120 protein-coding genes (2 of these 120 running past the window's edge) are annotated in these 111,290 nt (G+C 59.1%); 53 read left to right on the forward strand and 67 right to left on the reverse strand.

The window, feature by feature from the left end:
• The 5 genes from rarD to KZO34_RS05230 all read right to left on the reverse strand — a co-directional run.
• Positions 1–888, reverse strand: the 5' portion of a protein-coding gene (gene rarD, locus KZO34_RS05210; protein ID WP_219474049.1) for an EamA family transporter RarD. 3 nt of this gene lie to the left of the window's left edge; only the first 888 of its 891 coding nucleotides appear in the window; its start codon is at positions 886–888; its stop codon lies off the left edge, out of view.
• Positions 885–1,772 carry a DMT family transporter gene (locus tag KZO34_RS05215; protein ID WP_219474051.1) on the reverse strand — a complete coding sequence of 296 codons (888 nt, stop codon included), beginning with the start codon at positions 1,770–1,772 and terminating at the stop codon, positions 885–887. The genes rarD and KZO34_RS05215 overlap by 4 nt, the downstream gene beginning before the upstream one ends.
• Before the next feature lie 104 nt (positions 1,773–1,876).
• Entirely contained in the window at positions 1,877–4,072 is a 2,196-nt protein-coding gene (locus KZO34_RS05220) for a hypothetical protein (RefSeq protein ID WP_219474053.1), read from the reverse strand.
• Positions 4,069–4,803 (reverse strand): TVP38/TMEM64 family protein, encoded by a 735-nt coding sequence (locus KZO34_RS05225; RefSeq protein ID WP_219474055.1) that lies wholly within the window; start codon positions 4,801–4,803, stop codon positions 4,069–4,071. Before KZO34_RS05225 ends, KZO34_RS05220 begins: the two co-directional genes overlap by 4 nt.
• A 64-nt stretch (positions 4,804–4,867) precedes the next feature.
• Entirely contained in the window at positions 4,868–5,107 is a 240-nt protein-coding gene (locus KZO34_RS05230; RefSeq protein WP_219474057.1) for a TIGR02647 family protein, read from the reverse strand.
• A gap of 54 nt (positions 5,108–5,161) precedes the next feature.
• Between KZO34_RS05230 and KZO34_RS05235 the strand changes: the two genes are divergently transcribed.
• The 3 genes from KZO34_RS05235 to KZO34_RS05245 all read left to right on the forward strand — a co-directional run bounded on the left by KZO34_RS05235 (position 5,162) and on the right by KZO34_RS05245 (position 8,022).
• Positions 5,162–5,890 carry a pseudouridine synthase gene (locus KZO34_RS05235; RefSeq protein WP_219474059.1) on the forward strand — a complete coding sequence of 243 codons (729 nt, stop codon included), beginning with the start codon at positions 5,162–5,164 and terminating at the stop codon, positions 5,888–5,890.
• A gap of 88 nt (positions 5,891–5,978) precedes the next feature.
• Positions 5,979–7,316 carry a dicarboxylate/amino acid:cation symporter gene (locus KZO34_RS05240; protein WP_219474062.1) on the forward strand — a complete coding sequence of 446 codons (1,338 nt, stop codon included), beginning with the start codon at positions 5,979–5,981 and terminating at the stop codon, positions 7,314–7,316.
• A gap of 61 nt (positions 7,317–7,377) precedes the next feature.
• Entirely contained in the window at positions 7,378–8,022 is a 645-nt protein-coding gene (locus KZO34_RS05245) for a DsbA family oxidoreductase (protein ID WP_219474064.1), read from the forward strand.
• Positions 8,023–8,049: 27 nt separating this feature from the next.
• On the opposite strand, the gene KZO34_RS05250 is transcribed toward KZO34_RS05245, so the two are convergent.
• Together KZO34_RS05250 and KZO34_RS05255 are read right to left on the reverse strand one after the other, a co-directional pair.
• Positions 8,050–9,612 (reverse strand): BCCT family transporter, encoded by a 1,563-nt coding sequence (locus tag KZO34_RS05250; RefSeq protein ID WP_219474066.1) that lies wholly within the window; start codon positions 9,610–9,612, stop codon positions 8,050–8,052.
• A gap of 68 nt (positions 9,613–9,680) precedes the next feature.
• The gene (locus tag KZO34_RS05255; RefSeq protein ID WP_219474068.1) at positions 9,681–10,208 is read right to left on the reverse strand and encodes a shikimate kinase; all 528 of its coding nucleotides are present in this window, start codon (positions 10,206–10,208) and stop codon (positions 9,681–9,683) included.
• Here KZO34_RS05255 and KZO34_RS05260 point away from each other — a divergent pair.
• The 4 genes from KZO34_RS05260 (at position 10,207) to KZO34_RS05275 (ending at position 15,012) form a co-directional block, all read left to right on the forward strand.
• Positions 10,207–10,743 (forward strand): YHS domain-containing (seleno)protein, encoded by a 537-nt coding sequence (locus tag KZO34_RS05260; RefSeq protein ID WP_257900200.1) that lies wholly within the window; start codon positions 10,207–10,209, stop codon positions 10,741–10,743. The two genes, KZO34_RS05255 and KZO34_RS05260, sit on opposite strands and share 2 nt — an antisense overlap.
• A gap of 150 nt (positions 10,744–10,893) precedes the next feature.
• Positions 10,894–11,565 (forward strand): lytic transglycosylase domain-containing protein, encoded by a 672-nt coding sequence (locus KZO34_RS05265; RefSeq protein ID WP_219477180.1) that lies wholly within the window; start codon positions 10,894–10,896, stop codon positions 11,563–11,565.
• Between the two features lie 106 nt (positions 11,566–11,671).
• Positions 11,672–12,973: an ATP-grasp domain-containing protein gene (locus KZO34_RS05270; RefSeq protein ID WP_219474070.1), complete on the forward strand. Its 1,302-nt coding sequence runs from the start codon at positions 11,672–11,674 to the stop codon at positions 12,971–12,973.
• 23 nt (positions 12,974–12,996) lie between these two features.
• Positions 12,997–15,012 (forward strand): CocE/NonD family hydrolase, encoded by a 2,016-nt coding sequence (locus KZO34_RS05275; RefSeq protein WP_219474072.1) that lies wholly within the window; start codon positions 12,997–12,999, stop codon positions 15,010–15,012.
• Between the two features lie 34 nt (positions 15,013–15,046).
• Here KZO34_RS05275 and KZO34_RS05280 read toward each other — a convergent pair whose 3' ends face one another.
• Positions 15,047–15,628 (reverse strand): LysE family translocator, encoded by a 582-nt coding sequence (locus KZO34_RS05280; RefSeq protein WP_308318818.1) that lies wholly within the window; start codon positions 15,626–15,628, stop codon positions 15,047–15,049.
• 89 nt (positions 15,629–15,717) lie between these two features.
• Complete coding sequence (locus KZO34_RS05285) at positions 15,718–16,413, reverse strand: Crp/Fnr family transcriptional regulator (RefSeq protein WP_219474076.1); 696 nt, start codon at positions 16,411–16,413, stop codon at positions 15,718–15,720.
• Positions 16,414–16,538: 125 nt separating this feature from the next.
• On the opposite strand from KZO34_RS05285, the gene KZO34_RS05290 reads away from it, so the two are divergent.
• The 10 genes from KZO34_RS05290 (at position 16,539) to KZO34_RS05335 (ending at position 25,182) form a co-directional block, all read left to right on the forward strand.
• Positions 16,539–17,309 (forward strand): class II aldolase/adducin family protein, encoded by a 771-nt coding sequence (locus tag KZO34_RS05290; protein ID WP_219474078.1) that lies wholly within the window; start codon positions 16,539–16,541, stop codon positions 17,307–17,309.
• 13 nt (positions 17,310–17,322) lie between these two features.
• Positions 17,323–17,907, forward strand: a complete 585-nt coding sequence (locus KZO34_RS05295; RefSeq protein WP_219474080.1) for an HD domain-containing protein — start codon at positions 17,323–17,325, stop codon at positions 17,905–17,907.
• A gap of 164 nt (positions 17,908–18,071) precedes the next feature.
• Positions 18,072–19,004 carry a LysR family transcriptional regulator gene (locus KZO34_RS05300; protein ID WP_219474082.1) on the forward strand — a complete coding sequence of 311 codons (933 nt, stop codon included), beginning with the start codon at positions 18,072–18,074 and terminating at the stop codon, positions 19,002–19,004.
• 65 nt (positions 19,005–19,069) lie between these two features.
• Positions 19,070–19,885 (forward strand): putative hydro-lyase, encoded by an 816-nt coding sequence (locus tag KZO34_RS05305; RefSeq protein WP_219474084.1) that lies wholly within the window; start codon positions 19,070–19,072, stop codon positions 19,883–19,885.
• A gap of 57 nt (positions 19,886–19,942) precedes the next feature.
• On the forward strand, positions 19,943–20,908 hold the full coding sequence (locus KZO34_RS05310; protein ID WP_219474093.1) for a TRAP transporter substrate-binding protein: 966 nt from the start codon (positions 19,943–19,945) through the stop codon (positions 20,906–20,908).
• A 65-nt stretch (positions 20,909–20,973) separates the two neighbouring features.
• Positions 20,974–21,492, forward strand: a complete 519-nt coding sequence (locus tag KZO34_RS05315) for a TRAP transporter small permease (protein WP_219474095.1) — start codon at positions 20,974–20,976, stop codon at positions 21,490–21,492.
• Entirely contained in the window at positions 21,492–22,799 is a 1,308-nt protein-coding gene (locus tag KZO34_RS05320; RefSeq protein WP_219474097.1) for a TRAP transporter large permease, read from the forward strand. The genes KZO34_RS05315 and KZO34_RS05320 overlap by 1 nt, the downstream gene beginning before the upstream one ends.
• Positions 22,800–22,830: 31 nt before the next feature.
• Positions 22,831–23,565, forward strand: a complete 735-nt coding sequence (locus KZO34_RS05325) for a 5-oxoprolinase subunit PxpA (RefSeq protein ID WP_219474100.1) — start codon at positions 22,831–22,833, stop codon at positions 23,563–23,565.
• Positions 23,562–24,254, forward strand: coding sequence for a 5-oxoprolinase subunit PxpB (gene pxpB / locus KZO34_RS05330; RefSeq protein ID WP_219474101.1), 693 nt, complete (start codon positions 23,562–23,564; stop codon positions 24,252–24,254). The genes KZO34_RS05325 and pxpB overlap by 4 nt, the downstream gene beginning before the upstream one ends.
• A complete protein-coding gene (locus KZO34_RS05335) occupies positions 24,244–25,182 on the forward strand; it encodes a 5-oxoprolinase subunit C family protein (RefSeq protein WP_219474109.1) in 939 nt (312 codons plus the stop codon). Before pxpB ends, KZO34_RS05335 begins: the two co-directional genes overlap by 11 nt.
• Before the next feature lie 17 nt (positions 25,183–25,199).
• Here KZO34_RS05335 and putA read toward each other — a convergent pair whose 3' ends face one another.
• Entirely contained in the window at positions 25,200–28,829 is a 3,630-nt protein-coding gene (gene putA / locus KZO34_RS05340) for a bifunctional proline dehydrogenase/L-glutamate gamma-semialdehyde dehydrogenase PutA (protein WP_219474111.1), read from the reverse strand.
• A gap of 170 nt (positions 28,830–28,999) precedes the next feature.
• Positions 29,000–32,512 (reverse strand): NAD-glutamate dehydrogenase, encoded by a 3,513-nt coding sequence (locus tag KZO34_RS05345; protein WP_219474112.1) that lies wholly within the window; start codon positions 32,510–32,512, stop codon positions 29,000–29,002.
• Between the two features lie 157 nt (positions 32,513–32,669).
• Here KZO34_RS05345 and KZO34_RS05350 point away from each other — a divergent pair, with 157 nt between their 5' ends.
• Positions 32,670–33,122, forward strand: coding sequence for an Lrp/AsnC ligand binding domain-containing protein (locus KZO34_RS05350; protein ID WP_218635207.1), 453 nt, complete (start codon positions 32,670–32,672; stop codon positions 33,120–33,122).
• Here the strand turns inward: KZO34_RS05350 and KZO34_RS05355 are convergent.
• The 3 genes from KZO34_RS05355 to KZO34_RS05365 form a co-directional block, all read right to left on the reverse strand.
• On the reverse strand, positions 33,103–33,879 hold the full coding sequence (locus tag KZO34_RS05355; RefSeq protein ID WP_219474113.1) for a hypothetical protein: 777 nt from the start codon (positions 33,877–33,879) through the stop codon (positions 33,103–33,105). The two genes, KZO34_RS05350 and KZO34_RS05355, sit on opposite strands and share 20 nt — an antisense overlap.
• Before the next feature lie 28 nt (positions 33,880–33,907).
• Positions 33,908–34,150: a hypothetical protein gene (locus tag KZO34_RS05360; RefSeq protein ID WP_219474114.1), complete on the reverse strand. Its 243-nt coding sequence runs from the start codon at positions 34,148–34,150 to the stop codon at positions 33,908–33,910.
• A 100-nt stretch (positions 34,151–34,250) separates the two neighbouring features.
• Positions 34,251–34,742: an acyl-CoA thioesterase gene (locus KZO34_RS05365; RefSeq protein WP_219474115.1), complete on the reverse strand. Its 492-nt coding sequence runs from the start codon at positions 34,740–34,742 to the stop codon at positions 34,251–34,253.
• Positions 34,743–34,876: 134 nt separating this feature from the next.
• Here KZO34_RS05365 and KZO34_RS05370 point away from each other — a divergent pair, with 134 nt between their 5' ends.
• Positions 34,877–35,302 carry a DUF6524 family protein gene (locus tag KZO34_RS05370; RefSeq protein ID WP_219474116.1) on the forward strand — a complete coding sequence of 142 codons (426 nt, stop codon included), beginning with the start codon at positions 34,877–34,879 and terminating at the stop codon, positions 35,300–35,302.
• A gap of 11 nt (positions 35,303–35,313) precedes the next feature.
• Here KZO34_RS05370 and KZO34_RS05375 read toward each other — a convergent pair whose 3' ends face one another.
• The 4 genes from KZO34_RS05375 to efpL all read right to left on the reverse strand — a co-directional run bounded on the left by KZO34_RS05375 (position 35,314) and on the right by efpL (position 37,453).
• Positions 35,314–35,901, reverse strand: coding sequence for a DUF502 domain-containing protein (locus KZO34_RS05375; protein WP_219474118.1), 588 nt, complete (start codon positions 35,899–35,901; stop codon positions 35,314–35,316).
• A 95-nt stretch (positions 35,902–35,996) separates the two neighbouring features.
• Complete coding sequence (locus KZO34_RS05380; protein WP_219474120.1) at positions 35,997–36,362, reverse strand: thiol-disulfide oxidoreductase DCC family protein; 366 nt, start codon at positions 36,360–36,362, stop codon at positions 35,997–35,999.
• 21 nt (positions 36,363–36,383) lie between these two features.
• On the reverse strand, positions 36,384–36,668 hold the full coding sequence (locus KZO34_RS05385; protein ID WP_219474122.1) for a DUF4242 domain-containing protein: 285 nt from the start codon (positions 36,666–36,668) through the stop codon (positions 36,384–36,386).
• A 218-nt stretch (positions 36,669–36,886) separates the two neighbouring features.
• Positions 36,887–37,453: an elongation factor P-like protein EfpL gene (gene efpL / locus KZO34_RS05390; protein WP_219474123.1), complete on the reverse strand. Its 567-nt coding sequence runs from the start codon at positions 37,451–37,453 to the stop codon at positions 36,887–36,889.
• A 120-nt stretch (positions 37,454–37,573) separates the two neighbouring features.
• On the opposite strand from efpL, the gene KZO34_RS05395 reads away from it, so the two are divergent.
• On the forward strand, positions 37,574–38,443 hold the full coding sequence (locus tag KZO34_RS05395; protein WP_219474124.1) for an NAD(P)-dependent oxidoreductase: 870 nt from the start codon (positions 37,574–37,576) through the stop codon (positions 38,441–38,443).
• Here KZO34_RS05395 and KZO34_RS05400 read toward each other — a convergent pair.
• The 5 genes from KZO34_RS05400 to KZO34_RS05420 all read right to left on the reverse strand — a co-directional run bounded on the left by KZO34_RS05400 (position 38,427) and on the right by KZO34_RS05420 (position 42,430).
• Entirely contained in the window at positions 38,427–39,215 is a 789-nt protein-coding gene (locus KZO34_RS05400) for a DUF2182 domain-containing protein (protein WP_219474125.1), read from the reverse strand. The genes KZO34_RS05395 and KZO34_RS05400 overlap by 17 nt on opposite strands.
• A gap of 15 nt (positions 39,216–39,230) precedes the next feature.
• A complete protein-coding gene (locus KZO34_RS05405) occupies positions 39,231–39,866 on the reverse strand; it encodes a DUF1326 domain-containing protein (protein WP_219474126.1) in 636 nt (211 codons plus the stop codon).
• A gap of 140 nt (positions 39,867–40,006) precedes the next feature.
• Positions 40,007–40,672, reverse strand: a complete 666-nt coding sequence (locus KZO34_RS05410; RefSeq protein ID WP_219474127.1) for a hypothetical protein — start codon at positions 40,670–40,672, stop codon at positions 40,007–40,009.
• An 11-nt stretch (positions 40,673–40,683) separates the two neighbouring features.
• Positions 40,684–41,172 carry a hypothetical protein gene (locus KZO34_RS05415; protein WP_219474128.1) on the reverse strand — a complete coding sequence of 163 codons (489 nt, stop codon included), beginning with the start codon at positions 41,170–41,172 and terminating at the stop codon, positions 40,684–40,686.
• 91 nt (positions 41,173–41,263) lie between these two features.
• Positions 41,264–42,430 carry an alkane 1-monooxygenase gene (locus KZO34_RS05420; RefSeq protein ID WP_257900201.1) on the reverse strand — a complete coding sequence of 389 codons (1,167 nt, stop codon included), beginning with the start codon at positions 42,428–42,430 and terminating at the stop codon, positions 41,264–41,266.
• Between the two features lie 138 nt (positions 42,431–42,568).
• Between KZO34_RS05420 and KZO34_RS05425 the strand changes: the two genes are divergently transcribed.
• Positions 42,569–43,660, forward strand: a complete 1,092-nt coding sequence (locus KZO34_RS05425) for an AraC family transcriptional regulator (RefSeq protein WP_219474129.1) — start codon at positions 42,569–42,571, stop codon at positions 43,658–43,660.
• Here the strand turns inward: KZO34_RS05425 and KZO34_RS05430 are convergent.
• From KZO34_RS05430 to KZO34_RS05450, 5 genes are all read right to left on the reverse strand, one after another.
• Positions 43,587–44,618, reverse strand: a complete 1,032-nt coding sequence (locus KZO34_RS05430) for a threonine aldolase family protein (protein ID WP_219474131.1) — start codon at positions 44,616–44,618, stop codon at positions 43,587–43,589. The genes KZO34_RS05425 and KZO34_RS05430 overlap by 74 nt on opposite strands.
• Before the next feature lie 123 nt (positions 44,619–44,741).
• Positions 44,742–45,440 carry a crotonase/enoyl-CoA hydratase family protein gene (locus KZO34_RS05435; RefSeq protein ID WP_219474132.1) on the reverse strand — a complete coding sequence of 233 codons (699 nt, stop codon included), beginning with the start codon at positions 45,438–45,440 and terminating at the stop codon, positions 44,742–44,744.
• 266 nt (positions 45,441–45,706) lie between these two features.
• Positions 45,707–46,324, reverse strand: coding sequence for a PEP-CTERM sorting domain-containing protein (locus tag KZO34_RS05440; protein WP_219474133.1), 618 nt, complete (start codon positions 46,322–46,324; stop codon positions 45,707–45,709).
• Between the two features lie 186 nt (positions 46,325–46,510).
• Positions 46,511–46,846 carry a TfoX/Sxy family protein gene (locus tag KZO34_RS05445; RefSeq protein WP_219474134.1) on the reverse strand — a complete coding sequence of 112 codons (336 nt, stop codon included), beginning with the start codon at positions 46,844–46,846 and terminating at the stop codon, positions 46,511–46,513.
• 3 nt (positions 46,847–46,849) lie between these two features.
• Positions 46,850–47,488: a glutathione S-transferase family protein gene (locus KZO34_RS05450; protein WP_219474135.1), complete on the reverse strand. Its 639-nt coding sequence runs from the start codon at positions 47,486–47,488 to the stop codon at positions 46,850–46,852.
• Positions 47,489–47,637: 149 nt separating this feature from the next.
• Here KZO34_RS05450 and KZO34_RS05455 point away from each other — a divergent pair, with 149 nt between their 5' ends.
• Positions 47,638–49,131, forward strand: a complete 1,494-nt coding sequence (locus tag KZO34_RS05455) for a M17 family metallopeptidase (protein ID WP_219474136.1) — start codon at positions 47,638–47,640, stop codon at positions 49,129–49,131.
• Positions 49,132–49,263: 132 nt separating this feature from the next.
• Here the strand turns inward: KZO34_RS05455 and KZO34_RS05460 are convergent, their stop codons facing one another.
• From KZO34_RS05460 to KZO34_RS05475, 4 genes are all read right to left on the reverse strand, one after another.
• Positions 49,264–50,229, reverse strand: coding sequence for a zinc-binding metallopeptidase family protein (locus tag KZO34_RS05460; RefSeq protein ID WP_219474137.1), 966 nt, complete (start codon positions 50,227–50,229; stop codon positions 49,264–49,266).
• 113 nt (positions 50,230–50,342) lie between these two features.
• Positions 50,343–52,856, reverse strand: coding sequence for a DUF2339 domain-containing protein (locus KZO34_RS05465; protein WP_219474138.1), 2,514 nt, complete (start codon positions 52,854–52,856; stop codon positions 50,343–50,345).
• A 28-nt stretch (positions 52,857–52,884) separates the two neighbouring features.
• Positions 52,885–53,268 (reverse strand): DUF2750 domain-containing protein, encoded by a 384-nt coding sequence (locus KZO34_RS05470; protein WP_219474140.1) that lies wholly within the window; start codon positions 53,266–53,268, stop codon positions 52,885–52,887.
• Positions 53,269–53,351: 83 nt separating this feature from the next.
• Positions 53,352–53,807, reverse strand: a complete 456-nt coding sequence (locus KZO34_RS05475; RefSeq protein WP_219474142.1) for a host attachment protein — start codon at positions 53,805–53,807, stop codon at positions 53,352–53,354.
• 178 nt (positions 53,808–53,985) lie between these two features.
• On the opposite strand from KZO34_RS05475, the gene KZO34_RS05480 reads away from it, so the two are divergent.
• Positions 53,986–54,684: a spondin domain-containing protein gene (locus KZO34_RS05480; protein WP_219474143.1), complete on the forward strand. Its 699-nt coding sequence runs from the start codon at positions 53,986–53,988 to the stop codon at positions 54,682–54,684.
• A 14-nt stretch (positions 54,685–54,698) separates the two neighbouring features.
• Positions 54,699–55,424, forward strand: coding sequence for a spondin domain-containing protein (locus KZO34_RS05485; protein WP_219474145.1), 726 nt, complete (start codon positions 54,699–54,701; stop codon positions 55,422–55,424).
• Positions 55,425–55,471: 47 nt separating this feature from the next.
• Here KZO34_RS05485 and KZO34_RS05490 read toward each other — a convergent pair whose 3' ends face one another.
• Entirely contained in the window at positions 55,472–56,776 is a 1,305-nt protein-coding gene (locus tag KZO34_RS05490; RefSeq protein WP_257900203.1) for a fibronectin type III domain-containing protein, read from the reverse strand.
• A 385-nt stretch (positions 56,777–57,161) separates the two neighbouring features.
• Here KZO34_RS05490 and KZO34_RS05495 point away from each other — a divergent pair, with 385 nt between their 5' ends.
• Positions 57,162–58,325: an AI-2E family transporter gene (locus KZO34_RS05495; RefSeq protein WP_219474146.1), complete on the forward strand. Its 1,164-nt coding sequence runs from the start codon at positions 57,162–57,164 to the stop codon at positions 58,323–58,325.
• 19 nt (positions 58,326–58,344) lie between these two features.
• Positions 58,345–59,139, forward strand: coding sequence for a DUF1206 domain-containing protein (locus KZO34_RS05500; protein WP_219474147.1), 795 nt, complete (start codon positions 58,345–58,347; stop codon positions 59,137–59,139).
• On the opposite strand, the gene KZO34_RS05505 is transcribed toward KZO34_RS05500, so the two are convergent.
• From KZO34_RS05505 to KZO34_RS05520, 5 genes are all read right to left on the reverse strand, one after another.
• Positions 59,112–59,603 (reverse strand): hypothetical protein, encoded by a 492-nt coding sequence (locus KZO34_RS05505; RefSeq protein ID WP_219474148.1) that lies wholly within the window; start codon positions 59,601–59,603, stop codon positions 59,112–59,114. The two genes, KZO34_RS05500 and KZO34_RS05505, sit on opposite strands and share 28 nt — an antisense overlap.
• Positions 59,600–59,929 (reverse strand): ElaB/YgaM/YqjD family protein, encoded by a 330-nt coding sequence (locus KZO34_RS05510; RefSeq protein ID WP_219474149.1) that lies wholly within the window; start codon positions 59,927–59,929, stop codon positions 59,600–59,602. Before KZO34_RS05510 ends, KZO34_RS05505 begins: the two co-directional genes overlap by 4 nt.
• Before the next feature lie 303 nt (positions 59,930–60,232).
• A complete protein-coding gene (locus KZO34_RS18625) occupies positions 60,233–60,511 on the reverse strand; it encodes an endonuclease/exonuclease/phosphatase family protein (protein ID WP_308318773.1) in 279 nt (92 codons plus the stop codon).
• Positions 60,512–60,526: 15 nt separating this feature from the next.
• Positions 60,527–60,838 (reverse strand): hypothetical protein, encoded by a 312-nt coding sequence (locus tag KZO34_RS18630; protein WP_257900204.1) that lies wholly within the window; start codon positions 60,836–60,838, stop codon positions 60,527–60,529.
• Positions 60,839–60,866: 28 nt separating this feature from the next.
• Complete coding sequence (locus KZO34_RS05520) at positions 60,867–61,190, reverse strand: hypothetical protein (protein WP_219474150.1); 324 nt, start codon at positions 61,188–61,190, stop codon at positions 60,867–60,869.
• A gap of 156 nt (positions 61,191–61,346) precedes the next feature.
• On the opposite strand from KZO34_RS05520, the gene KZO34_RS05525 reads away from it, so the two are divergent.
• Positions 61,347–62,459: a mechanosensitive ion channel family protein gene (locus tag KZO34_RS05525; RefSeq protein ID WP_219474152.1), complete on the forward strand. Its 1,113-nt coding sequence runs from the start codon at positions 61,347–61,349 to the stop codon at positions 62,457–62,459.
• On the opposite strand, the gene KZO34_RS05530 is transcribed toward KZO34_RS05525, so the two are convergent.
• The gene (locus KZO34_RS05530; RefSeq protein WP_219474154.1) at positions 62,460–62,834 is read right to left on the reverse strand and encodes a hypothetical protein; all 375 of its coding nucleotides are present in this window, start codon (positions 62,832–62,834) and stop codon (positions 62,460–62,462) included.
• Positions 62,835–63,011: 177 nt separating this feature from the next.
• Here KZO34_RS05530 and KZO34_RS05535 point away from each other — a divergent pair, with 177 nt between their 5' ends.
• Positions 63,012–63,215, forward strand: coding sequence for a DUF3185 family protein (locus KZO34_RS05535; protein ID WP_219474155.1), 204 nt, complete (start codon positions 63,012–63,014; stop codon positions 63,213–63,215).
• Between the two features lie 21 nt (positions 63,216–63,236).
• Entirely contained in the window at positions 63,237–63,380 is a 144-nt protein-coding gene (locus KZO34_RS05540; RefSeq protein WP_219474158.1) for a DUF3096 domain-containing protein, read from the forward strand.
• Positions 63,381–63,390: 10 nt separating this feature from the next.
• Here KZO34_RS05540 and KZO34_RS05545 read toward each other — a convergent pair whose 3' ends face one another.
• Positions 63,391–64,257, reverse strand: a complete 867-nt coding sequence (locus KZO34_RS05545; RefSeq protein WP_219477186.1) for a LysR substrate-binding domain-containing protein — start codon at positions 64,255–64,257, stop codon at positions 63,391–63,393.
• Between the two features lie 157 nt (positions 64,258–64,414).
• On the opposite strand from KZO34_RS05545, the gene KZO34_RS05550 reads away from it, so the two are divergent.
• Together KZO34_RS05550 and KZO34_RS05555 are read left to right on the forward strand one after the other, a co-directional pair.
• On the forward strand, positions 64,415–64,645 hold the full coding sequence (locus KZO34_RS05550) for a hypothetical protein (RefSeq protein WP_257900205.1): 231 nt from the start codon (positions 64,415–64,417) through the stop codon (positions 64,643–64,645).
• Positions 64,646–64,784: 139 nt separating this feature from the next.
• Positions 64,785–65,615: a hypothetical protein gene (locus KZO34_RS05555; RefSeq protein ID WP_219474159.1), complete on the forward strand. Its 831-nt coding sequence runs from the start codon at positions 64,785–64,787 to the stop codon at positions 65,613–65,615.
• On the opposite strand, the gene KZO34_RS05560 is transcribed toward KZO34_RS05555, so the two are convergent.
• Both KZO34_RS05560 and KZO34_RS05565 read right to left on the reverse strand, forming a co-directional pair.
• A complete protein-coding gene (locus KZO34_RS05560; RefSeq protein ID WP_219474161.1) occupies positions 65,606–65,989 on the reverse strand; it encodes a SpoIIAA family protein in 384 nt (127 codons plus the stop codon). The genes KZO34_RS05555 and KZO34_RS05560 overlap by 10 nt on opposite strands.
• A 112-nt stretch (positions 65,990–66,101) precedes the next feature.
• Positions 66,102–67,001, reverse strand: a complete 900-nt coding sequence (locus tag KZO34_RS05565) for a homocysteine S-methyltransferase family protein (protein WP_219474163.1) — start codon at positions 66,999–67,001, stop codon at positions 66,102–66,104.
• Positions 67,002–67,201: 200 nt separating this feature from the next.
• On the opposite strand from KZO34_RS05565, the gene KZO34_RS05570 reads away from it, so the two are divergent.
• Positions 67,202–67,504 (forward strand): 2OG-Fe(II) oxygenase, encoded by a 303-nt coding sequence (locus KZO34_RS05570; protein ID WP_219474165.1) that lies wholly within the window; start codon positions 67,202–67,204, stop codon positions 67,502–67,504.
• Here the strand turns inward: KZO34_RS05570 and KZO34_RS05575 are convergent, their stop codons facing one another.
• The 3 genes from KZO34_RS05575 to KZO34_RS05585 form a co-directional block, all read right to left on the reverse strand.
• Positions 67,505–68,152, reverse strand: a complete 648-nt coding sequence (locus KZO34_RS05575; RefSeq protein WP_219474167.1) for a hypothetical protein — start codon at positions 68,150–68,152, stop codon at positions 67,505–67,507.
• Positions 68,153–68,270: 118 nt separating this feature from the next.
• Positions 68,271–68,576, reverse strand: a complete 306-nt coding sequence (locus KZO34_RS05580) for a hypothetical protein (RefSeq protein WP_257900322.1) — start codon at positions 68,574–68,576, stop codon at positions 68,271–68,273.
• Positions 68,577–68,714: 138 nt separating this feature from the next.
• Positions 68,715–69,464, reverse strand: coding sequence for an NAD(P)H-dependent oxidoreductase (locus KZO34_RS05585; RefSeq protein ID WP_219474170.1), 750 nt, complete (start codon positions 69,462–69,464; stop codon positions 68,715–68,717).
• A gap of 89 nt (positions 69,465–69,553) precedes the next feature.
• Here KZO34_RS05585 and KZO34_RS05590 point away from each other — a divergent pair, with 89 nt between their 5' ends.
• Both KZO34_RS05590 and KZO34_RS05595 read left to right on the forward strand, forming a co-directional pair.
• Positions 69,554–70,438 (forward strand): LysR family transcriptional regulator, encoded by an 885-nt coding sequence (locus tag KZO34_RS05590; protein ID WP_219474172.1) that lies wholly within the window; start codon positions 69,554–69,556, stop codon positions 70,436–70,438.
• Between the two features lie 117 nt (positions 70,439–70,555).
• Positions 70,556–72,271 carry a hypothetical protein gene (locus KZO34_RS05595; RefSeq protein ID WP_219474174.1) on the forward strand — a complete coding sequence of 572 codons (1,716 nt, stop codon included), beginning with the start codon at positions 70,556–70,558 and terminating at the stop codon, positions 72,269–72,271.
• A 79-nt stretch (positions 72,272–72,350) separates the two neighbouring features.
• Here KZO34_RS05595 and KZO34_RS05600 read toward each other — a convergent pair whose 3' ends face one another.
• From KZO34_RS05600 to KZO34_RS05625, 6 genes are all read right to left on the reverse strand, one after another.
• Positions 72,351–73,583: a helix-turn-helix transcriptional regulator gene (locus KZO34_RS05600; RefSeq protein WP_219474176.1), complete on the reverse strand. Its 1,233-nt coding sequence runs from the start codon at positions 73,581–73,583 to the stop codon at positions 72,351–72,353.
• 80 nt (positions 73,584–73,663) lie between these two features.
• Positions 73,664–75,697 carry an alkyl/aryl-sulfatase gene (locus tag KZO34_RS05605; RefSeq protein ID WP_219474179.1) on the reverse strand — a complete coding sequence of 678 codons (2,034 nt, stop codon included), beginning with the start codon at positions 75,695–75,697 and terminating at the stop codon, positions 73,664–73,666.
• A 108-nt stretch (positions 75,698–75,805) separates the two neighbouring features.
• On the reverse strand, positions 75,806–76,333 hold the full coding sequence (locus KZO34_RS05610) for a Crp/Fnr family transcriptional regulator (RefSeq protein WP_219474181.1): 528 nt from the start codon (positions 76,331–76,333) through the stop codon (positions 75,806–75,808).
• 69 nt (positions 76,334–76,402) lie between these two features.
• Positions 76,403–76,843 (reverse strand): universal stress protein, encoded by a 441-nt coding sequence (locus KZO34_RS05615; protein ID WP_219474183.1) that lies wholly within the window; start codon positions 76,841–76,843, stop codon positions 76,403–76,405.
• Positions 76,844–77,009: 166 nt separating this feature from the next.
• The gene (locus KZO34_RS05620) at positions 77,010–77,465 is read right to left on the reverse strand and encodes a DUF4112 domain-containing protein (RefSeq protein ID WP_219474184.1); all 456 of its coding nucleotides are present in this window, start codon (positions 77,463–77,465) and stop codon (positions 77,010–77,012) included.
• A 74-nt stretch (positions 77,466–77,539) separates the two neighbouring features.
• Entirely contained in the window at positions 77,540–78,841 is a 1,302-nt protein-coding gene (locus KZO34_RS05625) for an MFS transporter (RefSeq protein ID WP_219474186.1), read from the reverse strand.
• Positions 78,842–79,181: 340 nt separating this feature from the next.
• Between KZO34_RS05625 and KZO34_RS05630 the strand changes: the two genes are divergently transcribed.
• Entirely contained in the window at positions 79,182–80,987 is a 1,806-nt protein-coding gene (locus tag KZO34_RS05630) for a putative bifunctional diguanylate cyclase/phosphodiesterase (RefSeq protein ID WP_219474187.1), read from the forward strand.
• A gap of 132 nt (positions 80,988–81,119) precedes the next feature.
• On the forward strand, positions 81,120–81,497 hold the full coding sequence (locus KZO34_RS05635) for a DUF7352 domain-containing protein (protein ID WP_219474189.1): 378 nt from the start codon (positions 81,120–81,122) through the stop codon (positions 81,495–81,497).
• 19 nt (positions 81,498–81,516) lie between these two features.
• Here the strand turns inward: KZO34_RS05635 and KZO34_RS05640 are convergent, their stop codons facing one another.
• The 3 genes from KZO34_RS05640 to KZO34_RS05650 form a co-directional block, all read right to left on the reverse strand.
• Complete coding sequence (locus tag KZO34_RS05640; protein ID WP_219474191.1) at positions 81,517–82,512, reverse strand: NADP-dependent oxidoreductase; 996 nt, start codon at positions 82,510–82,512, stop codon at positions 81,517–81,519.
• A gap of 134 nt (positions 82,513–82,646) precedes the next feature.
• The gene (locus KZO34_RS05645; RefSeq protein ID WP_219474193.1) at positions 82,647–83,297 is read right to left on the reverse strand and encodes an NAD(P)H-dependent oxidoreductase; all 651 of its coding nucleotides are present in this window, start codon (positions 83,295–83,297) and stop codon (positions 82,647–82,649) included.
• Positions 83,298–83,432: 135 nt separating this feature from the next.
• Positions 83,433–84,329, reverse strand: coding sequence for a LysR family transcriptional regulator (locus tag KZO34_RS05650; RefSeq protein ID WP_219474195.1), 897 nt, complete (start codon positions 84,327–84,329; stop codon positions 83,433–83,435).
• 123 nt (positions 84,330–84,452) lie between these two features.
• Between KZO34_RS05650 and KZO34_RS05655 the strand changes: the two genes are divergently transcribed.
• Positions 84,453–85,361, forward strand: coding sequence for a DMT family transporter (locus KZO34_RS05655; RefSeq protein WP_219474197.1), 909 nt, complete (start codon positions 84,453–84,455; stop codon positions 85,359–85,361).
• Positions 85,362–85,390: 29 nt separating this feature from the next.
• Here the strand turns inward: KZO34_RS05655 and KZO34_RS05660 are convergent, their stop codons facing one another.
• Positions 85,391–86,038, reverse strand: a complete 648-nt coding sequence (locus tag KZO34_RS05660) for a DUF1294 domain-containing protein (protein ID WP_219474199.1) — start codon at positions 86,036–86,038, stop codon at positions 85,391–85,393.
• A 232-nt stretch (positions 86,039–86,270) separates the two neighbouring features.
• Between KZO34_RS05660 and codA the strand changes: the two genes are divergently transcribed.
• On the forward strand, positions 86,271–87,527 hold the full coding sequence (codA, locus tag KZO34_RS05665; RefSeq protein ID WP_219474200.1) for a cytosine deaminase: 1,257 nt from the start codon (positions 86,271–86,273) through the stop codon (positions 87,525–87,527).
• A 123-nt stretch (positions 87,528–87,650) separates the two neighbouring features.
• On the opposite strand, the gene KZO34_RS05670 is transcribed toward codA, so the two are convergent.
• Positions 87,651–87,839, reverse strand: coding sequence for a universal stress protein (locus KZO34_RS05670; protein ID WP_219474202.1), 189 nt, complete (start codon positions 87,837–87,839; stop codon positions 87,651–87,653).
• A gap of 308 nt (positions 87,840–88,147) precedes the next feature.
• Between KZO34_RS05670 and KZO34_RS05675 the strand changes: the two genes are divergently transcribed.
• From KZO34_RS05675 to KZO34_RS05685, 3 genes are all read left to right on the forward strand, one after another.
• Positions 88,148–89,311 carry a polyhydroxyalkanoate depolymerase gene (locus KZO34_RS05675; RefSeq protein ID WP_374706527.1) on the forward strand — a complete coding sequence of 388 codons (1,164 nt, stop codon included), beginning with the start codon at positions 88,148–88,150 and terminating at the stop codon, positions 89,309–89,311.
• 122 nt (positions 89,312–89,433) lie between these two features.
• On the forward strand, positions 89,434–90,177 hold the full coding sequence (fabG, locus tag KZO34_RS05680; RefSeq protein WP_219474206.1) for a 3-oxoacyl-[acyl-carrier-protein] reductase: 744 nt from the start codon (positions 89,434–89,436) through the stop codon (positions 90,175–90,177).
• 39 nt (positions 90,178–90,216) lie between these two features.
• Positions 90,217–92,112 (forward strand): PHA/PHB synthase family protein, encoded by a 1,896-nt coding sequence (locus tag KZO34_RS05685; protein ID WP_219474207.1) that lies wholly within the window; start codon positions 90,217–90,219, stop codon positions 92,110–92,112.
• Positions 92,113–92,149: 37 nt separating this feature from the next.
• Here KZO34_RS05685 and KZO34_RS05690 read toward each other — a convergent pair whose 3' ends face one another.
• Positions 92,150–92,944 carry an SDR family oxidoreductase gene (locus tag KZO34_RS05690; RefSeq protein ID WP_219474208.1) on the reverse strand — a complete coding sequence of 265 codons (795 nt, stop codon included), beginning with the start codon at positions 92,942–92,944 and terminating at the stop codon, positions 92,150–92,152.
• A 207-nt stretch (positions 92,945–93,151) separates the two neighbouring features.
• Between KZO34_RS05690 and KZO34_RS05695 the strand changes: the two genes are divergently transcribed.
• Positions 93,152–94,123, forward strand: coding sequence for a ribonuclease Z (locus tag KZO34_RS05695; protein ID WP_219474209.1), 972 nt, complete (start codon positions 93,152–93,154; stop codon positions 94,121–94,123).
• Here KZO34_RS05695 and KZO34_RS05700 read toward each other — a convergent pair.
• Positions 94,100–95,050 carry a homocysteine S-methyltransferase family protein gene (locus KZO34_RS05700; RefSeq protein WP_219474210.1) on the reverse strand — a complete coding sequence of 317 codons (951 nt, stop codon included), beginning with the start codon at positions 95,048–95,050 and terminating at the stop codon, positions 94,100–94,102. The genes KZO34_RS05695 and KZO34_RS05700 overlap by 24 nt on opposite strands.
• Positions 95,051–95,258: 208 nt before the next feature.
• Between KZO34_RS05700 and KZO34_RS05705 the strand changes: the two genes are divergently transcribed.
• Positions 95,259–95,882, forward strand: a complete 624-nt coding sequence (locus KZO34_RS05705; RefSeq protein WP_219474211.1) for a TetR/AcrR family transcriptional regulator — start codon at positions 95,259–95,261, stop codon at positions 95,880–95,882.
• Here the strand turns inward: KZO34_RS05705 and KZO34_RS05710 are convergent, their stop codons facing one another.
• The 5 genes from KZO34_RS05710 to KZO34_RS05730 form a co-directional block, all read right to left on the reverse strand.
• Positions 95,883–96,236: a DUF1622 domain-containing protein gene (locus KZO34_RS05710; RefSeq protein WP_219474212.1), complete on the reverse strand. Its 354-nt coding sequence runs from the start codon at positions 96,234–96,236 to the stop codon at positions 95,883–95,885. It abuts the gene before it with no gap.
• An 87-nt stretch (positions 96,237–96,323) separates the two neighbouring features.
• A complete protein-coding gene (locus KZO34_RS05715) occupies positions 96,324–96,743 on the reverse strand; it encodes a transporter (RefSeq protein ID WP_219477193.1) in 420 nt (139 codons plus the stop codon).
• Entirely contained in the window at positions 96,744–97,154 is a 411-nt protein-coding gene (locus tag KZO34_RS05720) for a hypothetical protein (RefSeq protein ID WP_219474214.1), read from the reverse strand.
• A 101-nt stretch (positions 97,155–97,255) separates the two neighbouring features.
• Positions 97,256–97,987 carry a DnaJ domain-containing protein gene (locus KZO34_RS05725; protein ID WP_219474215.1) on the reverse strand — a complete coding sequence of 244 codons (732 nt, stop codon included), beginning with the start codon at positions 97,985–97,987 and terminating at the stop codon, positions 97,256–97,258.
• A 45-nt stretch (positions 97,988–98,032) separates the two neighbouring features.
• The gene (locus KZO34_RS05730; RefSeq protein ID WP_219474217.1) at positions 98,033–98,728 is read right to left on the reverse strand and encodes a VWA domain-containing protein; all 696 of its coding nucleotides are present in this window, start codon (positions 98,726–98,728) and stop codon (positions 98,033–98,035) included.
• A 59-nt stretch (positions 98,729–98,787) separates the two neighbouring features.
• Here KZO34_RS05730 and KZO34_RS05735 point away from each other — a divergent pair, with 59 nt between their 5' ends.
• From KZO34_RS05735 to KZO34_RS05745, 3 genes are all read left to right on the forward strand, one after another.
• Entirely contained in the window at positions 98,788–99,702 is a 915-nt protein-coding gene (locus tag KZO34_RS05735) for a hypothetical protein (protein WP_219474219.1), read from the forward strand.
• Positions 99,703–99,794: 92 nt separating this feature from the next.
• Positions 99,795–101,879: a tellurite resistance TerB family protein gene (locus KZO34_RS05740; RefSeq protein ID WP_219474221.1), complete on the forward strand. Its 2,085-nt coding sequence runs from the start codon at positions 99,795–99,797 to the stop codon at positions 101,877–101,879.
• Between the two features lie 93 nt (positions 101,880–101,972).
• Positions 101,973–102,866 carry a patatin-like phospholipase family protein gene (locus KZO34_RS05745; RefSeq protein ID WP_219474226.1) on the forward strand — a complete coding sequence of 298 codons (894 nt, stop codon included), beginning with the start codon at positions 101,973–101,975 and terminating at the stop codon, positions 102,864–102,866.
• A gap of 28 nt (positions 102,867–102,894) precedes the next feature.
• On the opposite strand, the gene KZO34_RS05750 is transcribed toward KZO34_RS05745, so the two are convergent.
• Positions 102,895–103,254, reverse strand: coding sequence for a rhodanese-like domain-containing protein (locus tag KZO34_RS05750; RefSeq protein WP_219474231.1), 360 nt, complete (start codon positions 103,252–103,254; stop codon positions 102,895–102,897).
• Positions 103,255–103,346: 92 nt separating this feature from the next.
• Between KZO34_RS05750 and KZO34_RS05755 the strand changes: the two genes are divergently transcribed.
• Entirely contained in the window at positions 103,347–104,309 is a 963-nt protein-coding gene (locus KZO34_RS05755) for a DUF6635 family protein (protein ID WP_219474235.1), read from the forward strand.
• A gap of 17 nt (positions 104,310–104,326) precedes the next feature.
• Here the strand turns inward: KZO34_RS05755 and KZO34_RS05760 are convergent, their stop codons facing one another.
• Together KZO34_RS05760 and KZO34_RS05765 are read right to left on the reverse strand one after the other, a co-directional pair.
• Positions 104,327–104,782 (reverse strand): GatB/YqeY domain-containing protein, encoded by a 456-nt coding sequence (locus tag KZO34_RS05760; RefSeq protein WP_219474238.1) that lies wholly within the window; start codon positions 104,780–104,782, stop codon positions 104,327–104,329.
• A 120-nt stretch (positions 104,783–104,902) separates the two neighbouring features.
• The gene (locus KZO34_RS05765) at positions 104,903–106,495 is read right to left on the reverse strand and encodes a BCCT family transporter (RefSeq protein ID WP_219474242.1); all 1,593 of its coding nucleotides are present in this window, start codon (positions 106,493–106,495) and stop codon (positions 104,903–104,905) included.
• 239 nt (positions 106,496–106,734) lie between these two features.
• On the opposite strand from KZO34_RS05765, the gene KZO34_RS05770 reads away from it, so the two are divergent.
• From KZO34_RS05770 to cls, 3 genes are all read left to right on the forward strand, one after another.
• Positions 106,735–107,403 (forward strand): glutathione S-transferase family protein, encoded by a 669-nt coding sequence (locus tag KZO34_RS05770; RefSeq protein WP_219474245.1) that lies wholly within the window; start codon positions 106,735–106,737, stop codon positions 107,401–107,403.
• A gap of 31 nt (positions 107,404–107,434) precedes the next feature.
• Positions 107,435–108,001, forward strand: a complete 567-nt coding sequence (locus KZO34_RS05775) for an NUDIX hydrolase (protein WP_257900207.1) — start codon at positions 107,435–107,437, stop codon at positions 107,999–108,001.
• Positions 108,002–108,201: 200 nt separating this feature from the next.
• On the forward strand, positions 108,202–109,635 hold the full coding sequence (gene cls, locus KZO34_RS05780) for a cardiolipin synthase (protein WP_219474250.1): 1,434 nt from the start codon (positions 108,202–108,204) through the stop codon (positions 109,633–109,635).
• Between the two features lie 33 nt (positions 109,636–109,668).
• Here cls and KZO34_RS05785 read toward each other — a convergent pair whose 3' ends face one another.
• Positions 109,669–110,109 (reverse strand): D-alanyl-D-alanine carboxypeptidase family protein, encoded by a 441-nt coding sequence (locus KZO34_RS05785; RefSeq protein WP_219474252.1) that lies wholly within the window; start codon positions 110,107–110,109, stop codon positions 109,669–109,671.
• Positions 110,110–110,273: 164 nt separating this feature from the next.
• Between KZO34_RS05785 and KZO34_RS05790 the strand changes: the two genes are divergently transcribed.
• The 3 genes in view from KZO34_RS05790 to KZO34_RS05800 are tightly spaced (at most 24 nt apart) and all read left to right on the forward strand, a layout consistent with a single transcriptional unit that may run on beyond the window.
• A complete protein-coding gene (locus tag KZO34_RS05790) occupies positions 110,274–110,459 on the forward strand; it encodes a hypothetical protein (RefSeq protein WP_219474255.1) in 186 nt (61 codons plus the stop codon).
• Positions 110,460–110,483: 24 nt separating this feature from the next.
• Positions 110,484–110,969, forward strand: a complete 486-nt coding sequence (locus KZO34_RS05795) for an MOSC domain-containing protein (protein WP_374706516.1) — start codon at positions 110,484–110,486, stop codon at positions 110,967–110,969.
• Positions 110,966–111,290: the beginning of a Na/Pi cotransporter family protein gene (locus KZO34_RS05800; RefSeq protein WP_219474257.1), read on the forward strand. Its footprint extends 1,484 nt past the window's final position; only the first 325 of its 1,809 coding nucleotides appear in the window; it begins with the start codon at positions 110,966–110,968; its stop codon lies off the right edge, out of view. The genes KZO34_RS05795 and KZO34_RS05800 overlap by 4 nt, the downstream gene beginning before the upstream one ends.

The following is a 111,290-nucleotide window of genomic DNA, read 5'->3' on the forward strand; positions in this document are numbered from 1 at the left end:
GCTCTGCCCTGCCGGAACCCGCGGCCGGTAGTGCCAGGACGACCAGGTGTACAGGGCAAGGGCGACCCAGATCACCACAAAACTGACCAGTTGCACCTGGCTCAGGGGTTCGCCGAAGACCAGCAGCGCGATAAAGAACTGCAAGGTCGGGTTGATGTACATCAGAAAGCCCACGGTGGCAAGTCGAAGGCGGCGCGCCGCGCCAGCGAACAGCAGCAGCGGAATGGCCGTCACGATGCCACTCGCCATCAGCAGCGCGCCGGTGTGCAGGCTGTCGCCGAAATGGGACAGGTCAGCATGGCGGAGCCAGCCAAAGGTCAGCAATCCAACCGGCAGCAACAACAGGGTTTCGACAAACAGGCCCGACAACCCGTCCAGCATCACCTGTTTGCGCAACAAACCATAGGTGCCGAAGCTGATGGCCAGCGCCAGGGTAATCCAGGGCAATTCGCCCAGCATGACCAGCTGGATCAGGATACCAATACCCGCCAGCATCACAGCGGCCATTTGCCAGGGCCCCATACGCTCGCGCAGCACCAGCATACCCAGGGCAACATTCACCAGCGGCGTCAGGAAATAGCCGAGACTGGCCTGCAGTACATGCCGGGTTTCCACGGAATAGATGTAGATACCCCAATTGGCCGCAATCAGAAGGGCACAGCCCAGCACCCGCCAGAGCTGAGCCGGATTCCTCAATGCTGCCTGCACGGCCGGCCAGCGACGCATACCACTGATCACCAGCGCCAGAAAGACGCAGGACCAGATGATCCGGTGAACGAGGATCTCGAATGCCGGCACCCCCTCGAACAAGGCAAAGAACAGCGGGAAGCAGCCCCAGATGGTGTAGGCAGACAGGCCGTAACAGACGCCCCGGGTAGACTCATTCATGCCGGCTTCTTCTGGGTAACAACGAGGGCCACCCCGGTAATGGCCACCAGACCGCCAATCATGGCCAGACCACCGAGACGTTCATCGAACAGCAGGTAGGCTTCCAGCGCCGTAACCGGTGGCACCAGGTAAAACAGGCTCGCCACCTGGGAGGCCGCGCCCTGACGAATCAGCCACATCAGCAACAGGATGGCACCGATGGACACCCCAAGTACCAGCCAGGCCATGGACAACTGCAGCTGCAGGCTCCACTCGACGTCCCGGGACTCAAGCGCAAACGCGCCGATGGCAAAGAAGGTGGCGGCGGCGCCGTACTGGATCAGGGTGCCAGCGACCAGATCCGCCCCGGTACCATGGCGCTTCTGGTACACCGTCCCCATGGAGATGCCTGCCAGCGCGAACACCGCCCAGAGCAGTGCCCAGGGCGAAAATCCCACGCTCGAGCCGGTGCCGCCGAATTTTTCCACCAGCACCAGGGTCACGCCGACCAGCCCCAGCGCCAGACCCAACCACTGGCGACTGCTCACGGTTTCCTTCAGGAAAACGACCGCTGCCGCAGCGGTGACCAACGGCTGGAGACCGACAATCAGCGAGACAATTCCCGATGCCATCCCGCCCTCAATGGCGTAATACACGCCACCCAGGTAGCAGCCGTGAACCAGGATACCGGTGACGGCCAGGTGGCCTGCCCCACGCCAACCCGGCCAACGGGTCTTCATCAGCCACGCCAGACCAAGCAGCAACACCAGCGTCAGCAGCATACGGATCAGCAGCAGCGTGAACGGCTCGGCAAAGGGCAGACCGTATTTGGCGCCGATAAAGCCGGTACTCCAGAGCCAGACAAACAGAGCGGGAACAAAGAACGAATAAAAGAATGAACGCATGCGTTGCAACCGGACTCAGTGTTGGTTTTCAGTACCGCTACTGTAGTAGTTAGCTGGCAAACAAAACAGATACAGAAAACCGGGTTAATAACCAGTACAGATCATCAGGTTGCCGCACCGGGCAACCGCACTTCAACAACCGGCTCCTCACCATGCCAGCGTCCGTTCCAGGTGACATCCGGCGCGGCGCCCCGGCGCGGCTGAATGGTAATGGAAATGGTGCCAAAACCGGTCGGCGCCGGGCCGAACCGGATAGGCCGATCCTGCTCCAGCCAGCGTTCGGGCACACCGGCGCAGAGAATCAGCCGTTCGCCCTCTTCCCGGACAAAACAGTTCCGGACCATCAGCACCCACTCGGCCGACGCCCAGACATGGTGACCGTCCCCCATGCACCCACCGCCGGTTCCCGGATGGATGGCCTCTGGCCACTGACCGGTGGCCGACGCGAGGCCTGCCACGGCGTCCATCAGCTCGAGATACCGGGAATCGCCAGCCCGCAACAGAACCTGCGCCACGTGGAGCGTCAGGTAGGCGTTCAGGCCGGAGTGGATCATGTCCTGGTAGAACGCGCCCTTCACGAAACACTTCTCGAGCAGGAATTCGACACAGTCCAGCAATCTGGGGTCATCCGGCTGACACAACTGGGTCGGGTACCCCATGGCGAGGGATCCGATCGCGCCGGCATCCAGCCGTCGATACGGTGACGCCGGCATTCCCGGACGCCGGAGCCGGCGCTCGCAACCGGCGAGGCTCCGGTCCACCGTCTGGCTGAATTCCCGCGCACCCGCGGCAAACACGTCACTGGTCTCCGGGTCATCCGCTGCCAGCAGTTCGGAGGCAGCCGTGAGACCGGCGATGCCCCAGAAATCGTCCCAGTAATAGTAATCGTTGGGCCCCAGGTGCTCGGCACTGAAACCCGCCGGCAACAGCCCGGCATGGGGTTTGTCGATGGTGCCACTGAGCCGTTTTTTCTGGATCCAGTGCGCGCCTTTGCTCACTGGCTCAAACCAGTCGATGGGCATTTTTCGACCGGTGATGGCAAAGAATCGTTGCAGAATCCAAAGCACTTCGCCGTTGGCATCCCACTCGCCCTCCTGGGACCGGAAATACCCGTTCTTCAGCTGACGGCCCGGGAACTGGTTGAGGGCACGCTCGGCGCGCTCGGTCATGCCGGCACACAGCAGCGCGTGGATAATAAACGCGGCGTCCCGAAACCAGAAACGTTTGTAGGTATAAGGCCCGGGATAAACGTCTTCGGGCGAATGCAGCACCAGCGAACGAATGGCGGCATCGTACAGGAACTGCCAGGTTGGATCCGGACACTCCAGCCGGGTATGACTCTCCAGTGCTTCCTGCCAGGACTCCGGATGGGTGCCGGCCACCGGCTCATCTCTCAGCGGTACGGTGACCGTCAGCTCGGCGGGTTTTCCCGCCTGGAGCGGAAACAGCGCGGCCGCGGTGACCATGCCCACGTCACACACACACTCGGTCTGATCCTCCTTGTCCGCCAGATGAATGTGAACGTCACCTTGTTTGTAGTCAGAGACGTGGTGGCTGCGGGCCGGCTGACTGAAGCGCACCGCCTGTTTGCCCTCCACGCGCCAACCATCGCGCTTTTCCGCCAGATTCACCCGGTGGATGAACGCAATTCCTTCCGGATTGGCCGGACGCAGCGATAACACCAGTGATCCTGAAACATCGGAATGCCCCTGCAACTCCAGCTGGCACACCGGCCGGCCCTGTTCGATCACCACCCGGGCCCGGCTGATCAGCTTCAGCCCGTCCATCTCCGATTCGGTCACCACACAGGGATTGTCTCCGAGTTCCTGCCACTGCCGACTCGTCCCGCAACGTGACGGCAGCAGACAACGACCGTCGTCGGCCAGCAACCAGCCATCCAGGGACCAGCCATCGTAAAGCGGGGTCAGCAGCCCACGCGGGTCCACAACCGGTAGCGCGTCCAAATCCGGCTGGCCCACAGCCGTCCAGTTCCGGTTAGTCAGGTTGATGTGGGTGATGGAGAAGGCCCGGGGGATGAAAGCGGCATCCGTGGGGTCGAACTGGCGCTCCACCCAGTAGGGCCAGACCCAGTCAAGATTGTGCTGGATGACACGGCTGTTGATCAGGCCCCGGGCATGAAACACCACGCCGGCCCGCAACAGTTCGATAGGCTCCCCCACCTCGGACGGTTGGGCAAAGCTGTGCAGCTTGCCCAGCAAGGCAATGGGATCGAGAAAGCCGTGCCGATGGGCCATGCGTTTTACCAGATAACGCCAGGGCAACCATGTCATCCAGCTCATTGCGTGCCTTGCTCCTCTGTGGTTTCCGTTTCGACCCGGTAACGGGCCAGCGCCCTACGGGCCAGCCGGTTGAGAAACACCACCGCCAGAACCGTGCCGGCAAAACCGGCCCCGTAGATCGTCCACTCCAGCGGCGTGCGTGCCGTTTCGCGCATACCGATCGTTGAGAGGTCCGCCGCCAGCGAGCCGAGGTAAACGTTGTGGAGGGAAAACGGAATCACGCCGATGAACGTCCCCACGATAAATCCCCCGAAGGAAAAATTGGTCAGTCCAAACAGGAAATTGGAGAGTTTTCCCGGGAAAAACGGGATCAGCCGCGTGAGCAGAACGATTTTCCAGCCGTGGGGCGCCATCTCGGAACTGACTACCGACAGCCGCGCATTGCTGCGAATGTAGACATGGGCATGTTCGCCGAGAAAGTGACGGGCAATGAGAAACGCGATGGCGGAGCCCAGTGTCGTCCCTGCCACCACATAGGCGGTGCCTTCTATCACACCAAAAACAAAACCGGCGCCCGTGGTGAGCAGCACCCCGGGCAACAGGAGCACCATGGCCAGTGCCATGATGCCGATGAACATCGCTGCCGCCCAGATACCCTGACCATCAACCCAACGCAGCAGATCAAGCACCTGGTGGTGAACGCCAAACGCGTACAGGAGTCCGACAATGGCACCGACCCCGGCAACGCTGCCCGCCATCCATAGAATCGGAGACTTTTTCCAGTTGCCCATGGCAACACCCTAACGCGCAAGCGGACCGGGACTCAAAGTCATCCGGTTCCGCAAGGTCACGCCTTCACCGGCTGCTGAGGATAGCCTGGAGTTTTTGGGTAAGCTCGACCGCCTCGGCGCCCAGCGGCGTCAGGTAACCACCATCCTTCTGGCTGATCAGCCCCATGGCAAACAGGTTCTCCGCGGCCCTGACGGCCTCGGCAGACGCCGAGTGGGCATGCACCTTGATCCCCTCCTGGGTGGAGCTCGACGGAAACTGGGCCAGGAGATTGAGTTCAGCAAGGTGATCGGCAGAGAATGGCATGGCAATTCCTCGTATTATTGTCGTGACTTACTGACAGCATAGTCGATTAATGCCATGAAGCTTTCCAGAATTCTCAGCAACCGGGACGGGGTCAGCCGCAAGCGCGCCAATGCGCTGATCGCCGCCGGCCGGGTAACCGTAAACGGTGAACCTTGTCGGGTCCCGTCGCAGGACGTGGATCGTTTCTCAACGGTCAGGCTGGACGAGCCGGTCATTCAGTCCGGCGACACCGCGCACTATCTCATGCTCCATAAACCGGTCGGTTACCTCAGTGCCACGGTGGATGACGTTCACACTACGGTGCTGGACCTTATTGACTCGACCCTGCGACCGGACCTGCACATCGCCGGTCGCCTGGACCGCGCCAGCACCGGGTTGCTGGTCCTCACCAATGATGGTTCCTGGTCGCGCCAACTGACCGAGCCAACAATTAAACTGCCCAAGGTCTATCGGGTTTCGACCGCCCTCCCGATTACCCCGGAGACCGCGGAGCGATTTGCCGAGGGCATCTGGTTCGAGTTCGAACAACTGAGAACGTCCCCCGCCACACTCGAACTGATCGGGCCGAAGGACGCACGGGTAACCATTTACGAAGGGCGGTACCACCAGGTAAAACGCATGTTCCATGCCGTCGGCAATCGCATCACCTCGCTGCATCGTGAGCGGATGGGGGAGATCGAACTGGACGCTGCTTTGGCGCCCGGAGACTATCGCCGGCTGACGGCCCGCGAGATCCACGCCGTCCGCTCGGCTTCGCCCGAATCGCATCTGGTTCAGAGTTGACCCAGCTCAGGTCAGCACGGCCCGCCCTGTTGTGTAATGCACTAAGCTTCCGAAAGGCAACACATCGACACACGGACGACCTCCTGCCATGGCCAACAACACCTACTACCCGCGTCAGCTACGCCAACTCAGCAGTTACCTTTCCGGACTGGTTCAGGGGCGGCTGTGGCTCAAGGTGCTGGTTGGCATGTTTCTGGGGCTGGTTGTGGGCACCTTGCTGGGCCCGTCTGTCGGCCTGGTGGAACCGGCCACCGGCTCCCTGATCGGTAACTGGCTGGCCTTCCCCGGACAACTGTTCCTGGCCACCATCCAGATGATCGTCATTCCACTGGTGATCGCGTCCGTTGTTCGCGGGCTCGCCGCCAGTGAGAATCTCGAGCAACTGCGCAAGCTGGGGCTTCGGGTCACCGGGTTCTTCGTGATCACCACCGCCATTGCCGCGGCCATCGGCCTCTGGGTTGGCAACCTGATCAACCCCGGCAGCATGATGCAGGGGCTGGCCACCCAGGCGCCAGCAACAAACGATGTCGCATCGGCGGACATGCCCGGGGTCGACGAGCTGCCCCAGACCCTGATCGGTCTGTTGCCGGGTAATCCGCTCGATGCCATGGTCGAGGGCCAGATGCTTCAGGTGGTCATCTTCTCCATCATCGTTGGCATCGCTCTGGTCAGCATGGAGCCCCAAAAATCGCGCCCGATGCTCGACCTGCTCGATTCCCTGCAGCAGATCTGCATGACGGTCGTAGGTTGGGCCATGCGACTCGCCCCGTTCGCGGTCTTTGGCCTGATGGCGCAACTGACCACCACCATTGGCTTCAACGCCATGCTGGGGATGGCCTCTTACGTTGCCACTGTGCTCATCGGCCTGCTCCTGATGCTCGCAGTCTATATGCTGATCCTGAAACTGGTGGCTGGCCAGCCGCCGCTGCGGTTTTTGAAGGACAGCCGGGACGTTCTGTTGCTGGCGTTCTCCACGTCCAGTTCCGCCGCCGTCATGCCGCTGTCCATCAGGACCGCCGAGGACAAACTCGGGGTCCGGCCCTCGGTCTCACAGTTCGTGATTCCACTCGGCGCCACCATCAACATGAACGGCACAGCACTTTATCAGGCCGTCGCCACCGTGTTCCTCGCACAGGTCTATGGTACCGATCTGGGCATGGGCAGCATGGCGCTGGTTGTCGCCATGGCCGTCGGCGCCTCCATTGGCTCGCCGGCGACGCCGGGGGTAGGTATCGTCATCCTGGCCATGGTGCTGCAGACCGTCGGCGTGCCTCCCAGCGGCATTGCGCTGATCATGGGGGTCGATCGGATTCTCGATATGTGTCGTACTGCCATCAACGTTACCGGAGATCTGGTCACCTGTCGGCTGATGGAAAACTGGTCTGGCAAACGCCTGCCGTCAGAGCCCCTGCCCCAGGAATCCTGACCACGACACAGCGGCCTGCTTTCCGGTAACCTGACCAGACGACAATCGACCGGGAGCTCTCATGACAACCGTGCACATCGACATCGTTTCCGACATCGCCTGCCCCTGGTGTGCGATCGGATACGCCCGCCTGGAGAAGGCCATGGCCGAACTGAAAGATGAGATGGCGTTCAGTATCGAATGGCACGCGTTCGAACTGAACCCGGACCCGGAGGGGGACGGCGAACCCATCCTCCAGGCCCTGAGCCGGAAATACGGTCGCAGCCCCGAAGAAATGCAGGCCAGTCAGGCCCACATGATGGAAATCGCCAGCGGGCTCGGGCTCAACTTCAGCAAGCTCCAGGAACGGCACACCCGCAACACCTTCGATGCCCATCGCCTGGTGAAATGGGCGGGCGAACAGGGCCGGCAGACCGAGATGAAGATGGCGTGTTTCGATGCGTATTTTGGCCGGGCCGAGAACATCGCCAGCCCGGACGTGCTGGTCAAATGCGCGGAAAGCATTGGACTGGACGGAGAGGAAGCCCGGGGCATCCTGGCGTCAGATCGCTACGCGAAGACCGTACGCGAAGACGAGGGGCGGTATCGGCAGGCCGGCGTGTCCGCCGTGCCTGCTTACATCGTCAATCAGAAGTACATGATTTCCGGGGCCCAGGAGCCGGCCACTCTCGTCGGCGCGTTCAGGGAAATCGCCTCAGAGCCCTAGGCACCTGGACACACCCAGCAACGAGTTCTAGAGCGACATGCCCTGTGCCCGGGCCATAGCGTAAGCCGCTTTTGGCCCGGTCCACAGTGACGGCAGAATGATCAGCGAAACCGGGATGGCCGTCAGCACGATAAACTGCTGGAGAACGCCAATCTGGCCAGCCCCCATATACAGCAGAATCGCCGCCATGATTGCCATGGCACCACCCCAGAACGCCCTCACCAGGTAGTGCGGCTCATCGTGGCCTGCGCCAACCGTCGCTATCGCATAGCTCATGGAATCCCCGGTGGTCGCCACAAAAATGGTGGTCAGCAGCAGGATGGCCGCTGCCATCAAGGTGCCACCCGGCAGTGCCTCCGCTACGGTCAGGGTCGCGACGTCAAACGAGAAGTTGTTGAGCGCTCCGGTCAGGTCGAAGGTACCGGCCAACTGATGATAAATGCCGGAACCACCTAGCAGGGTAAACCAGACAGATGTGGCGATGGGTGCGAGTACGGCGACGGCCAGAATGGTCTGACGAATGCTGCGGCCACGGGAAATCCGCGCCACGAAGATCGACATCAGCGGCGTGTAGCCGATGAACCAGGCAAAGAAAAACACCGTCCACCACTTCATCCACCAGTCCGGGGCTGTTTCTGCGGTCACCGTCGACATCGCGAAGAAGGACGACAGATACTCGCCTGCGGAGGACAGATAGGTATTGGTCAGGAACAGGGTCGGGCCAAACACGAAAATGACCGCCGCAATCACCAGGGCCAGGATCACGTTGAAGCGACTCAGCATCTGGATGCCACGGTGCAGGCCACTGACCGCCGAGGCCATGTACACACCCGCCAGCAAAGTCAGGATGGTTAATTGCGTGGAGAAATCATCCGCAATACCAAACAGTTCGTGCAGTCCAAAGCTCATCTGGGTCGCCAGAAAACCAATGGGACCGACCGTACCGGCCACAACGGCAATCACACAAAGCGCATCCACCAGGCCACCAAACCAGCCCGTCATCAACCGTTCACCCAGTACCGGGTAGAGCAGTGTGCGCGGCTGCAGAGGTTTTCCCTGGACGTAGTGGGCATGGGCAAGCACCAGTGCCGTCAGTGACCCGAGAACGGCCCATGCCAGAAAACCCCAGTGCATGAACGACTGCGCCATGGCGGGGGCTACGGCGTCCGCGGTTCCGGCCTCGGCGGTAAAGACCGGAGGCGATACCACAAAGTGGTACACCGGCTCACCGGCCGCAAAGAAAACGCCGCCGCCGGCCAGCAGCGTGCAAAGGATCATGGATAGCCAACGGAAGGTACTGATTTCCGGTTTTTCCAAGCCGCCAAGACGAGCGGCGCCAGCGCGGCTGAACGCAACGCCGAGGGCGATGAAAAAGGTCAGCAGCAACAGCAGTTGAAAAAACGAGCCCAGGTACTTGGCGGTCCAGGTGAACCCGCCGCCAATCACGGCGGCAAGGCCGTCGGCATCGTTCAGGGACCAACCTACAAACAGCAGGATAAAACCCATGGTGAGGGCCAGGACGACGGGATCACCCAGTCGCTGGAACCCGGTGGTGTCTTTAAGAGGAAGCGTTGTACTACTTGAGGACATGAAACTCGCCGGTTATTAAATGGGCCGGGCACCCTACTCACCCACTGATGAGGTTGCTATCGGTATTTCTACCGAACCGGAAGGGAGCCTAGCCCCTTGACGACGGCATCACACACCTCATCCTGGTTCCTGCCCTCACCGGCCACCGTCAGATCGGCATACTGGCAATAGAGCTGATAACGCTCCTCAAAGAGCTCGCCCAGGGACTGGTCAGGCCGGCGGGAGATGCCCCGGGCGCTGTGGTCACCGATGCGTTCAATAACCCGTTTCAGGGGAATATCGAGAAACACGGCCACGCCGTTGGCCTTGAGATGCTGCATGGCCGCGGCACTGTAGACCGCACTGCCACCGGTGCTGATGATCTGATGCTGCACCTTCAGGTCCAGCAGCACCGCCTCCTCAGTGTGCCGAAGCGCCTGGTAACCGTCCTGATCAACAATCTCCTGAAGCGTACGCCCGGCCTTTTCCTGAATCAGCAAATCGGTATCCACAAATCCCATCCCCAGGCGTTTGGCCAGCAAAACGCCAACCGTGCTTTTACCGCTACCCGGCATGCCGATCAGGATGATGTTCGTGGCAGGATCGAGCTGAGGCATGGGGACTCCAAAAAATGTCTGGACGGGCGGTAACAACCACGGTCGGAAATTGTCTGAAGTCTATACTGACTCCATGGAGGATGACACCATGATTCGAGCCTTTGCACTGTCACTGCTGCTGACCGTCATTACCGGCTATGCGGTAGCCAGAGAAGACCCGGTATACACCGGCCTGCTCTCCAATACCGGTGCCGGTGGGTATGACGTGGTGAGCTACTTTGACCCGGGAAAAGCGATCAAGGGTTCGTCCAGCCATACCTCGGAGTACCTGGGTGTGACCTGGCGGTTCGCCAGCGCCGAGAACAAGGCCCGGTTCGATGCCAGTCCCGAAGCGTTTGCCCCGGCTTACGGCGGTTATTGTGCCTGGGCGGTCAGCCAGGGCTATCTTGCCAAGGGCGATCCCGAGCACTGGACCGTCCGGAACGGCAAGCTCTATCTGAACTACAATCGGGAGATCCAGAATCGCTGGCTGAACGATACCGACAACTTCATCCGGCTTGCCAATGAGAACTGGCCTGCAGTACTCGAAAAGTAACAGTTTTCAGACAATTCGTGCGGTTCCATCGCATCGCTAAAGCCGTATAATCTGGCCAGCAGGGATTGATGACCGATCTCTGGACATCGACCGGAACCATACGGACACCGAATGAGACCAGGCCAGACAAACGCTGCCCTCTCCCTCATCATGCTCGCATTCGCGAACATGATGCTTGTTGCGGCACCGGCCCAGGCAGACGGCGTCAAACGCATCGTGCATCCAGACGGTACCGTCGAGTTCACCAACGTCGGTAAGGCTCAGCCCCGGGCGTCCAGTGGCAACGATACGGTATATCGCTACCGGGACAACAACGGGGTGGTTGCCTACAGCAGCATCCAGCCCGCCGCCGAAGACTTCGAAGTCATCCGGTTCCACTGTTACGCCTGTGACCCGGACTCCAGTGTGGACTGGCGCAAGACTCCCCTATTTACGCGCCCCTATCGTGACGAAATCAAGACCGCCGCCCTGGAATTCGGCGTCGACCCTTCCCTTGTGCGCGCGGTTATCCACGCCGAGTCCGCTTTCAATGAAAAAGCCCTGTCACCGGTGGGGGCCCAGGGGCTGATGCAACTGATGCCGGGCACGGCAAAAGAACTGGGGGTCGAAAACGCCCTGGTGGCGGCCGAGAATATTCGTGGCGGCGTAACCTACCTGGCCAGAATGCTGAAGCGATTCGATGGCGACATCCGGTTGGCGACGGCCGCCTACAACGCGGGCCCCGGGGCAGTTTCCCGCTATCGCGGCGTCCCCCCCTATGCCGAGACCAAGGCTTATGTGCATCGAGTCGGCATCCTGCACGAGCGCTACGCGGCGCGCTGAACCCGCAGCGCTGAAGCGATTACCCGCAAAAATACCCCCTGGCGTTGACACCCGACCAGCCGAGCGTCTATGACATATAGACACACGTCGCTCATAGGGCGGTGCCATGGGATCTTCACGGAAAAACATTTTCGTTTTCGGTGCAGACAGCTTCAATCTGTCCCTGATTCGGGCACTGGACAAGACCGGTAAATACCAGCTGCACAGCCTCTTTAGCTACCAGGAGGTCAAAGGTGGCACGGAGATTCCAGTCGAGGCCCTTTATCGAGGCGCGCTCAGGCGGTTACACGCCTTTCCCGGCGACATTGATGCCATTGTCGGCTATTGGGATTTTCCCGTCAGCACCATGCTTCCCCTGCTTCGAGCCCCGTTTGGCCTGCCATCACCCAGTTTCGAATCGACCCTGAAGTGCGAGCACAAGTACTGGAGCCGGCTGGAGCAGGCCCGAGCTGTTCCCGACCATATCCCGGATTTCTGCACCGTTGACCCGTTTTCAGATGATTACCGCCAGCAAATCTCTGTTCCGTACCCGTTCTGGATCAAACCGGTCAAGGCAGCTGCTTCTTCCCTGGGCTTCCGGGTCTGCAGTGATGCCGACCTCGATCACGCCATCAAACAGACCCGAAGAGGTATTGCCCGTTTTTCGGAGCCGTTTAACTACCTCCTTCAGTTCGCCGACCTGCCGGATGACGTTGCCGCCGTCGACGGAAATCACTGCATCGTCGAAGGCATCATATCCCAGGGCCGGCAATGTACCCTTGAGGGGTACGTCCATGGCGGCGAAGTAACCGTCTACGGCAGCGTGGACTCCATCCGCGAAGGTCAGCATCGTTCCAGCTTTTCACGGTACCAGTATCCGTCTTCAATTCCGCACCGTGTCCAGGCCCGGATGATCTCGGTGACGCAACGTTTTCTCCTGCACATCGGTTTCGACAGTGGGCCCTTCAACATTGAGTACTACTGGGACAGCGACAGCGACCGGATCTGGCTGCTGGAGATAAATACCCGAATTTCGAAATCCCACTGCCCCCTGTTCCAGAAGGTCGACGGCGAGCCCAATCACAAAGTGATGTTACAAACTGCGTTGGGGGAGAAACCGCAGTTTCCCCAACGACAAGGCAAATACCGCATTGCCGCAAAATTTATGTGGCGGGTTTACCGCAATGCCCAGGTGACAAAGGTTCCGTCGGAGGAGCAGATGAGATCGCTCCATCGGCGCTTCGTCGACGTTGACATCCAGTTGAACATCAAGCCCGGAATGAAGCTGTCTGACCTGAAAGATCAGGACAGTTACAGCTACGAGATGGCCATCGTCTACATCGGCGCGGACAGCCAGAAGGAGCTGTTGCAGAAGTACCGCGACATCCAGGCCGCGACGGGTATCGAGCTTGAATACCTGTCACCCTGATCCCAGGCGGAGGATATCCCCCCATGAACATTGTCCAGAACCTCCCCGAAGCGGTCCAACACATTGAACATCAATGGATTCCGATGCCTGACGGAGTGCGCCTGGCAGCTCGCTTGTGGGTGCCGGAAAGCGCAAGCACGAACCCGGTGCCGGCAATCCTTGAATACATTCCCTATCGGAAACGTGACGGCTCTCGCTTGCGCGATGACAAGATGCACCCGTACGTGGCCGGCCATGGCTACGCCTGCGTTAGGGTCGACATTCGAGGTAGCGGCGACTCCGAGGGTGTGCTGAAAGACGAATACCTGCAACAGGAACTGGACGACGGCGTCTCGATTCTGGAATGGCTTGCAAACCAACCCTGGTGCAATGGCCGGGTCGGAATAATCGGCATCTCCTGGGGCGGCTTTAACGGTCTGCAAATCGCGTCCCTGCAGCCCCCCCAGCTCAAGGCCGTGATCAGCGTCTGTTCTACCGATGACCGTTACGCCGACGACGTGCATTACATGGGTGGCTGCCTGCTCGGTGACAACCTGTCCTGGGCCTCCACCATGTTCGCCTACAATTCCCTGCCACCAGACCCGGCAATCGTGGGTGATGATCGCTGGCGCGACATGTGGTTCCAGCGACTGAAACACAGTGGCCTGTGGCTGGAAACCTGGTTGCACCACCAACATCGCGACGACTACTGGCGCCACGGCTCTGTTTGCGAAGACATTTCACGGGTTCAGGTACCGGTGATGGCCGTCAGTGGCTGGGCAGATGGTTACTCCAACGCGGTATTCCGGCTGCTGGAAAACCTGCCCGGGCCGCGCATGGGATTGATCGGGCCCTGGAGCCACAAGTACCCGCACATCGGCGTCCCCGGGCCGGCAATCGGCTTCCTGCAGGAAGCGTTGCGCTGGTGGGACAAATGGCTGAAGGGAAAGGAGACCGGAATCATGGATGAACCGATGCTCAGAGCCTGGATGCTGGACAGTATGCCCCCCTCAACGTCCTACCATCAGCGCTACGGGCGCTGGATCAGTGAGGGTTACTGGCCACCGGCCAGTCCCCAGGAACGCACCTACAGATTCGCTCCCTACCGGCTTGTCGAAGCCGCCGACTCAGTACCCGAAACCGAACTGGCACTGCAATCGCCCCTGAGCAACGGACTGTTCGCCGGCAAATGGTGCTCTTACAGCAATACGCCGGACCTGCCCCACGATCAGCGGGAAGAAGATGGGGGTGCCTTGATCTTTACGACCGAACCGCTTGAAGACCCGCTGGAAATCCTTGGCGCACCCGTGGTCGAACTGGAACTCTCGTCATCGCAGCCCGTCGCCATGATTGCCGTGCGGCTATCCGACGTACGCCCCGACAACAAATCGACCCGGGTAAGCTATGGCCTGCTGAACCTGACTCACCGGGCCAGTCACGCCGAACCCTCCGCCCTGAAGTCCGCTGAACGCTACCGCGTCCGAGTGCACCTGAATGGCATCGCCCAGAAATTCCCACGCGGGAACCGGATCCGTGTCGCCATTTCAACCTCGTACTTCCCGCTCGCCTGGCCGCCTCCGGAATCCACCCGGCTGACAATATCTACCTCGGGCTGCCGTCTCACGTTGCCCTCCCGGACGCCAAGGCAAGAGAGTCTTTGCTTTCCGGATGCCGAAATGACCGCCAGTGGGAAAAAGCGTCAACTCAGGAAGGGCCATCACGACTGGCGGGTCATTCGGGAACTCGACCGGGATAACTCGACACTGGAAGTCATCAATGACAACGGGCGGTACTATCTGGAGGACGTCGACTTGACCATCGAACACTGCGTCAGCGAGTGGTACAGCTATCAAGCCGACGATTTTGGCTCGGCCCGCGGTGAAACCCTCACCACCAGGAGCTACCAGCGCGGAGACTGGCACATCAAAACGGTCACCCGGACCCTGCTGACCTGCGACCAGACGAACTTTTACCTGGATGCGGAACTGGATGCCTACGAAGGCAAGCGGCGGGTATATTCCAGAAACTGGAACCGTGTCATCCGACGCCACCTGGTGTAACCGGCAAGGTTCGGATTCGGGCTAGCGCCGATCCTCACCCGAGGGCCAGCCAGACCCCCACCAGCATCATCAGACTGCCGGCAACACGGTTGACCGTGCGCACGCCACCGCCCTGACGCAGCAGCTTGCGCAAGCCCCGACCACCATGGGCATAGAGCTGAAGACACAGAAACTCCAGCGCCAGAATGATCAGGATGAGCGCCGTCAGCTGGGGCCCCATTGGCAACTGGCTGTCGATGAACGGCGGCAACAGGGCCACGAAAAACGCCCAGCCCTTGGGGTTTGCAATCGCCGTAACGAATCCCTGCATGGCCAGCTGACTACGGGAAGCCTGCACGGGTTCCATATCCTCTGTTTCCGGCATGGCCATCTTCCCGCGGGACCGCCACATCTGAACGCCGAGCCACATCAGGTAAGCGCCACCGGCATACTTGAAGATCGCAAACGCCGTCGGGTACTTCAGCATGAACGTCGCAACACCGATGGCAGCGGCCGAGGCCACAACCGCGACACCTACCAGCTCACCAGCCATCATCCAGAGCGCCCTACGCACACCAATGGTGATACCCATGGAGAGAGCCAGTGTCATGCACATACCGGGGGTAATGGAGACCACGAAAAAAGTGGGAATGAAGACCGACAGCAATGACCAGTTCAGTGACAGCAAAACACAGTACTCGCATGTTAATGGGTAAGATGCCGGGATCAGTCCGGCAGGTTCGTAATGTAGGTCTGCAATGCCCGGGGATCCGTCACCGTTATCCGGCCGTAATCCAGCTTCAAAAGGCCTTCCCGTTCGAAATCCTTGATTACCCGATGCACCCCCTGCCGGGTCATGCCCATCATATTGGCGATGTGTTCCCGGGTGAGACGAAAGGTCACCGGCCGGGGGTGGGTGTCGCCCTGGCCCTGAATCTGAGCCAGAAACAATAGCCGACGGCCAATCCGGGCGGCAATCCCACGCAAGGCATCGTCGGCAATAATCGACATGGCAGACCACAGGCGGCGGCTGACCAGATCCAGCGCCACAGGGTAGGCCTCCGGGTAGCGCGTCAACAGCTGACGAAAGCTCTCTCCGGGCACCTCCACAATGGTCGTGTCGTCGTGCGCAGTCGCTCCGTAGACCCTTGGAGTGCCCGGGGAAAACACCGTATCACCGAACCAGGCCGCCGTCCCGAAGATGATCAGCATGGCTTCCCGCCCCTCCGAATTGACCGAACTGATACGCACGGTACCGTCGGCAATCACACACAGAGATGACTGCATCGATCCCTTGTCGTAGATGGGTTCACCCGCCCGAAAATGGCGCCACCGCGCCAGGGCTTCCGCTTCCGCAAACCCGGCGTCCGGTAACCCTGCCAGTAACGGGCAGGCGCGCAGTACCTTGTTCAGATCAGACATACCCGATTACCTGAAGCAACAAATCCCCAAATGTAAATGATTTGACAGTTTTGTGCTCGCCCAACTGCCTACACTGGAGCCAGAACCCAATCAACAACAAGCCAACAACATGAGCGAGCATCACAATGTCTGAACGTATCGCAATTCCGTCCAAAAAGGGCGGTGTCAGTGCCGAGGAGTGGCAACTCCGCGTCGATCTTGCCGCCGCCTACCGCCTGATCGCATTGTACGGCTGGGATGATCTGATTTTCACTCACATCTCCGCACGCATTCCCGGTGACGAGCACCACTTCCTGATCAACCCCTACGGCATGATGTTTGAGGAAATCACCGCCTCCAGCCTGGTGCGCGTCGATCAGGAGGGCAACAAGATCACGCCGGACGATTTCGACATCAACCCGGCGGGTTTCACCATCCACAGCGCGATTCACGCGGTGCGCGAGGATGCTGCCTGCGTCATGCATACCCACACCACGGCAGGCGTCGCCGTCTCGGCACAGCAGGACGGACTGCTGCCGCTGTCGCAGCAAAGCCTGTTTCCGCTGTCCAATCTGGCCTACCACGATTACGAGGGCGTGGCCCTTCGGGAAGACGAGAAAGCCAGACTGCAGAAAGACCTGGGCAACAACAACTTCATGATTCTGCGCAACCACGGCCTGCTCACCACCGGCGGCAGCATCGCTGACGCCTTCCTGGGCATGTACATCCTCCAGCGCGCCTGTGAAGTCCAGATCCAGGCCCTGTCCGGCAACCGCGAGATGACTCCGATTCCCGGCGGCATCGTGGATACCATCCGGCAGCAGGCTGAACAGGTCACTCGCGGCATGGGCGGCAATCTCGCGTGGCCGGGCCTGCTGCGCAAGCTCGACCGTGTTAACCCCGGATTCCGTGATTGAAGGAGACTGATCGATGAACGATGTGACTGCGCCCAAGGCCAGCTTTACCCACATGAAAGACGGTACCGCGGAAGACTGGCAGACCATCGCCCGCTCCTTTGGCGACTTTGCCAAGGGGCTTCCGGACCGCATTATGGACCACCTGATGCTGCTTGAAGGCGACTTCGGTGGCTTTCCCGTGGACCGGCTAACCCATTGCCTGCAAACCGCAACGCTGGCTCACCGTGACGGCAAGGACGACGAGTACGTGGTCTGCGCGCTCCTGCACGACATCGGTGACACTTTGGGTTCCTACAACCACGCCGATGTGGCGGCAGTGCTTCTGGAGCCATTTGTCAGCGAGGCCAATCATTGGATGATCAAGCACCACGCAATCTTCCAGGGCTACTACTTCTTCCACTACCTGGGCATGGACCGCAACCTGCGGAACAACTACAAGGACCACCCGCATTTCATGCGCACCATCGAGTTTGTCAGCAAGTACGACTCGCCCGCGTTTGATCCGGAGGGCGAAACCCTGCCGCTGTCCTATTTCGAACCCATGATCAGGAAGGTCTTCGCAAAACCAGTCCGGTCCCTGTACATGGACGCGGTCTGACTGCGCGGGCCCTCCATGGGCCCGCTTGCCCAGTGCGCTCGCCGGCAGCGCACTGCAACCCCCTCCAACCTTTCACTCCAGTCTGCGCTATTCTCTAATTAATCCCCGTTCGTCACATCGGACGGTCAGCCATTTTCCGTTCCTTTAGAGCACGCAGAGTACCAATGAATTTCAAACGTCTGGAAACCTTCATCTGGGTCGCCACGTTAGGCAGTTTTCGCAAGGCAGCCGAGCGACAGCATACCACGCAACCCGCAATCTCCACCCGCATAGCCGCGCTGGAAGAGGAGTTGGGGGTCAAGCTCTTCGAGCGGGAATCGAGCAGGACCATGCTGACATCGAAAGGTCAGGAGCTCCTGCCGTACGCCGAGAAGATCGTCTTCATGTCTGAGCAACTGCGCAAACGCGCGGACCGGGTTGCTCTGCTGTCCGGCATTCTGCGACTGGGTGTTTCCGAGACCATTGTCCACTCCTGGCTGCCCCGCTTTTTCAGGGCACTGCACGAAACCGTGCCTAACCTGGACGTGGAAATCACGGTAGACGTCACCGGCAACCTCCGTACCGGCCTTATGGACCGGACTCTTGACCTGGCCTTTTTGATGGGACCCGTGGCGGAACCGAGAGTCGAGAACCGCGACCTCTGCAGCTTCCCCCTGATCTGGGTGGCCAGCCCGGACCTGAATCTGCCTGACCGTCAGCTCCAGCTGGAAGAACTCGCCCAATGGCCGATCATCACCTATGCCAGAAACACCAAACCGTTTGCAGAGATCAGTCAGAAATTCAGCGAGCTCGACGAACTCCCCGCCCGTTTCTATTCCTCGAGTTCTTTGGCGGCCTGCAGGCGCCTCGCCCTCGATGGTATTGGTGTATCCGCCTTGCCAATGAGCGTCATTTCCGATGGCCTGAAGAGCGGGCGCCTTGTTGAACTCGAGGCCGCCTGGACCCCGTCCCAGCTGGAGTTCACCGCGTCGTACCCCGCGGTCCCTTTCAACCCGGTTGCCGAACTGGCGGCCAACCTGGCGGTTGGAATATCCCGTGACTACGCACAGGCCGGCGATAACGCTTTCTTATCAGATGCTGTAAAAAACCATAATTAGACTTTTTCACCGTGAGGCATACCCTTAAAACAGGTTCAAGACAAACTCAATCAGGGGTTACCGCCATGCACGCAGATGCCTATTCGGACTTCAAGAACAGCCTGCTTAATCAGGCGTCATCGCTTCGGTCCCGCATTCGTTCCGGCGCCCACACATCGACGACCAGCGGCATGGCCCACAGCCTGGTCCAGGGAAACGTCGTCATTCTGCCCGCCGACTGGGCGTCCGACTTCCTGCTCTATTGCCAGAACAACCCGGTTGCCTGCCCCCTGATTGCCGTATCCGAGCCCGGGGATCCAACTCTCCCCGATCTCGGAAGAGATTTGGACATCCGAACCGACATCCCCGAATACCAGGTTTTTCGGAATGGCGAGCGGACGGAAACGTTGAGCGATATCCAGGCTCTGTGGCAGGACGATTTTGTGACGTTCGTACTCGGCTGCTCCTTTTCCTTCGAAGACGCCCTGATCCGGGCCGGGCTGTCGGTGAGAAATGTCGACGACGGCCTGAACGTCTCCATGTACCGCTCCAACATCGCAACACGACCGGCCGGCCGGTTCCGCGGCAACATGGTGGTGTCCATGCGCCCCTTCCCCAGCGCGGACGCCATTCGGGCGATCCAGGTCACCACCCGATTGCCGAAAGCTCATGGCGCGCCCGTTCACATCGGCGACCCGGCCCTCATCGGCATCGAGGATATCGGCAATCCTGACTTTGGTGACCCGGTCACCATCAAAGACCATGAACTGCCCTTGTTCTGGGCTTGCGGAGTAACACCGCAACTTGCACTGGAAAACGCTCGTCCCCCGATCGCGATCACTCACGTACCGGGAAAAATGCTGCTCACGGAGCGGCTGAATGAAGAACTGGCGGTGCTCTGACCACCGCTGCCGATCAACGACCCAAGCTACAATAACGAAAGAAACGGGAGAAACACCATGTTCAAGCAACTTGCAACAGCTACCCTCCTGACCGGGGCATTTTTCACCTCGGCCGTCAGTGCCGATCAATGGCACATGCCGACACCCTATGGCGATGCCAACCTCCCCACCAAGATCGCCTACCAGTTTGCCGAGGACATCAAGTCGGGGACCGATGGCGAGATAGACGTTACCGTTCACTCCGGGGCGTCCCTGGTCAAGCATCCGGAAATCCCTCGCGCCGTTCGCACGGGTCAGGTGCAGCTGGGTGAGATCTTCATCGGCATCATGGGTAACACCCATCCGGTGTTTAAGCACGACAACATTCCGTTCCTGGCCACCAGCTTCGATGACGCCAAGCGACTCTGGGAAGCGGCCAAACCGGAGGTCGAGAAGCAGCTCGATAAAGAAGGGATGGTGCTTCTCTATACCGTACCCTGGCCTGCGCAAAGCCTTTACACCAAGGCGCCGGTCAACACTATGAGCGATCTCGAAGGGCTTAAGATGCGGGCATACAGCCCCTCAACCTCACGCCTCGCCGATCTGATGAACACCACGCCGACCACAGTTCAGGTGCCAGAAATTCCCCAGGCATTCAGCACAGGCATTATTGACGCGATGATCACGTCACCGTCCACCGGTGCCAATGGACAGGCCTGGGATTACCTGTCGCATTACACCGACATCAAGGCGTGGATTCCCAAGAACGTTGTCGTGGCCAACAAGCGAGCCTTTCGCCGCCTGAGTGATGAACAGCGCCAGGCCATTCTCGACGCTGCGGCTGCCGCTGAGCAAAAAGGCTGGGAAGGGGTGCGCGTCACCGCAGCAGAAGACACGGCCACCCTCGCCGAACATGGCATTGAAGTCTCGGAGCCGTCAGAGGAACTGATGCGCGAGTTCCAGAAGATTGGCGACATCATGATCAAAGAATGGGAAGAGGAGGCTCCGAAAGAAGTCGGCGCCATTCTTGAAGCCTACCGCTAAGGTCCATTCACAAGACGTTCCTGCCCCTGGCATTCAAGGGCAGGAACCCTTGGGAGGCATTTGACATGAGTTCTCTTCGCGACAAGTTTTACCTGGCATCCGGATACGCAGCCGGCTTCTGCATTGCCCTGATCATGGTGATCATTCTTGTGCAGATTGTTGGCCGGATTTTCGGATTCATCGTTCCGTCTGCGGAAAACGTCTCAGGATATGCACTAGCCGCCTCCACCTTCTTCGGGCTTGCCTACACCTTTCACGAAGGTGGGCACATCCGGGTCTCACTGGTAATCCAGAAATGGCCTCCAAGGGCACGGTTTATTCAGGAGCTGGTGGTTCTGATTTTTGGCTTCGGGCTCGCCTGTTACATGACCTACTACTGCTGGCACATGGTGTACGAGTCTTACGTATTCGAGGAAGTATCCCACGGTTACATTCCCATTCCGATCTGGATTCCACAGATTCCCGTCGGGCTTGGCATGACCGCGCTGGCTGCCGCGATCCTCGATGATCTGGTGGCGGTTATGAGAAAGCGTACGCCCTCTTATCAGCAGCATGAAGACGATCTCAACCTGGAGGAAATCTGATGGATACGACGTTTCTTTCCATCGTCCTCGCGGTCTCCATGATTCTGATGCTGACCCTGGGGGTCTGGGTGTCCCTGACCCTGGTGGGCATTGGTGTCCTCGGACTACTGCTTTCAGGCAACGACCAGATTGGCCTGCTGTTCGCAACGTCGAGCTGGGGCGCCAGTACCGGTTGGGCACTGACAGCGCTGCCCATGTTTATCTGGATGGGCGAAGTCCTGTTCCGGACCCGCTTGTCCGAGGACCTGTTCAAGGGGCTGTCGCCCTGGATGGGCGGCCTTCCCGGTAAACTCCTGCACGTCAACATTTTAAGCTGCGGGATTTTTGCCGCCGTTTCCGGCTCTTCGGCGGCCACCGCCGCCACCATCGGCCGCATGACCCTGCCCGAACTCAAGGCCCAGGGTTACAGCGATCGCATGGCAGTAGGCACCCTGGCGGGCTCCGGCACCCTGGGTCTGCTGATTCCACCGTCAATCATCCTGATTGTTTACGGCGTCGCCGCCGAAGTTTCCATCGGACGCCTGTTCATTGCGGGCGCCCTGCCCGGCTTGATGCTGGTCATCATGTTCATGGGTTACACCATGATTTGGGCCAAGCTGAATAAAGACGAGATGCCCAAGCACAAAAAGGAACACATATCATTCTCGGCCAAGTTCAAGGCCTTGCGTATGTTGCTGCCGATTGTGGGTCTGATTGTCTTCGTGCTGGGCTCCATCTATGCCGGCTTTACCACACCCACTGAAGCCGCCGCGCTTGGCGTATTTGGCGCCCTGCTCCTGGCCGCCGTTACCGGTTCGCTCAATGCGCAGAGCTTCAAGGAAAGTCTGCTGGGAGCGGTCAAAAGTTCCTGCATGATCGGGTTGATCCTGGTGGGCGCCCACTTCCTGACCTTGTCCATGGGCTTTCTGGGCATTCCCCGGGAACTGGCAGAGTGGATCGGCAGCATGTCGCTCTCGTCGTTCGAGCTGCTGGTGTGCCTGACCGCACTGTTTGTTCTGCTTGGCTGTTTCCTGGACGGCATTTCCGTGGTGGTTTTGACTGTGGCGGTAGTGATGCCAATGGTCCAGCAAGCCGGCATCGACCTGCTCTGGTTCGGCATTTTCATTGTACTGGTGGTCGAAATGGCCCAGATCACCCCGCCGGTGGGCTTCAACCTGTTCGTGATTCAGGCGCTGACCGGCAAAGACATTCTATACGTGGCTCGAGCGGCGCTGCCCTTCTTCCTGCTGATCATGGCTGCCCTGTTCCTGATCGGCTGGTTTCCGGAGATCGTCACCTACCTGCCCAGGACCATGAGTCAGGGTTAGGGCTCGACGCACACGTTTCGGGAGGTATCAGATGAAACTCAACTGCGATATGGGCGAGAGCTTTGGCGCGTGGACCAAGGGCATGGACGCCGATGTCATGCCCTTCATAGACATGGCCAACATCGCCTGCGGCTTCCATGCGTCCGATCCGCTCACCATGGATCACACTGTAAAAATGGCCATTGCCGAGAGCGTCACGATCGGCGCGCATCCGGGCTATCCGGATCTCCTGGGCTTCGGCCGGCGTGAGCTGGACTGCCGTCCAGACGAACTGAAGGCCATTCTGGTATACCAGATGGCCGCACTCGACGGCATATGCCGAACCCATGGCACCGCCATTCAGTACGTCAAACCCCATGGCGCGCTTTATAACAAGATGATGGTCGATCACACCACCTTGTCGGTTGTGATGGCAGCCGTAAGGGACTATGCCCCCCATTGCCCACTGGTGGTGATGGCCACTCCCGAAGCTGACGAGGTGCTTGACCGCGCTCGGGAGTATGGCATCGACGTATGGTTTGAGGCATTTTCGGATCGGGCCTATACGGATGAGGGCCGGCTGGTGAAACGTTCGGTGCGGGGCGCCGTTCACGAATCCACTGACGCCATTGAGCGGCAGGTTACGCAGATCATGACTGAAGGCTGCGTTACGTCGATCACCGGTAAACGCATACCGATCAAGGCGGACACCATCTGCATCCACGGCGACAGCCACCATGCAGTCGACGCCGCCCGTCACATGCGGCAGGTTGTCCAGTCTCAATGAACATCGAGCCCATCAACGAAAGCACCTGCATCGTCTATTTCGGCGACCGTATCAATGATGAAATAGCCGAACGGGTCAAACAGGCGACCGAGAGCATTCGCCTGAACATGGCAGATGTGGTGACAGATCTGGTGCCCTCCTACACGTCGGTGATGGTGTGCTATGACCTGGAACGCATTGATCGGTTCGGCATCACCTCACGGTTGCGCCAGACCCTTGAACAGCCCTCGAAAGCAAATGCGCCGGAAGCCTCCACCCAGACCATCGAATTGCCGGTTTATTACGGCCCGGAAGTCGCGCTGGACATTGCAGACGTCTGCGAGTTCTCCGGTCTGAGCAGCGATGACGTCATTCGCATACACAGCGAGCAGACCTACCGGGTCTATGCCATTGGATTCAGTCCGGGATTTGCCTACCTCGGCACCACCAACCAGCGCATTGCCATTCCCCGGAAATCCACCCCCAGGCTCAAGGTACCCACCGGCAGCGTCGGCATAGCCGGCACCCAGACCGCCATCTATCCCAGCTCTACGCCAGGTGGCTGGCAGATAGTCGGACGCACGCCAAGCCGGATGATTGACTGGGACAGTGAATCCCTTGCACTGGTTCAGGTCGGTGACCGGGTGAGATTCCGCCCGATTGGTCGAGAGGAATTTATCGAACTGGGAGGGCATCTCGATGACGTTTGAGGTTCTCAATCCGGGCATGCTGACGCTGATTCAGGATATCGGACGACAGGGCTATCAGCACATGGGCGTCACCACCGGAGGCCCTATGGACGAGCACGCGTTCCTCTGGGCCAACCGTCTGCTGGAAAATCCCCTGGATGCCGCCCAGCTGGAAATTACCTTTGGCCGGCTGAGTCTGCTGGCCCACAGCGACACCTGGATCGCCCTGACCGGCGCGGATCTCGGTGCACGCATCAACGACCGGGCCGTCCAGCCCTGGCAAACCTACCGAATCACCCAGGGGGACCGGATTGACTTCGGGATACCCGTAAGCGGACTGCGGGCCTACCTAGCGGTCAGTGGGGGCGTGCAAACGCCGGCCAAACTTGGCAGCCGCGCCACCGTAAGCCGCGAGAAGCTCGGCGGGCTGGATGGCACCGGCGCCAAACTGGCCGAGGGTGACCGGATTCCGATCGGCACGCCGGCGCCTGTACGGGAAACCAGCGTGCCCTACAGCGACATTCCCGACTACCGCAAGCCACTGCGCCTGGGCGTAGTTCCGGGTTATCAGTACCGGCATTTCCAGACAGCGGCAAGAAACCGTTTTTTCTCAGGAGAGTATGAGGTCAGCCAGAACATTGACCGGATGGGATACCGGCTTTCAGGTGCGGCTATCCACTGCGATCTGGACGGTATTATTTCAGAGGGCATCGCCTACGGCGCCATTCAGGTTCCCGCCGACGGACAGCCCATCGTCCTGATGAAAGATCGCCAGACGATCGGAGGCTACCCCAAGATCGGCTCACTGAGTGCGCTGGGCGCGGGCCAGCTGGCCCAGAGAGCGCCGGGGGCATCCGTCAGCTTCTACCCCACGGATGTGGCAGAAGCGGAAGCCCGACGCATGATATTCAACCAGCGGCTTCGGAAAGGAGCGCCTGGCACCCGATGATGATGCCAGGCTGACCGTTACTCGGACGCCGCGATCAGGCTCGCGTTACCGCCCGCAGCCGTGGTATCGACGCACAGGTGGCGTTCGATTACGAAGCGCTGATCCAGCTTGTGCTCGGTGATCAGCGGCAGCAGCGCACCGTCCCGCTTGGCGAGCGCCTGGCGGTATTCCCGCAACAGCGCTTGCTCACCACAACTGACCACGGCTTCAAAGCCGGTGGCCGTCGCCAGGGCCTCGGGCACCAGCTGACCGTCGATACCGACAATCGGCAGGCCAGCCTTCGCCGCCTCACCGACCTTGCCCTCCACGTCCGGTGCAACCACGACCACCTTGTTGCCCTGTGACAACGCGGTAGCCGCCTGTTCCAGAGCAGTCGCCCGGTCCGGACCAAGGCACAGCACCACGCCACGGGCATGATTGCTCAACCGGTTCAGTTCACCGGTCGGTCCCGGCAACTCCTCGGAATGGGCATCCAGCGGGGCCGGCACCTCGCCGAAGATCGGTGTCAGGGCCGATACGCGCTGCTCCGGTTTCGGCGACTTGAGCGAATCCAGCTTGCCGATCAGGCTCTGCAACTTCCTGGCATCCACCTTCTTGCCGCCGGACGGCGCCGGAACCTCAGCGGTTTCGCCCTTCATGAAGCGGCGAACGTACTGCGGCCCGCCCGCTTTCGGCCCGGTACCGGAGAGGCCTTCGCCACCAAACGGCTGAGAGCCGACAATGGCACCAATCTGGTTACGGTTGACGTAGGTGTTACCCACCTTGATCCGGCTGGCGATACGCTCAACCCGACGGTCAACTCGGCTGTGAATGCCGAAGGTCAGGCCGTAGCCTTTGGCGTTGACCTTATCCACCACCTTGTCGATGTCCTTGGCCTCGAAGGTCGCCACGTGCAGCACCGGCCCGAAGATCTCTTCTTCCATCTCTTCGATGCCCGACACTTTCAACACGGCAGGCGAAACGAACAGGCCCTTATCGGGGATCGGAAGTTTCTTGAGCAGCTTGCCGTTGCGCTCAAACTTGTCGCAATGATCGACAATCTTCTTGCGGGCAGTTTCGTCGATCACCGGACCGACATCGGTCGACAGCAACCAGGGGTCGCCAATGCCGAGCTCTTCCATGGCGCCGTAGAGCATCTCCAGCAGGTTGTCGGCAATGTCCTTCTGAACATAGAGCATGCGCAGGGCCGAACAGCGCTGACCGGCACTCTGGAAAGACGACGCCAGTACATCCCGGACCACCTGCTCGGGCAGGGCCGTGGAATCCACGATCATGGCGTTGAGACCACCGGTCTCTGCCACCAGCGGCGCGTCCGGTGCCATGTTCTCAGTCATCACCTTGTTGATGCGCTGGGCGGTTGCGGTGGAGCCGGTAAAGCAGACACCGGTTACCCGTGAATCGGAGGTCAGTGCCGCACCAACGGTCGCCCCGGTCCCCGGCAGCAACTGGATGGCGTCTTTCGGTATGCCGGCGTCGTACATCAGCTCGACCGCCCGGATGGCCAGCAGGGATGTCTGCTCGGCCGGCTTGGCCAGTACGGTGTTGCCGGCTGCCAGGTTCGCCAGGATCTGGCCGGTAAAGATCGCCAGCGGGAAGTTCCAGGGTGAGATACAACACATGACGCCCCGGGCATCGCCGGCATCTTTGTACCGCAGGCTCTCGTTGGCGTAGTACTGAGAGAAATCCACCGCTTCGCGAATCTCGGCGATGGCGTCCAGCAGAGACTTGCCGGCCTCGCGAGTGGTGAGGGCAAACAGCTCGTACGCATGCTCCTCGTACAGGTCACCGACCTTACGAACGCAGGCAGCGCGTTCCTCGGCCGACTTCGCGGACCAGCTCTTGAAACCTTCCCGGGCCGCTGCGATCGCGGTGTCCACATCAGCATCCGAAGCCTGAGTGACGTGACCCACCAGATCCTCCGGATCGGCCGGATTGCGAACGACCTGAACCTCGGTCCCGGCGACGTCACCGGCGATCAGGGGGCCGCCCTTCCAGCGGTGGTCGCGGAAGGCATTCCGCCCCTCATCGATTTCGGCCACAGTCACCGGATCGGTGATGTCCCAACCCTTGGAGTTGCGGCGCTGATCTCCGAACAGATTGTGCGGATGCACGATGGCCTTGCTGGAGATGTTGTCGCCCATTTCCTTGACCGCATCAATCGGGTCCTTGGCGATTTCCTCAGGGGTGATGGTCTTGTCCACGATCTGGTTGACGAACGAGCTGTTGGCACCGTTCTCCAGAAGACGACGAACCAGGTACGCCAGCAGATCCTTGTGGGGCCCGACCGGCGCATAGATGCGACATGGTACGCCACTGGCCTTCAGGACCTCGTTGTGCAGGGATTCCCCCATACCGTGCAGCCGCTGGAACTCGTAATTGTCCACGCCCTTGGACTTTGCCAGCTCCAGGATTGTGGATACCGAGTGGGCGTTGTGGGTGGCGAACTGCGGGTAGATCCGGTCCGTCATATTGATCAGCTTGGTCGCGCAGGAAACGAAGGACACATCGCTGCACGCCTTGCGGGTAAACACCGGAAAGCCGTTCAGGCCCATCACCTGGGCACGCTTGATCTCGGCATCCCAGTAAGCGCCCTTGACCAGGCGCACCATGAACCGGCGATCGTACTTCTTGGCCAGGCCATAGAGCCAGTCCAGGGCGAAGGAGGAACGCTTGCCGTAGGCCTGCACCACCACGCCAAAGCCATCCCAGCCGGCCAGTTCCGGATCTGCCACCAGCTCTTCAATCACGTCCAGCGACAGGTCCAACCGGTCCTGTTCCTCTGCGTCGATGTTGAAGCCCATGTTGGCCGCTGCCGCCTTTTTGACCAGCGTGCGGGCACGAGGCAAAAGCTCGTTCATCACCCGCTCCTTATTGCCGTATTCGTACCGAGCCAGCAGGGCGGAGAGTTTCACGGAGATGCCCGGGTTCTTGCGCACATCGCCTTTGCACGCCTTGGCAATGCTGTCGATGGCGTTGGAATAGGAGTCAAAATAGCGCTTGGCATCGTCGTCGGTGCGGGCCGCTTCACCGAGCATGTCGTAGGAATAGGTATAGCCCTTCGCCATGTATTCTTTGGCTTCGTCCTGGGCTTCGTCGATGTCGCGCCCCAGCACGAACTGACGACCCATTTCTTTCATTGCCTGACCGGCAACGGTCCGGATGACCGGCTCCCCGAAGCGCTTGAGCAGTTTGCGCAGGGTATCGCCGACACTGTTGCGATCAGATTCCTTGAGCAGGTTGCTGGTCATCAACAACGCAATGGTCGCGGTGTTGATCAACTGGGACGAGGCCTTGCCAATGTGGGTGCCCCAGGCGCCAGAAGTGATTTTGTCTTCAATCAGATCGTTGATGGTCATGCTGTCCGGCACCCGCAGCAGGGCCTCGGCCAGACACATCAGGGCCACGCCTTCTTTCGTGGTGAGACCATACTCGGCCAGGAACTTTTCCATGATGGTCGGCTTGGCGTTCTTGCGAACGCTGCGCACCAGGTCCGCCGCACGAGCGGAAATAGCCTCACGCTCGCCCTGGGACAACTGAGCACCAGCAATCATCTCATGAACGACCTTGTGCTCATCAGCGAGATAGTAATCACGAATGGCCTGCCGGCTGTCGACAAGAGCGGGAATCTCTGATTGCTGCGGTCTCATAGCTGTACCCTCGTAGTTATTTGTCTCTCCGGCATTCTACCGAGATCAACAAAGACTATTTGCCTATAAAAATGGGACAGGCCCACCTTCGAGCCTTTTTTGAATCATTATTTTTTTATTATTTTCTTTTCATTAACTGATTTTTAGTCGAAACGCCTAAGACAATCCTGCTAGCCAGCCTTCACCGCCAGCTCCCTGAGCACGCCGTGAGCGACCGAGAACACCGCGCAGTCGACCTCATTGCCGGCCTGCATGTCGCTGAGCATCCGTTTCCAGCGGCTCAGCAGGGATTGCTTGTCATTGCGCCAGGTCTCCAAAAGCTGCTCCGGGGACGCCTCGCCCGACCCGCTTTCGGGAGCGGCGGAGAAAACGCTTGAGGTCAGGTTCCTGAGCTGATGATCCAGCTCGTCCCGATAGTGAATGGTTGCCAGCACCTGCCAATGACCTGTCGCCCGGAAAGCCCGCATCTGCCGGTCCAACCAGGTCAGATTGAGGCTCTCGCCCAATCGGAAATAAACCCAGGCGACCGATTCAAGGTTCTGGCCCAGTCGACGGGAAATCTCGATCATGTCCATCAGCCAGTAGCGACTTTCGGCAGAGGCACACCAGGCGGCGAGCGACGACGGAACCTTGTCCTCACAATACTCATCATAGCGTTCCTGCCAGCGACTTGCCGGGATCACCGAGGCCAGCCGCCGGGTCGATGTCACCACTTCACAAAGTGGACCCTTATAGCGATCCTCGCAACTCTCCGGATCAAGTTCGGTCCGGTAGTTGTGCAGCAGCCAACTGGAACTGCGGGTTACCAGCCGGATCACATCCCCGAACAGTTCCGCCTGCACCCGGGCGCCGACTTTACCGTCCAGGTCTTCTATTGCCTTCCACTGAGCGTCTACGTCATGAATTCGCAGGGAGATCAGGTAGGCCGAGGCAATGCGCCCAACCGTGGCTCCGGTGGCATTACGTAACCGGTCCACCCAGGTAATACCCATGCGATTGACCATATCGTTGGCGATCTGGGTGGCCGCGATTTCAGCTCGCAACGGATGGTCGTCAATGGCCGCGGGAAAGGCATCGAGGAGCGACTTCGGAAACGCCGAGTGCAGAGCCCCGGCAAACCGCGGGTCATGAACGATCGGTGCCTGGACGAGCGCCTGTTTCAATTCGATCTTGGCATAGGACACCAGCACAGAAAGCTCCGGCCGGGTCAGGCCGGCAGCGCGCTCGCGGCGCGCCTGGAGCTCGTCGTCATCCGGAAGAAACTCCAGCGCCCGATCAAGCTTCCCTTCACTTTCCAGACGCCGCATCAGGCGCTCTATTTCATCCATGGACGCCACCACGCCACTCTGGGCCAGGCTCAGGGCCATCGCCTGCCGGTAGTTATTGGCCAGAACCAGTTCCGCAACCTCGGGCGTCATCGCCCTGAGCAACCGGTTGCGCTCGGCCAGCGTCAGACGTTCCTGATGCACCTGTTCGTTCAGCAGGATCTTGATGTTCACTTCATGGTCCGAGCAGTCGACCCCACCCGCATTATCGATAAAGTCACTGTTGGCAGAACCACCGGTCCGGGCGAAAGCGACCCGTCCGAGTTGGGTGACGCCAAGGTTGCCACCTTCACCCAGAACCCGGCACCGCAACTGGTCAGCGTTGATCCGGACGGCATCGTTGGATTTGTCGCCCACCTGCTCGTTCGATTCATGCCGGGCCTTGACGTAGGTACCAATACCACCGTTCCAGAGCATGTCGACCGGCGCCTTCAGCAGCGCACTGATCAGCTCGCCAGGCGCCAGCCGGGCGGATTCGATTCCGAGTGCGGCGCGCATGGCATCCGAAACCGGAATGGACTTCATCGACCGGGGAAATACACCGCCGCCTTCGCTGATCAGGCCGGTATCGTAATCGGCCCAGGTTGCCCCCGGCAATTCGAACAAGCGCTTGCGCTCAGCATAGGAGGTCGCTGCGTCCGGCGTGGGATCAATGAAAATGTGCAGGTGGTTGAAGGCGCCAACAAGCCGGATCCGCTCGGAAAGCAGCATGCCATTGCCGAACACGTCCCCCGCCATGTCGCCAATGCCGACAACGGTGAATTCCTCGGACTGGGTATCCAGCCCCTGTTCCAGGAAGTGACGTTTCACGGACTCCCAGGCGCCCCGGGCCGTGATGCCCATCTTCTTGTGGTCATAACCTTCACTGCCTCCGGAGGCGAAGGCATCGCCCAGCCAGAAACCATAGTCTTCCGCCAGCCGATTGGCGATGTCGGAGAAGGTGGCGGTACCCTTGTCGGCAGCCACCACCAGGTAGGTGTCGTCGCCATCGTGGCGGACCACATCGGCGGGAGGAACCACCACCCCTGCTTCCAGGTTGTCCGTCAGGTCCAGCAGGCCGCAGATGAAAATCTGGTAGCAGGCAATACCTTCCTCCCGCAACGCCTCCCGGGAGCCATCCTTCGGCGGCTGTTTGACGATAAAGCCACCCTTGGCGCCCACCGGAACAATCACCGAATTCTTCACCTGCTGGGCCTTCACCAGCCCGAGGATCTCCGTGCGGTAATCCTCGACCCGGTCAGACCAGCGCAGACCGCCGCGTGCTACCGGTCCGGCCCGGAGATGCACTCCCTCAACCCGGGGCGAGTACACGAAGATTTCAAACTTCGGGCGCGGCTTGGGGATGTCGGGAATCGAGGACGGATCCAGCTTGAATGAGAGGTAGCTCTTGAACTGGTCGCCTGCCTGACGCTGGAAAAAGTTGGTCCGGAGGGTGGCCCGCATCAACACATAGAAGCGGCGGAGGATCCGGTCATCATCCAGACTTGCCACCGCCTCCAGGGCGCTCAGAATGTCACTTTCAATGCGACCGGCGGCAGCCTCCCGATCCTCTGGCGAGCAGGCGCCCGGCTCAAAACTAACAGTAAAGAAACGCACCAGCAGGGTCGTGATATCCAGGTGGCGAGCCAGGGTCTCGGCGATGAAGGGTTGGCTGAAGCCGAATCGGAGCTGTTTGATGTAGCGGGAGTATGCCCGAAGCAGCGCGACCTCGCGCCAGCCCAGACCTGCGGCCATGATGAGCTGGTTGAAATCGTCATTTTCGGCGAAACCGTTCCAGATCTCGCGAAAGGCTTCCTGCAATAGGGGCTTGACCTGATCGAGGTCTGCGTCTCCGCAGCGTGGGTGGCACTCCACGGTAAAGTCACTGATTCCAAACTGCTCACCGTCACGGCGCTGGATGCGATAGGGGTGCTCTCCAAGCACCCGCATGCCCAGGTTTTCGAGGATGGGAATCACGTCGGAGAGCACAACCGGGTTGCCCTGGCTGTAAAGTTTGAAGTTCAGTGTCAGTCGACCCGACTCCGGACGGTGGTAGAACCGCATCGGGACATCGGACGCCACCGCGATCGACTGGATCTGGCCGATGTCGCCAATGGCTTCCGACACCGGAAAACGGGCCCGGTAGGCTGCCGGGAAGCCGCCACTGAACATCTGCGCCTGTCGGCCGCCAGCAACGTCGCCGTGGGCCGAAACGAGCCGGGCATGCAAATCATCGTCCCAGGACCGGGATTCCTCCATCATTCGGGCTACGAGTTCCTTCAGGTCCGTTGAATCGTCCGGAGCCTTGCTTTGCGCCTGCAGCGCCTCAGAAAGTTGTTCCAGCAAGGTTTGTTGTTGTAATGAGCGGGAATGGGACATCGGATAACTCCGGGAAATAGCGGCTGAGGATGGTTGACCAGAAACCCCAGTATAGCCAAGAGCGCGAAGTCACTTTGACCATATAGTTTCCAAAAACAGGTATTTTGATTATATTCACCTGCTCATATAGCCGCTAAGTCAGCCAGGAACTAAAAATATGGTCGAACTGGATAGAATCGATCACTCCATTATCCGTGAGCTCCAGAAGAATGCCCGGATCACCGTGACCGAGCTAGCCTCACGGGTGGGGCTGTCAAAAACCCCGTGCCAGGTCCGCATGCGGCGGCTTGAGGAACAGGGTTACATCACCGGCTACACCGCCCTGGTCAACCAGACCAAACTCGGGCTGTCTCACATTGCCTTTGCCCAGGTTACCCTGGATGACACCAGCAGCGGCGCCCTGGCGGCGTTCAACACCTCAGTCAAACAGATTTCCGCCGTTGAGCAATGCCACATGATTGCGGGTAATTTCGACTACCTGCTGAAAGTCCGGACCCGCGACATGGCAGAATACCGTCAGGTTCTGGGCGAACAGATCTCCGCCCTGCCCCACGTATTGCAGACCAGCACGTTTGTAGTGATGGAGAACGTCAAGGATGCGGGACTTTGACCGAGGAGAATTGCAGGCCGAGTTCGTTGCGGTAGAGGGCGTTACCGATACCCAGCACGATGTTGTCCACTGAAAAATCCTGGGGAATATTGGCTTTGGCGGCCTCGTCGTCCTCCAGCGCAAGTACCAGGCGGAGCAGATCCAGCAGCCGTATCACCAGATCCAGCAGCCCGAAATCCTCGGGCGGATCGCAGGCGGCACGATGGACGTAAGCCATTGCGGCCTGGACTATCTGGCGGGAATGCTCACCCAGAGCCGCCATCGACAGCGACTTGATGGATTCCAGACGCTGCTCACGCTCCAGACGGATGGCCTCCATGCACAGTTCCCGGGACTGTTCCGGCGAGCCTTCCTGTTTCAGCATGCCCGCCAGCCTGAAATCAACGGTTCCCTCGCTGCATTGTTCCCGATACTCGTTCTCGACGGCCTGGCGGGCATGGGGCAGGAACTTTTGGACCGCTTGCTCCCGGGCCTCGGCCAGCTCCTCCACCGAAGCCGCATTCACCATCGCACTCATGACCTGGACGCAATAGGTCAGATGCTCCCAGATTTCCGGCGCAATGCGGGCCGGATCGGCGGGAAGCACCCGCTTGATGGAAACAAACTCGAAGTAGAGACTGGTGACCTCCCGCTCGGAAAAACCGGAGGTCCGGATGATGTGAGGCAAGCCCAGCTCTTCGATTTCCCGCAGCAGGCGGGGGAGCACCAGAAGAATGTAATGCTGGGCACCTTTCGATACAGGTCTTATCTGATCCAAACTGCGTCCCGTTTCTACAACGCCCCGATTAATAACTGGAGTTCAGCTTGTCCAGGGCTTCTTTCAGTACTTTGACCGATTCACCGTGTTTGCCTTGATTGTGCAAGGCCTCGCCCTCGTCACGCAGCGCCTTGACCTGTTGTCTGACATCGCTTCCGACTTGAGAAGAAGCAAGCTGACTGTCGATCTGGCTCACCAGAGACGGGCACTGGCCTGCAACCACTTGTCCGGCCAGGAACAAGGACAATAAAGCAGCAGCTAGATATCGCATGATGGCTCCTCCATATTGAAAAGCCTGACTTCAGTGTAGTACTGATATCGTCGCGCGAAAACCATGACGTTTCTGTCCTGGAGCGACTGCCGGCCGCGAGCTAGCGACTGGACAGTTTTTCGCGGGTCTTCAGCCGCCCTTCCCGGCGGATCTCCGCATTCTCAAAACGGCGCTTCTGCTCGTCCGTCTCCGGAATCGCCCGGGGCACGTCGACAGGCTTGTCGTTCTTATCCAGCGCCACGAAGGTGAAGAACGCTGACAGGATATGCCGGGTGTCACCGGTGTAACTGTTCTCGGCCTCGACCCGCGCACCAATTTCCATGGACGAGCCCCAGCTTCGGTTCAGTGACAGGTTGAACAGCAGGGTGTCATTGCCTTTGGCGGGTGCCCGGAAATGGATGGAGTCTACCGCAGCGGTCACGCAGACGTGCGCCGAGTGGCGTTCGGCAACCACCAGGGCAAGCCGGTCACATTTGGCCATGATCATGCCTCCGAACACGGTGTTATGGGCGTTCATATCATTCGGGAACACCTTGTAGACGTGTTTCTCAATCGCGGAGGCTGACACGGGTTTCGCGGGGATTTCTGACATCTGTGCGGTTCCTTCTCCTCGGGAGTTTCAGAATACCTTACCTCATGAGAACGAAGAACGCCGGGCCTTGCCCGCACCAACCGAATCTGGTCTAAGCTCAAGTAATTTCAGCCACCAGTCACGGAGAGCATCCTATGGCCGCTTCATTCAGCGTGAGTAGCCTTGTCGGGCGCTGGCTATTCGCCGTTGTACTCGTGTTTGGCACGTACAACCCGACCGACTATTCCTATGTCTCCTGGCTGTTCAACCCGGCAACGGCATTTGGTCCCGTTACCGCCATTGTCGGCGTCCTGCTCCTCATTGGCTGGATCATCTTCCTGCGCGCCACCCTGCTGTCTCTCGGCTGGCTCGGCATTCTGCTGGGTTCAGCCCTGCTGGGTTGCCTGGTGTGGTTGCTGGTCGATATCGGCTGGCTCAGTCTGCAAGCGGACGGTGCAATGACCTGGATCGTGCTGGCGCTGCTCTCCATCCTGCTCGCCATTGGTATCTCCTGGTCCCACATTCGCCGCCGTCTGACCGGTCAGGTCGACGTGGACGACATCGAAGATGGCCGCGGTTGAGCGCCGGCCTTTCATGGCAATTGTTTCAGGGCATCATGCAGCTCTTCGGCGCCCCGGCCCAGACGCCGGATATGGCCAACGGCCTGCGGCACGGTAATATCCAGGGAATGAACCCGCCTGGCCGGGACGTAAACCACGGAACCGGACCACGGATCGGGAGCACCGGGTAGGTAGATGACAACCGGCCCGTCCGAGAGCCTCTCCACCTCAAAGCCGATCTGAGCATTGTCGTCAAAATGCACCATCACCGGTTGCAGGCTCCGGGACTCGGCTTCATCCATTTTCAGGTTTTCGGCAAAGCCCTTGATAAAGGAGTAGCCGGGAATAGCCAGCAACCCATTATCGATCTGGCGATAAAAGCGCTTGGCCCGAGAGCCCTTGGCAACAAATCCGGCAACAAAACTGATCAGCAGTACGGAAACCAGTGCCAGCAAGTTCGCAACGGCAACACCGCCCACGTAATCGATCGGCAGCAACCGGCCCAGAGGCTCGGCGACTCGCATCATGATCTCGTGGGCTTTGGCAAGCACCACTAAAATGACGACCACCGGCAGCAGGAACACGATACCGCCGATGATTGTGGTTTTGATGAAGTTCATGGTCGCCCGCTCCCCGGTCTATCGTCCTGACTGACACATCCGGCGACGTCATCCAATCGTTGCGATCTTGCCCATGCCGTTGGATTTACTATAGATCAGGTCTGGCCATCCAACCGCCTGCTCACCCAGGAATGATAAAGCCGGGCCAGAAAAGGCCGGATCAGGGGAAGGCCGATCAGCCATGCAACAGGCTTGAGCACCGGCACTCTCGACATCAACAGGATATACGCGTCCATCTCCCGATGAATCCGGCCCTGAGCGTCCTTCACATGCAATTCCCTCAGAGCCGAATCCGGGTCGATGCCTTCCTGACGCAGTTCATCATCTCGACCGGTAATATCCAGCCATTCCACCGAATCACCAGTCCTCCCGGCGAGCTTTTCGTACCATCGCCTGTCCTTGATACAGGCCGGACAGGAACCGTCGTAAAACACAATCAGCTTGCCATCTGGCGCAATCATGCTCCTCCCGAACGTTAATCTTTAGCTTGCCACTGGCTCAGCGGTGGTCGGGTCCATCGTCGTGCGGACCTCGGAAATGGCAGTAACCGGGAACCCGCCCATTTCCGCGTGCCGACGCACCATCTCCTCATCAGGTGCGATGTAGAGACAATACACCTTGTCGTCGGTGACAAAGCTGTTCAGCCACTGGATACGTGGTCCCAACTCTTCCAATACATCACAGGATTTCCTCGAAATTTCCTGCAATTCGCCAGTGGATAGTTTGCCGGCACCCGGCAACTCCCTCTCAATCATAAACTTTGGCATGTTTCGTCCCCCCTGCTCACGACCTGAAACTGGAGGTCGCAAGACCCACGGCATTATTGCCGCCTTTTCATAGCCTAGCCCCGTCAGTGACGTGCAACCACACATAACCGCCTGGGCTTTAGATTATTAATGCACCACAGGAGCGGCGCTATGCTCGCGGGGATTAAAGGAGACAGGAACGCGCCCCCCGAACCATGACGGGAGGCTGTTCTTTCAGATCAGGCGCGACTCAGGAACTTTCGCTCTTCCACATTTACCTTGATACGGTCGCCGGTGGAAATGTGTTCCGGCACCTGCACCACCAAACCTGTGGACAGGGTAGCCGGTTTGGTGCGGGCGGTGGCAGAACCACCCTTGATAGACGGATCGGTCTCGGTAATCTCCAGTTCCACCGTCGGAGGCAAGGCAAGGGATACCGGCGCATCGCTGACCAGCACGACCATCAGGCCCTGGGTATCCTCACTGATGAACAGCAGCTCGTCGGCAATTGACTCCTTGTTGAGGCTGTACTGGGTGAAGTCCTCGCTGTCCATAAAGACAAACTCGTCGCCGTCCGAGTACGAGAAGGTGGCCGGTCTGCGGACCAGGTCGGCCAGGTTCAGCATGTCCGAATCCTTGAAGGTCTCGTCGATCTTGTTGCCCGTCACGACATCGTACATCCGCATACGATACAGGCTGCCCCCGGCTCGGCCTTGGGGAACCGAACGTTCGATATCCTTCACAAAGTAGACGCGACCTTCATATTCAACGGCTGAATTTTTCTTGATTTCACTGGCTCTCGGCATTGCACTGTTCCAAAAAAATAATGAGATAATTAGGGCTGTTGATATACCACGATGACGGAAGACAAGCGATAGTCAAATGCTCAGTTCATGCTGTTTCCAACGGATCACAGGGAGCCTTTTATGAACGTCGCATTCATTGGCCTGGGCATTATGGGAAGCCGGATGGCCCGCAACCTACTCAAGGACAGCTCACTTTCCCTCACCGTTGCCAATCGGTCGCCCGCTGCGGTCCAGGCCTTGGAGGCCGAGGGTGCCCGTGGCGCCAGCTCTGCTTCGGAAGCGGTACGGAACGCCGACATTGTCATTACCATGCTGAGCGACCCGACCGTGCTGGAAGACGTCGCCTTCGGCGATGAGGGATTTGTTGCGGCCATGCACAGGGGCTCACTGTGGGTGAACAGCTCCACCGTCAACCCTTCCTGTACCCGCCACTGCGCCAGCGGGGCCAATGCCGTCGGAGTGCGATTCCTCGACGCGCCGGTGGCCGGCACCAAACAGCCCGCCGAGGCCGGCGAGCTCACCTTTCTGTTGGGGGGCGAGGACACCGATGTTGAGGGCGCGCGCCCACTTCTCGAGTTGATGGGACAAAAAATCCTTCATGTGGGGCCGGCCGGCCAGGGCAGCGCCTTCAAGATGCTAGTCAACGCCCTGCTTGCGCAATCCATGCTGGCATACGCCGAGACGGCTCTGCTGGGGGAGAAATTTGGCTTCAGTCGGGACTTCCTGATGGACACACTCCCGAATCTGCCGGTTTCGGCCCCGTTTCTCCAGGGCAAATCCGACTTGATACGGGAGGGCAATTACGAAGCGCAGTTCCCTCTCGAACTGATGCACAAGGACCTGCACTTGCTGGAGCAGACCGCGTACGAGGAAGATCAGCCTATGTTTTTGGCAAGCCTGGCCAAAACGGTCTACGGCAGCGCCAAGCAGTCCGGGTACGGTCGGGAGGACTTTGCAGCAGTATTCGATTTTCTCACCGGAAAGCGGTGAAGGGTCCCCCCACCATCAGAATCACACCCAGAGCGATGGCGAGGGCGCCAATTCCCCTCGCCAGCCAATCCCCCCCCGGCATGAGTTTTTCCAGCAACACCACCCCCGCTATCGCCGCGATCACACTGAGATCCATAACCCCGCCCACGAACAGCAACGCCATCAACGCGGCACAACAGCCCACACAGTAGGCTCCGTGGCGAATACCCATCTCAAACGCCCCCCACAGCCCGGATCTCCAGTACCGGGTGATGAAGACCAACGGGCCTCGACAGCGACGCAGGCAGGCCTGTTTGAGTGCGGTAAACTGATAGACGCCGGCGGCAATCAGTACAACGCCGCTGAACACCTGGTTCTGACTGCGCATCTGGGGGCTGAGCAACGCCCACTCCTCCAGCAACCACTGCAGGGCGGTCGCCAGAATGCTGAAGAGCATCCAGACAAAAAGATAACCACCGGCGAACAATGCCGTACCCAGCATGGCGCCGGCGAGATGATTCTTTCGCGCCACCTGCCGATACAGCAGGACCATCGGGGCGGCGCTGGGTGTCATCATCGCCACCATCATGACACCCCACATCACCACCATCAGAACGAAATACTCCGGTGTCCAATGCTTGAAGGCCATCATGCCCGGGGACATCGCGGCCATATCGGACGCCAGTCCAAACAGATACAACCAGGACAGGCTGGCCATTACCAGCAACCCGATCAGAGTAACCAGCGATCCACTCGCGATCAGACCCGAAAGCGGAGTGTTCCTGTCAGCCACGGCATGCTCCGATGATTAGTGATAAACCCCCTTGGGCCCGATATCCAGGTGTGACAGGTGACTGTGGCTGGCATTGAGCTCCATCGGAATGTCCGCGTGAGCACTGGTGCGCCCCGTCGCCACCTCGGCCACGGCGTACTCGAAACCGTGCGGAAGATCGATGCGTGCCCGGTGTTCAGAGCCATCTATCGGACTCAGAATGGGCGTGCCGCTGGCTTCAACCAGATCCGCCACCCGAACCGACGCCTTCCTGGCCTCAACGTCACAATCGATCTGGATCGGACAGAACACCGGATCGTGCATCTTCGTCATAGTGCTGGCAAAGACATTGAAAAACGTGGCGCCCGGTTCGGATGTTTCGCCCGACAGGATGGCCATCAGTGCTTCCCGTTGTTCCGGACTGGCCCGCTCATCGACAAAGGCCTGTGCCGTGCCATTGCCCTCATGAATGGCCCCCGGCCACTTCAGAGTCATGGCAAAGGACAGATCATCCAGACGCGTATCTCCGAAATACCCGTCTTCAATCTTCACCGCAGCAAACGCTTCGCAGTCGCCGTGGGACGGCCGCCCCATGAACTGGCACGGGCACCCCAAATCGCAATTGCAGTTTACAAATTCCAACCCCTTTATACGCCAATCTACTTTGTCCATCTCAGCTACTCCCCTTTGGAAACGCAGCCCCGTAGTTCAATAATAAACCACCCAGAGGCGGTCGATTAGATCGATAACGACCATTAATCCGGCGATTAGTCGTGTGACGCTTAACGAGAGAATCCCTGCCTGTCAGAGGCTCAAACAGGCCAGGTGGCAAACCTGTCTCCGAACAGGATCAGGAACAGCGGAATGGGGGAAATGGCAAATGCGACCATCAATACATAGCGCGGAATGGAAAACAGGCGGCTTATCCCGGCCATCATCGCCAACCCACCGCCACCACCCAGTACCACATTGCCCGGCAGGTTAATGGCAAGCATCAGGGTCAGGTAACGGTGCCTCAGAAACCAGGGCACTAATCGCCTCGGCGACTTTTCCAGTAGTCGTGCCAGTCGCTCATCGGCATCCAGACCGTGGAAGCTCTCCAGAAAGCCTGCGGCCCGAACCAGGCGCACCTCTCGCAAAAAGCGGCTGATGCTTTTCTCCGGCAGCAATCGTCCGACCAAAAAAGCCAGGCACAGCGAGACCAGAGTACAGCCATACACCAGAGGCACAATCTTGGGCCCGAGAATCATCATCAGTGCCAGCCCGATCTCGACACCCGGGACGAAGGGAATCGCCATCAACAGGATGTAGGCGACCATGGAGGTCATGATAATGCGATGCAGCATCGGCTCGTTGGACGGGCTGATACTCATATCGAGCCCATCGATTATGCCTCGTGTCAGCAGATTGCCCGCCACGATCACCGCAATCAGGATCAACAATTTCAACAGCCCTGCCAGACGCCGATTGGTTGGCATGGCTGATCCGGTCATGGGTTGTCCGCCTCCACCAACCGCCCCTTGAACCAGAATTCCTTCTCAAAGGTCCAGTACCAGCGCTTGTTGATCCAGGTAAACGAACCCTGAATTTCGTCACCCCGGACGGTCCCCCGCCAGTACATAACCGCGCCTGAATCCGTGCACGGCACTTCCGCTCGCATCTGTATGGCGTCATCCTGGGCCCTTACCCAATAATCGACCCTGGCATAGCCACAGCGCCGCTCGCACTCCTCGGAGAGGAACTGGCCGTCTTCAAACACCAGCAGGTCATCGACGTCAGCAGGCTGGCCCGCCGGGCCGAGCTGGCTCCGAAAGGTTTTACCGTCCAGCGCCATGTGCAGCGGTGACTGCTCGTCTGCAAGCACGGTGGACATGCCTCCGACAAGCAGAAAAATGGCCAGCAACGGCGCTCGCCACCTCGGGAATCGGGGCACAGTATGCGCGAAAAGGCGTGGTGCTATCGCAGGAGGATGTTCCATGGGCACATACTCCAGGCAGAAGGACTGATTAAAGTTTAGCCAACCCGGCATCAAAAGAAAGCCCGGGACAGCCAAAGACTCATCAGAACTCTCAGCCCATCGACGCCGGCTCCGTGAGACGGGCCGACTGTTCAAACTGCTTGGCGGAAAGCTGCCACTCCTCCCCCTGGTAATAGGCACGGACCCGCGGATTCATCACCCGGAACCACAGCGGCGGGATGAGTGCCAGCAGGTACATCCCGGTGTAGCCGGTCGGTAATTGCGGTGCGCCATCGTAGTGGCGCAAGACCTGATATCGCCGGGCGGGAAAAGCGTGGTGGTCGGAATGTCGCTGGAGGTGAAACAGGCCCATATTGGTGATCAGGTAATTGCTGTTCCAGGAGTGCGCCGGGGTGGTGCGCTCATAACGGCCATTCGGCAGCTTGCGACGGTGCAAACCGTAATGTTCCACATAGTTGATGATCTCCAGGGTCGTGAAACTCATCCAGCTCACCCCGAGGTAAAACACCAGCCCCGCCCAGCCGAAAAACACTGCCGAGGCCACGGCAAAGCAAACGCTGATGGTATTCCACCAGATCAGCTCATTGCGCCAGTGCAGTGCGGGCAGACCGAGCTGGCCCAGACGAGCCGCTTCCAGCTTCCAGGCATTGAGGACATTGTGGAGATAGGCATGGGGCAGGAAGCGGTAAAGACTTTGCCCGTAACGGGCGGATGACGCATCTTCCGGCGTGGAGACAGTCACGTGGTGTCCACGCAGATGCTCCACCTTGAATCCGGCATAGCAGACCGATGCGTACAGCAGGCCTCCGGCCCAGTTTTCGAGCCGGTTCCGTCGGTGAATCAGCTCATGGCCAACATTGATAGAGAGAATGGCGCTGACAATCCCGCAGGACAGTATCCAGCCCACCTGCCCGACCAGCGAGAACCGATCGGTATTGGCGAACACCCAGGCGCCGAATGCCAGCACCGCCAGTTGCGCCGGCACCACCATCAGGGTCAGAAACGAATACCAGCGCTGGCCGGAGAGACGGGCAACCTCGTCGTCCGAGGGATTCGAAGAGTCCGTTCCCACGAGGTGATCAACGATGGGAACGATTCCGAAGATCACGAACAACGGCCACCAGGCGTAAAGGTTCCACTGTCCGGTTTCCTGCATCGTCTGCCAGGCATCATAGGGCAGCATGGCCACCGCAAACACCAGCAAAAACAGCACTTTCTTTAGGGCGATCATGATCCGGGACGGCACCTTCTCCAGCATGGGCTTCTCCTTGTGGTCACAGCTGGTTGTTCTTCTGAAGCCACTGTGCGCCCATTCCGCCCGGGAAACAGGTTACTAATTGACAGACTTCTGTCATTTTCAGACACTGTCAGACAACCCGACAATGGAAGAGCCGCAATGCACCGGTCCAACCAGCAGGCGTCCACCGCAACCCGTTACCTCCAGAGCCTGTGCCAGTTACTGACCAGCGCCGAGGTGCCGTTGGCCGGGCTGCTCGCGGGCACCGACATCCAGCCACGGCTTCTCGAGGCGCCGGACGGGGTCGTCAGCCACGACAGTCTGGATCGCCTGCTACAGAATGTTGAACGACTCACCGACGAACGCTTTCCCGGCATCCTGCTTGGGCACCACCTGAATATCAGTGCCCACGGTGCCGCAGGTTACGCCGGGCTGACCGCTCCGAACGCCGGCGCGGCCATAGGTGTCGCGGTTCGCTTCTTTCCACTGATTACGGAACTGGCGACACTGAAATTGGACGTCACTGAAAAGCGCGTCCGGCTCACGATCATTCCCGCGCCTGGGATCTCCGGGCGGACCGAGCGGTTCGTGGTACATACCCTGCTCGCCAGCTTCGATGTCATGGGCAGTTTCCTGGTCGGAAACCTGGAGCTGCGTGCCGGATTGACCTTCCCCAATCAGGCGGGCCTGAAAGCACGGCTTGGCTCGACATTACAGGGCATCGCGTTCAATCAGCCCAGCCACAGCCTCTCGCTGCCAAGAGAGCGACTGGAGGCTCCCTTTGCGCTCGCCGATCGAACGGCGCACGCCCAGGCGGTTGCCCAGTGTGAAGAAGCCTTGAATCGGCTGGAGGGACAGAGGACTCTCGCGGGGCGAGTGGTGGGCCTGTTGACCCGGATCGGCCCACCCTATCCGGATCAGGAGAATGTTGCGGCGCAGCTCGGCATGTCCACCCGGACCCTGCACCGGCACCTGCTGGAAGACGGGGTTCGCTATCGGACACTTATACTGGAGGCCCGGATGAACAGCGCCAGGCGCTACCTGCTCGACGAACGGCTGGGCGTCACCGAAACGGCGTACCGGCTCGGTTACCGGGATTCCGCCAATTTTACCCGGGCCTTTCGGCAAGCGACCGGGGTGACGCCCACCGGGTTCGTGAAAGCCGGCTCATCCAACGCTAGGCCAGCAGTTCCCGCACATCCGAGAGAAACTGATCAACCCGCTCCGTCGTCGTCGCCCAGGAACACATGAGCCGCGCCGAACCACCGATGAAATTGTAGAACCGCCAGCCTTTCGCCCGCAGCGCCGCCTGCACCGGCTCCGGCATTTCCACGAAAACACCGTTAACCTGCCTCGGATAGCGAAGCGTAACACCCGGCAATCCGGTCAGACCTTTGGCCAGTCGCTCTGCGCAGGCGTTGGCATGACGGGCGTTCTGCAACCAGACGTCGCCTTCCAGTAGCCCGCACCAGGGCGCGGAAATGTACCGCATCTTGGAGGCCAGCTGGCCTGCCTGCTTGCAGCGCCACTCGAAGTCCTCCGCCAGACGTCGGTTAAAAAACACCACCGCCTCACCCAGCGCCAGGCCGTTCTTGGTGCCGGAAAAACACAGAACATCGACGCCGGCTTTCCAGGTGATCTCGGAGGGGTGAACGTCCAGTGCCGCCACCGCATTGGCAAAGCGGGCACCGTCCATGTGGATATTCAGATTGTACTGATCGGCTGTGGCCCGGATCGCACGCAGCTCATCGGGCGTGTAGATGGTGCCGACCTCCGTCGCCTGGGTAAGGCTCAGCGCCTTGGGTTTCGGGTAGTGAATGTCGGTGCGCTTGGTGACCAGATGCTCGATGCTTTCCGGTGTCAGCTTGCCGTCCGGCCCCTGCCCCAGCAAGAGCTTGGCGCCGTTGGACGCATATTCCGGGCCGCCACACTCATCGGTCTCAATGTGAGCCAGCTCATGACAGATCACGCTGTGAAAGGACTGGCCGATGGACGCCAGCGCGAGGGAGTTGGCGGCAGTGCCGTTAAAGACGAAATAGACGTCGCACTCGGTATCGAAGAGCGCCCGAATCCCATCCGCTGCCCGCTGGGTCCAGCTGTCTTCGCCATAGGCGGGCTCATCCATACGGTTCGCCTGCTCCATGGCCTTCCAGGCCTGGGGACAAACCCCACTGTAATTGTCACTGGCGAACTGCTCGAACTGGGACACGACGGGCCTCCTGTTGGGGAATCCGATGAATGGGCAATCGCCCAACTTACACGATTCAGCGTGAATCGCCAGCGTTCGGGCCTATCCATTGCGCTAAGGCGGACAGGCCCTTAACGAACCGGATTAACCCGACAGGCCGAGATGCTCGGAATCCTGCTGGATGCAGCGGTCCAGCAGCTCCAGATACTCCGCCTTCGCCTTGCGCTTGGTTTCCCGGTGAGCCCGCATGTTCAGCGTCCGGAAATGCTGCGCCAGCTCGTTCGCCCGGGACATCAGGTCAGACGGGGCAACGACCTCATCCAGGAATCCCGCCTCGACAGCACCTTCGGGATCGTAGATTTCGGCGTTGACCACCGAACGGTAGAAATGGGCCGGGGCCAGCCGATGCCGGGCAATCTCGATGCCGGCGTGGTGCATGGTCATGCCGATGGCCACCTCATTGAGGCCGAGTTTGAAGCTGCCTTCCACGCCAATGCGATGGTCCACCGACAGCATGATGAAGGCGCCCTTGGCAATGGCGTGGCCACTGCAGGCGCCAATGACCGGCAGCGGAAACGCCGCCAGGCGGCGGGTCAGCCTGGACCCGACGGTTACCAGCGCCGAGGCCTCGCTGGCGCCCTTCTGCATTTCTTTCAGATCGTAGCCGGCCGAAAAAATCCCGGGCTGGCCCGTGAGAATCACCACAGCCTCGTCCTTCTCGGCGCGATCCAGCGCTTCATTCAGCTCCTTGAATACGTCATGGCTCAGCGCGTTTGCTTTTCCATTGGCAATAGCGATTGTCGCGACGCCATCGTTAAGTTGGTATTCAACAAGGTCTGTCACCGGCCTATCCTCTTGATGTGGTTAACGTGATGGTTGGGTGAACTTTGCCAGTTTCCGGGACCGGAGACCACACCTGTAAGGATTCGCTGTACCCCTGAAAAGTTGCCCACAGAATCTGTGGATAACGTTGTTAGTAGCGCGAGGAAAGGTGGCGTGAAACGCCATGGAGCGGGGATTGCGGGGACGCGGCCAGATATTGACCGAAGGTCGAAAGCAGCGCCTGCGGACCCGCGGTTACGCCCGCGAGTCCGCCCTATTCCAGGTGATTAACCCTGGCGCCGGCGACGGGCGACGCCCATGCCAAGCAGACTCAGCCCGAGCAAGGCAATGGAGCCCGGTTCCGGAACGGAGGCAGTCACCTTCACGTCATCAAGGAAGTTACCGACGGTGCCGGTTTCGGGAATGACCGAGGTAAACGTCAGGGTGGTCAGCTCGGAGGAGGCAACGAAGCTGTCCGAGAAGATGCTCCAGGCGCCGACAACGTGGTCATCCAGGTTCCAGGTCATCCCGGGCATCACAGACACGTCGAAGCTCTCGCTGTTGCTCTGGCGTGCCCGATAGGCAAAGCTCAGATCGTAGGATTGGCCAACGGTGGTCGCAAAGCTCTGGAAGATACTGAACGCGCCACCGCTGTTCGGGTGGGCATTCAACTCAGCAAACTGGCTTTCCTCATGGGCCGTTACCCCCCCATAGTTGTCCCAGATCTCGATATTATCGCCTTCCCAGCCATCCACAGCCGCGGAACTGAAATGCTGCCAGGTTCCCGCCGCAACATCCGGCTGTTCAAAGCCGCCATTGACGATGAGATTGGCGCTGGCGGGTGTGGCAGCGAGGAGTGAAACGCCGAGAACACTGACGGCGGCAAGACGACCGGAAAACTGCATGATTGATTGCTTCCTTTGTTGGTTGAATTCCTTTTTCGGAACAGTCAGCAATCGGGGAACCAACTCCAAACTCCTGTTTATCTTTCATTAAGTTAGCAATACAGAAGCGACACGCTTGCATCGCAACTGTAAATTAATCTGACACCAGCTGTTACGGTTAAGTGACACTCCGAACGTGAGCCATTGCTAACGGCGTTTCGGCTTCCGGGCCCGCAATGCAGCCTCATACGAACGCCGAGCCCACTGCGCCGCCTCCTCCGGATCCTCCATGACCTCCGCCGGGGCGAGGAAGTAGGAAAGCCGGACTAACTTGCCGCTCCGGTCGTATTCGAATGGGCCGAGCGCCTGCTCTTCGAAGTAACGGGCATTCCCGGCATCGGCCTTGAGGTAAAGCGCTTCGTCCACAGCCAGCGCGAACATCAGCCCGTCGTGGTAGATACCGTAGCCGCCGAACATCCGGCGAACGGTGACGGCACCGAAGTGCCCGAACACTTCGTGGAGAAACTCCGTGTAGTCGTCCATGCCTTATCCCGGTTGCGGGGCCAGCCCATCGTCAACGGCCTTCGCCGCCAGCAGGGCCGGGCGATCGCTCAAGCGAGCAACGTAGGCCTCAAATTCCGGCCGCCGGGTAATCGAGCCGAATTCCATGCCCCACATCAGGTGCGACCCCACGTAAACGTCCGCCGCCGAGAACCGGTCGCCCGCCACGTATTGATGGGCCGAAACGGCACCGGCCATGGCGCTGACGGCTCGCTCATAGGTGCCATAGCCGACCATCCGCTCCTGATCCCGGCTGACTTCCGCCTGCAGAACGCGGTCCATGACCGCCGCCTCCAGTGGCCCGGCGGCGAAGAAAAGCCAACGGTAATAGGCGGCCCGCGCGGTCGGCTCCGGCGCGAGACCGGCCTCGGGGAACGCATCGGCCAGGTAGGCGCAAATCGCCGCGCATTCGGTCACCACCTCCCCCCGGTGCACCAGCGCCGGCACCTTTCCCATGGGATTAATGGCGAGATAGTCCTCCGACTTCATCTGGGTGTCGTAATCAAGCAGGACCTGGCGGTAATCGGCCCCAACCTCCTCCAGCATCCAGCGCACAATTCGTCCGCGGGACATGGGGTTGGTATAAAAAACGAGATCACAGTCGAGGGACTCGGTAATGGCCATGGCGTGGCTCCCTTGGGCACAGAAGATTCAGAAAGGTTAGCCGAATTACAAACGTCCTCAAACCGGGTTTTCCATTGGCCCGGGTATTCCCGCGGAATACAACTATCCTTACTCGAGGGCAGATTCGAAACCGTCTGGAGCACCCGGCCATGAAACCTGAACTCCCGAGAACACCAGAGCTCAAGCTTGATGTGGACCACCGCATACCAGCCTCTTGGGATTTCGACACCGGAGTGAGCCTTATACTCCTGGTGCCGGAATCCAACCACAACGCTCTGGGCAAAGCTCCGTGGGCCGACTACCTGAAATTGCGCCTCGCCGATTTCCCGGACAATGCCAATCCCATGCTCATCTCCGGCCCCAGGGGAACCCGCGCCGCGATTGCCTTTGTGGCGGACGATGTGGGCGGGTTCAAAGCCCTGAGCCAGGCCCGTAAGCTGATCGCCCCGTTGATGGCTGAGCGCTCCAGGAAGATCAATGTAATCTCACTGCTCGATCAGGAGCAGGCCGCCTGCGTTATGGCCGAGGCTCTGGTTTCCGCCGCCCTTGCGGCCCTGTTCCAGCCTCCGAAGATTTCGGATGAAACTCCCGACATCCCCCCTCTGTCTGCCATGAATTTTTTCGGTGGGTTCGAGGCCGCCGACTTTCGGTACGTCAAGGCGACGGCCGAGGGCAACAACCTCGCACGCTGGCTGACCGAACTCCCGGGCAACTACCTGACGCCCGGCATATATCGGGACTACGCCGAGGCACTGGCCAAGGCTGAGGGCTGGGAAGCCCAGTTCTACGACCTCGACCAGCTGGAACGGCTTGAGGCCGGTGCCTTCCTGTCTGTGGTCGAGGCCAGCCCGAATCGGGACGCCGGCATACTGCAGTTGCGATACCGACTGAAGGGCGCCGGGGATAAACCACTGGCCCTGGTGGGCAAGGGCATCTGTTTCGACACCGGCGGCAGTAATCTCAAGGTCGGTGGCAGCATGCTAGGTATGCATGGCGACATGCAGGGTAGCGCGGTGGCACTGGGCACCCTGCTCGCGCTGACCCGACTCAATTTCTCTCAACCCGTGGACTGCTGGCTGGCGCTGGCCGAAAACCACATCGGCTCCAGGGCCGTGAAGTGCAATGACGTCATTACCGCCGTGAACGGTACAACCATTGAACTGATCAACACCGATGCCGAGGGCCGCATGGTGCTGGCCGACACCCTGGCCCTCGCCTGCCGGCGAAAACCACGGGCCATCCTGGATTACGCCACCCTGACCGGCGCCGTCGTCTCGGCCCTGGGACAACGCATGGCCGGTGCCATCACCAACCGGCGGGACTGGATCGAGCCCATCATCCAGACCGGTGAGCATTGCGGTGAACGGGTCTGGCCGTTCCCCTATGAAGACGACTACGACGAAGACCTGAAATCTCAAGTCGCGGATACGCTCCAGTGCCGAACAGCGGGCGCAGGCGATCATATCTACGCGGCTCGTCTTCTCGGCAAATTCGTGGACAAGGGCGTGGGCTGGGTGCACGTGGACATGGCTTCGACCGGCACTCACAAGGGCGGGTTGGCCCACATCCCCACGGACCTCCAGGGATTCGGTGTACGCTTTGGCGTCGAGTGGTTCAACCGAATCGCCGATGAGGGCCTGTGACGCCACTGACCCACTCCGGTCATTTAACAGTCACATTGCCGGAACGCCTGATTTCAGGCGTCCGAGACCACATGTCCTTACGTTGCCAACAAAGTTATCCACAGTTTTTGTGGGCAAGTGCCAGTGAAGGTCTCAACGCCCATGAGCCCCGCGACGAAGCCAGTCATGAACGAACGCCAGTTTTTTCTGGGCCATATCCGACAATACAAACGGATAAAGATCCGCGAGCCCCATGGAACGGTTCACATGGTTGACCCTAATCGCCAGGGAGGCTGCCACGTTGATCAGCTTTGCCGTGTCCGGTTCGGAGTACGGGTCCCAGCGGGCATTGGGCAGCTCTGGCGAAGACAGTCCGGATGCCACCGCGCTGTCAGTGATGTCCGTCAGATGAAGCAGGTGTGCCGCAGTCTCGGCCCAGTCTTCGTGGGGATGAGCGGACGCGTAGGAGGTCAGATAGGATTGCTCCCACCCCGCCGGCGGTCCTTCGTGATAGTGCCGCTGCAGTGCGGCGGCATAGTCCGCGCGCTCATCACCGAACATACCACGGAAGGCTTCCAGAAAGTCTTCGCGCAGACTGAGCCGCCACCAGAGCATGTGGGAAATTTCGTGCCGCATGTGCCCGACCATGGTCCGGTAGGGCTCCTGAAGCGCCTGCCGGCGGGTGGTTCGAACCACCGGGTCTGCCTCTGCAACGCTGATGGTCACCACGCCATTGGCATGCCCCATGGCCACCGGCGTCAGTCCTTCGGCAAGCATGTGGAAAACGGGACGGGTGCCCGGGTCCTCCGGACGGAACCAATGCCAACGCCCGAGGTTGTCGAGTACCCAGCGCTTGGCGGCCTCGGTTTCCGCCCAATTGGGAATGGCGTTGGCAATGCTCGGATCCGGCGCCAGCGCGGTCATTGCGCAGGAGGTGCAGAAGGCCCCCTCCCTGGGCGCGATCCAGTTGCAGCCGATAACCTTCCGGTTTGCACAGAACGGTCGCATAGGCACAAAAGCCCGCGCCTGAGGATCGTACGCGACAGGCGTACCGTCGGCGGTGGCAAGGTTATCGAACCAGAGTGAACCGGAACCTACGGGGTTTGAGAATACCAGCATGCTGCCTTACTCCAGATGAGTGGCGCGGTAAGTGAGCCGGAGCAGAGATCCCGCACCGGACACGCTTACCGTACAACCCGTAGGTGAGTCGGTTCAATGAAAACCGCTGTTATTCAGGGATGGCTACCGGCTTGCTCCGGTTGCTCCGATGCTCGCTGGACGTTACGGTACATCCAGGCCAGCCCGAGCAAGGCCAGCCCCAGCCCCATGAAAGCTGCGACCCGCCAGAGTCCTTGCAAGCCAGCCATGTCGATGAGGAAAATCTTGGCAATCACGATGCCCAGCAACGCCATGCCAGCTTTGTACAGTAGGGCGTTGGCCCGCCTGGTGGAATAGACGATGACGGCGATGGCGTACAACATGCCGATGACCGAGTAGCTGTAGAGCTCGCCCTCACTCATGCCGAACGACGCGGCCATTTCACCGCCCTGCCACAACTGCCGTATCTCCATGGCGGTGAACAACAGGAAGCCGGCGGCAGCCAGGCACAGGGACCAGAGCCGGGGAGCCAGCTGAGGGAACCGGCTGACCATGAGCGCCAACAGGACCGGGCCACCGAAGGCCGGAAGGAGCAGGTTGAAGATCGGGGTGTCGCCAACGCTGCTTTCGGCCCACCAGGGGTTCAGCAGGATCAGTATCGAGAGATAACTCAAAGAGGCCAGCACGAGGAGCATCCGGGCGAACAGACGATACAGCCAGGCCAGCGATTGGCTCGCGCCGGCACGCACCATATAGGTGACACTGAGGGATCCCCAGAGCAGCGTGTTGATCGCGGCCTCGGTCAGGCTGTATTCGTGGGCAAAGATATCGCCGTCATAGAGCCAGTAACGCAGCTCGGTACCCAGAAACAACACCAGCAGGTGCAGGGTTGCCCCTTCCAGCCACGGGCGAATGCTATGCCCTTTCATCGACAATCGCGTCGCGATCGCTGCCAACAGCGTTGCCCCGCCGTAGGTCCACAGAGACCAGTGCAGATCATCCGCATAGCCCTGCAGCCAGGGATTGAATGTCAGCCGTGCGACCACCAGCGCCAGGGCGGCTTTCAGGAGCAGGTACAGTTCCGGCATGGCGTAACGCCGGGCCAGCCAGGTGAGGCTGACAAACTGGACCGAAAGCGCCAGCGTCAGAGAGGCCTCACGGACAATCATCACCGCCGCCAGGGTATAGCTGACGTGCGCCGCGAGGATGGCCCAGACCACCCCGGTGCGGAACGTTTCGCGACGTTCCATCTGCGACGCCATCACACCGTAGAGGCCTCCGACCAGCAAGGTGGTTACCGCCCAGACCGATGAAGTTTCATAGCCGTGCAGCAGCAACCATCCGAGAACCAGCCACACCAGTGGCGATAACAGGGTCAGGGACGCCCAGCGCCGCTGGTCGCTGTGGCGCACCCACTGCCAGAGCCCGACAGCGACGGTGAGAATGGCCGCGGCCACGAGGTAACCGAAGAAGCCGCCCGGCTGGTCCGCCGGCCAGGGCACCAGATATCCGTCCCCGGGGCCCAGACTGCCCCGGAGCACGAGCCACCCGCCTGCACTGACCACCACACTCGCCCAGGGTAGATACCAGATCCCACCGCGGCTCTGGGGAATCAACGCGGTTACCGGCAGGATCAGCAACCAGCTCCAGTACACAGGGCTGGTATCAAGCTGGATAGCCATTGAAAAGCCCCAGGCCGCCAGCAACGGCAGGAAGGCCTGCCACAACCTTTGCTCCCCGACCCCTTGATTGCCCCGCAATACGCCAAAGCCCACCATCAATCCCGCCAGGTACCAGGGTATGGACGCCCCGACAGGCTCCGCCGAGGTCCCCAGGAACCACCATAGCAACGCTCCGGCCAGGGTGGCGTACCACAGCCAGTCGCGGAACACGTAACGCATCAGCAGCAGGGAACTCAATGTAATCAGGAAACTGTACGACAGCACAAAGGCGACACTGCCGTCGTCGCTCCCGATCAGCAGAGGCACCAGGTAAGCGCCGCTCAACCCCATGATGGCGAGTAATGGCCCATGAACCAGCGACAGGGCCATGGTCACCAGAGACACGGACGCCAGCCCGACCAGCCCCACTGTGGCACTGATAAACCCGAAATGATGCACACCCGCCAGCAGGGCCGCATACAGCGTGATGCTGCCGCCGCCGGCCAGGGCCGCGAACACTTGGTCCGTGCCCATGTGTCGGCGCCTGAGGACCTCGGCACCAAGGTGCAGGGCAAGGCCGCTGATCAGGGCGAGCAACAGCTGCTGCAGCGGTCCAATCAGACCGGCATTGATGGAGTGGCTGACCATGAAAATACCGGCAAGCCCCACGCTGAGACCGCCCAGCCAGACCATCCAGTTCTCTTTCAGCGCCTGAACAAGGTGGGCAGACCGAGGAAGTTCCGTTGCCTCTGGTTGGGGGTCAGGTATTTCCGGCTCATCCAGGCTCAATGTGGCCGTTTGTTCCGGCTGACCAGTCTGGCGCCGAAGATGGACCACTTCCTGGCGGAGTTCATAAAGCTCACGCGCGAGCAAGTCCAGGCGAGAGGCCTGTTCACGACGCTGACGAAATGCCAGGACGCCAAGAATGGAGCCGACGGGGACCAGAATCAGTATACCAACCGCCAGCAGGATCAATACGACTTCCAAGCCCTGCTCACCCTCTAACCAGGCCTTTTCAGAAACTCGACAGCTCGTCCTGCAGGTCGCGCTTCAGTTCTTCCGGCTCGGTAATCCAGAGGGTACCGTCTGCGCCTGGAAATACGCCAACGTCCAGACCGTCCCGGGTCAGACCTGGCACCCATTTCTTGAAGAAATCCGGCAGGGAAATGCTTTTCGGCGAGAGCTCATCCGAGCCGCCCGCATAGTTGGCGGCAAACGCGGCGCTCGGCCAGACCGGCAAGTGCGACACGCCCTCGTCTTCCGAAACAATCTTCAGAAAGCGGTTATCGGCGTTGACCAGAATCCAGATCTCGCGCTCTTCGAGCACTTCACTCAGAAAGTAGTCATACCGCTCTTCACCGGTCAGCTCGAGTACTTCATTTAACGGATCACTGCTCATTTCTATCGACTACTCCCCTGGAAAACTGTCAACGTCTTTCGCTCAGGAGACTAGCACGAATTGCTCCGAAACATCTTTTCCCGTTACAGCCCGAGGTGCTGAATAATCGCCTCGGGGTCCTGGCGCACCAGGTCCTTATCAATGGACTTTACCACCGCTGTCAGGCAGTCCTTGCTCAGATGATGCCGCAACGCCCCGAGAAAATTGGGAGGCGCCACGAGCACCAGCTTTTCGAAGCGTCCCTCATGCCGGGCCTTTTCCAGTTGTTCGCTGAGGTCGCGGGCAAACCGCTCCTCCTCCGGGTCGTCCGACTTTTCACGGTCATAACTCTGATGCCCGCCGACACCGCCATGGTCGCTCCCGGGCCGGTCGGAATAGCGTTCCGAATCCTTCAGGCGGCCAGCCGGGTGCTCCCGGGTCATGACTTCATCAAGAGCCCTAACAGGCGTTGTCGCCTGGAATAACCTTGCCTGTGCATTATCCGCCACCAGTACATAAAGCCGTTTCCGGGCCAGCGGGTCGTCGCTGTCTTTGTTCATGCCTGTCCCCTCCGAGTGCTTGTCACTCCATCAATCACGATAGCACTCCACCAGAGGGCGTCAAAACGACTTTGGCGGCCGCCGAAAGAACGGCATCAGCGTTACAATTCCGGGATGACGACCTCCCGCCATCGGGCGATACTGAAGGGACCTGATCAGTGGTGAAAGGAGTCGACCCATGAACCGTTTAATCCTCTCTCTGGCATTCGCTGCCATCCCCTTCCCGGTCCTGGCCGCCGAATTCGATGTGGAAATCCACAACCCGACCCGGGGCCTGTATTTCACGCCGCTGCTGGTAGCGGCCCATGCAGAGTCCGTTTCCCTCTTTGAAGCTGGTGAGACGGCGTCCAGTAACCTGCGGGCGATGGCGGAAGTCGGTGATCTCTCCGGACTGATTACCTTTCTGGATGCCGCCGGTGCCACCATTGCCGATAACCCGGCCAACGGGCTGTTGGCACCGGGGGCGAGTACCGTTGTCACGCTCAATACCGGTAACGCCATTGCGAACACCCGACTGTCGATTGTCGCCATGCTGTTGCCCACCAACGATGGTTTCCTGGCTCTTAATAGCCTCACCCTACCCACCGAGCCGGGTACCTATAGCTACAATCTGAACGCCTACGATGCCGGCACCGAGGCCAACAACGAACTGCGTGGCAGCGAGACCGTCGGCCTGCCCGGCATGCCGGTGCCGGCCGAACTGGACTCCGAGCTGGGAACCAACGGTACCGGAGTGACGAGCGACGTCGAGGGCTACGTTCACATTCATCGCGGCAACCTGGGTGATAACAACCCAAGCGGCGGACCCAGCGATATTGTCAGCACCCTGCATCGGTGGCTGAACCCGGTGGCTCGCGTCACCGTGACCGTACGATAATCCGGAGGTGCGTCATGGCATTTCGAACACACTTGATTCTGATGCTGTCACTGACGGGGCTGGTCGCAGGATGCAGTTCGAGCGACGACGATGGTGACTCGCTGGTCAGTTCGCGCAGCTTCCGCTACCAGGTCAGCATCACCAATCTGTCCGCCGGACAACCCTTTTCGCCCGCCGCAGTGGTTATCCATCGCGCCGAGTGGCAAGCATTCAGTCTGGGTGATGGCGCGTCGGTGGAACTGGAACGACTGGCGGAAAGTGGCGACAACGACGCGTTTCTCGCGGCGGCGGACGCCGACAGCGGTGTGCTGGCGACCGAAACCGGTACCGGCCCCATCCCCCCGGGCGCGACGGCGGAAATCTCGGCCTCTGCCTCGACAACCTCTGACAACGGGCTGCTACTGACCTGGCTAGCCATGCCCGTGAATACCAACGATGCTTTGGCGGGGGTCCGCGGCATCGACCTCAGCGATTTTTCGATCGGCGACACCAGGACTTATTTTGCGATCAGCTACGACGCTGGCACCGAGGCCAATACCGAAACCGCAGACACCGTGCCCGGCCCCGCTGCCAGTGGACTTGCCGAAGGATTCAATGCGGCTCGGGATGATGTCCGGAATGCCGTCTATATCCACCCCGGCGTGGTTACACAGGATGACGGGCTCGGCACGTCTACGCTGGAAGGTGTTCAGCGCTGGGATAACCCCATCGCCCGCGTCCGGGTTGAGCGCCTGCAATAGCTATTGGCCACCGGCGCATGGCACGCCGGCGGCCTTTCGCTGAGTATTCAGATCTGCTTGCTGACCATCTCCGACAGTGAGCTTCGATTGCCGTCGGTATCCAGGGTTCGCATGGCAAAGTACCAGGTGCCCTCGCTCAGATCGTCCACCAATAGTTCGTCGACAGAGGCATCGCCAATGGCAATCGACTGATCCAGTGCATCGGCCGACTTGCCGTAGACGACTTCAAAGCCTGCAATCTCACCCATGCTCAGGCTCACCCCGTTTTCCCGGGTCAACGGAGCCGTCCAGCTGAGCAGCGCCGCGTCCGCCGGGATGGCCGGTTCCGGTGCCGGCTCTGTGGTCGGGGGCTCGGTCGTGTCCGCAACGCTGGTATCGCCGTCGTCAGAGCCACTGTAAACATCCGCTATGGTTTTGAACCGCTGAACGTTGCGGTACTCCACAATCACCAGCTTCTGGTCGATGATGCTCGACTCGGTGACCAGCTGCAGCTCGGATGCCTGGGCAGCAGACGCTGCAACAATATCCGCCAGCGCCAGGCTGGTGCCATCACCCGTGATATCAAGCCGGCCACTGGCAACGACTTGCGCCGACATGTTGTTCAGCACATCGGAAATGCTTTGCCACTGGTCGTTGTCGTTGACCAGCGCCAGAAACGCCGCATTGGTGATCGCGACCTGAAGCGCATCCGCCGATACCGCTTCGAGCTCATCAAGTCGCGTCAGATCAGGTGGCACCAGGCTAAGTGCGCCGACAGACAACCCGAACCAGGCCTCCACGGTCTGGTAGGCGCCCGCCAGTGCTGCTGGCGACAGGCCTTCGTCACTGCGTTCGGCCAATGTCACGGCCAAATGGGTGAGGGGCGTGAGATGCACGGTCTCGGTAACCAGGTCCCCGGCGCCACGCAATACAAAGTCGCTGCTCAGTTCCAGTGTTTGGCCGAATTCAACCTGGCCGCCGCCGACCTGATCACAGCTCGGCACGACGTCGCATACCATGCGGGTACTACCGTCAGCCCGCAGCTCCACCAGGGCCCAGCCGTCAGCCTTGCCCCGCAAACGCAGCTCATAGCTGCCATCGTCGGCGGTTCGAACGGGTTTGGCGGCCAGGCGGTCAGGGAGGTAATAGCCGGATTTGTCTTCCAGCAACCGGTTCGCCGTTACCACGCCCTGCTGTATCACCCCTTTAATGGCAGCACCCGCCACCTGTGCGGTGGGCTCGACCGTGCCCGGAGATTGCGCCTCGGTGATACTGCTGTCGTCCGAAGCATCCAGACCGCAGCCGGAAAGAAATGCTGCCATGGGTACCAGCAGCGCACCTTGCTTCAACAGTTTTTTGCCGAGATTTGACATACTTTTGCACCAGATTATTGACATCTGAGCAAAGCATAGCCCTGGAATAGGCAATATTTTGAGATCTGACTCCTATTTTGGCGGGCAATTTCGTCAGAAAAATGTCGCTTACAGTTGAAAACACGATGACATCGAATGTAACGCCGAAAAAACCGCGAAAGACGACACCAACCTCCTGTCTTAAATAGAAAAAGGGATGAGCGACACTCCATGCCCCGACGCAGGGGCAAACTCCGGCAGAATGGCAGGTTACAAATTAAAACAGTCAGATTGACCTTCAGCTTCCGTTTGGCGACGAATTCCTCCCGCTTCGACGAATGTCCGACTGAACATAGCGGACTACACTGAGTATCAGCACGGTGCCGAAAACGAGATAACCAAAGCCATGGATAACGACGAGCAGAGCCCGGCCACTACGCAGGACGCGAATGGAACTCCATCCACAACGGCACTGATCGAGGCGATCAATATTCGAAGCATGGCGCTGATCGTTCTGACCAGCATTGCCACCCTCTACTTCATTGACTGGGCCCAGTCCGTTCTGTTGCCGCTAGTGGTCGCGGTACTCATCAGTTACGCCCTCGACCCCGTGGTATCGACGCTCGATAAGATCCGAATCCCCCGTCCGCTTGGTGCCGCCATAGCTCTGTTTGCCTTGATTGGCATCATCGCTGCGGCCAGCGTCCCGCTGAAACAGGAAGCCATGGCGATGCTCGACAAGATCCCGGTGGCGATGAATGAGTTCCAGCGCAGGGAAGCCCACTCTTCCAACGAAGAAGAGAGCATCATGGAAAAGGCGCAAACAGCCGCAAAGGAAATCGAAGCCACCGCCGCGCAGGACCAGGAAGATGCCGAGTCCAGCCAGCCAGGCGTCACACGGGTTCGGGTGGTGGATAAGCCCATGGATATACAGGAGTATGTCATCAAGGGTTCGCCGGCGGCACTGGTTCTTGTCTCCCAGTTCATCTCCGTACTCTTGCTGGTGTATTTCCTGCTGGCAGTGGGTTCGCTTTACCGACGCAAGGTTGTAAAGATTTCGGGCCCCTCTTTCGGACGCATGCGAAAGGCGGCCAGAATCATGAACGAACTGCACCAGCAGGTCCGCCGCTTCCTGTTCGTGACGGTCATTGGCGCCCTGTTCGTGGGCATCGTGACCTGGCTGGCGTTTCTGGCACTCGGCATGGAACAGGCTGCCCTGTGGGGCGTCGTGGCCGGAGTTGCCAGCGCCGTGCCCTACCTGGGTCCGTTTCTGGTTCTGATTGGCACCGGGGTTGCCGCGTTCATCCAGTTTGGCGAGTTGGAAATGGCCGTTATCGTATCCGGCGTCTCACTGATCATTACCAGTATCCAGGGCAATCTTCTGACGCCCTGGTTAACCAGCTATATCTCCAGCCTCAATGCAGTCGCCATCTTCATCGGACTCCTGTTCTGGGGCTGGCTCTGGGGACCTGTTGGATTAATTGTCGCAACGCCGATCCTGATGATCACCAAGTCGGTCTGCGATCACGTGGTTAACCTGCGCTCCGTTGGTGAGCTGCTCGGCAAATAGAATTGCCACGAGGTGGCACATGGCAAGATTGACCGAAAACGCCATTACCGCGCTGGCGCGAATGGGCTACGCTGCCCGCGGCACGGTCTACCTGCTCGTTGGGGGGCTGGCGGCACTGGCAGCAATTGGGCAAGGCGGCCAGACCACGGGCAGCAGGGGTGCTATAGCGCAGCTCCTGACCGCTCCCTTGGGGGATTTCCTGCTTGCCACGCTGGCTCTCGGGCTTGCCGGCTATGCAATCTGGCGTTGTATTCAGGCAATCGGGGACACCGACCAGCACGGCCTCAGCCCCAAGGGGCTCACCATTCGAGCCGGCTTGCTGGTCAGCGCCATGACACATCTGTTTCTGGCGTTCTTTGCGATCAGCCTGATTTTCACCCTGAGCAGCAGTTCAGGCGGCGGTTCGGAAGGCTTTGCCAGTTGGTTAATGACACAGCCATTGGGGCGATGGTTGGTCGGGGCTGTCGGCATCCTCATGATCGGTGCTGGACTGGCTCACGGCTTGAAAGGGGCAAGGGCAACGTTCGACGAGCACTTCGACATGCCGCCCGAAACACAGCAATGGGCCTACCCGATCTGCCGGTTCGGACTGGTTATTCGCGGCGTCGTCTTCGTGGTTGCCGGAAACTTTTTTGTGATCGCGGCCTATCACCTGAATCCCAGGGAGGCAGGCGGCCTGGCCGAGGTATTTGACACCTTCGGAAGCCAGCGGTTCGGCGCATGGCTCATTGGCTTCGTTGCGATTGGTTTGTTGGCGTTTGGTATCTACAGCCTTCTGGAGGCCATTTATCGCCGGGTGGATCCACCTTCCTGAGGGCGGGGGTCTTCAGGAGCATCGCCTTCACGGCGCTCCGCTTGCTTCATCAACTCCATGCCGCCCTGCATCAGCAGCGATTTGAGCCTGGGGTCCCCTTGCTGAGCAACCCCCACCGCAAAGGCTGTAAGGGCTGCTTCCAACGGGTTTTCACGAATCAGTTCCCGCACCTGTTCCAGGGAGGAGGTCTCGCCAGAACTCTTGCGGCGCTTTCTCTTCGAGGCCGAATGACCACCGGCCAACATCCAGAAAAAGGCCGCCAGCAGAAGCACGCACCCCGCCCCAACGGCGGCCATGGCGGCAGCCTCACCGAGCAGCGGCGTCAGGGCCAGGAGGGCTGCCCTGATCAGGAGATAGAACCCGGTAACCAGCAGGGCGATAAGCAAGACCATTGCAAGCATTAATCCAGTGACTGCCGCAACGGCTTTGCGCACCAATCCCTTGATCTGGGCCGAATCAATCATCGTTCGCGATCAAGCAGCTTGCCCACCAGAACGCCTACGAGAAACATGATGACAATACTCAGGAACGGCCGCTCCTCTATTTTGTGCTCAACGTCGTGAACCGCCTTGTCGCCAACGTCCTTCGCCCGGTCCAGTGCGTCATTGCCCTTTTGCCTGACCTGATCAAACGCTTCGCGACTTTCCCGACGAATCTCATCCCGAAGGCTGCTGATATTGCCCTTCTGGTTCTCCGAAACCGCCTTCGTCAGTTTGGCGAGATCGTCCCGGAGCTGTTGTAGATCCTGTTTAACCTGGTTGTATTCGTCTTGACTGGATTTGGCTTCCATTTGCTCGTCTCCTTTACCTTTAAATTGACCGCTTACTGGGCACCTCCAAAGATCAGGACTTCCCTTCCGCGATATGAAGACCTACAACAGACTATCGGCGGGACCGTTTTAAGCGTAGCACACGGTAAAATTTCCCCTTCAGAACCGGAACAAAAACCGTCCTCCCGCTAGTCGCCCGGTTCGGGGACATCCGCTTTGCTCGCGTCCTTCTCCCGGGCCAGGCTTCGCGCGCGCTCCTGATCGCCCTCTTCGGCCTCAAGAGGCTCTTGCCCGCCCCCAGGGCCGGGTCGTACAACACGCTCGTCAGCAATGGAAAGTGGTCAGAACCGATGGACGGCAGTCGGGCAGTCGGGTAGTCGAGGCCAGCGTGAAATGCTTGCTATGGAAAAGATGATCCAGTGGCCATCGCATAACGGGGTAATCGGCGTGAAAGGTACTGTAAAACCCTCGCCCCACCCGCGGATCCAGCAGGCCACTGACTTTGCGAAACAGACGGGTGGTGGGCGACCAGGCGACATCGTTGAGATCCCCCGTGACGATGATCGGCTCATCACTGTCGGCGATACTCCGGCCAACGATCACCAGCTCTGCATCCCGCTACGCGGACTCGGGGTTCTCCGTCGGGCTGGGAGGTGCCGGGTGGAGAAAATGGATTCGCACTCGATCACCGGAACGCAACTCCACCAGAGCATGCATGGAGGGCACGTCGTCCTCGATAATGTAGGGAACAGTCCACCAAAGCTGCGCAGCGAGACATAGCCCGGTTACGATAACCAGAAGCCAACTGATGGCGCTACCGAGGTCCAGCCAACCGAGCTCAAGGACCACCAGCGCCAGGAACGTCGCCAGCGCCACGGCAACCGTGCCGAAACCCAGTACCCAGAGTATGGATGCGTCCACGGTCATCATGACACGGCAAGCCCTCCCGACCTGTCAGTCAGCCAAAGTAATCCTGCATCCAGTCAACCAGGGTCTGAATTGTCACATCGGCCAGCGCCATACTCTGGAAACTGTCCCCCACTTCGTCCTCGATGGTCACGAACTGGTAAAGCAGACTGCCCGGCTGTTCGTCATGGAGGATCAGGTTTATCCGCCGGCGGGTCCGCAGACAGTCAATGGTCATGACATCGGCGGGAATGCCGGCGTCGCGCATGCCTCGCCGCACCTCCACCACAGGGTTGATGTGCTCGTGAGCCGCCTGGATTCGGGTATGGGCATCGCTGGCCATATCGGACAAGGCTTTCAGGGGATCTTCAGACATTCGGTGCCGCCTGCGTACTGGTAAATGTAACTCGCTGATCAATGGAGAGAGTCTAGCGGACTGCGTTGCCGATGGCGAAACCACACCGCCCATGCCAGACGGAGGTACGGAAATTGCTTAAAATAACAACAACTCGGCCACCCACGAGACTGGCACATGGAGACACTTCCCTTCAGCGGGCTGTTCCTGAACCCCTGGGTCATTGCATCCGGCATTTCGCTGGCCACGATGCTGACCCTTCTGCTGCTGAAACGCCTCATTTTAGGACGCACCATTGCCCTGCTTGGTCGCAGCCGCTTCACGATGGACTCATTGATCGCGTCGGCGCTACCCTGGCCACTGACCCTGCTGATCCTGTGCCTGACGGTGATCGTCTTCAAATCGGCGTGCGCCTACCTCGGCATTACCTCAGACCAGCTGGCCGCTTACGCCGGCCCCCTGGAATACTTCCTGCTGATACTCGCCATCGTGGTGTTCGTGGATCGGCTGTGCAGCGGCGCCATTCGCTGCTATGCCGAACAATCGGATGTGTTGCGGGGCAGTCGGAGCATCCTGCAGGGTATTACCCGGGGCATTGTCTGGGGTCTCGGTCTTTTGATACTCATGGGCACCGTTGGTATCTCGATTACGCCCGTAATCGCCTCGCTGGGCATCACCTCACTGGCGGTCGCCCTGGCACTGCAGCCCACCCTGGAAAACTTCTTTTCCGGCGTTCAGTTGCTGATGGACAAACCGATCCGGGTGGGGGATTTCATCGAACTGGACTCCGGCGAACAGGGCTTTGTCGACCGCATTGGCTGGCGCTCTACCTGGGTTCGCATGCTACCCAACAACATGGTGATCATGCCCAACAGCAAACTGTCCGGCTCAAAGATCATCAACTATTACTATCCGGCCAAGGAACTGTCAGTACCGGTGGAAGTGGGCGTTCATTATGATTCAGATCTGGATCATGTGGAGCGGGTGACCCTGGAAGTGGCCCGGGAGATCCTGAAGACCCATGAATGGGGCGTTGCGGAATACAACACCTTCGTGCTGTTCCACACCTTCGACAACTCCAGCATCAACTTTACTGTCATGCTGCGAGCCAAAGAGTACTTCAACCGATTCTGGGTAAAATCCGCGTTCGTCAAAGCGCTGCACAAACGCTACGCCGAAGAGGGCATCCGGATTCCCTATCCGATCCGCGCCATCAACCTGGACCAGGAGGCCGCACGGGGCGCGTTACATGGTCAGGACAAGGATCCCGACAACGGCGCGCCGTCGTAGTTAGTCGATCGGCCGGGATTGCGGCACCAGGCAATTCATCAGCGTTATTGAAAGATCGCGGAAGATCCGCTCGGATGCGACAATGCCCGGAAACCGGTCCGCCATCGCCCTGCGGCAGGCAGGCTCTCGTGCCTCGCTGCCGTCAATACAGCCGGTATGGGCGTCACTACCGGGTGCTGCCCCGGTTGCCTCCGCGCAGAAATCGGAAACCTGACCGGTCATCCAGTCCACAACCGTGCCCCGCTCCACCGGATTAGCGGACAGATCGGCAAACCGACTGGCTGTCACAGGTTCCGGCTGCTCTCGGGTTTGCTCCCAAACCACAAAGATCAGGGCCGCTGAGACCAGAGTGACGGTAACGATGGGGAACTTCATGGCAGAGTGTCCGGATTGGTGAGGTGAGCCCGGGATGATAAAGGCTGGGCGGGAAGACGCCAAGCCGGGCTGTTTTCACAAATCACCGACTACGCCCTTGCTGACCACTCCGTCTGGTGTCAAGCTCCCCTGTGCTTTCAAACAGATGCCCAACTGAACCCTATAAGGAACCTTTGAATGGGAAGCTCAAAACTCGTCGGTGTTGTCCTGCTCGTGGTCGGTGTTGCCCTGCTCTATTTCGGCTATCAGTCGACCCAGTCCGTTGGGAACCAACTGACCGAGACCGTCACCGGGCGCTTTACCGATGAAACCATGTGGTACCTGATTGGCGGTGCCGCGGCCGCTGCAGCCGGCGCTTTCCTTACCTTCTTCAAGAAATAGGCCTGACCGGAGACCACCTTCATGACCCTTCATCTGGAGCTCGCTCCCCTGATCAGCCTTGGCGCCGGTGTCGGCATCCTGGTGTTCCCGAAACTGCTCAATTACATTGTCGCGGGCTACCTGATTGCCCTGGGTGTCCTCGGGTTGCTCGGCCATCCAATGTAACGGCGCAGTGTCACGCAGTGGCTCGCAACACGCTCTGGAAGGCCTCCTTTACATGGGTGGCCAGAGCGTCGTTGATCGGGGTGGAGGCGCCCCGCACAAGCGCCAGCTGATACGACCCGATATCCGGTAAATCGTCGCTGGAAAACTGTTTCAATGGCGGCCGAATGAGGCTCTGGGGGAACGGCGCAACGGCAAGGTCTGCCACCATCGCCGCTTCCTGCCCGGAGCAATGCTCACAGGTATAGGCAATTCGATACGGTATGCCTGCCCGATCAAGCGCCCGCAGTGTCATCCGCCGCCAGGCACAGCCTTCGTGCGCCATTGCAATGGGCAGGGGCGTGCGCTGAAAGGCTGAGCTGCCTTCCCGGCCAGCCCAGACCAGCGGCTCTTCATGCACCACTTCGCCACGAATGTCCCTGGCTTCGTCCGCCACGGTAACCAGCGCCATATCAAGCTGGCCTGCATCTACACGGGCCAGATTCTGCTTGCTCGAGCCAACCACCACATCCACCAGTACCGCGGGATAAGAACGGGCAAACTGTGCGAGCACCTCGGGCAAAATCCGGGTGCCAACGTCATCCGAGGTACCAATACCCACTTTGCCCTCAAGTGTCGGCGCAATGAAGTGCTGGACTGCCTCCTGATTCAGGCGCAGCAACCGACGGCTGTAGTCCAGCAGGATCTCACCTTCCGTGGTGAGCGTGACCTGCCGGGGCTCTCGAACAAACAGGCTCTTGCCGAGGCTTTGCTCCAGTTGTTTGATCTGCATACTCAGCGCCGAGGGTGTGCGGTGGACCACCTTGGCAGCACCAGTAAAGGTGCCGCATTCAGAGATCGCAACAAAGGTTCTGAGCACTTCATTATCAAGCAACGGCATGTTCACAGCGGCTGGTCTCCTCAATCAGAATCCGACAAACACTGACTTAAGCATATTTGAAGGCACAGTTAAAATCTTTTCGTTTGATTGAAGGCAGTCAAGTCGCCATCCTGTGTCGTGCGATTAAATCCACTCGACCAATAGACAGGTGACGACGATGCCCGACATGAGAAACCACCATCACACTGCCGCACTAGGGCCTCTTTCCCACTGGATGGAGAGTTACTCCCGTCGTCAGCAATTCCGGCGTATCGCGAAGTCTCTGCTTGCGGAAAGAGACGACATCCTGCTGGATCTCGGCTACGAGCGCCGCGAAATCCTGAGCGCCATGCACCTGCCTCTGCGCAGCGATGCGTTGAAATACCTCGAAACCCACCGCTCCAGATAGCATTCCATGGTGAAGGGTTCCCCCACCCTTCACCAGTTTCACTTGCGCTCTGCCAAGGCTGTACTAAATATTAAGGAAGGTATTTTAGACGACAGATCAGGCCGTCCTGTCAGCACGATTTCAAAACGGGGGCCTGCCCATGAAACCCGATCGCACCGCTTTACTCGCCAGCCTAACCATTGCCATCTGCCTGACTCTTGTTCCGGCCGGCGCTTCTCTTGCCGAGACCCGGTACGAAAACCTTCCTGACCGCACCATGCTTCAGCTTGGGGGGCTATTCGTCATTGACTCAAGTACAAGTCTGTCGGCAAGCGCTTCAAGGTCAGGACTGGGCACCACCATCGATTTCGAACAGGACCTGGACGGCGATACCACCATCACAACCCCGAGCTTCGAATTCTATTATCGCTTCAATAATCGCCACAGGGTGGAATTGGCGGCCTTTCAGCTTGAGCGCGATGGCAGCCGGGAAATAACACGGAGCATTACCTTCAGGGACCGCGAATTCACCACAAGTACCCGAGTCGACAGCAGCATAGAGAACGACGTCTACAAAGTGGTATACGGCTACAGCTTCTACCATGTCGACAGAGTCGAACTGGCGTTTTCTGCAGGACTCAACATTCTGGACTACGAGGCCACACTGGCCTCTTCCGCCGGCGGCTTTGCCGAGACAGCGGCAACGACCGCCCCCATGCCAGTGTTCGGATTTCGAATGGACTACGCGGCAACCCCCCGTTTACTTGTGCGTTTCCGGACGGACACGTTCTATTTCGATTATGAGGATGAGATCCGTGGATCTCTGCTGGAGCTGCAAGTCGGCGTGGAATACCGTGCGCTGCGACATTTTGCCCTTGGCGCCTCACTGTCGCGACTCGCCATTGACGTCGACATCAAAGACGACGATTTCAATGGCAGCGTCACAGATCTTTATCGCGGGGCTCGGCTGTATGGGGCCTTCTATTTCTGATTCAGCCAGGCAAGTGCGTCAGTTTCATGCTCGAAAAACTTCAGGTCGCCGGCCATGAACCAGTTGGCAACCTTCGCGATATTGTCCTGCCAGACCTTGTGACCGAATACCGCAATTTTGTCGATCTGCAGCCCATGCTCCAGGGACAAATTAAAATCATCCCAGGCGGCGCGGAGTTCCCAACCTTCGAGGTCCCTCACATCAAATAACACTCTTACCTTGCGTTTTTTGATTCCCGCCAGGGCACCATCGATCATCGGGCTGATGGTTTTGAAATCTTCGTGGGTCAGCTTTCCCTGGGCCTTCAAGGCCAGGAAAACATCATCGCCAACCCGATCTATGCCTATGGAAAGGCCATGCCGTTGCACAGTCATCTTCAGTTCCTCCACTGGAAAAGACACCTGAACGATTAGCTCACTCGATATCAGACTGCCAGAAGCCCGTCAGGTTCAAGAACAAGGGCATTCGCAACAACGGGGTCGCGGGTTAAGCGAGCTGAGAAAACCGAACAAACTCGACATCACCAGCAAATGCTTCCGTAATGTACCGGATGTGGGCTGGCGTTATCTCGCAACACCCTCCCACGACGAGGGCGCCCTCCGCCAGCCAGCGTCGCACGTGCGAAACATAGGCGCGAGGCGATATGTCATCCCGCGCCTCCAGCGCATCCACCGAGCCGCCGCTGGCCAGGGGCTCGACAGACTTGAAAGCGTTCGCGTAACCACCAGCACAGGGATACAGATCAACCAGTTCGGGCATGGTGACCGTCATCACCTCCGGATCGCAGCAATTCAACATCACCGAATTCGGCGAGTAGTGGCTAACGGCCGCAACCGCTTCTGCCAGACTTTCTCCTGATTTGAGTTTGCCGTCTGCTTCCAGGCGAAAGGCGACCCCGTAGGGTTTGCCCAGCTCACGGGCAGCGGCGCAGGCCGCCTGCGCTTCCAGGGTATTGGTCATGGTCTCAATCAGGAAAACATCAGCAGCAGCCTGCAAGCGCACCAACGTGACATATTCATCCAGAAGATCTTCAAAAGAACGCTCGGGTTGCCCCAGGTAACTGCCGGTTAAGGGCGGGAGGCAACCGGCAACGTCCACTTCCGCGCCCGTCCGCTCAATTGCCTGATGTAACACGCGAAAGGCTTGCTCATGAATGTCGTCGATCCGCTCAAGCAAGCCCTGTTTAGCCAAACGGGTCGGCGTGGCGGCGTAGGTATTGAGCGACAGCGTCTTCGCGCCTGCCAGGATAAAATCGGTATGCACCGCAGCCACAATTTCGGGCTGCTCCAGCATCACCGCAACAGACCAGAGCGGAGAGCTTACCCGCTGGGCACGCCGGTATATTTCCTGGCCCAAGCCACCATCAAGAAGTACCACGGATTGCATAGCTCTGTTACTCCGGTTGCAGCTTTCCCGAACATCGTACCGCAGTTTGAGCTCAACTCAGCCCACGGTGACTGCCATCATCCCTGAAACCTTTTTTTGATCATGTAGCGATTTGTTCGAAGATGCTTTTGCAATCGGTACTATGGCATCGTATGCGGTTGAAACTCGGTCCGAACCTATATTCCCGGAAAGCCCCGACTATGCCAGCGAACGTAAAAACGCGAATCCTGCTCCGGTCAAAGCGCCTGAACATCTACCTGGTGCGTTACCCGCAGGGACACAAAGTGGGTCCTCACCTGGACATGATCGCCGAGGGGCGTCTCTACAAGCTCAACTGCGTGCTTGCCAAGCCCAAAGAAGGAGGCGAATTCCTGTGCGAGAAGAACATCTTTAACCTGTTCGGGCGAATAGTTCTGTTTCGCCCGGATCTCTATCAGCACAGGGTTTCGAGGATTGAGCGGGGAAACCGTTGGCTGCTTAGCTTTGCGCTGACCACCCCGTAGTCAGCGCCGCTGAAGCCTCCCCAGACTGCGGCGCCGCAGCCAGATCAGGGAGAATCCGGCGGCCATCGTCAACAGGGACGATGGCCCTGGTACTGACTCGACACGCATGCTGGTAATGACACCGTCGAGGCCGTACATGGTGACTACATCGCTCACCACCCCGAGATCAATCGCAGTCGAAAACGTTCCACCGATAAACCGGTTGACCGGAAAATCATCCGGGCCGGATGAGAACGGCGCGCCATTGAAATCAAACCCGAGACTGACAACATCCGGACCATACCCGCCGGTTGGCACCTCATCGGCGTAATGGAAGGAGTCACTCAGGAAGGTCAGAAAATGGAAAGCACCGCCAGCACCCTGATAGGTAAGCCCCTGTGTGGAAAAGGACCAAGACAGCACCTCCCCTAACCCCGTTCCGCCCGCGCCGTTTCGGGTGACCACCGGATCAAAGATAATCTGCCCCGTCATCGAAACGTCGCCATTCGTGACAACGACACCGTCATCACGAATCAGCGGGGTTAACGGGTTCTGATCGCCAACATTGGAGGAAATCCTGGTAGTTTGGCCCTCAAAAGAGTAGGTGATCGGTGTAGCCCAGCATACTGAGCCAGCGACAAGCAGAAGGATTGAAATAATCGAGCGCATGGCACTAAGTTCCCTGTGAGACGCTAGGCCATTTCCCAAGCATTATTAATGCCGGAACCTAAAGAACAATAACTTAGTATGCGCCAGGGATCGACAATGTTTAAAAAGCTGACACTACTCAACCAACCGGCTGACAGCCTCGAATCGCGAGCGCAACATTCGCGCTGGCGACAATCTGGTCGTAGTATTTGGAGGCTGAATTGACCCCCATTTCGGCATAGCTGCCCGCTGCGGGACTGACCAACTGGCTCAGTTGCGCCAGCGCATCTGCAGACTGCCGGTCCTGTTCATAGGCATTGAACGCCTGATAGATTTCACCGCAGGTGACCCCGTTGCCATCCGTCGCCGCAGAGGTCATGTAAGTGGATGTCTGACAGCCAGCCATCAAGGTGGTGGCTGCGATAGCAATCAAAAAGGGGCGCATCACGGGTAGAGTTCTCCAGAGGTTGAACAATGAAAAGGTGTTGAAATCTTGCCGAATGCTACCAGAAAATGCGCCTTCCAACGTGAAAATGGATACAGAACCAGCACCTACAGTCCCGACTTTGTGCAGCGTCGATCTTCACGGGCGCCAACGCATGGGATGAGTCGGCTTCAGTAATCCGTCATCATCCCAGTCATCCCATCCGGTAAACGGGATCGGCGTCTCTCTACCCAATCCCTCAATCCGTGAGGCCCAGGCCTGCTTTGCAGTTTGCAGGTGCTCCCGAAAAACACTCTCCTCCTGATACCGGATGCCACCTCCCTGAATGCCGTAGCTGACCTGGGGAGGCAGGACATCAAAACCGACGTAATGCAGCGATGAATGAATCGGCCACAGCCATTCCACCATGTTGCCGGCCCGGCCAAACGGCATGAACGCCTGCTCGGGGGAGCCGGTCGTGACCGAGCAGATCGCCTTTCTGCCATGGAAATGGCCCCGGTCGTAGCGCCGGCTGCCGGAATACAGCCCTCCGTAAACCAGCACCCGGTCAAACCAGCCCTTCAGGATGGCCGGCTGAGCGTGCCACCAGAGTGGAAACTGGAAGATGACCAGGTCCGCCCATTCCAGGCGGGTAATCTCACGCTGAACATCGGCGGGAAGCGGCCCCCGCTCATAGTGGGCGCGCTGCTCGGTTAACGGTGCGAAGCAGTCTTCATCTACCCGCTCGGCGTAGTGGCCCGCTCGTTCCACCGGATCGAACCCTTCCCGGTAAAGATCGTCGAATTCGACCTCATGTCTCTCGGCTCGAAGCCTCTCCTCGGCCACGCTTGCCAGACCACCGTTGAATGACGCCCGCTCCGGATGGGCCAGTATAATCAGCACCTTCATATCGCTTCGCTCCTATTGCATCTGTTTCGTAACAGCCTAAGCTGTTCGTTAGCACACAGGAATTGCCTAATACCGAGAACTAACTTTGCATGAATGAACAACGCATTCGCTGGGACGATCTACAGATCGTCTGGGCCATCACCGAATCCGGCACCCTGTCAGGCGCCGGCCGGCGGCTGGGTATCAGCCATGCCACGGTGTTCCGACGACTCACTGACATGGAGGCGCGCCTGGGCGTAACCCTGTTCGAGCGGTCCAGAACCGGCTATGCCCCAACGCTCGCTGGCGAGGATCTCGCGGCCGTTGCAAACCGGGTTGAAGCCGATATCGTCGGCGCTGAACGCCGGTTGGCCGGAAAGGACCTGAAGCTCTCCGGCACCATTCGAGTGACCACCACCGACACCCTGTTCACAGGCCTGCTGGCGCCGATCTTCGCCGAGTTCCGCACGAATTACCCGGAGATCAGCCTGGAAGTGGTTATTTCCAACCAGGTTCACAGCCTGAGCAAACGGGAGGCGGACGTCGCCATCCGTCCGACACAGAATCCACCCGAAACCCTGGTCGGACGGCGAATCGGCAGCATTGAGCAGGCAGTTTATGGTTGTGGCGAGCACTGGAAGAGCGAGGCCACTCCGTTGGGCGAGCTCGACCGGCACCCCTGGGTAGGCCCGGACAAGCACATGGGTAACAGCGCCCTGGAAACCTGGATGACCAAACAGGGACTGGATGAGCGATGCCGTTACCGACTGGATTCCATGTTCGGTATGAAAACGGCCATCAAACATGGTCCGGACCTGGCGGTATTACCCTGCTACCTCGGTGACAACACCTCCGATCTCAGGCGCCTGACCGATCCGCTCGAGGAACTGGCGACACCACTCTGGATACTCACCCACCCGGACTTGCGTCGGGTCAGCCGGATTCGGGCATTCACCCGGGAGATTGGTGAAGGTGTCCGCGGCGCCTGGATTTAACCAAATTTATCAATTCGCCACCCCAATACCCCCCAAATGGGGGCAGTTTGCGCATAAAACCCCGTGCTAGCTTTCCAACGACCCAACCAGTGGTAGTTCCCTCTAAAAGGAGTTGTTATGGATTGTTTCAAGAAGTTAGCCCTGGCAGTAGCCGTTTCTTCTGCGGCGGTGATCACCGGCTGCGGTGGCAGTAGCGGTGGCGGTGGCTCGTCCACCAATGGTGGCGGCACTGACACCACCGCACAGGCCGATACGGAAACCGGCGTTTTTGTCGACAGTGCTGTCGCGGGCATCAACTACTCAACCTCACCCAGCGGCCAGGAAGGCCAGACCAACGGGCTCGGCGAATATGACTATGCCCCGGGCGATACGGTGACCTTCAGCATTGGGGGCATCGAGCTGCCACCGGTCGAGGCAACCGGCCGCGTCACGCCTGCCGATATGGGCAGCGGCGCGACAGACTGGAGCACCGATCAGACCGTGGTCAATGTTCTCCGCCTGCTTCAGACATTGGACGATGATGGTAATCCGGCCAATGGCATCACCATCACCAACGCGATCCACACGGCGCTGCAGGATGTCGACATCGATCCCTCTGTCAGCGAATCCGATTTCGAAACCCAGGCGAGCACCGCCATCACGGCCACCGGCAAGACACTGGTTTCAAAAGCAGACGCCATCAACCATTTCAAAGCGTCGCAATCTGCAGACCTGACCGGCAGTTGGGTCTATGTTGAGGACGGCGGAAACGTTAACGTGCTGACCTTCCTGAACAACAGCGAATACCTGATCGTCCACTCCAAGGCCGACGATGATCAGCAAATCGCCGGCAGCGGAGAACACGGAACCTACCTGTGGGACAGCGCCTCAGGCGAACTCTCGCTGAATCGCGTGGATGACTCCGACGGCAGCGGTGGCCTTGCAGGCAACAATGCGACGGCCACCTGGACCATGCAGCTGAAAGACGGTTCCCTGGTTCTCACTTCCTCTGACGCCAGCGAAGAGGTCATCTTTGACGCCGTCCGCAACGACCGGGACAGCCTGGTCGGGAGCTGGTACCTCGGCGAGGGCGAAGGCGTTCACAACGTGCTGACCATTCTCGATGACAGCACCTATGTGGTCGCCCACAACGCGAATGAAGGGGCTTACGACTCTGTACCCGTCGCCGTGTCGTCCGAGTGGGGCTCCTACACCTTCGGCAACGGGAACTTTGCCGTATCCGACGTAACAGTGGATCTGGACGGCCGCGGCGGCCTGTTTGACGACCCGGCCCAGAATGGTGGCGACGGTCCCGTCAACGGTCCTGCGATCCTGCACCCGACGGGCGAACTGACCCTGACCGATAATGCGTCCGCATCAGACACCTTCACCCTGCAACGCCTGGGGCGCCACGCCGTGGAACTTCGTGACTTTGAGGGTGACACGAAGGCCGTCTACGTGGAAAGCAAGCTCTATCCGGGCGCACCCGCCCCGGACAACATTTACTTCACGTTCGCCGATCTCGTGGAGGATGGAGAAGAAGGCACGTTCGACCTGACGTTCTCAACCAGCCTGGATATCACCGTGGACATGATGACCGATAACGGATCCCGTGTCGGTACCATGTCATTCGGTGGCAGCGGCGAGGACAACATTGCTGGCGAATGGGAAGTCAGCACGTCAGGCACATTGCTGTTCACCGAGACGGACGGCTCTGGAGGCGATTATGGTCATTGGCGTTTTGTCCAACTGAACGACGACCAGAGTAGTGAAGTTCTGGTCTACCTGGACGGCGTCGACCCTCTGGAACTGATGTTTATCACTGAGGTGGACTCTGGCGGTTCGGCCCAGTAACGGCCTTATCTTCGAGAAAAAAAGCCCGCTTCGTGCGGGCTTTTTTGTGCCTGAGTGAAAGGGTCTCGAATCATCTGACTTACGCCAGCGCTCGAACCAGGGCGCCCACCAGTTCCGCCTGGCGACGATAGCCATTTTTCGCGAGCAGATTCTTCACGTAGTCGCGTACCGTATGAACGGACAGGTTCTGTACCTCCGCTATCTCACCAATACTGAGTCCCTGCATCAGGTACCCCGCCGTGACGCCTTCCGCCCTGGTACAGTTGAACAGGTTGCATAATTTGATGAGATCCGGGGCACTTGCAGCCTGGAACGAGATGAGCTCCGCCAGCGCGCCGTATTTCCGACCCTGCTCACCCTGGTCCACGGCCTCCATGGATAGCGGCGTGATGCACACGGCAATACGGTCGTCACCTACCCGGTCAAACAGGGTAATCATGTCCTGAACGCCATCGCGGGCGTTGAAGATGCTGGTCAGGATGGCGTCATTCAGTTTCCGGTTAAAGCCGGGATTCCGGCTCTGCAACCGGGACTCGCTGCAGCCCGTCACAAACAGTCGGGGATGCGCCTCCAATATGCTCTCTGCGGCAGCATTGCACTGAACCACCCGGGCCATTTCATTGATCACGATCATGGGTTTGCTGATGCGATCGAGCGCCATCGACAGCGTCTCGTTCTCGGTCCGTGACTGGTAAAGCTTATGGAAAAGACCCACGGCATTTTCGATATGCGGGGCAAGCATGTTCATCTGTAACAGTTCAGAGGGCGTGTAGTGTCCCTCGCTCCGATGCCGGTTAGCCAGGAACACCACACGGGAACCCTCTCCCCGACTGACCAGCATGCCGGCGCTGTCGCCAAGTCCTGCCTGTTCGACCCATTCGCGGGTTTCGTTGGTCACGACATCAAGGATATCGATGCCCGGATCGCATTCGGTGAGAGATTCAAACTGTCGGGGTGGCAAGGCGCTGAATTTCAGGAGCGCCTCATCCTGCTGGGGAAGGTCGCTGTTCAAAAACCACTGCTCAAAACCCTCTGGATATCCGAACGTCCAGCCATAAACCATTCGGATCGGCTCGCCGGTCAGGCCCAGAATGCCACCTTGCAGGCAGCGAAAATGACGCTGGAACTCCTCGAAGAATGGCTGAAAGCCTTCATTTGTGTGCAAGCATCTGTAAAGCGTAGAGACTAACTGGTTGTAACCGGCAAATTCCTGGACATCAATGCGCGAGATGTTGTCGACCGCTTCCACCGCTTTTTCGCCGGGGCTTTCTCCAAGTGCAGAAACGGAACCTTCAAGTACGGGCCTTTCCAATGCATTTACTCCTTTGCTACGGCGCGGTCGCTTTCCCATAGCGCCGCACTCCCTGAGGGCAACCCAGCATAGACTGTAGCTCAAGGCGTCACAATATTGAAGCGCCCCTCGGGCTTATCCAGCATGCTAAATAGGCCGAGCAGATCCAGCTTACTGCCCTCAAAGCGGATATCGTCACTGAACAGGAGTTCCTTCAAGCCCGCCTGCCCGATCAGAAGGTCAACAAACAGAGGCCGCGTGAGCACGAGGGTAGCGTCGGCAGGCGAATCGGTGTCCGCCGGCCGGTTATGCAGCACGGAGTTTTCCAGGGTCAGCAGGTAGCTTTCCTGCAGATCCGTGAAGGTGACTTTGATCGTCATGGCTTCGCCTTCGGCATCGTCGGCATTCAGGCGTACTGCCATACTGTCAAAGAACAAGGAAACCGGTGTATTAAGCAGTATCTCCCGCATCATGGCTGGCTTGATACCTTCTTCCGGCGAACCGTGACGCAACTCATAGGCACCCGTCAGGTAGAAATCCCGCCAGGTCGCTGATTCCGACTGGTAACCAAGCTGATCGTAAACATCCGCCAACAGCGACCTGGCCTCTTCGTTGTCCGGGTCCGCAAAAACCAGGTGGTTGAGCAACTCGCCGAGCCAGCGGTAGGTATCACGGCCTTCGGAAGCCGCCATATCCGCGGCCGCCTCAAATTCTTGCCGGGCCTGTTTGAGAATCTTCTCTGGGCCACCCATGATCGCTACATATCGTTTTGCCGACTCCGTTTCCGGCAGAGGATTGAGTTGGGCAGGATTCGCGGTGAACCAGCCCATATAATTCTGATAGACCGCCTTAGCGTTGTGCGAAACGGTGCCGTAGTAGCCTTGGTTGTGGAAATCCTCGTTCAGTGCGGTGGGCAACTGCAGGTTTTCGGCAATCTCTCGCGGGGTCGCACCTCGGTTCATCAGCCGAACAGTCTGATCATGGATGAACTTGTAGGTATCGCGCTGCTTGGCCAGGAAATCCTGAATGTTGTCCCGGCCCCACACCGGCCAGTGGTGACTGCCAAAGTAAACGTCCGCATTGGCGAAACGCCGTCTTGCCTCATCGATAAAGCCACTCCAGGCTCTTGCGTCGCGCACCTTCGCCCCCCTCAGGGTGTAGAGGTTGTGCATGTTCCGGCTGACCAGTTCGGCACCACAGAAGGCCTTATGTTCGGGCAGGTAAAAGGTGAATTCGGAAGGTGCCTCGGAGCCGGACACCATCTGGAAAACCAGCGGCACGCCATCAACGTTGAGTTCGGTGCCGGTCTCACCGATCACATCGGTCGGTGCAGCGAACCCGAAGGTGCCGAACGCCGGGCCCTTACCCAGGCCGGTGCCGACGTGGCCACGTTCATCCCGCGCCAGGCGCTTGCCATACATAAACATTGCGCGCCGGGTCATTGCCGGGCCGGCGATGATGTTCTCGCTGGTGGCTTCGTCCTCGAAGCCGGCCGGGGCTATGATACGCAGGCTCGCCTTTTCGTCATCGGACAGATGCTGCAACACGCCCTGCACGCCGCCGAAATGGTCGATGTGACTGTGGGTGAAGATAATTGCCCGCACCGGCTTTTTCCCGAGGTGCTCCCGGGCAAACAGGAAGGCCTTGCTGGCCGTTTCCCGCGCAGTCAGTGGGTCCACGATGATCCAGCCAGTGTCGGTCTCGATAATGGACATATTGGCCAGGTCGTACCCACGAATCTGGTAGAGCCCATCGGTTACCTCGAACAGGCCATGAATATTGTTCAGGGCCGCTTGTCGCCAGAGGCTGGGGTTCACAGACGCAGGTGCGCGCTCGCCCTCAGCGTCGACGAAGTCGTAGTCCGACATGCTCCAGACTTCTCCGCCACCGAGGTGATCAATCACTAGCTTTGGATCCTGGGCAATCAGGCCGCGCCGGGCATTTTCAAAATCGGCTCGGTTGTCGAAAGGTCGTTGCTCCAGCACCTGCTGGTTGGCTTTGCCGGTACTGGTTGTTGGGGCGCTGTGGCCCGCGTCATTGATCCGGGCAGACTGATCCGGACCGGGATCACAGCCGGCAATGGCGAACGCAATGCCAATGAATGGAACGAGAAGAACACGGGGAGACAAGGACATCGAGTAACCTGCAAGGCTTTTGTTATTCGTTTTCCCCTGGAGTTTACCCTATCCCCCGAGTCCGGCGGATCGGATTGCAGCACAGAAATCTTCATTTACCCGGGCGCTTCATTTTTCCCTGGAACCGGGGGCCTTTGGGTAGATCCTGTGCAGCTGGGAATCCTGCTCCGCCAGCATCGAGGCCATCGTGATAATGGTTCTCGCCATGCCCCGGGTAAGGTTCAACAGCATCAGGCCGAAGACCTCAGGTTCCTGCAGATGCAGGTCGAGAAAATGACCGCAGGTAATCTCAAGGACGACAGAGTCCTCGTCGGCCTTGGTGGTGGCGGGTCGGTCAGAGAGCGAGATCATCGGGACAAATCCCATATCGTCACCCGGCTCGTGACAGCGCGCGAGCGTCCATCCGCCATCCTTTCTCGGCATCCAGGAGTTCATTATGCCGCTCAGCACGATGTAGAAGGCTTCGCTGGGCTCGCCGACCGAATACAGCCGTTCCCCGGCATCAAGCCCGATAATGCGTCCCTTTTTCAGCATGCGCAGTATCGGCTCTTCCGGTAGTGCACCGAAAGTTGAGAGCTCACTGAAATAGGCGGGGCCTTTCTCCTGCCAGTAGTCCAAGGCATCAATCTCGCGCATAGGACTGTCAACCGGTTGAATGGCTATACACACATTATAGCTGTCAATCGGGCCCGTCACGGACGAGCCTCACTGCCCCACGACGGTCACCGCCCCATGGACATGCCTGACAATCTTCTCGCTGACACTACCAAGGGTAAGACTGCGCACCAGGGAGTGACCGCGCCGCCCCAGCACCAGGTGAGTACCCGGGTGAGCGTTCATGTATTCGATGATTTCGTGGGCCGGGTCGCCGCTGAGAAGAATCTCCTCTGTCGCATCGGTCCGTCCACCAATTGCATCTTTCGCAGCATCGAACACTTTCCGACTGTGCTGCTGCTTGCCAGCTTCAATCTCATTGTGTTCCACACCGGAAATGACCAGCACCGATTCCTTCGACGCGGGATATACCGTTAACAGTCTGAGCGGGTGCCCGGTGGCCTCAGCCAGTTCCGCGCCCATTTTTGCCGCACTCAGTGACTGAACCGAACCATCACATGCAACCACAATACTCGGAGAACCCTTGTCCATGGTGACACCTCTTTTGAATGACGTGTGTTCTCCGATTATCACCGCTTGAGGATCGGCTTGATTGATTCAGGTCAACACTGGGCGATTGTATAAAAATCAAACAACCATCTGATCTGTAGGCACAGCTTCATGCCCGTCAGAGCGAGGCATGTGAGCCAGCGATCCCCTAAAAAATGAGCGTTAACCCACCCGTAATAACCGCAAACAGGATAGACAACCCGATCAGGGTCATCCAGGGGAACGGTTGCCTTGGCGGCACTACCGCGAGCTGTTCTTCAAGGTAGTGTTTGAGCAAACGGGTATTGCGGGTATTGGCTTTGTAGACGGCATCGAAGGCATCGCCCACCACCGGCAACAGACCACCCAGAAAGTCGATGCCCATATTGCGCACCATACGCAGTTTGAGCGCCGTGCCGGCGCCCGCGCGATGGGCTTCGACGAGCACGTAGCTTGCCAACACCAGGCCGACGAGGTCGCCAATCCCGGGTAACAGACCGATGACCGCCTCCACACCAATCGTTACGCGGGTAAATGGAATCGGGATGCTGCTGTCGGTAAACCGGCTGAACTTTTCCAGCCGTTCGAGTATCGCCCGCTGCCGGGCTTCCGTGGGCTTTGCCATCTTATCTCCAGAAACGGGTTTTCGAAGTCTTGCGCCGCCGCCCTGTTGTCCAGGGGGACCTTCCCGAATTCGCATCAGCCAGTTTTCCGGGCCTCCGTCGGAGGAACCTTCAGCATCAGCACAAAGCCAATCAGCAGGAACACCAGAATGGTACTCATGCCCCAGCGCTGGCTATCGGTTATCGCCGTCACCCAGCCCACCAGCAACGGGCCGGCAAAGGCGGTAGCCTTGCCGGAAAAGGCGAACAGGCCGAACATCTGTGTCTGGAGGTGAGGTGGCGCGACCCGGGCCAGGTGTGACCGGCTCGCCGATTGCAGAGGCCCCACGAAAATACCGAGGATCATACCCCACACCCAGAACGCAGTGGCGCCATCCACTACCAGGATAGCGAGTGCGCTACTGCCCAGGCCAATCAGCGCCAGAAGGATAGTGTTGCGCCCGCCAAGGGCGTCATCAATCCAGGCGAACCCCAGTGCCCCAAGGCCCGCCGTCACGTTCAGGGTAATGGCAAATTGCAGGACCTCGGTGGGGCTCATATTGAAGGTCCCGGCCGCGTATACGCCCCCGAATGTGAAGATAGTAGCAAGGCCGTCGGTGTACAGCATGCGAGCGATCAGGAAGCGCACAATGTCTTTGTACTGGCGAACGTGGGCGATGGACTCTTTCAGTTGCGCAAATCCTGCGCGGGTAGCCTCGCCCAGCCCCAGCCCTGTCGAGGGCCGGTCCGGGGTGAAGATAAAGGCCGGAAGGGCGAAGATCAGGTACCAGACAGCCACGAGAACAAAGGTGGCGCGCACGTGTTCAGCCTGATCCCGGTCCAGGTTGAAGAGATTGGCGTCGGCCTCGATGAACCCGTACAGGGCAATCACCAGACTGGTGACGCCGCCCACGTACCCCAGACCCCAGGCCCAGCCCGACCAGCGGCCCGTGCGTTCCTGACTGGCCATATCCGGCAGCATGGAGTTGTAAAAAATGAAGGCAAATTCGGCGCCCAGGGTACCGAGGCCCACCCAGAGTGCGGCGCTCCAGAACTGGTCCTGATCCGGCGTGATGGTCCACAGCATGGCTGATGAAATGACGCACAGGAGGGTAAAGCTGATCAGCCAGGGCTTGCGACGCCCGGACTGGTCCGCAACAGCCCCGAGCATCGGTGCAAGGATCGCGATAAAGACCCCGGCGACGCCCACAATATTGCCCCAGGCGTTAGTGCCGGCGACCTCATCCTGCACCACTGACACACTGAAGTACTGGGCGAAGACGAACGTCAGAATGATGGTAAAAAAGGCGCTGTTGGCCCAGTCATACAGCGCCCAGGACCAGAGCGCCCGCTTGTCTTCCTCCGCACCCGACGGCTGGACTTCAGTGGGCTGTTCCATTGCTCCTCCACAACCAGTTGACAAAAGTAGGGCTTGCCAGATTAGTAGCTAACCATTGAATAGGCTCTAAAAATGCCACGAAAGCTCGCTCTTCCGGGCAGTAGCGTCCAGGTCTGCATTGTTCTCCGCGATGGCCAGGATAGCCAGCTGGTCGCGGTTATGGAGCGCCAGGCCTTTGATCATATGCGGCTCTCTTTGAGAAATGACATGAGCTTGAGAATTAGCCTATCACGCAGGCAGGAAAGCCGCAGGATGTTACCTCATCCCGACAAACCTCACAGAAACTCACTACACTTACAGAACAGTCCACAGTCATCAACGGATCAGGACATTGCCAGGCGTGCGATTCCCCCTCAGAAAATCCGCTCGGTCCGGCCGCCAAGGGAAACAGTCTCTCGGCCGGCGCCGGGATGCGCTGATAGAGCGACAACGGGCGCAGCTCGTAGCAACCGAAGAAAATCTCTCTACCCTCCGGAAGCAGTACCAGGCGCTCTTCGAACGCACCGCGGATGCGATGATGATCCTGGAAAATGGGGCGTTTACCGACGGCAACCCCGCCTGCCTGGAGCTCTTTGGTTGTCATGACAAGCAGGAATTTCTGGGCGTACATCCCTCCGAGCTGTCGCCGCCGTTCCAGGCAGACGGGCAACCGTCGAAAGACAGGGCGGATGAAATGATTCGCTGCGCCTTCCAGAAGGGCAGCCACCGCTTTGAATGGCTGCATCAGACCCGGCAGGGCGATGTGTTTCCGGCCGAGGTCCTGCTGACCGTTGTTGGTGAGGGAGAGTCTCCCGCCATCTGCGCCATCGTCAGGGACATCACCGAACGCAAGCAAGCCGAGGAAGAGATTCGCTTCCACGCCTATTACGACAGTTTGACCAACCTACCCAATCGCCGCCTGATGACGGACCGAATTGATCAGTCTCTGGCCAGCAGTCGACGCCATGGCTATTACAACGCCTTGCTGTTTGTCGACCTGGACCGATTCAAACAAATCAACGACTCCCTTGGGCATTCGCTGGGAGATCAACTCTTGATCCAGATCGCCGAAGTCCTTCGCGGGCAGGTTCGCGAGGAGGACACGGTGGCCCGCTTTGGTGGCGACGAGTTCGTGATCCTGCTCAAGCACCTGGGTTCGGACAGGGAAGCCGCCAGCCTGACGGCTGAGCGGATGGGCGAGAGCATACAGAAGAGCATTTCACGTGCCTACGACATAGAACACCAAAGCGTTTTCGCCACCTCGAGTATCGGCATCTACCTGTTTCCGGACAAAGAAGAGAGCCTCGACGACATCATCAAACAGGCCGACACCGCCATGTATAGCGCCAAGGACACCGGGCGCAACCGGATCGCGTTCTTCCAGACCAAAATGCAGGAAGCAGTAGTCAAGCGCCTGAACCTGGAAAAGGATCTGCGAGAGGCCGTTAAAAACCACGCGCTGGAGGTATACTTCCAGCCCCAACTCAGCTCGGAGCGGAAGATCATCGGCGTTGAGGCGCTCGCGCGCTGGCAGCACCCAGAACACGGCTTTATTCCTCCCGACGAATTTATTGCCATTGCCGAAGACAGCGGTATCATTTATGACCTGGATGCACATATCCTGAGCCGCAGCATTGAACAGGTAATGGACCTGCCGGAACCTCCATCGCGGCTATCTGTGAATATCAGTCCGTACCAGTTTCGGCATCCCAGTTTCATGTCCACCGTTGCCGATCTGATCAAACGCTACAGCATCCCGCGCCGTTTTTTGATACTGGAGATCACCGAAGGCGTGGTCATCAATGATTTCGAGGACACGGTAGAGCGACTGAAACACTTGCGCGCACTGGGCATCGGGGTGTCACTGGATGACTTCGGAACCGGCTACTCATCGCTCAGCTACCTCAAGCGCCTCCCTATTGATGAAATCAAGATCGACCGGTCCTTCATAATGGATGTGGAAAACGCCCCAAACGATGCCCTTCTCGTCAAAACCATCATCAACATCGCGCACCAATTTAACCTGACAACGGTGGCAGAGGGCGTGGAAAACGAGGTTCAGGAGGCTTTTCTGAATCAGCATAGGTGCATGTTGTACCAGGGTTTTTTGTACAGCCGACCGGTTCCGTTGGAAGAGCTGCTCCCCCGATTACAAGCCGCGAAGTAAAGGGGCACAGGTAATCAAAGATCGACTGTAGCCATTAATCGAAAAAAGCAGAGCATAAACCCCAAAAAACCCGATTCTCTAAGCCTCGGCAAACCGTAAAAATGTGGAAGACAAGAACGGGAGGCAAGGCACATGAAAGTCACCAACACGTATCTGATCTGCTATGGAAAAGAACCGACAGCTCTCAAACTTATGCCTGACTTTCGTGTGGTTCTGTGCGAATACCTGGTCGGTGCGCAGGGCGTTTACCTCTGGATAGAGCAGTCCTTAGTGACTTCCCGGGAGGCCGTAAACAGAAGTTTCATTATCGCTCGCCCCGGCAAATCGGTGCCCGAGAGTTACCAGTACGTCGACTCAGCCATCGACCCATTCGGATCGCGTGCTCATCACGTATTCCAGCTTCCCGCACAAGCGGCAGACCCGCACTCATTATCCAAAGGAAAATGGCGGGTTTTCCCAATGGCACAGAGCCCCCGGCTGCCGGAATACCATCGCCCCGTCGCCCCATAGGGCAACGGGAACACAGGCCTCAGAGCTTCACCATCAGCTTGCCTTTGTTCTCACCGGTCAGGAACAGAGACAACCCACTCATGGCCGACTCCAGCCCTTCCAGAACGTGTGTCCGGTATTTGATTTGTCCGTTCTGAACGTAAGGCGTCAGCTTGGCATGCAGCTCTTTCGTCTTGTCCCTGTGATCGGGCATGGTGAAGCCCTGAATGGACAGGCGTTTCTTGATGATGCGCATCCAGTTCGGGCCAGGGCGCGGGTTGGCTGAGGTGTAGTCGGCAATCATGCCACACACCACGATACGGCCATGGGCATTCATCCGTTCGAACACATAGTCCTGGATGGGGCCACCGGTGTTCTCGAAATAGACGTCGATACCATCCGGCGCCAATTCGTCCAGTTTCGCGCCAAGATCGTCTGTCTTGTAATTTACGGCACCGTCGAAACCGAGTTCATTGACGATCCAGTCCGCCTTCTCATCGCTTCCGACTACACCGATCACCCGCAGGCCGTCGGCCTTGGCCAATTGACCCACGATCGAGCCGACAGAGCCGGCGGCTCCAGACACCACCAGGGTCTCGCCCTTCTTGGGGTGACCATAGCCATACAGGCCCTGGGTAGCCGTCAATCCCGGAAGTGCAAAAACCGACAGCGCCATTTCCGGGGGCAGGCTCTTATCCACCTTGTTCACGCCCGAGCCATCGGTCAGGGCCATCTCCTGCCAGCCAAACATCCCGATGACCTGATCGCCCACGGCAAAGTCCGGATGCTTGGAGGCAACGACCTCACCAATGCCCGAGGAGCGCATGACGTCACCCAGCTCCACTCGTGGAATGTAGCTGTCGGTGTCCTCACTCATCCAGCCCATCATCGCCGGGTCGAGAGACATATAAGTCTGGCGGACCAGCACTTCGCCGTCGGCGGGCTCCGGTACGTCTTTTTCCACCACCTCGAACAGTTCCGGACCGATCGTCCCGGCTGGCCGCTTCACTAGCTTGATCGCTTTGTAGGTGCTCATCGGTAATTGCCTCCCGTGGTGATTGATAAAACGTTAACACTTACAACCATGGGGGCTTGAGTCCTTACTTAAAGGACGCCCGGGTTCTGGCGCCGACAACCAACACCATCGACCTGCCGCCCCCCAACCTTTCGCTACATCCGGATGACAACATCCTCGTAATCAAAGCGGACTTTCGCCAATCCGGCACTGTGATCCCGCGCACTTCGATGTCCCAGGGCCACAATAGACGAGCTCTCGAGCCCGCGTTCAGTCAATCCCAACACCTGGTCGTACGCTTGCCGATCAAAGCCGGTCATCGGGCAACTATCAATTTGAAGAACCGCCGCGGCGGTCAGCAACGTTCCAAGCGCGATGTAGGCTTGCTGGTGCGCCCATTCTCTTTTTCCCGCCGGTGACTTGGAGGCCAGCGATTGCTTGATATGGCTGGCATAGCCCGCGATATCTTCGTAGCTCCCCCCTCTGACCTTCAAGTACTGCTCCACGTAGCGATCTACCGTTTGATCGTCGATTGCAGTATCTGCAGCGAAGACAACCAGATGGGAGCTGTCCAGCACCTTCTCTTGCCCGAAGGAATGCGGCAACAGGTCTCTACGCACCGCGTCGGATTCAACAAGGATCATCTTGTAGGGCTGTAAGCCATAGGAAGAAGCGCTTTTCCGGGCCGCGTCGATCAGCGTCTCAACGGCCTGGGTGCTCAGCTTTTCTGGCGAGAATTCACGAACCGCATAACGCCAGTCCAGGGCCGCATGGATGGAAGATAACGGTTTGGCTTGGGGTTTCATAACAGTGCCTCCTTCAGGTTGAAGTCGCCACTTTATGAAACCTTCAGAGATGCTTAAACGGATAAAATGGAACTATATAGTTTCCTTTCTGAAAAAAATAACCCCTCGAAATTGGTCCCCTTTGAGCAGGCCGACCTACTCCCAATACGGCCTGTCGCCGAGATGTCGGTCAAGGTGTTCCAGCAACAGCCGCACTTTCGTCGGCTGCTTTCGGCCCGGGGGGAAAAGCGCGAAGACGGTGTAGGGCTGGGGCGGGAAGGCTTCGAGCAGGGGGATCAACGCGCCGTTCTCGATATCGTCCTGCACCAGAAAGCGCGGCAACAACCCCACCCCCATGCCTCTTAGCAAGCTCTGGCGGATCGCGAGGCTGCTGTCGGTCCGGAAATTACCGTTCACGGTGACTTCCTCTCCCCCCAGTTCCCAGACTCGGGGCCGGTCGTGAAAGGTAAAGGCCAGGCAGTTATGCCGCTCAAGGTCGGCAGGTGAGCGAATCGCTGGCGCACTTTCCAGATAGCGGGGCGAGGCACAGACGATGTTCCTGGATTTCCTGAGCGGCTTGGCAAGCAGACTCGAATCGGAAAGCGAACTGCGTACCCGGATCGCAATGTCTACGCCCTGCTCGACCAGATCGACCATGCGATCACTGAGTTGCAGGTCGACCTCAATCTCCGGGTATCGATTCAGGAAGCTGTCGATGGCCTCCGTGATGTGGGTCAGGCCAAAGGACATCGGCACGTTGATTCGGATCGAGCCCTTTGGCTCCGCCTGAAAGCCCCGGGCCTCCAGTTCGGCGTCCTCGAGATCATCCAGTAGGGCCTGGGTCCGCCTCAGAAAAGCGAGGCCGGCATCCGTGAGATTCATGCGACGGGTTGTGCGGTTGATCAGGCGGGTATCGAGATCCTGCTCCAGAAAAGCGATGTGCTTGCTGACGGTCGAGGCGGTAATGTCCAGATCATCCGCCGCTTTCGTGAAACTGCCCAGTTCCGCGACGCGCCGAAAGATCTTCATGGCAACGAGCTTGTCGGTGGCCACACTCACCCCTGATATTTTCCAATTTGGAACAAGTATTGTTCGAGTAGCTCCAATTATCAATCCAATGAACTCCGGCACACTGAGGCTTCCCACGTTCACCGTTTCACGTTGGAGAAGCCGACGATGTTCGCCTCGATACAGCAGCGCCTAGCCTTACCACCCAAGGCCATTATCTGGGGACTCCTGACGGCCAATGGATTTCTGATTGCCCTGATGCTGGCCCTGGCGAAAACAGCCACGGCCTATGGTGTGCCCGCCATCACCTATGCGTTCTGGCAGACGCTCATCGCCGGTTCGGTTCTTCTGTTGTGTTCGGCGAATATCAGGCGGGTCCTCGACAAGCGCCTGACCACCTACTTTGTTATCAGCGGGTTAACGGGCATCGCGATTCCCAACGCAATCGCCTTCTTCCTGGTCACGAAACTGGGCGCAGGCTTCACCGGAATCATGTACGCGCTGCCACCCATTTTCACGTTCCTGATTGCCACCACAATGGGCCTGGAAAAACGAAGCTGGACGAAGCTTGCGGGCCTGTCGGTCGCAGTTTCGGCCTGCGCCTGGATTGTCCTGCAACGCCACTCGGAAATGAGCCAGTCGAACGGGCTGTGGTTCGCCCTCGGTTTGGTCATCCCGGCCGCGCTGTCGATTGGCAATGTTTACCGATCGGTTGCATGGCCAGGTCAAACCAGGCCGATGACACTGGCTGCTGGCACCCTGCTCGCCTCGGCCGCCGCGCTTGGGGTACTCGCCGGACTATCCGGAACACCGCTGATTGCACCGGAGTTCGGGCTCAGGTTCGTGCCCCTCATCTTCCTGCAAGGCCTCCTCACGGCATTGACCTACTACTGCGGGTTCGAGCTCCAGAAGCGTTCCAGTCCGGTTTTCTACAGTCAGCTCGGTGCCGTGGCTGCCGTGTTTGGTTTAATCATCGGGGTGGCGTGGTTTCACGAGCAATACTCGCTAACCATCTGGCTGGGAGCATTGACGGTAATAGTCGGCTTACGACTGAGCAACCGGGCACCGCAGAAATAAACCTTGAGCGAATAGCCCCATAACAGCCCTCAGTAGATGTGGCTGAAGGGGCTTAGAAAGAACACATGCTCAATTCCGAGTTCCCGCCGTGCAAACGCGGCCTCGGGCCAGAACAGCAGCCAGCCGAGGGCACCAAGGTTGAATATCACGCAAACCCAGAAGCCAAACTGGAAGGAACCCTTGCGGGTTTTGTGGCGGAAAAGCTGCTGGGCGATCAGGGCGCCGGGCCAGCCACAGAGCAATTCGAACAGGTGCAGGCGATTCTCCGGCACCCGCCGATGGCCTTTCACAGCCGCCGCTTTGTCGATGCCATACGTCACCAACGCAAGCAGACTCATGCCCGCATAGGCTGCCGGAATAGCAACGGGCAGATAACCGAACACATAAGCACTGCTCAACCCGCCTATCACGCCAGCCGCCACGATCAGAGCCAACCAGAAACCGGGCGCAACACTGGCGCCGAGCCTCCCTATGCCCGCGTACTGGAACTTCCCGGCCCGTATTCGGCCCTGGGGGTCTTCCGTAAGCGAGTACCGCACTTCCCGGTTTGCCGATGGCCGGCCGCGGCCTGTATAGGCACTGATATGTGCGAAGACGCGCTCACCCCCGACAGCCGGAGTGATGAAACCGAAGCCTTTATCGTCGCTCCATGCGGTGAGTAATCCTTTGTGATTCAACGGGGTCTCTCCCTTCGATGCCTAATCTTTGTGGCGATTATAGCCGCGCAGGGAAGCCTCACGAACCACCACCCACAAAACTTGCGCACCGTTTCCGGAATTTTCACCGGAAACCGCACCAAAGCAATGGGTGCCATCCCGGACACGTGGCATCAACTACCTTATATTTAGCATTTCGCCGTCCAATTTTTTGAGACCTACTACGGCCCTACAGCTCCCGTAAGGAGACAACATGACCGAACACCTGGATGCCATAGTTAATGCCCGCTTACCCGAGCACGAGGGCCTGTATAGGCTCGCCATCACCGATGGCTGTTTCGGTGACATTACGGCCCAGCCCGATCGGGTGGCGGCCCGGGCCAACGAACTGGACGCAGACAGCAACCTGGTCACCCCCGCTTTTGTAGAACCGCACATCCACCTGGACGCCGCCCTGACCGCCGGCGAGCCCCGCTGGAACCAGAGTGGCACCCTGTTCGAGGGCATCGAGTGCTGGTCCGAACGCAAGGTAACCCTGAACCGCGAAGACGTCATCAACCGGGCCACCCAGACCCTCAAACTGTTCGCTGCCCATGGCATCCAGTATGTGCGAACCCACGTTGATGTGACCGACCCGAACCTGACGGCCCTCAAGGCCATGCTGGAGGTGCGGGAGCAGACCGCCGACTACGTGGACCTGCAGATTGTTGCCTTTCCCCAGGAAGGCATCTGGTCCTTCCCGAATGGCCGCGAGCTGATGGAAGAGGCCATACGCCTGGGCGCCGACGTGGTGGGCGGCATCCCCCACTTCGAGTTCACCCGGGATTACGGTGCCGAATCGGTTCGATGGCTGATGGAACTGGCCCACAAGCACGACCGGCTGGTGGATGTTCACTGCGATGAAATCGACGATCCGGAATCCCGGTTCCTGGAAATTCTCGCCGCTGAAGCCCTGAGGCTGGATTACGGTTCACGGGTCTCGGCCAGCCATACCTGCGCCATGGGTTCCTACAACGATGCCTACTGCAGCCGACTTTTCCGGTTACTGAAAAAGTCCGGCCTGCGGTTCCTGTCCATGCCCACCGAGAGCCTGCACCTGCAGGGCCGCTTTGACGGCTACCCGAAACGTCGCGGCCTGACCCGGGTACCCGAACTGCTGGATGCCGGCCTGAAAGTCGCCTTTGGCCAGGACTCGATCCGGGATCCCTGGTATCCCATCGGCAACGGCAACATGCTGCGCACCCTTGATGTCGGCCTGCACGCCTGCCACATGCTGGGAATGAGCCAGATCAACCGGTCTCTTGAACTCATTACCGACAATGGTGCCGCGGCCCTGGATCTGAAGGAATACGGCATTGCCAGGGGGATGCCGGCGCGGTGCATCGTGCAACAGGGACAGACTCCGTACGAGGTATTGCTCGGGCAGCGCCCGGTGCTGGCCTCGGTGCGGGACGGTAAATTGCTGGTTAAGCGCAGCGCCGTAGACTTCGACGCAGCCCTATCGCTCTGAACCCCGATTTCTGTTGTCGTAACCGAAGCGACGCCATGTTCAACCCGTATCAGACGAGGGCTCAGGGACTGACTGGCTAACATCAGCTCGCCAACTCCTCCCACAGCTTGGCCCGAACGTTCATCAGAACCTTGCCGTAGCAGTTGTCGCCCCGGCGATCACCAGTGGCGACGACTTCGAGTAGGGAAAGACGGATAACAGCGTGAGCGGGCCGCCCAGAGCCTCGGCCAGCTGTGCGGCCATTTTTGCCGCGTGCACTGATTGAACCGAACCATCACAGGCAACCACAAATACTGGTGAACCCTTGTCCATGGCGACATCTCTCTTACCAGATGTATGTTCTCCAATTATCACCTTTTAAGCCCTGGCACGCATGATTCATGTCAACGCCGCGGAGCGGGGAAAAATCGGGTGTAACTTCGGAACGAAAAGGAGCGATAGCGCCCCACCGTGAGTGTGTTAAGGTGTTTTGAAGGGCCAACGCCCGGGAAATAACCGTCAGGCGTGCATGAGACAAGGGATGTGCTCGAAGATGCCGCAATCCAGACCTCAAGCAGGACAATGCCATGATGTACTTTGCCCACGAGATGAGCCGCGCCGCATTAATGCCCGTGCGCATGATGACCGGTGCTCACAGCAAGCTGCTGCGACATCCGCTGAGCCCCCTGTCCCATCTGCCGGGCGCGCGCAGTGTAGCCTCGGCCTACGGGGTCTTTGGAGACCTGACCCGTCGCTATCCCAAACCCGCCTTCAACCTGCACACCACCGTCTGTGATGGCGAGCAGGTCGACGTCCGGGAAGCCATCGTCAAACGCAAACCCTTTGCCCAGCTCAAGCACTTCCAGCGCAGCGTAGCACGGCCCGACGATCCGAAGCTGTTGATCGTGGCGCCGCTGTCCGGGCACTTTGCCTCATTGCTGCGTGGCACCGTTGAGGCCATGCTGCCGGAACACGATGTGTACATTACTGACTGGCGCGACGCCTGCCAGGTTCCACTCTCAGCCGGCGATTTCGGCCTCGACGATTACATCGACTACGTCATCGACTTCATAGACTACCTGGGGCCGGACACCCACGTCCTGGCGGTTTGTCAGCCCGTGGTGCCCGTGCTCGCAGCCACCGCGATCATGGCCGAAGATCGCCACCCGGCGGCTCCTCGCTCACTAGCACTGATGAGTGGCCCCGTTGATGGCCGTGTCGATCCGACCGAGCCCTGCGAACTGGCCACCGAGCATAATCTCGCCTGGTTCAAGCGCAATCTGGTTCACCCCGTCCCCGCGCCCTATCCTGGCGCAATGCGCAAGGTGTACCCGGGCTTTCTGCAGCTCGCCGGGTTCATGAACATGAACCTGGACCGCCACATGGGCGCCTACCGGGGACTGTTCAATTCCATGCGCGACCGCAAGGTCGACAAGATCAGGCGCCACCGCGAATTCTACGACGAATACCTGGCGGTGATGGATCTGCCAGCAACCTATTACCTGGATACCATCCAGCGTGTTTTCCAGGAATTTCACCTGGCCCGCGGCTGCTTCCGACACCGTGGCCGCCTGGTAGATCCGGCCGCCATCCACGACACCGCGCTGATGACGATCGAAGGTGAGAAGGACGACATCTCCAGTCCCGGACAGACCCGGGCCGCCCACGACCTCTGTATCAATGTGCCCGATGCGCGGCGCCTGCATCACCTGCAGGCAGGCGTCGGCCATTACGGTGTGTTCAACGGCAGCCGCTGGCGCGAGGAGATATCGCCACGATTGCGGAACTTCATCCGCGCGTCCTGAGGGGCGGCCCTGCGCTGATTTCTTGTGAGGTTGTGGGAGCTCTGCTAGCTTCAAGAGTGATGGTCTAATCAACAAAAACAATTGCTCGGAAGCAGAATCGTCACGATTCCAAGGAGAGTGTCATGCAGGACCTCAAAGGCAAGGTCGCCATCGTCACCGGTGCCTCCCGCGGCATCGGCCGACACATCGCACTTCAGCTCGCCCAGCGTGGCGCCGACGTCGCCATCAACTACCGTTCACGCCAGTCCGAAGGGGACGAGGTCGCCAGGGAAATCGAAGCACTTGGTGTCCGGGCGTTGGCCATCCAGGCGGATCTCTCCCAGATGCCAGAGGCACGCCGCCTTGTGCGTCAGGTCTGTGACCAATGGGGGCGCATCGACATCCTGGTGAACAACGCCGGCATCACCCGCGACAAGTCCATGAAAAAGCTCACCGACGAGGACTGGAACGACGTTCTCGACACCAACCTGGGAAGCGTCTACGCCACCTGCTCCGAAGTGCTGAAAGTCATGATGGACCAGAAGTACGGCCGCATCATCAACATCACCTCATTCGTAGGCCAGGCCGGCAATTTCGGACAGGCCAACTACGCGGCCAGTAAGGGCGGCATCATTGCGTTCACCAAAACCCTGGCGCTGGAAATGGCCAAGTACAACATTACCGTAAATGCCATTGCCCCGGGCTTTACCGAGACCGAGATGCTCGCCCAGGTGCCCGAGAATATCCGCGAACAGATCATCGCCCGGGTCCCGATGGGCCGTTTCGGGCAGCCCGAGGAAATCGCCCGGGCAGTGGTCTTCCTGGCGGCGGAAGGAGACTACATCACCGGCCAGCAGATCAACGTGAATGGCGGTGTGTATATGTAGCCCAGCGGTCCCGGCAGCCCCGGAGTGGAGAGCGTAACGATGTCAAAAAAACCGGTGAAGACCTCACCCGCGTCAGAATTCGAACCCAACGTTGTGCGCCGGTCACTGGTGCGGGCGGGTGTGCACGGTGGCCATCTGCTGAAACGCACCATCGTGCGCCGGTTACGCGGCGGCCCTCCGAACCCGACCAGCATCAAGAGCATCGCCAAACCGTTTGCGACCCTGACCGGCAAGCTCACGACCCAGCCCGATACCCTGGCTTTCGCCCAGATGCGCCTGATCAAGGACACCACCAGTTTCTGGGCAGGCCTGCTGAGCAGCAGAATAAGCAACAAGCCGCTGGCGGTGGCGGAACCAGAGCCGGGTGACGGGCGTTTCCGGGATCAGGCCTGGGATGAGGTCACGGCATTCAATGTCATCAAACAGGCATATCTGCTGTCGAATCGCTGGATTATGGAAACCCTCGACGATGTCCGCGACCTGGACGATCACGACAGACGCAAGCTGCGCTTTTTCACCAGCCAGATGACCGACGCCATGGCGCCGAGCAACTTCATCCTGAGCAACCCCGAAGTGCTGCGTGCGACCGTCCAGACCCGGGGCAGGAACCTGCTGCGCGGACTGGCCAACCTGCTGCGTGATCTGGATGAAGGCAAGGGCCCCATGCCGTTTCGCATGTCCGACCCGGACGCCTTTACCGTGGGGGACAACCTGGCCAACACGCCCGGCGACGTCATTTTCCAGAACGAGCTGATGCAGCTCATCCAGTACCGGCCCACCACCGACACCGTGCATCGCCGGCCGCTGCTGGTGATACCGCCGTGGATCAACAAGTACTACATCCTGGACCTGGGTGAGAGAAAGTCGTTCATCCGCTATTGGGTGGAACAGGGCCATACCGTTTTTGTGGTTTCCTGGGTCAATCCCGGTCCGGAACTGGCCCATAAGAGCTTCGAAGACTATATGCTTGAAGGGCCCGTGGCCGCCATGGACGCCATTGAGCGTGCCACCGGTGAGCGCGAAGTCAACACCGTCGGCTACTGCATCGGCGGTACCCTGCTCGGCTGCACCCTGGCCTGGCTGGCCGCCCGAGGCGACGACCGGGTCAAGAGCGCGACCTTCCTCAACAGCCTGATGGACTTCTCGGACGTGGGGGACCTGGAAGTGTTCATTGACGAGGACGCCATTGGCAAAATCGAAAAAGCCATGGCCAAGCAGGGCTATCTCGAGGGTGCCTCCATGGCGACAGCCTTCAACATGCTGCGGGCCAACAGCCTGATCTGGTCCTTCTTCGTCAACAACTACCTGCTGGGGCGCGATACCGCACCCTTCGATCTCCTGTACTGGAATTGCGACGCCACCCGCATGCCCTCGGCCATGCACAGCTTCTATCTGCGCAACATGTACCTGCACAACCGGCTGCGTGAGCCCGGCGCGATTAAACTGGCGGGCACCCCGATCGACCTGGGCAAGATCACGATCCCCTGCTACTTCGCATCCGCCGTTGAGGATCACATCGCACCCTGGATTTCCTGTTACCGGGGATCGCGTAATCTGGGCGGGCCGGTGCGTTTTGTGCTTGGCGGCTCGGGGCACATCGCAGGCATCATCAATCCGCCAGACCGGAAAAAGTATGGCTACCGACTGAACGACGACAGCAACCTGGATCCGGAGGCCTGGTTGGAAGGCGCCAGGCAATTCGAGGGTTCCTGGTGGCCGGACTGGGTGGCCTGGGCGGAGCAGTTTGGTGGCGGCGAAGTGAAGGCCCGCCATTCCGAGGACGGTAACCTGCCGGTGATTGAACCAGCGCCCGGGGCTTATGTACGGAACGAGCCGGCGCCACCTGTGCCGGCCGCCAAAAAACGCCCGAAAGCTCCACGCAAGAAGGCAGCGACAAGGAAAAAGGCACCGGCGCCTACCAAAGTCAGTCAGTGAGGCACCGGTGAATATGGTTCAGTAGGATTCTGTTTTCCTAGGCCCGCGCCCTAGTTATCCGGAACAGTGCCTCGGGAGCCACTCGTTTGATCCAGAGCGCGGCCATTTCCTTGCCCTTGCCCACCGGAATCTCCCGCTTCTTAGCCGAGAGCCCTTTGAAAACCACCTCGGCACATTCCGTCACATCCATGCCTCCGGCAATGTTCTCGTCCACCTCACCAAACGCCGAGCCGTCACCGGCGAGAGCATTTCGTGAAATATCCGTGCGGATGAAGCCCGGCACAATGGTCGACACGTCAATCCCCTGGCCTTCCACCTCGGCGCGCAGGGCATCGAAAAACCCCATCACCGCATGCTTGGCGGCACAGTACCCGGTACGCAACGACACGCCGACCTTGCCGGCCACACTGGCCGTTACCGCGAGGTGACCGGAACCGCGTTCCAGCATATGTGGCAGCACCGCCTTGGTCAGCGCGATCTGGCCCATCACATCCACATCCATCAGCTTCTGGTAGACCGACATGTCGGTGTCCTTGCACAAGGAGCGCTGGGACACACCGGCGTTGTTGATCAGCAGATCGATGCCGCCAAACGTATCCAGCACGGTCTGGACCGCTCCGGGCAACGATTCCCAGTCGGTCACATCCAGCGGCAGCACCAACACCTCGTTCGCCGAAAGGCCCGCATCACGGCACAAACCGGCGACGCGCTCCAGTTCGTCCTTGCGCCGGGCGGACAGGACAAGACGGGCACTGTCCTGGGCAAATCGCAGGGCGAGCGCTTCGCCGATGCCGGCTGATGCGCCGGTAATCCAGACGGTTTGAGCAGACATAACAACTCCTTATGAAGGGTTTGGCGTTTTACAGACGGAGCCTAAGGACTTGGCAACCGAAGCGGGTAATATTGCTGTACGAAGATTAGCAGAGAACGGCGTTGGTCCCGGTTTCCCAATATCACCAGACTGGATAAACAACGACACAGGGCCCATCATTCAGCCAACCCCATTTCCCAGGGCAATCTGACCGCGAAACGAGGAACCATGGACTTCACCTTTTTGGGTACATCGGCGGGAACACCGACGCGGTCACGCAACGTGACCGGCCTGGCACTCTCGCACTCCGGCCGCAAGCCCTGGTACCTGGTGGACTGTGGCGAAGGTACCCAGCACCAGTTGTTGCGCGCTCACTACTCGGTCATGCAATTGCGGGCGATCTTCATCACCCACATTCACGGCGACCATACCTTTGGCCTGCCGGGCCTCCTCACCAGTGCTTCCATGCTGGGCCGCACAGAACCGCTGGACATCATCGCCCCCGCCCAGGTGCAACGTTTCATCGACACAACGATCGAAAACAGCGACTCCAGCCTCAGCTATCCGCTGAACTTCATTGATTCCGAAGCGCCAGACTTCTCCTGGCAGGATGACCAGGTCAGTGTGACCAACGTGGCGCTGTCCCACCGCGTACCCTGCCGGGCCTACGTGTTCACCGAGCGGAACCTGGAGCGGCAGCTGTTGGTGGACAAGCTGCGAGAGGATGGCGTCGAGCCCGGGCCAGGCTGGGGCAAGCTGCAGAAAGGGCAGGACGTAACGCTGGAGGATGGCCGCGTGCTCCTGAGCGAGGCTTACACGAGCATTCCCCGGGTTGCCCGCCGACTGATCGTAGCCGGTGACAACGACAACCCGGGCCTGCTGGCCGACGCCTGTGAGGGCACCCACCTGTTGATACACGAGGCCACCTACACTCAGGAGGTGGCCGAGCGGGTCGGTCCCTGGCCTCAACACAGCTCCGCCGAACAAGTGGCGCGATTTGCCCAACAGGTCCAGTTGCCCAACCTGGTGCTCACCCACTTCAGCTCCCGGTACCAGTCCGGGCAGCACGGTACCCCCAACATCAACCAGGTGGCGGCCGAAGCCATGCAACACTACCGGGGCCAGCTATTCCTGGCCCGGGATTTCGATACCTACCGGCTGGAAAAGGATTTGTCTCTAAGCTGCATCCTGCCGCACTAATTGCAGGCTGACGTGCTCAATATGGCGTTGATCCGTCCCGCAACAACCACCCACCACGTTGATACCGGGGAAGCGGGTCAGCAGGCGCCGGTAGTCCAGCCCGAACTCCTCCGGGTTACCATCGTCCAGCTCTTCCGCCTCATCCAGCTCGGCGTGACTGCACCGGGATGCATTTGCCCGAATGCCACGTAAACGGTCGATGTGCTTCATCTCGGCCAGGTTCGACTCAAAGTGACTGGGGTGAGCACAGTTGACCATGTAATAGGCCGGGTAGCCCTTGCATGCCGTATCGACGATGGCGATGGCCTCATCCAGGGTTTCACCGCTCGGGAGTCGGCCGTCGGTTTCAACGGTAAAGGATATAATCGCGGGAATACCCTGCTTACGGGCCGCCAACGCAATGCCAGTGGCTTCCTCGACGTAATTCATCGTGACCGCCGTAACGCAATCGGCTGCACTCAATGCGAAACTGCTGATTTGCTCCTCGTGATAGTCACGGGCTTCCGCCTCGGTCATCCGGTTCTCGGCCCGATACCCATCACCACGGGGGCCAATGCATCCGCTGATGACGTACGGCTGGCCGGCACTCTCAAACTCCTCGCGAATGGATTCCAACAATTCGATTGCCGCCGTGTTTATGTCGTGCAACTCCGCCCTGGTGTAACCGATTTTTCCCCCCCATTCCGGGCTCGAGCGCCAGGTCGGAGATTCCAGAATGAAGCCAAGACCGGCTTGCTTTGCTATCCGGGCATAGCTCCGATAATATTTTTTCAAGGCGTCGCGGCCTTGTTGATCCTTCAGTAGAACAAAAGCAGCGAATTCCGGAAGCTCTATTCCTTCATGAAAGATCAGACTGGTTTCGAGCCCGCCATCGGTTATGAAAAGCTGGTCTCCCAGCTGTGGAAGTGCTTGTCTGTATACGCTCATGATCCCGTCCCTCCTAGGCCTGGGGTTGCTGTGAGTCTTTTATCCTAGGCTTCGAGGCCGATTCGGGTAAGCACTTCAGGTGGGGATTGAAATTGAAGTTAAGAGGCTTTAAATCAAGGTTATAAGCAGTATTTTGGGCCACTACATCTGATCATTGAGCCGAAAACTGTACTCCGGGTACAGTTTCATCAATGAAAGCGAGGCCACCATGTCAAACCGATCCCATGCCACGCAGGAACGCATTCTGGCTGCCGCGGAAACTCTGATACTGGGGCGGGGTTTTTCGAGCACCGGCATCGACGAAATCGTGGATGCCGCAGCCATTACCAAAAGCGGCTTTTTCTATCACTATTCTGATAAAAACGAGATGGCCAGGGCGCTGGTCAAACGATACCTGGAAAAGGACAACCAGGTGTTCACCGATCTCTTTGCCCGCGCGGATTCACTCTCAGAAGATCCCCTCCAGAAACTTTTGATATTCCTGCACTTATTCGCCGAAACCATGGCCAAGATGGAGATGACCCATCCGGGCTGCCTCGTGGTCACCTTCACCTACGAACGCTATCAGGCGGATGAGCAGGTAGCCGACATGGTGCGTCAGGGCGTGCTGCACTGGCGGGAGCTGATTGCGGATAGGCTGGAAACCATTGCCCAGGTGTATCCACCGCGCCTGGCGGTCGACCTGGAGGAACTGGCGGACATGTTCACGACCGTCGTTGAGGGCGGAATCCTGTTGACCCGGGTTTTTGATCACAACAAACATCTGGGCAAACAGGTTCTGCTGTACCGCAACTTTCTGCGGATGATATTCAGTCCTGACGCCAATCACTAATTACCGAGGGCTGTCTTTTTGCCAGGGCCACCGACCCTCGATTTCGAGGTGCAGCGTTACGCTCAGAAAGCTTCTTATGAGGATGATCAGCGCAAGGACACCAACGTTTTCCAGGGAATCGGCCACAACAACCGTCCGTATGATGTCCCCGGCAATCAGAAACTCCAGGCCGAGGATGATGGAACGCCCCAAATCCTTGCGGTATTTTTTATAGGCCACGCCCTCTTCAAGAGTGCGATAGGTGCGCACGAAGACCGTGGTTGATACGCAGGAACCGATGATGACCGCCAGGATTCCGAAGGCCTCAATCACAAATCCCACAACGGTTATGATTTCAAGGAAGCTGGCTTGCATCTCATCATCCCGGAAGGTAGCAAAAGGTGCTCTCCGCGCCACCGCTTCTCAAATCATAGTCGACGCCGGCGCGGCTCTCCCGGGTTTTTACCAGGCGAAGGATAAATCAACGACCAGAGTCTCAGCGTCAAAGCCGGTTTCCTCTTCCGTGCGACTGCCCACGTAGGACACCTTGAGCCCGGAGGCGGGCGTGACCGGGTGTGCGTAACTCAGTTTCCAGCCGACATTTTGCCTGACATCGTCCTGGTCAACGCCGTTGATGCGGCTTTCGCCGCCGTAGTTATAACCGAGACTAACACCTGCCCACTGCCCGGGTCTGAAAGAATGGATCAGATGGCCATGCACAAAGTACAAAGGGTCCTGCTTGAGGGAGTTGCCATTGAAGAAATCGTCATTCTCAGCGTGGAGCGCGACCTCAGCGGTCAGTTCCATTGTCCAGTTTCCCCGACTGTGAATCGCCCCGAGTTGAGGCCTGAATACGAACCGGTTTTCGCCCAGGTTAAGCAGTTAATCCTTCTCATAGTCGCCGGTTGGCAGGCGCAGCACCATCCCCACACCCACGATGGTCTCCCTGCCCGCCGTTGCCCGATACCGGGCAAACGCCTCGCCATACAGAGGCGGGGCCCCGTATAGGTTCATTGCGACTCGCACCAGGGTATCCGACCAACCAGTCCGTGAGGTTGAAGCGGGAACGCCATTCAGTAAGCCCGTCCATTCGGCCGTCTGATAGGCCTGGGCGATGTCCAGTCGTGACGATTTCCCCCAGACGTCAAAGGTACGTATGTATTTGCCAGCCCAGGTGTCCTGGGTTAACTCGACATTTTCAAGCCGCAAGGCCGGGTCGAAGTAGATATCCGCTTCGGTGTGTGCGAAGGCAATACCGCCGAAATTTGCGTCCACCGGAAGGTGGTTCCACATACGAGGTTCAGGCTCCAGAGCGAAACATGGCAGCGCCAGCCCAAGCGCAAACAAGCAGAGGGAGCGATGAACAAGAGCCGCATAAAAAGATCGCAGAATTGTCAGGACAGCAGGCATTCCTTTGCCTCATTGATTCGAGCCGCCAGATAGTTACTTCCGCCGTGGTCCGGGTGCACTTTCTGCATCATCCGGCGGTGTGCCTGGATGATCTCGTCCCGGGTGGCGCCAGGCTGCAACCCGAGAATGTCCAGGGCTTCGCTTTCGGTCAGAGGGCCGCCGGCGTTGCGGTTTTTGGCCTGTTCGCCGTCCTCCTCATCACCGCCGCTCGCCTCGTCATCGGCGCGCCAGGAGTCGCCGAACCGTCGGTCCAGGTAGGTTTCCAGTAACCGCGCCGAGTCCTCATCATTTGCCCGGCAATACCGCAACAACTCGAGAAATTCGCTCTCGGCCAGATCCGCCAGCTCACGGCCAGCCATCGGCCCCTTGAGGACGGTACCGTTCATGTCGCCGGAATCGTGGTCCAGAGTCATCTCCAGAATGTCACCGGAGACATGGGACTGATTGCCCGATTTGGCCTTCGCGCCGGCTCTTCCCGTGCCCGCCAGGCTTCCCGACAGCAGAGACGGCAGCACCCGACGCAGTAACGGATAGAGGAACGCCAACAATGCGAAGATGAAGTGCAATCGCCCGGTAACCGCCAGAACTACCACGATCACGATGCCAACGAACAACGCCAACCTGATCGCGGCCGGCCCTCGCTGGCGACGCGGCAAGCTGCGCAGCCACAAAGCTGCAAACAGGGACACCACGAGAAATATTAGCGTTATATGCACGCGGAACTCCGGGCTAGTCGACTCAACGACGTCCTGAAACCTGCCTTATCGAATCTGCTTGGTCAGACGCTTCACTGCCGCCGAGCTGCGGCTGGAAAAATCCTCCAGGGCCTTGGCTCCCCCGGAGGCATAGACCGCCACAGCGGCCATAAGATCCTTGAGCACCTGCGGGCTGTTGCGATCAAACGGCGCGTAGGCACCTCCGGACAGCTTGCTCACCTGCTGGAATACCGCCCGGGCATGGGCATCGTCGCCTTCGTGGAACATGAACACAGGGGTTCTCAGCATGCCCAGCTCGCCGGCAGTATGGCAGAGCGCGTCCACCGGTTCCTCACAGCAGTCGCCGATAAACACCACCGCTTTCACGGCTTCTTGCCGGGTTTCCTTAAGTGCGTGCGCCAGTACCTTACTGATCTGGGTGCGGCCACCCAGGCAGAACACGCCATTCATAAGGTTCAGGAGCTGGTCGGTCCCGGTGACGAACTTCGTCGCCTTAAATTCGCCAAAGCCCCGGTAGTAGCACAGCTGAATAGCCAAACCGCCCAGATCCCGGGTTGCCATGAACAACTCGCTTTGCAGGTGGCACGCCTGATCCCAGGTCGCCTCCCGGCTCGCGGTAGCATCCAGGGCGAATATCAACCGGCCCTGCCCTGCGCCACCCTTGGGCATTTTCTGGACCTGATGGATAAACTGGTCGATGGACTGTTTATCGGATTTGGGGCGTAGCTCTTTGTCGGACATAAGCGTCTGTTAACCGCCTTGGCTGGCCAAACTCTCGCTACAATCCTAGGACAAAGATCTTGCAATTCACAGGCCCCAACCCGGAGGGCAGGATTGTGTTCAAGGGCTATCGTTCTCAAACCACAGGCCATACCAAAGAGTGGTTGATTCCGCTGGCGTTTCTCCTGTTGGTCGCCCTGGCCCTGCCGCGCGCCGCTCCTGCTTCCGGTGATTTCTACCTGATGTTCCGCCAGTGGCAACCCTACGACTGGCCGGAAGATGTGCCCTCGGCCACGGAGGTGACCCGCTCACAACGTGGTCTCGGCTGGCATCGTGAGAGGTCCGAGGGTGACGTCGGCCTTGATTACGATTACCAGATTCTGGGCATCGACAACGGTGAGCCGGCGCACAACGGCCACTTGCACCGACTGATGGTCGGCGGCCAGTGGCAGCATCGGCTTTACCGTGTGGAAGCACGGGCGGGCCTGGCCGGTACGTCGAACATGTTCAAGTATCAGGCTTTCCACAGTGACATAGTGACTGGCCGGGTGGCCGTGTTCCGGGCGGTCAGTGAGGGCTCACCTCTGAGCCTGGGCGTCGGCGGCGATCATCGCTTCGGCTCGTTTCGCTGGCTTCCCAGGGTGCGCTGGGAGCACACAGGTAAGCGGGGCCTCTGGCTTGCGGACCTACCTGTTCTGTTGCGGTGGCGCAGCCACGGTGAACGCTGGGCGCTCAGGCTGGAACGGGAAGGGGATCGCTGGGCCACGCTGGATGCGGCCCGGACGTTGGAAGGCGCGCTCTATCTGCGCGAGTGGCGAGCGGAGCTGACCTACCGGATCGACCCGGGTAAGGGGCTGTGGCCAGCGGTGGTACTCGGGATTGGCGCGAGCGTGAATACCCGTCTTCGGTATCAGGACCTCAACGCGGGGACCGTGGATCGACGTCTGGGCGATGCGATATTCGGGAGCATAAGGTTGAGGTTCGGCGACGATTGAGTCGGGAGGCTCCCTTGCCCTCCGTCCGTGCCTTACAAATGGAATGATTGCCGTCGCGGTACTACCTTTAAGGAGCGGAGGGAGGATCTGTTATGGACGATCTTGTTTCTTCCAAGGCGTTCGAATTTGCCATAGGCGCAATGTTCGTCGCCTTCCATGCTTATGGGCGTTACAACACGCCGGAGTCGAACCGAAGCTCGACGACCCGTTTGCGATTCGTCGCCTGCTATATGCTGTACGCAGCGACGCTCCTTGCCATTTACTGGATCGTCACCGTCATTGCCTGGGTTTCGCCGGAAATCCTGCAAAAGATCATGATGTTACTGGGCAACGGAAGTGGTACCGACGTCGAAAGCCACGACCTGTTTCGCAGCCCGATTACCACCGCGCTGATTTTTACCGCACTGCTACCAAACTTCCCCATGCTCAAGAAGGGCGACCAGCGCCTGCTGCAAATCTTCTGGGATCTGGCGGAAATTCCCGGCCACGCCGTCAAACTCGCTCACCGTATGTACCGGGCGCCGTATCACATCTTTCCGAGCAAATACGCAGAAATTGAGAGAGAGGCTCGATCGTTCGACATCCATTTTGGCCAGGAAGGCTTCAGTGATCATCGCTCCCCTGCGTTTGCCTGGGCTACGGCGTGTTCACTGCTACTGGAAATCAAGCACTGGCACAGCGCCGAGGACCTGCGCTACCAGCGTTTTATCTTGAATCGGGAGAGTGACTACGAAGCATTAACGATGCAATTCGCGACCTTGAGCGCCCGGGTGGCCGCCTATTACCGCAGGGTCGACGAGATGGGCGGCAAGTTGCAGAAAATCGAGCAGGATTTGCGGGAGACACTGGTCAGTGATGGCCGCGACCTGTTCATGAAGCTCTGCCGCCTCATGGCCCACGCTGTTCTCAATGCCGAGACGGGATTAAGCGCACGACACCGCGCCATTGAAGGACTCGGTTTTGAACTGTTGGACGACGATCGTGAACTCCTCAGTGCCTCCCAACTCGTTAAATTGATTGCACTGGTGATGCTGGCCTTCATGGGCCTGTCACTGATCAAGTACGCCACGGAAGGCGACATCAACGGCGGCATCATCGGCGAGGTTATCTTTCTGGGCTTTCTGATGGGGGCAAACTACGGGGTATCGGCATTCATCGGCATTTATCCAAAGGACCACTGGCGATTCGCCGATATTGAGGCCACACACCATCGGCCATGGCTGGGTTACGTGGTTTCCGGAGCACTGGCGGTCGCCGCAAGTCTGCTGATCATCTCCGCACTGCGCTTCACCCGTTACACCTTCGATGGGCTCGGGTACGACGGTGCCTTCGACCAGTTGCTCGTGGCACTTTCCTGGTCTTACCCGCACCTCTACATCTCCTTTGCCATAGGCTTCGGGACAGCCCTGGCCTGCGACATAGAGTGGCGCCAGCAGGTGGCCCAACGGCGACGTATCGCCGACGCTGCCTTGCTGGCAGGCATCATGGTCGTCGCAGGCTATATTGCCTACAGCGCCATGCACGGCTTCTTTCCCTTTGAGGGCACGAAGGCTCCGCAATGGCAAGACAAGAGCATGGCCGGCCTCTGGCATTTTCTTGCCAAGAGCCTGGTTGCAGGCTTACTGATTGGCGCACTGGTCCCTTACTGGTTCCGCACCAATCGCTATCGTTCCCCCACTCAACGGATCGCGCGATTTATTGATCGCTACCACCACGAATTGCGGATCGAGGCCGGAAAGTTGCAGCGTGGCGAACTGCGTCAGGCCCTTGTGGTCACTGCAGCCGCAATAGCGATGGCGGACGGTCTTCTCGACGACGCCGAGCGTGATGTTTTTCGTGGTGCTCTCGGGAAATTGGCGGAGCATAATATTCTGGACTTCCAGATCGAGACCGGTATGGAGGACATGCTCCATCTGATTGATATCTGGCGCGAGGACGATGTAGGTGACCTCCGGGACGACGCCATGAATGAGCTCGATCCGCTTCGCAGGAAGGACAAGCTCGGCGAACTGGCCATCAAGCTCACGGTGGCAATCGGATATGCCGACGGCCTGTTTCAGGAGCCCGAACAATGCATGCTGGAAAAGATAGTGGCCGCCCTGGACCGAAATGTCGAAAAAGAACTGTCCTCCTGCGGCCTGTCGCCGCACAGGCCCGCTGCTGAAACGCCGGCGTGAAGACACGGAATGACGGGGAGCCCGGGATAACCTCTCAAGTCTGCTAGAATCGACCCGGACTTTTATCACTGGAACATCGACAGGCTCCCATGCATGAAACTCAATCCCTTTAATACCCGCATCGGTTTGGCGCTGGGGGGTGGCGCTGCCAAAGGCATAGCTCATATCGGCGTATTGAAGGCCTTCGAGGAAGAGCAGATCCGGATTCATTGCATTTCGGGCACCAGTGCGGGTGCGCTGGTCGCCAGTTATTACGCCTTCGGCCGGCCGGCAGAATCCATTCTTTCCATTTGTTCGACGCTGAACCTGTCGAAAATCATCAGCTTTACCTTCGAGCGCGGCGGGCTGTTCAGCACCAATACCATCCGGGAGATGATTCACCGTGATCTGGGAGATTGCCGGATCGAGGATGCCGAGATTCCCCTGGCCATCTGCGCCACGGATATCGAAACCGGCGAGCAGCTGGTCTTCCGGGAAGGCAATCTGGCGGACGCCGTCTGTGCCTCCATGGCCGTGCCCGGATTGTTTGTGCCGGTGGAGGTGGATGGCCGGATTCTGGTGGACGGCGGCCTGGTGGAGAACGTCCCGATTTCGCCGCTGGCCAAAATGGGCGCGGGCATCACCGTGGCCGTTGATCTGAGCCATGTCAGCCGGTACCCGAAACCGGAAGATACCTTTGATGTGATCAGCAACGCCATCAACATCGGCATTGACTTCAATACCCGCAAACAGCTGAAAAAAGCGGATATAGCCGTGCCACTGGATTTAAGCCGTTACAGCCTCACCAACAACGCAAAATGTGTGGAAGAGCTATACCAGGAAGGCTACCGGCCCATGAAGGCCAAGATTCAGCGGGTGCTCTGGTACAAGCGGATGAATCCGATTATCTCCCTGTTCAAGGCGACCGCGAAGCTGTTGCCCCTCAAGGTGCCCGAGGTTATCGAGGACCTCAAACGCCAGGCCTTCGCCCTCCGTAATCGAAACTGACTGTATACCCCGGCTTTCAGAGCCGCTGTCATCCGACGCCGAGGTGCGTGATTAACTCATCGCAGCTGCAGTCGATGATACTGACGTTACGAAACCCCATATGCTCCAGGGCCGCCGCAGCCAGAGCTGCACGACCACCTGTGGCGCAGTGCACGAGGATGGTCCGGTCCGGATCCGTGGTCTGATCAGTGATTTTCATCTCGAGCACACCCCGGGGAATATTGATCGTGCCGGCCGGGCGCTTCTCGGCCACTTCCCCGGGTTCACGCACGTCAATCACCAGGGCATCACTGTTTTCGGAGAGCAGCTCTTTGGCCGCCTGGGGCGTCAGGCAATGCAGGGATGACTTGGTTTCTGAGACGATTTCCTGCAGGGTTTTCAAACTCATGGTGAATTACTCCGTTTTGATTGATGGCCCGACTTCCTCGATTGCGGTTTAATGCGCCAGACACTCATTTACCTGCTGATATGTCTGCCATTATGCCCATTGTCACATCGCCCGAGCAAAACGTCTCCGAAGTGGAGATCGAACAGGCAATCCGCTCAGGCATTGCGCGCTACTTCGACGACTGCCGGGCGAGGGTACCGGCGTTTATTGACCGACATTTCCATTACCCCGGTGCCATCACCACCAACCGGAAAGCGCTGGGCTGGGACATGTTGCGAGCGCCCATCAACTTGCTGTGGGCGCCGGTATACGCCCTGGCGTGCCTGATAAAAATTCCGGCTCGCAACATTCCAGGCCTGATGTGGCTGCACAACCTCGCAGATCGTGTACCTGCGGGGCTTACCACCCGGGTACAGCAGCACATCTCAAACCTGATCCTGGTCGATCTGTTGAACAATGGCCAGGAGGATCCACTGCTGGAACGCTACCTGGTTGAGGCCCTGGAGGCGGCCTATGCCCGCCATACCCTGGATCCCGTGGACCACCAGAAGTTCAGCAAAATGATTGAGCCACTGGTCGCGGACGCTCTCGGTCAATACCGGGTGAGCCGCACCGCATCTGCGGATATCACCAACAGCATTTCATGCACCGTGTTGGGGGCGTTTGCGTTCCAGAAGTTCACTCCGGGGGGAATCGGGCTCGGGGTGGTGCTCGCGTCCATGCTCGCAAAAACCCTGGCCGCCCGGGACTTTATCCTCGGGGAAACCATTGGCGGGTGGTACTACAGTTTCTTTCCACCCGAGCCCTCTCTGGCCACCACGGTCAGCGTGATGGTCGCGGTCATGGCCGCACTGGCAGCCTTTGCGGCTTTATCCGGGGTTATTTTCGATCCCGTTCAGGCGGCGGTCGGTTTGCATCGGCGGCGCCTGAACAAACTGCTGGATCACCTGCAGAGAGACGTCACCGTCAGCACCCAAAGCAGCTTCCGCCCGAAAGACCAGTTTGTGGCGCGCATTCTGGACACCTTCGATATGATCAAATCGGGCTTGAGCTAGCCTGCGCTGGCTCTTACTTAGCCCGCCAGCGCCGCTTTCACCTTCTTGCTCAGATGGCCCATATCAACCCGACCAGTCACCTGGGGGCGCAGCTCGTTCATCACGCGCCCCATGTCCTGCATGCCCTGGGCGTCGGTTGAGCTGATGGCCATGCGGATCAGGGCGTCGAGGTCATCCTCGGTCAGCGCAGCCGGCATGAATTCCTCGATAATCACCATCTCCGCCCGTTCCTTATCCGCGAGTTCTTCACGGCCGGCATCATCGTACTGACTGGCGGCATCGCGACGCTGCTTGAGCATCTTCTCCAGCACCTTCAGAACGTCCTCGTCCGACAAATCCCGGCGCTCATCAATCTCGATCTGTTTGACCGCGGCCTGGGCCATACGCAGAGTGACAAGCCGGGTTTTATCCTTGTTCCGCATCGCGTCTTTAACCGCGGCGTTCAGTTGTTCCTTGAGTGATGCGTCCGCCATGGCCGAGCTCCTGTTCGTGAGTTAAAGGGACTGACTTCGCAGTGTGCGAGGCGGTAGATTTAACGGAAAACCGGAGCAGGTTCAATCGGGGAGGCGATAAACCGCTCCGGTTTTCGCGGATCACATCTTGCCTTCGGCAACCAGCAGGCCGCGCTCGTGGTGCAGGCCTTTGAACAGGCTGTAACTCATCACCAGCAGCACCAGGGTGAACGGGAGACCGACACTCAAGGCGCCTGCCTGCAGGGCATTCAATGCTTGTTCACCACCAACAAACAGCAGCACACCGGCAATCGAGCCCTCGGTAACCGCCCAGAAGACACGCTGGGCTTTCGGGGCGTCAATCTTGCCACCGGAAGTGATGCTATCGATGACCAGGGAGCCCGAGTCCGAAGACGTCACGAAGAACGTGAGGACCAGCGTAATACCAATGAACGAGGTGATCCCCGAGAGCGAAATGTTCTCCAGTGCCTGGAACATCGCCAGGGACACCTCGGTCAGTCCCTCGGACGCCAACACCCCGACATCGTTGCGGACCTGGTCCAGCGCACTGCCGCCAAACGCACTCATCCAGAAAACGGTAATAATCGTGGGAATGATCAGAACCGCGGTGACAAATTCGCGCACCGTGCGGCCCCTGGATACGCGTGCGATAAACATGCCCACGAACGGCGACCAGGAAATCCACCATGCCCAATAGAACACCGTCCAGCCGTGGAACCAGGTGGTATCTTCCTCGCGCCCGAACGGATTACTCAACGCCCCCATGTTGGAGGCATAGGAAACCGTGGTGTCCCAGAGCCAGTTGAAGATGGCGAGCGTGGGCCCGGCAAATATCACAAACACCAGCAGCAGACCTGCCATTACCATGTTGGCGTTACTCAGCAACCTCACACCACCATGGATACCGCGGATGACGGAAAAGGTTGCGACCGCGGTTACACCCGCGATTACGCCTATCTGAGCGCTGAGGCCGCCCTCGATATCGAACAGGTAGGACAGCCCGGATGCGGCCTGCTGGGCCCCGAAGCCGAGCGAGGTGGCAAGCCCGAAGATGGTCGCCAGAACGGCCACGGTATCAATGACATTGCCGGGCCAGCCCCACACCTTGTCACCCAGGATGGGGAAAAACGCGGAGCGGATGGTTAACGGCAGGCCCTTGTTGTAGGCGAAAAACGACAACGACAGGCCAACAATGGCATAGATCGCCCAGGGGTGCAGACCCCAGTGATACATCGTCGCCCCCATCGCCAGACGGGCGCCTTCAGTGGTGTTCGGTTCCACCCCCAGGGGCGTGCCATACCAGTCAGTGTAATAGGCAACGGGCTCGGCAACCGACCAGAACATCAGCCCCGTGCCCATGCCGGCCGCAAACAGCATGGCAAACCAGGACATCATGGAAAACTCGGGTTTGGCGTCTACCCCGCCAATTCGAATCTTGCCCACCGGCATGAAAATCAGCGCCAGGCAGAAGAGAACAAACAGGTTTGCACTGAGGAGGAAGCCCCAGTCAAAGATAGCGATCGCACCGTTCTTGGCGCTATCAAGGAGCTCTTTCGCTCCGGACGGGAAAATCAGCGTTGCCACGACAAACGCGACGATCAGCAGCGCCGTTAACGGAAACACGATGTTGTGGATATCGAAACCGAACTTGGCGATATTGTCCTGCCCCGCCACGTAGTCGGTCTGATAATCATCTATAGCGACGTCACCCAATGTGAAGTCTCCTCGGCCGCATGGTCTCGCAGCCTGTTTGAAAGTGAACCTCCCTAAAATCACCCTAATATTTTGACCTCTAAGAATCAAACACCCCCTCCGACCCGGAACAGTCGATGGGTGGATCACCTGAAATACCCCAATTCTGTGTCAGAAAACACAGAAGTAGTGAACCAAAACGGCATTTGCAGACTACTCTGCTAACCTGCCCAATCTTTTGATGCGAATGGAGTTTCTGCATGATTACAGTTCATCACCTGAACAATTCCCGCTCACAGCGCGTTCTCTGGATGCTGGAGGAGCTGGGCGTGCCCTACGAGATCCAGCGTTACGAACGTGATCCCCAAACCATGCTGGCGCCGGAAAGCCTCAAAAAGGTACACCCACTGGGTAAATCCCCGGTGATCACGGATGGCGATCTGACCGTAGCCGAATCCGGCGCGATCATCGAGTACCTTGCCCACACCTATGGCAACGACACCATGCTGCCGGAAGCCGGGGGCCAGGCGTGGCTGGATTACACCTACTGGCTGCATTACGCCGAGGGCTCCCTGATGCCCCCGCTGGTAATGCGCCTGGTGTTCGAGAAGGTAAAAACCAGCCCAATGCCGTTTTTTATCAAGCCGGTGGCAAAAGGCATCTCAGACAAAACCAATGAAATGTTCATCGGCCCGATGATCAAGACCCACCTCGACTTTGTCGAAGATCACCTGTCGAAAAATACCTGGTTTCTCGGGGATAACCTCAGCGCGGCCGATATCCAGATGAGCTTTCCGCTGGAAGCCTCCGTGGCGCGGGGCATCGTCGGCAAAGACCGGCCTCATATCACCGCCTGGGTGGATCGGGTGCATGCGAGACCTGCCTACCAAAGGGGCCTTGAGAAAGGCGGGGAGTATGATTTCGCCTGAATCCTTGAGACCCAGCCGTTGGGCGCAATCCTTGCGCCCACGCAAATTACCGTTCCGGCGTCGCCTGACCCGGGCCTCCGTGGCTTTGATCTACCGACACACTGAAGACGGTGGCACGGAGCTGCTGTTCATCCAGCGCGCCCGCCGCGAAGGCGATCCCTGGTCCGGGGACATGGCTTTTCCCGGAGGGCGCATGGAACCGGGTGATGCCACACCCCGGGCGACTGCAGAACGGGAAACCCTCGAAGAAACCGGCGTCGACCTGATCCGCCATGGCCACTTTCGGGCCCGGCTGTCTGACCTGGTTACCCGCCACCACAGCCGCTGGCGACCGATGGTGGTCACGCCCTACGTGTATGAATGGCCGGGAACACAGCCCGTAAACCTGAACCATGAAGTCGAGCAGGTAGTGTGGGTTCCCCTCGCTTACCTTGCAGCCAAAGAGAACCAGAGCAGGCTTCCCTGGCGCACGCCTCTGGGCACCTTGAACATGCCCTGTTGCCGATATGAGGGGTACTGCATCTGGGGGCTGAGCTACAGCATGCTGCAGGAGCTGCTGGCGCTGGACCTTGGGCCCAACGCAGTAACCATGCCCTGACAAGAGTGAAAGGAACCAGATTATCTTCCCGCACTGATTGGAATTCCTCTGTCTCATGAACTTAACTCGTAAATAACAAGGCCTGCTCTGACCTGCCGCCACAATCGGGGTTAACGCAGTGGGCAAAGCCATAACCGGCACCACCCCATGCACCTTCGGGCCGGTGCCCACGGCGTTCACCAACCCAAAGCAGCAGCCACGTGAGACTGACAAGAAAGGGCATGATCGGAATCCTGGTAACCAGCTTCTATGTCATGGGTATCATCATGGCCATGCACGCTGCCCTGACGACACGCACGTCCACGGGGGCCGTGGCCTGGACCGTGTCTCTGGTCACCATGCCCTTTGTCGCCGTCCCGGCTTACGCGGTATTCGGCAGAAATCAGTTTGAGGGCATGGCGGAGGCCTTCGAGGAACGGGCCGATGAAGTCGACCATGTTCTCGACGGGTACGGCCAGGAACTGGCGCCGTGGAGGGTCCCCACGAGTCAGGCGCCGTCCTGGTATAACGCCGTAATCCGGCTCGCAGAATTTAGCCTGGTCAAAGGCAATGCCGTGGAATTGCTGGTCGATGGTGAGGCGACCTTCGACAGCATCCTTGAGGGCATCGCTGGCGCAGAACGCTATGTCCTGTTCCAGTTTTACATGATCCACGACGACGGTCTGGGAAGACGGGTCAAGGACGCCCTGGCGGAGCGTGCTCGTGCGGGCGTGAAGGTTATGGTGCTGTATGATGAGGTCGGCAGTTCCGGTTTGCCTGACGAATACCTGGCCGACATGCGCGCCGCCGGTATCAAGGTCAGCTCCTTCAAGCCCAATCAGGGCTGGCGAAACCGGTTCCAGCTCAACTTCCGCAATCACAGGAAAATGGTGGTGGTCGATGGCCGCGAGGCCTGGGTGGGCGGTCACAACGTGGGTGATGAATACCTGGGACTCGACCCGGATTTAAGCCCCTGGCGCGACACCCACGTGAAGATTACCGGGCCCGCCGCGACCCAGGTTCAACTGACCATCCTCTCTGACTGGTACTGGGCAACCCGGGAGATCCCGGATCTGGAGTGGGCACCGACACCGGCCCCCGACGCCGATCAGCAGGTGATGATATTCCCCACTGCGCCCACCGGCCATCTGGAAAAGGCCAGCCTGTTTTTTGTCTCTGCACTCAGCGCCGCCCGCGAGCGCATCTGGCTGTCCGCGCCCTACTTTGTTCCCGATGAGGCGGTCATGAAAGCGCTCCAGCTGGCCGCCCTGCGCGGCGTCGACGTGCGGATCATCACCACCGGAAAGGGCGACAGCCTGCCCGTGTACCTGGCAGCCTTCCATTACATCGAGGAACTGCGCGGGCTCGGCATTCGCTTTTACGCCTATCGGCCCGGCTTGCTTCACGAAAAGGTCATGCTGATCGACGATCACGTCTCCAGCGTCGGCACGCACAATTTTGACAACCGCTCCTTCCGCCTCAACTTCGAGGTGGCCGCGGTGATCGTCGATGAGGAATTCGCCACCCAGATGGAAGCCATGTTTGAACGGGACTTCGACCACGCAGAGCCGATCGATCCCGACAGCCTGGAAGATCGCCCGCTCTGGTGGCGGTTGGGTGTAAAGTTGTCGAGGCTGGCGTCGCCTGTGCTGTAGGGGAATAACCCCAGATCACCGTGCCAGAGCCTGTCAGGCTACGTAGGCCTGGCCCTGCTCGAAGCGGTTTCGCACCCAGGCAATGCCAAAATTATGGTTACTATGCCCTCCCCGCGCTTTCGTGATGACCGGGCCCGGATTGCCGTAGCGGCCCTGGCGAAAGAGCTGATTCTGCTCTTCGTAGGTGCGGGTTCCGGAAATGATTTTCACATTCACACCCTGACTTAATGCGCGAGTCATAAACCCACGAGCTTCCCGTTGCGCCCGGATAGACAGAGAGGCAATCTGCTGCTCTGTGCGCCGGTCAAACGTGCCCAGTTCGTCCTTCAGGTTTTCGTATTCGGCATCGAGGGCGGTAGCGGCTGCCTCGGAAATGCGGCCCCATAACCCGTCCAACGCACCGCGGTAAAAACCCTCTGACTTCAGCAGACGTTGAAAAAACAGCACATCCTCGCCAAACAATCGGTCGCTCACCCTGAACCTCCGGAGTGATCAGCGCAGTAACAACAATGCCCGACCACGGGTTCCCACTTTCTCTGGGCTCCACGACTTCAGAATAGATCATTGCTCAGTTTTGTTGACGGATCGCCCCACGGAGGCCTGAATAAGAGATACATCACTGTGCGGAGGAAACAGGCATGAAATGGATCATATTGATCATTATTATCGCTGGTGTGGCCTACTGGCTTAATACAGGCCGTCGCAAGAACAAAATTGAAGATCCTGATGTGAAGACCTTCGACGAAAAGGACTACTACCTCACACCAGACGACAACGCATCCGAGGATGAGTCATCCCCTGATAAAACCAATCCCCGTCACTGAGCAGTGACCTGGAGAAGTAATCGCTTGGCTACACCACTTCAAACCTTGCTGGACACTCTTCCCCAACGCGGCCGGGTCGAGTGGATTGGTATCCGCCCCGCCCGTGGCGAGACCATGGAAGCGCTGGACCGCGTGGCGGTCATCCCGGGCAAGGGCCTGGACGGCGATCGCTTCAAGGGCCGCGAAACCAGCAAACGGCAGGTTACTCTGATCCAGAAAGAGCACCTGCACGCCATCGCCTCCTGCTTGCAGCGGGAGGCCATTGGCCCAGAGGTTTTCCGGCGCAACATCGTGGTCTCCGGCCTGAACCTCTTGGCCCTGAAAGGCAAAACCTTCCGGATCGGGAGTGTGGTACTGGAATACACGGGGCTCTGTCACCCCTGCAGCAAGATGGAAACCACCCTTGGGCCGGGTGGTTACAACGCCATGCGCGGGCATGGCGGTATCACGACCCGAGTGGTTGAAGAGGGTGAGCTGGCGCTTGGTGACGACGTGCAGGCCTGCCTATGAACTACCGCCGACTGGTTCTCGCCGGAATACTGGGACTCCTGGCTTATGCGCTCTGGGCGAGCCCCGAGTTCAAACAGATTGCCGCCGGCGTTGCGATCTTCCTGTCTGGCATGCTTTCGCTCGAGAACGGGTTTCGCCAGTTCACCGGCGGATTCCTTGAGAAAGTGCTTCGCCGCACCACGGACACGGTGCCGAAGAGTCTCGGTTTCGGTGTTCTCAGCACCGCCATCATGCAATCCAGCTCCCTGGTCTCAGTCATCACAATATCGTTCCTCAGTGCGGGCCTGCTCCCCCTGATCACCGGCATCGGCATCATATTCG

Origin of the sequence: Marinobacter sp. F4206 (assembly GCF_019392195.1) — a bacterium.
GTDB lineage: Bacteria > Pseudomonadota > Gammaproteobacteria > Pseudomonadales > Oleiphilaceae > Marinobacter.

What these genes read in the sequence shown, in the direction of transcription:
- KZO34_RS05215 (WP_219474051.1), bottom strand. Translation starts at nt 1,772, where the DNA reads ATGCGTTCATTCTTTTATTCGTTCTTTGTTCCCGCTCTGTTTGTCTGG.
- KZO34_RS05220 (WP_219474053.1), bottom strand. Translation starts at nt 4,072, where the DNA reads ATGAGCTGGATGACATGGTTGCCCTGGCGTTATCTGGTAAAACGCATG.
- KZO34_RS05225 (WP_219474055.1), bottom strand. Translation starts at nt 4,803, where the DNA reads ATGGGCAACTGGAAAAAGTCTCCGATTCTATGGATGGCGGGCAGCGTT.
- KZO34_RS05230 (WP_219474057.1), bottom strand. Translation starts at nt 5,107, where the DNA reads ATGCCATTCTCTGCCGATCACCTTGCTGAACTCAATCTCCTGGCCCAG.
- KZO34_RS05235 (WP_219474059.1), top strand. Translation starts at nt 5,162, where the DNA reads ATGAAGCTTTCCAGAATTCTCAGCAACCGGGACGGGGTCAGCCGCAAG.
- KZO34_RS05240 (WP_219474062.1), top strand. Translation starts at nt 5,979, where the DNA reads ATGGCCAACAACACCTACTACCCGCGTCAGCTACGCCAACTCAGCAGT.
- KZO34_RS05245 (WP_219474064.1), top strand. Translation starts at nt 7,378, where the DNA reads ATGACAACCGTGCACATCGACATCGTTTCCGACATCGCCTGCCCCTGG.
- KZO34_RS05250 (WP_219474066.1), bottom strand. Translation starts at nt 9,612, where the DNA reads ATGTCCTCAAGTAGTACAACGCTTCCTCTTAAAGACACCACCGGGTTC.
- KZO34_RS05260 (WP_257900200.1), top strand. Translation starts at nt 10,207, where the DNA reads ATGGGGACTCCAAAAAATGTCTGGACGGGCGGTAACAACCACGGTCGG.
- KZO34_RS05255 (WP_219474068.1), bottom strand. Translation starts at nt 10,208, where the DNA reads ATGCCTCAGCTCGATCCTGCCACGAACATCATCCTGATCGGCATGCCG.
- KZO34_RS05265 (WP_219477180.1), top strand. Translation starts at nt 10,894, where the DNA reads ATGCTCGCATTCGCGAACATGATGCTTGTTGCGGCACCGGCCCAGGCA.
- KZO34_RS05270 (WP_219474070.1), top strand. Translation starts at nt 11,672, where the DNA reads ATGGGATCTTCACGGAAAAACATTTTCGTTTTCGGTGCAGACAGCTTC.
- KZO34_RS05275 (WP_219474072.1), top strand. Translation starts at nt 12,997, where the DNA reads ATGAACATTGTCCAGAACCTCCCCGAAGCGGTCCAACACATTGAACAT.
- KZO34_RS05285 (WP_219474076.1), bottom strand. Translation starts at nt 16,413, where the DNA reads ATGTCTGATCTGAACAAGGTACTGCGCGCCTGCCCGTTACTGGCAGGG.
- KZO34_RS05290 (WP_219474078.1), top strand. Translation starts at nt 16,539, where the DNA reads ATGTCTGAACGTATCGCAATTCCGTCCAAAAAGGGCGGTGTCAGTGCC.
- KZO34_RS05295 (WP_219474080.1), top strand. Translation starts at nt 17,323, where the DNA reads ATGAACGATGTGACTGCGCCCAAGGCCAGCTTTACCCACATGAAAGAC.
- KZO34_RS05300 (WP_219474082.1), top strand. Translation starts at nt 18,072, where the DNA reads ATGAATTTCAAACGTCTGGAAACCTTCATCTGGGTCGCCACGTTAGGC.
- KZO34_RS05305 (WP_219474084.1), top strand. Translation starts at nt 19,070, where the DNA reads ATGCACGCAGATGCCTATTCGGACTTCAAGAACAGCCTGCTTAATCAG.
- KZO34_RS05310 (WP_219474093.1), top strand. Translation starts at nt 19,943, where the DNA reads ATGTTCAAGCAACTTGCAACAGCTACCCTCCTGACCGGGGCATTTTTC.
- KZO34_RS05315 (WP_219474095.1), top strand. Translation starts at nt 20,974, where the DNA reads ATGAGTTCTCTTCGCGACAAGTTTTACCTGGCATCCGGATACGCAGCC.
- KZO34_RS05320 (WP_219474097.1), top strand. Translation starts at nt 21,492, where the DNA reads ATGGATACGACGTTTCTTTCCATCGTCCTCGCGGTCTCCATGATTCTG.
- KZO34_RS05325 (WP_219474100.1), top strand. Translation starts at nt 22,831, where the DNA reads ATGAAACTCAACTGCGATATGGGCGAGAGCTTTGGCGCGTGGACCAAG.
- pxpB (WP_219474101.1), top strand. Translation starts at nt 23,562, where the DNA reads ATGAACATCGAGCCCATCAACGAAAGCACCTGCATCGTCTATTTCGGC.
- KZO34_RS05335 (WP_219474109.1), top strand. Translation starts at nt 24,244, where the DNA reads ATGACGTTTGAGGTTCTCAATCCGGGCATGCTGACGCTGATTCAGGAT.
- putA (WP_219474111.1), bottom strand. Translation starts at nt 28,829, where the DNA reads ATGAGACCGCAGCAATCAGAGATTCCCGCTCTTGTCGACAGCCGGCAG.
- KZO34_RS05345 (WP_219474112.1), bottom strand. Translation starts at nt 32,512, where the DNA reads ATGTCCCATTCCCGCTCATTACAACAACAAACCTTGCTGGAACAACTT.
- KZO34_RS05350 (WP_218635207.1), top strand. Translation starts at nt 32,670, where the DNA reads ATGGTCGAACTGGATAGAATCGATCACTCCATTATCCGTGAGCTCCAG.
- KZO34_RS05360 (WP_219474114.1), bottom strand. Translation starts at nt 34,150, where the DNA reads ATGCGATATCTAGCTGCTGCTTTATTGTCCTTGTTCCTGGCCGGACAA.
- KZO34_RS05365 (WP_219474115.1), bottom strand. Translation starts at nt 34,742, where the DNA reads ATGTCAGAAATCCCCGCGAAACCCGTGTCAGCCTCCGCGATTGAGAAA.
- KZO34_RS05370 (WP_219474116.1), top strand. Translation starts at nt 34,877, where the DNA reads ATGGCCGCTTCATTCAGCGTGAGTAGCCTTGTCGGGCGCTGGCTATTC.
- KZO34_RS05375 (WP_219474118.1), bottom strand. Translation starts at nt 35,901, where the DNA reads ATGAACTTCATCAAAACCACAATCATCGGCGGTATCGTGTTCCTGCTG.
- KZO34_RS05380 (WP_219474120.1), bottom strand. Translation starts at nt 36,362, where the DNA reads ATGATTGCGCCAGATGGCAAGCTGATTGTGTTTTACGACGGTTCCTGT.
- KZO34_RS05385 (WP_219474122.1), bottom strand. Translation starts at nt 36,668, where the DNA reads ATGCCAAAGTTTATGATTGAGAGGGAGTTGCCGGGTGCCGGCAAACTA.
- efpL (WP_219474123.1), bottom strand. Translation starts at nt 37,453, where the DNA reads ATGCCGAGAGCCAGTGAAATCAAGAAAAATTCAGCCGTTGAATATGAA.
- KZO34_RS05395 (WP_219474124.1), top strand. Translation starts at nt 37,574, where the DNA reads ATGAACGTCGCATTCATTGGCCTGGGCATTATGGGAAGCCGGATGGCC.
- KZO34_RS05405 (WP_219474126.1), bottom strand. Translation starts at nt 39,866, where the DNA reads ATGGACAAAGTAGATTGGCGTATAAAGGGGTTGGAATTTGTAAACTGC.
- KZO34_RS05410 (WP_219474127.1), bottom strand. Translation starts at nt 40,672, where the DNA reads ATGCCAACCAATCGGCGTCTGGCAGGGCTGTTGAAATTGTTGATCCTG.
- KZO34_RS05415 (WP_219474128.1), bottom strand. Translation starts at nt 41,172, where the DNA reads ATGGAACATCCTCCTGCGATAGCACCACGCCTTTTCGCGCATACTGTG.
- KZO34_RS05420 (WP_257900201.1), bottom strand. Translation starts at nt 42,430, where the DNA reads ATGCTGGAGAAGGTGCCGTCCCGGATCATGATCGCCCTAAAGAAAGTG.
- KZO34_RS05425 (WP_219474129.1), top strand. Translation starts at nt 42,569, where the DNA reads ATGCACCGGTCCAACCAGCAGGCGTCCACCGCAACCCGTTACCTCCAG.
- KZO34_RS05440 (WP_219474133.1), bottom strand. Translation starts at nt 46,324, where the DNA reads ATGCAGTTTTCCGGTCGTCTTGCCGCCGTCAGTGTTCTCGGCGTTTCA.
- KZO34_RS05445 (WP_219474134.1), bottom strand. Translation starts at nt 46,846, where the DNA reads ATGGACGACTACACGGAGTTTCTCCACGAAGTGTTCGGGCACTTCGGT.
- KZO34_RS05450 (WP_219474135.1), bottom strand. Translation starts at nt 47,488, where the DNA reads ATGGCCATTACCGAGTCCCTCGACTGTGATCTCGTTTTTTATACCAAC.
- KZO34_RS05455 (WP_219474136.1), top strand. Translation starts at nt 47,638, where the DNA reads ATGAAACCTGAACTCCCGAGAACACCAGAGCTCAAGCTTGATGTGGAC.
- KZO34_RS05460 (WP_219474137.1), bottom strand. Translation starts at nt 50,229, where the DNA reads ATGCTGGTATTCTCAAACCCCGTAGGTTCCGGTTCACTCTGGTTCGAT.
- KZO34_RS05470 (WP_219474140.1), bottom strand. Translation starts at nt 53,268, where the DNA reads ATGAGCAGTGATCCGTTAAATGAAGTACTCGAGCTGACCGGTGAAGAG.
- KZO34_RS05475 (WP_219474142.1), bottom strand. Translation starts at nt 53,807, where the DNA reads ATGAACAAAGACAGCGACGACCCGCTGGCCCGGAAACGGCTTTATGTA.
- KZO34_RS05480 (WP_219474143.1), top strand. Translation starts at nt 53,986, where the DNA reads ATGAACCGTTTAATCCTCTCTCTGGCATTCGCTGCCATCCCCTTCCCG.
- KZO34_RS05485 (WP_219474145.1), top strand. Translation starts at nt 54,699, where the DNA reads ATGGCATTTCGAACACACTTGATTCTGATGCTGTCACTGACGGGGCTG.
- KZO34_RS05490 (WP_257900203.1), bottom strand. Translation starts at nt 56,776, where the DNA reads ATGTCAAATCTCGGCAAAAAACTGTTGAAGCAAGGTGCGCTGCTGGTA.
- KZO34_RS05495 (WP_219474146.1), top strand. Translation starts at nt 57,162, where the DNA reads ATGGATAACGACGAGCAGAGCCCGGCCACTACGCAGGACGCGAATGGA.
- KZO34_RS05500 (WP_219474147.1), top strand. Translation starts at nt 58,345, where the DNA reads ATGGCAAGATTGACCGAAAACGCCATTACCGCGCTGGCGCGAATGGGC.
- KZO34_RS05505 (WP_219474148.1), bottom strand. Translation starts at nt 59,603, where the DNA reads ATGATTGATTCGGCCCAGATCAAGGGATTGGTGCGCAAAGCCGTTGCG.
- KZO34_RS05510 (WP_219474149.1), bottom strand. Translation starts at nt 59,929, where the DNA reads ATGGAAGCCAAATCCAGTCAAGACGAATACAACCAGGTTAAACAGGAT.
- KZO34_RS18630 (WP_257900204.1), bottom strand. Translation starts at nt 60,838, where the DNA reads ATGATGACCGTGGACGCATCCATACTCTGGGTACTGGGTTTCGGCACG.
- KZO34_RS05520 (WP_219474150.1), bottom strand. Translation starts at nt 61,190, where the DNA reads ATGTCTGAAGATCCCCTGAAAGCCTTGTCCGATATGGCCAGCGATGCC.
- KZO34_RS05525 (WP_219474152.1), top strand. Translation starts at nt 61,347, where the DNA reads ATGGAGACACTTCCCTTCAGCGGGCTGTTCCTGAACCCCTGGGTCATT.
- KZO34_RS05530 (WP_219474154.1), bottom strand. Translation starts at nt 62,834, where the DNA reads ATGAAGTTCCCCATCGTTACCGTCACTCTGGTCTCAGCGGCCCTGATC.
- KZO34_RS05535 (WP_219474155.1), top strand. Translation starts at nt 63,012, where the DNA reads ATGGGAAGCTCAAAACTCGTCGGTGTTGTCCTGCTCGTGGTCGGTGTT.
- KZO34_RS05540 (WP_219474158.1), top strand. Translation starts at nt 63,237, where the DNA reads ATGACCCTTCATCTGGAGCTCGCTCCCCTGATCAGCCTTGGCGCCGGT.
- KZO34_RS05545 (WP_219477186.1), bottom strand. Translation starts at nt 64,257, where the DNA reads ATGCCGTTGCTTGATAATGAAGTGCTCAGAACCTTTGTTGCGATCTCT.
- KZO34_RS05550 (WP_257900205.1), top strand. Translation starts at nt 64,415, where the DNA reads ATGCCCGACATGAGAAACCACCATCACACTGCCGCACTAGGGCCTCTT.
- KZO34_RS05555 (WP_219474159.1), top strand. Translation starts at nt 64,785, where the DNA reads ATGAAACCCGATCGCACCGCTTTACTCGCCAGCCTAACCATTGCCATC.
- KZO34_RS05560 (WP_219474161.1), bottom strand. Translation starts at nt 65,989, where the DNA reads ATGACTGTGCAACGGCATGGCCTTTCCATAGGCATAGATCGGGTTGGC.
- KZO34_RS05565 (WP_219474163.1), bottom strand. Translation starts at nt 67,001, where the DNA reads ATGCAATCCGTGGTACTTCTTGATGGTGGCTTGGGCCAGGAAATATAC.
- KZO34_RS05570 (WP_219474165.1), top strand. Translation starts at nt 67,202, where the DNA reads ATGCCAGCGAACGTAAAAACGCGAATCCTGCTCCGGTCAAAGCGCCTG.
- KZO34_RS05575 (WP_219474167.1), bottom strand. Translation starts at nt 68,152, where the DNA reads ATGCGCTCGATTATTTCAATCCTTCTGCTTGTCGCTGGCTCAGTATGC.
- KZO34_RS05580 (WP_257900322.1), bottom strand. Translation starts at nt 68,576, where the DNA reads ATGCGCCCCTTTTTGATTGCTATCGCAGCCACCACCTTGATGGCTGGC.
- KZO34_RS05585 (WP_219474170.1), bottom strand. Translation starts at nt 69,464, where the DNA reads ATGAAGGTGCTGATTATACTGGCCCATCCGGAGCGGGCGTCATTCAAC.
- KZO34_RS05590 (WP_219474172.1), top strand. Translation starts at nt 69,554, where the DNA reads ATGAATGAACAACGCATTCGCTGGGACGATCTACAGATCGTCTGGGCC.
- KZO34_RS05595 (WP_219474174.1), top strand. Translation starts at nt 70,556, where the DNA reads ATGGATTGTTTCAAGAAGTTAGCCCTGGCAGTAGCCGTTTCTTCTGCG.
- KZO34_RS05605 (WP_219474179.1), bottom strand. Translation starts at nt 75,697, where the DNA reads ATGTCCTTGTCTCCCCGTGTTCTTCTCGTTCCATTCATTGGCATTGCG.
- KZO34_RS05610 (WP_219474181.1), bottom strand. Translation starts at nt 76,333, where the DNA reads ATGCGCGAGATTGATGCCTTGGACTACTGGCAGGAGAAAGGCCCCGCC.
- KZO34_RS05615 (WP_219474183.1), bottom strand. Translation starts at nt 76,843, where the DNA reads ATGGACAAGGGTTCTCCGAGTATTGTGGTTGCATGTGATGGTTCGGTT.
- KZO34_RS05620 (WP_219474184.1), bottom strand. Translation starts at nt 77,465, where the DNA reads ATGGCAAAGCCCACGGAAGCCCGGCAGCGGGCGATACTCGAACGGCTG.
- KZO34_RS05625 (WP_219474186.1), bottom strand. Translation starts at nt 78,841, where the DNA reads ATGGAACAGCCCACTGAAGTCCAGCCGTCGGGTGCGGAGGAAGACAAG.
- KZO34_RS05635 (WP_219474189.1), top strand. Translation starts at nt 81,120, where the DNA reads ATGAAAGTCACCAACACGTATCTGATCTGCTATGGAAAAGAACCGACA.
- KZO34_RS05640 (WP_219474191.1), bottom strand. Translation starts at nt 82,512, where the DNA reads ATGAGCACCTACAAAGCGATCAAGCTAGTGAAGCGGCCAGCCGGGACG.
- KZO34_RS05645 (WP_219474193.1), bottom strand. Translation starts at nt 83,297, where the DNA reads ATGAAACCCCAAGCCAAACCGTTATCTTCCATCCATGCGGCCCTGGAC.
- KZO34_RS05655 (WP_219474197.1), top strand. Translation starts at nt 84,453, where the DNA reads ATGTTCGCCTCGATACAGCAGCGCCTAGCCTTACCACCCAAGGCCATT.
- codA (WP_219474200.1), top strand. Translation starts at nt 86,271, where the DNA reads ATGACCGAACACCTGGATGCCATAGTTAATGCCCGCTTACCCGAGCAC.
- KZO34_RS05670 (WP_219474202.1), bottom strand. Translation starts at nt 87,839, where the DNA reads ATGGACAAGGGTTCACCAGTATTTGTGGTTGCCTGTGATGGTTCGGTT.
- KZO34_RS05675 (WP_374706527.1), top strand. Translation starts at nt 88,148, where the DNA reads ATGACCGGTGCTCACAGCAAGCTGCTGCGACATCCGCTGAGCCCCCTG.
- fabG (WP_219474206.1), top strand. Translation starts at nt 89,434, where the DNA reads ATGCAGGACCTCAAAGGCAAGGTCGCCATCGTCACCGGTGCCTCCCGC.
- KZO34_RS05685 (WP_219474207.1), top strand. Translation starts at nt 90,217, where the DNA reads ATGTCAAAAAAACCGGTGAAGACCTCACCCGCGTCAGAATTCGAACCC.
- KZO34_RS05690 (WP_219474208.1), bottom strand. Translation starts at nt 92,944, where the DNA reads ATGTCTGCTCAAACCGTCTGGATTACCGGCGCATCAGCCGGCATCGGC.
- KZO34_RS05695 (WP_219474209.1), top strand. Translation starts at nt 93,152, where the DNA reads ATGGACTTCACCTTTTTGGGTACATCGGCGGGAACACCGACGCGGTCA.
- KZO34_RS05700 (WP_219474210.1), bottom strand. Translation starts at nt 95,050, where the DNA reads ATGAGCGTATACAGACAAGCACTTCCACAGCTGGGAGACCAGCTTTTC.
- KZO34_RS05705 (WP_219474211.1), top strand. Translation starts at nt 95,259, where the DNA reads ATGTCAAACCGATCCCATGCCACGCAGGAACGCATTCTGGCTGCCGCG.
- KZO34_RS05710 (WP_219474212.1), bottom strand. Translation starts at nt 96,236, where the DNA reads ATGCAAGCCAGCTTCCTTGAAATCATAACCGTTGTGGGATTTGTGATT.
- KZO34_RS05720 (WP_219474214.1), bottom strand. Translation starts at nt 97,154, where the DNA reads ATGTGGAACCACCTTCCGGTGGACGCAAATTTCGGCGGTATTGCCTTC.
- KZO34_RS05730 (WP_219474217.1), bottom strand. Translation starts at nt 98,728, where the DNA reads ATGTCCGACAAAGAGCTACGCCCCAAATCCGATAAACAGTCCATCGAC.
- KZO34_RS05740 (WP_219474221.1), top strand. Translation starts at nt 99,795, where the DNA reads ATGGACGATCTTGTTTCTTCCAAGGCGTTCGAATTTGCCATAGGCGCA.
- KZO34_RS05745 (WP_219474226.1), top strand. Translation starts at nt 101,973, where the DNA reads ATGAAACTCAATCCCTTTAATACCCGCATCGGTTTGGCGCTGGGGGGT.
- KZO34_RS05750 (WP_219474231.1), bottom strand. Translation starts at nt 103,254, where the DNA reads ATGAGTTTGAAAACCCTGCAGGAAATCGTCTCAGAAACCAAGTCATCC.
- KZO34_RS05755 (WP_219474235.1), top strand. Translation starts at nt 103,347, where the DNA reads ATGCCCATTGTCACATCGCCCGAGCAAAACGTCTCCGAAGTGGAGATC.
- KZO34_RS05760 (WP_219474238.1), bottom strand. Translation starts at nt 104,782, where the DNA reads ATGGCGGACGCATCACTCAAGGAACAACTGAACGCCGCGGTTAAAGAC.
- KZO34_RS05770 (WP_219474245.1), top strand. Translation starts at nt 106,735, where the DNA reads ATGATTACAGTTCATCACCTGAACAATTCCCGCTCACAGCGCGTTCTC.
- KZO34_RS05790 (WP_219474255.1), top strand. Translation starts at nt 110,274, where the DNA reads ATGAAATGGATCATATTGATCATTATTATCGCTGGTGTGGCCTACTGG.